Consider the following 86,636-nt stretch of genomic DNA (forward strand, 5'->3'; position numbering starts at 1 on the left):
GCCTCGTCGCTGACGCCGACATGGGTGCGAGTCGCGATCGAGACGGCGAACAGCACCGCCCAGGTCGCGGGCAGGCGCCAGTCGATGCGCCGCCTGTCCATCGGGCCGTCGTCCATCGGGGCGTCGTCCATCACGGCGCCTTCAGCCAGTCGATCAGCGGCGTCCAGGCTGTTTCGCGGGCGCGACTGCTCACCATCATGCCGATATGGCCGAGCGGCAGGTCGAGACGCGTCGCGTTCTTGAGCCCGCGCCGCGGCTCGGCCAGCGCCGAGGCCGACAGCGGCGGCACGATGCGGTCGCCCGACGGGATCATCACCAGCGCCGGCTTGGCGATCTTCGACGGCACGATGCGCTTGCCGCCGACCACCCATCGGCCGGTCCCGGGCAGGTTGTCGCCGTACCAGCCGATCAGGCAGTCGCGCGCGGTCGGGCCGGCCAGCGGCGCGCCTTCGTTCAGCCAGTCCTCGAGCAGGACGAAGTCGCGTGCCGGCTCGCTCGCCGGGTCCATGCCGAGGAAGCGGCCGAACTTCTTCACCGCCAGCCACGGGTCGAGCGACCAGAACAGGATCTGCAGCATGTCGACCGGAAGCTCGCCGATCTTGTCGGCCATCTCGGCCAGCATCGGGCCCATCGACAGCAGGAAGGCATGGCCGGTCTTGTCAGCGTGGAAATCCCACGGCGCGGCCAGCAGCGCGAGCTTCGCCACCCGGCGCGGCCGGCGCGCGGCCAGCGCCACCGCGAGCGTGCCGCCCATGCAGTAGCCCATCACCATCGGCGCCCGGCGTGCCCGCTTGGCGACGAAGGAAGCGGCCCGTTCCAGGCGCGCCACGTAGGCCGTGAGGTCGAATTTGCGCTCCTCGGCATCCGGCGTACCCCAATCGACCAGGTACGGCCGCAGGCCCTCGGCGGCCATGGCGCGCAGGAGGCTCTTCTCCGCCGTGAGGTCGAGCACCTCCCAGTGGTTGATCAGCGAGGGGATCACCAGCACCGCGCGCGCCTCGCGCTTGCGAGCCGAGGCGTGGGTGCGGCCGTAATCGAGCAGGCGCGTGTTGCCTTCCTGCCAGGCGGCGGGGGGCGTCTCGAGACGGCGCCGCACGGGATGGCGGCGATAGGCCAGCACGCCCTCGGCCAGGCGATCCATGCGCCGGCCGATCTCGCGGTGCAGCGCCTGCTCGAACTGGCCGGCGCCGGCGCGCGCCTCGAGGGCGGCGACTTCCTGCTGCAACCGGGCGACCGCTTCAGGGGCGGTCGCGGCGGGCTTCGAGCTCGGCGACTCGCGCTTCCAGAGCTGCCAGGCGCTTTCGGAGCTCGCCCAGGTCATCAGCGCCGTGCTGAGATGCAGCGGCAGCGGGCGCGGTCCCAGACGCTGTTGCGGCATGAGAAGCTCCTTGGTGGGCCTGCAGCACGGCGGCCATCTGGGCATTCGCGGCGGCGAACAGGCGGGCAATCTGCTCGGTCAGTGCCTGATCCGTGGCGAGGCCCGAGAGCTGGCTCTGCCACAGGTCGAGATAGCGGCGGGCCAGCCGCTCGAAATCGTTCGCGCCGGGGCTGTCGCTTTCTTCCGAGGCCATGACGGCACTATAGCGTACGCCCCCCGGAAGCGCCTTTCGCAAGCGCGGCGCAGCTTGTCGCACTGCGGTATCGGGGTTAAGGTTCAGGTGTTGGGCGGGGGTGAGGAGCGCAGCGTAATGGCCGATCAGCCAACACCGGATGCCGGGCCGAAGCCCGCGCCGGTCGTCATCAAGAAGTATGCGAACCGGCGGCTCTACAACACGGCCACGTCAGCCTACGTCACGCTCGACCACCTGTCGCAGATGGTGAAGGAAAAGACCGACTTCGTGGTCTACGACGCCAAGACCGGCGAGGACATCACGCGCTCGGTGCTGACCCAGATCATCGTCGAGGAGGAGAGCAAGGGCGGCCAGACGCTGCTGCCGATCTCCTTCCTGCGCCAGCTGATCTCGTTCTACGGCGACAGCCTGCAGGGCGTGGTGCCGCAGTATCTCGAGATGTCGATGACTCAGTTCGCGCGCAACCAGGAGCAGATGCGCAGCTACATGCAGAATGCGTTCGGATTCAATCCGTTCCAGCAGTTCGAATCGATGGGCAAGCAGAACATGGCGATGTTCGAGAAGGCCATGCGGATGTTCAATCCGTTCGGTACCGGCCAGAATCCGGGCCAGAATCCGGGCCAGAACGCGCCCGGCCAGGCCCCCACCCAGGCCAACGGCGCCGCGCCCGATCAGGCCAGGCCGGAGCCGGCCGCCGACAAGGACGCCGCGGTCGAAGATCTGCAGCGCAAGCTCAACGAGCTGCAAGGCCAGCTCGCGGAACTCAGCAAGAAGACCAGCTAGCGCATGGCCGACCCGGCGCCTCCGACCTATGCGGCGCGTCGCGTGATGTCGCCGTGCAAGTCGATCTGCATCATGGACACCAAGAGCAACCTGTGCGTCGGCTGCAAGCGCACGATCGACGAGATCGCGCGCTGGCCGATGATGCCCGACGACGAGCGCCGGAAGGTCGTCGATTCGCTGAAGTCGCGAAAGCTGCCGTAGTTGTTGTCGTCCCGAGCGCAGCGAAGGACCTCATGACGCTTCCCCACGGAGGACGCTTGTCTTCGCTTTGCAGGCGCAATGAGGTCCTTCGCTTCGCTCAGGACGACAGAAGTTAGCGCCCCTTGAACGTAGGCCTGCGCTTCTCGCGGAAGGCGGACGTTCCCTCCTTGTAGTCCTCGGTCAGCCCGGTCAGCACGTTCTGGTCGGAGTCCATGTGCGCGGCGAGATCGTCGAGCGCATGGGCGAGGCGATTGACCGACGCCTTGGTCATGCGCACCGGAATCGGCGGCTGTTTGGCGATGCGCTCGGCGAATTCCATCGCCGTCGGCAGGGCCTGGCCGTCCTCGACCACCCGCTCGACCAGGCGCCAGTCGAGCGCCTCGGCCGAGCCGATGCGGTCGGATGCCAGGATCACCGCCTGCTTGGTGCGCGCCGGGCCCATCAGCGCCAGCATGCGCGGGATCGAGCCCCAGCTCATGTTCATGCCGAGCTCGACCTCGGGGATGCGGAAGTGCGCGCTTCGTCCGCAGAAGCGGAAGTCGAGCGACACCACCAGCGCCGCGCCGCCGCCGATGCAATGGCCTTCGATCGCCGCGATCGTCACCTGGTCCATGTCCTGCCAGGCCTTGCACATCCGGGGGCCGAGGCGCTGGCGCTGGATGCGTTCGCCGACCGCAAGCGTGTCGCGCTGGCGACCTTCGGGATCCTTGAGGTCGAAGCCGGCGGAGAAGGCCTTGGCCGAGCCGGTCAGGATCACCACCGAGGTTTCGAGATCGTCCTCGAAGTCGCGCGGGACGTCGCGCAGCTCGCGCATCGCCTGACCGGAGAGCGCGTTGATGTTGTCGCCGCGATCGAAGCGCACGACGGCGATGCGGCCCTGCGGCCCCAGCCCCTTCTCGACCTTGACGAAGCGGCGCTCCATGCGTTCCTCCCGTGTTCCGCCAACCGTAGCGCCTCGGCTTTACAAGCGCGAGCCGCATGGCTTCTAGTGCGTCTCATGTCGAAATCGATTGCCACCGTCGCCCTCGAACGCCGCGTCGACGCGCTGTTCGCCCGCTACACCAAGCCCGGCTCGCCGGGCGCCGTCGTCGCCGTGATGCGCGACGGCGAGATCGAGATCTGCAAGGGCTTTGGCCTGGCCAGCATCGAGCTCGGCGTGCCGATCGGACCGCGCACGCGTTTCCGCATCGCCTCGGTCAGCAAGCAGTTCACCGTGACCGCCGCGCTGATGCTGGCGGCCGAGGGCAAACTCAGCCTCGACGATCCGCCGCACAAGTATCTGAAGGAGTTGAAGCCACTGCCGGTCACCATCGACCAGATGATGCGCAACTCGAGCGGCCTGCCCGACTTCCTCGAACTGCTGCGGCTGGGCGGCCACGGGCTCGACAAGCCGGCGAGCGCCGCGGAGCTGCTCGACGCCGCTGCGCGCAACGGCCATCTCAACTTCGCGCCGGGCAGCCGTTTCCTCTACAGCAACACCAACTTCCTGCTGCTCGGCCACATCATCGAGCGGCTGACGAAGAAGACGCTGGGCGAGGTGCTGGAGGAGCGCATCTTCAAGCCGCTCGGCATGACCGACACCATGCTGGCGGCCGACTTCGGCACCGTGATTCCCAATCTCGCCACCGGCTATCTCGGCGACGACAACCAGGGCTTCCGCCGCGCCGCGCACGCCTATCCGCAGGGCGGCGAAGGCGGGCTGACCTCGACGGTCGAGGACCTGCTGACCTGGAGCCGGCACTTCGACGATCCGGTGCTGGGGCCGGTGCCGGGCAAGACGATCCCGACGCAGCTCGCGGCCGTGGCGCCGCTCACCGGCGGGCACGTCAACCGCTACCGCCGTGGCGTCGCCACCGGCGAGCTGCGCGGGCTCGACACGATCGGCCACGGCGGCCTGTGGCCGGGCTTCCGCACCGAGCTGCTGCGGCTGCCCAAGGTCGGGCTGACCGTCGTGGTGATCGCCAACCTCGCCAGCATCAATCCGTGGCGGCTGGCGCACGCCATCGCCGCCCACGCGCTGGAGAGCGACAAGCGGATCAAGCCCGCGCACGCTCCGGTCACCCAGGCCGAGGTCAAGCCTCTCGCCGGCACCTGGTTCAATCCGGAGGAGCCCGGCCTGTTCCAGCTCGCCTGGACCAACGACGAGCCGACGGTGACGCAGAACGGCATGCCGATCGCGCTGGCCCGACGCGACGACGGCTGGTGGGGTGCCGAGGCGGGTTCGCTCGAGTTCGCGCTGAAAAGCGACAAGAACGGGCTGAAGGTCGATCTCGGCGCCGGCCGCACGCCGACGTTCAAGAAGCTCGGCAAGCGCAAGGCCGTGCCCGCCGGCATCGTCGGCACCTATCGCTCGGCCGATTCAGGCGCGACCTGGACGATACGCAAGACCGACGACGGCTATGCCGCCGATGTGAGCGGCCCGCTGATCGCCTCGGGCCCGGCCTGGAAGATCGAGGGCCTCGACGCCGACACCGTCGAGATCATTTCGCCGCCCGCCTGGATCACCGCCACCCAGCTCGCGCATCTCGTGAAGGACAAGGGCGGCAAGATCGCCGCCCTCGAGGTCTCGACCGGCCGCATCAAGAAGATGCGGTTCGAGCGAACGGCCTAGTCTCCTCTCCCCCTATCGGGGAAGAGTTACCGGAACGGGATCGCGTAGAGCAGGCCACCGTTGGTCCACAGCGCGTTCTGGCCGCGCTCGAGCTTGAGCGGGGTCTTGGCGCCGACATTGCGCTCGAAGCTGTCGCCGTAGTTCCCGACCTGCTTGATGACGTTGTACATCCACTTCTCGTCGACGCCGACCGCCTTGCCGTAGCCCGGCGTGGCGCCGAGGAAGCGCTTGATGGCAGGATCGTCGCTCTTCAGCATCTCGTCGACATTGGCCTGGGAGATGCCCATCTCCTCGGCTTCGATCATGCCCATCAGGGTCCACTTCACGAGATCGAACCACTGATCGTCGCCATGGCGCACGATCGGGCCGAGCGGCTCCTTGGAAATGCGCTCGGGCAGGATGGTGTGCTCGCCCTTGCCGGCGAGCTGGCCGGCGCGCACCGCGGCGAGGCCCGAGGCGTCGGTGGTGTAGGAATCGCAGCGGCCGGCGGCGTAGGCCTGCAGCAGCTCGTCGAGCTTCTCGATCAGCACCGGCTTGAAGGTCATCTTGTTCTTGCGGAAATAGTCGGCGAGGTTGAGCTCGGTGGTGGTGCCGGGCTGCACGCAGATGGTGGCGCCGTTCAGCTCCCTGGCGCTCTTCAGCCCCGACTTGGTCGGCACGATGAAGCCCTGGCCGTCGTAGAAATTGACGCCGGCGATGTTGAAGCCGAGCGAGGTGTCGCGCAGCAGCGTCTGGGTCGCGTTGCGGGTGATGACGTCGACCTCGCCCGACTGCAGCGCGGTGAAGCGCTGCTGCGCCGTGGTCGGCGTGAACTTCGCCTTCTCGGCGTCGCCGAACATCGCCGCCGCGATCGCCCTGCAGAGATCGACGTCGAGCCCGGTCCATTTGCCCGCGCTGTCGGCGAAAGAGAAGCCGGCCAGCCCGGTATTCACCGCGCACTGCACGTAGCCCTTGGCCTTGACCGCGTCGAAGGTCTGGCCCGCGGACGCCGGCAGCGCGGCCCCGACGGAAAGCGCCGCAAGAGCGGCCAAAGTCTTGAGTTTCATGAAGCCCCCTGTCTTATGACAGAGCGAGTGTAGCAAAAGCCGCGCCGCTCACGTCACGCCGATCAACGGCACGCCGTACGGCAGAAGCTGACGATCCTGAGTGACGAGGACGAAATGGTCGATGCGCGCTTGAGCGACGAGAAGCCGGTCGAACGGATCGGCATGATGCAGCGGCAACAAGCCTGCCGCGTCGGCATGCTGGGGCGTGATGTCGATGGTTTCGAATCCGTCTGTCGCAATCGCCGAGAGAACGTCGTGCTGAAACGCAAGCTTTCCGGTCTTGCGCTTGATGGCGATCTCCCAGACGCTGGCGGCGCTCACGACGATCCGATTGCCGGGATCGCTGATCGCATTGGCAGCTACGGCCGCGAGCCTGGGATCCTGAGCGTTCCACCAAATGAACGCGTGCGTATCGAGAAGCAGGTCCACTTCAGGGATCGTATCCGAATAGCTTGAGCAACTCGGGTGGCAGAGGCGCGTCGAAATCGTCCGCCATGTACGTCAGGCCCAGCGAATTCGAGGGCTTTCGGGCTTGCATCTTTTTCGCAGCCGGCACGGGCACGAGCTTGGCGCGCGGCTTGCCGTGCTTGGCAATGACGATCTCCTCGCCCGAGGCAGCACGCTCCACCAGCGACGAGAGCTGGTCTTTGGCTTCGGAAAGGTTGAAAACCTTGGTCATGAAAATCTGGCCAACTTGGCCAGATTTTACGACCCTGCGCCCCAACGGTCAAATCGTCCGCTCGACCAGCATCTTCTTGATCTCGGCGATCGCCTTCGCCGGGTTCAGGCTCTTCGGGCAGGTCTTGGTGCAGTTCATGATGGTGTGGCAGCGATAGAGCCGGAACGGGTCCTCGAGATTGTCGAGGCGCTCGCCCTTGGCCTCGTCGCGGCTGTCGGCCAGCCAGCGATAGGCCTGCAGCAGGATCGCCGGGCCGAGATAGCGCTCGCCCTGCCACCAGTAGCTGGGGCACGAGGTCGAGCAGCAGAAGCAGAGGATGCACTCCCACAGGCCGTCGAGCTTGGCGCGCTCTTCCGGCGACTGGATGCGCTCGCGGGTCGGCGGCTGGGTGGTCGACTTCAGCCACGGCTCGATCGAGGCGAGCTGCGCGTACGGCACGGTCAGGTCGGGCACCAGGTCCTTGACCACCGGCATGTGCGGCAGCGGGTAGACCTTGATGTCGCCCTTAACGTCCGAGATGTATTTGGTGCAGGCCAGCGTGTTGGTGCCGTCGATGTTCATCGCGCACGAGCCGCACACGCCCTCGCGGCAGGAACGGCGGAAGGTCAGCGAGCTGTCGGTCTCGTTCTTGATCTTGATCAGCGCGTCCAGGATCATCGGGCCGCAGGTGTCGAGGTCGACCTCGTAGGTGTCGATCCGCGGGTTCTTCCCGTCTTCCGGCGTCCAGCGGTAGACCTTGAAGTTCTTGATGTTCTTGGCGCCGGTCGGCGCCTTGTAGGTCTCGCCGACGCCGACCTTGGAGTTGGCGGGGAGGGTGAACTCGGCCATCGATCGTTCCTTAGTACACGCGAGCCTTGGGCGGGAACGACTGCACGTCGTTGCTCATCGGCTGGAGGTTGACCGGCCGGTAGTCGATGCGGGTCTTGCCCGTCGCCTCGTCGACCCACACCGCGGTGTGCTTCAGCCAGTTCTTGTCGTCGCGCTCCGGGAAGTCCTCGTGCGCGTGCGCGCCGCGGCTCTCGTGGCGGTTGGCGGCCGAGTAGATCGTGCCCATCGCCTGCATGATCAGGTTCTCGAACTCCAGGGTCTCCATCAGGTCGGAGTTCCAGATCATCGAGCGGTCCTTGACCCGGATGTCGGACTTGCCGGCATAGACCTTGTCCATGTTGGCGCAGCCTTCGGCCAGGCTCTTGGTGGTGCGGAACACCGCGCAATCGTTCTGCATGGTCTTCTGCATCAGGGCGCGCAGCTCGGCGGTCGGCGTGCCGCCGTTGGCGTTGCGCGCCTTGTCGAGGCGGGCGATCGCCTCCTCGCCGGCGTTGCGCATGTCCTTATGCGTCTCGCCGGGCTTCATCTGCTGCTCGACCCGGTTGGCGGCGGAGCGGCCGAACACCACCAGCTCGAGCAGCGAGTTGGAGCCCAGGCGATTGGCGCCGTGCACGCCGATCGAGGCGGCCTCGCCCAGCGCCATCAGGCCCGGCACGGCGTGATACGGATCGCCGTCCTTCACCGTCATGACCTCGCAGTGATAGTTCGCCGGGATGCCGCCCATGTTGTAGTGGCAGGTCGGCAGGATCGGGATCGGCTGGCGCGTGACGTCGACGCCGGCGAAGATGCGCGCGGTCTCGGCGATGCCCGGCAGGCGCTCGTGGATGACCTTCGGGTCGAGATGCTCGACGTGCAGCTCGATGTAGTCCTTGTTCGGGCCGCAGCCACGGCCTTCTCGGATCTCGATGGTCATCGAGCGGCTGACGACGTCGCGCGAGGCGAGGTCCTTGGCCGACGGCGCATAGCGCTCCATGAAGCGCTCGCCGCTGGCGTTGGTGACGTAGCCGCCCTCGCCGCGCACGCCCTCGGTGATCAGGCAGCCCGCGCCGTAGATGCCGGTCGGATGGAACTGGATGAATTCGAGGTCCTGCAATGGCAGCCCGGCACGCAGCGCCATGGCGCCGCCGTCGCCGGTGCACGTGTGGGCGGAGGTCGCGGTCTGGTAGACGCGGCCGTAGCCGCCGGTCGCCAGCACCGTGCGATGGGCGCGGAAGCGATGGATGGTGCCGTCGTCGAGGTTCCAGGCCATCACGCCGCGGCACACGCCCTCGTCCATGATCAGGTCGAGCGCAAAGTACTCGATGAAGAACTCGGCGTGGTTCCGGAGCGACTGCTGGTAGAGCGTATGCAGGATGGCATGGCCGGTGCGGTCGGCGGCGGCGCAGGTGCGCTGGGCGATGCCCTTGCCGTACTCGGTGGTCATGCCGCCGAACGGGCGCTGGTAGATCTTGCCCTCGGGCGTGCGGCTGAACGGCACGCCGAAATGCTCGAGCTCGATGATCGCCGGGATGCCGTCGCGGCACATGTATTCGATCGAGTCCTGGTCGCCCAGCCAGTCGGAACCCTTGACCGTGTCGTACATGTGCCAGCGCCAGTCGTCGGGGCCCATGTTGCCGAGCGCCGCCGAGATGCCGCCCTGCGCCGCCACGGTGTGGCTGCGGGTCGGGAACACCTTGGTGATGCAGGCGGTCTTGTAGCCCTTGTGCGCCATGCCGAAGGTCGCACGCAGGCCCGACCCGCCGGCGCCGACCACCACCACGTCGTACTCGTGATCGATGATGGTGTAGGCGCGGCCACCGATGGTGTAGGTGCCGGGCGCCGACCCGTTGCTCTTGCCGTTGCCGCCGTCGGGCATGTCTAGCCTCCGAGACCGATACGCAGGACCGCCACGATGGCGCCGAGGCCAAAGAGCGCTGCGAGAAACTTGGTGAGCACGATCAGCACGACCCTGAGCGCGCCCTCGGTGTAGTCCTCCCACACCACCTGCAAGCCGAGCTGGCCGTGATGCAGGCCGACGCCGACCGTGAGGATCAGCAGCACCATCACCAGCGGCGAGCCGATCCAGGCGCGCACGACCGGATAGTCGGCGCCGCTCAGCATCACCAGCGAGATGGCGAACCACACGACGAGCGGGATCAGCGCGATGGCCGTCAGCCGCTGGATCCACCAGTGATGTAGGCCGTCTTTGGCCGAACCCAAGCCTCGGGCGCGGGCGAGAGGCGTCCTGCGATCGGTCATGTCGGCCTCCTTCAGATCAGCCGGAGGCCGACGATCCAGGACAGGACCGTGGCGATCAGGGAGACCGCAACGACGATCCAGCCGCTGCGATAGGCGTCCTTGAGCGCAAAGCCGTAGCCGGCGTCCCAGAACAGGTGCCGGATGCCGTTGCACAGATGGAAGAAAGCGCTGAACAGCCAGCCGCCCAGCACGAAGCGGCCGAGGATCGAGGTGTTGAAGCCCTGGAAGCTGGCATAGGCCTGCGGGCTTGCCGCCGCGCACATCACCCAGACCGCGAGGTAAAGGGCCCCGACCGCCAGCGCGATGCCGGTCGCACGATGCAGGATCGACAGCATCGAGGTGAGTTGCGGCTTGTAGATCTGGAGATGCGGAGAAAGCGGCCGATGGACCGGCCGGTTGGCGACGCTCATTTGCGTTAAGTCCTCTATCTGCAAAGCGTTTTTACGCCCCTGCCCCTCCAAGTCAACGACGCGGCATCAGCAGCCAGTAGTCGAGGTCGAGCACGACCGCGGGATGGTATTTGCCGTCCGCGCCCTTGCCCGGAAAGTCGCTGCACGGATGATCTTTCGCGGCAATGGTTCTCACGCGCAGGGCGCCGATATCGGACCGCCCGGGCAAGGAAGCCTTCTCCAGGATTTCCGACCAGGCGTAGATCGTGTCGCCGCCGAAGGTCGGGCCGACATGGCTGCCGCCGTTGATGGCCGCCACGCGGAATCCGTTGGCCAGGCCGTTGAACGACAGCGCCCGCGCCAGCGAAATCACATGCCCGCCATACGCCAGCCGTCGGCCGAACCGCGTGCTCTTGCCGGCATGGGCGTCGAAATGGACGCGCGCGGTGTTCTGGTAGAGCCGCGTCGAGAACATGTGGTCGGAGTCCTCGAGGGTGATGCCGCTCACATGGTCGATCTTCTCGCCCGCTTCGTAGTCTTCCCAGCGATGCGGCGAGCCCGCAGCCTCGTCGTCGTAGCTCAGCATCGACATGGACGGCACGATCAGGTCGGCCGGCGCGACCGATGGCGCGGGCTTCGGCACCACCGGCGCGCCGACCTCCGCCGCGTGATCGCGTTTGTGCACCATCACCCAGCGAACGTAGTCGAGCACCATCTCGGCGCGCTGGTTGACGCCGGTCGAGCGCACCCAGACCACGCCGCTCTGCTTGTTGGAATTCTCGCGCAGGCCCAGCACTTTCGACGACACCGACAGCGTGTCGCCGGGAAACACCGGCACGCCCCAGCGGAACTCGGCGTAGCCGAGATTGGCGACGGCATTGACCGAGATGTCCGACACCGTCTTGCCGATCACGACGTGGAACACCGCCATGTCGTCGAGCGGCGCCCGCGGCAGGCCGAGCGCCTGCGCGAACACATCCGACGAGTTGATGGCGAAGCGCGAGCCGTACAGACCGATGTTCAGCGCCGCATCGGCTTCGGTGAGCGTGCGTGGTGTGGCGTGGCGGAACGCCTGGCCGACCGTGAAGTCCTCGAAGAAGTTGCCGGTCTCGGTCTTGGACTTGCGTTCTTTGCTCATCAGGCGGCCTGCAGTTCCTTGATGGCGGCGGCGAGCGCCAGCGCGCGCTCGGCCTGCTCGACGTGAAGGTTCTCGATCATGCGGCCGTCGACCGTGACCACGCCCTTGCCCTCGGCCTGCGCCGCCTTGAACGCCGTCACGATCTTCCCGGCCGTCTCGAGCTCCGAAGAAGAGGGCGCGAAGATCTCGTTACAGGGCTCGATCTGGCCGGGATGGATCAGGGTCTTGCCGTCGAAGCCCATCTCGAGGCCTTGCTGGCACACCGCCCTGAACCCCTCGGTGTCCTGGAGGTCGTTGTAGACGCCGTCGAGGATGGTGAGGCCGTGCGCCCGCGCCGCCAGCATGCCGATGCCGAGCGCGGTGATCAGCGGCAGGCGCATCGGCGTATGGCGCGCGCGCATGTCCTTCACCAGGTCGTTGGTGCCCATGACGAACAGCTTGAGCCGCTTGTGCGCGGCGGCGATCTCCTCGGCGCGCAGGACGCCCATCGGCGTCTCCATCATCGCCCAGATCGCCATCGACTTGGGCGCGCCGGCCTGCTCGAGCAGCGCCACGATCGCCGCCACGTCGCCCGCGCTCTCGACCTTCGGCACCAGGATCGCATCGGCGCCGGAGCTGGCGATCGCCGCGACATCGGCCTTGCCCCACTGGGTGGTGAGCCCGTTGCAGCGGATCGCGATCTCGCGCTTGCCGTAGCTCTTGCTCTTGGCCGCTGCCACGACATTGGCGCGCGCCGCCTCCTTGGCGTCGGGCGCCACCGCATCCTCGAGATCGAAGATCAGGGCGTCGGCCGGCAGGGTGCGCGCCTTCTCGAGCGCGCGCGTGTTGGCCCCCGGCATATAGAGCACGCTGCGGCGCGGGCGGACGTCAGGCATGGCGGAACTCCCAAAAAACGCGGCGGACTATAATGACGGGCCCCCTTGTGGCAAGGTGGCCGCGGCCATGCGCTTTCTCTCGCTTCAGAGCCATGTCGCCTACGGCTACGTCGGCAATCGGGCAGCAACCTTCCCCCTGCAACGATTGGGCCACGAGGTCTGGGCGGTAAACACGGTCGAATTCTCCAACCACACCGGCTACGGCGCCTGGAAGGGGCGTACCGCGTCGGCCGAACAAGTTGCCGACATCGTGCAGGGCATCGAGTCCCTGGGCATGCTGGCCAAATGCGACGTCCTGCTGACCGGCTATGTCGGCGACGCCGCCCTGGGCGACGTCGTGCTCGACACCGTCCGCAAGGTCCGTGCGGCAAACCCCCGGGCAGTCTGGTGCTGCGATCCGGTGCTGGGCGACATCGACACCGGGATTTACGTGAAGCCCGGCATCGATGCCTTCTTCAAGGATCGCGCCCTGCCGCTCGCCGACCTGATCACGCCCAACCATTTCGAGCTCGAGCACCTGACCGGCCGCAAGATCGCGACCCTCGACGAGGCGGTTGCGGCGGCGCGCGACTTGCTGAAGGGGCCGCGGCTGGCGCTGGTGACCAGCTTCCTGCGCGGCGGCGCCGAGAGCGAACAGATCGAGATGCTGGCGGTGACGCCGGATGCAGCCTGGCGCATCGTCACGCCGTTGATTGCTTTCGAGATCATGCCCAACGGCACGGGAGACGCGGTGGCCGCCCTGTTCACGGCGCATTGGCTGGAAAGCGGCGACATCGGGTCGGCGCTGGGCAAGGCCGCGTCCTCGATCTGGGCCGTGCTGGAGGCGACGCGGGCGATGGGCGAGCGCGAACTGCAGCTCGTCGCCGCGCAGGACCGGCTGGTCTCGCCGCCGCGGCGCTTCACCGCCGAGAGGCTGTGACCTCGTGCACGTGCCGGGCTTCGCCTTCAATCCGATCGTGCTCGCGATCGAGGGCGCCGTGATCGGCTTCCTGATCGCCGTGCCGGTCGGGCCGGCGGCGGCGCTGTGCATCCGCCGCTCGATCACGTTTGGCGCGGTCGCGGGCTATCTCACCGGCCTGGGCGCCGCGCTGGGCGATGCGGTGTTCGGCGCGGTCGCCGCCTTCGGCCTCAGCTTCGTGCAGGAATTCGTCGAGCTGCACGAGGCCTGGCTGCGCGGCATCGGCGGCCTGATCCTGATCGGCATGGGCTGGTCGACCATGCGCCATCGCCTGCCGACCATCGGCGACCCGGTGGCCGAGGACCGCGAGCACTTCATCGCGACCCATTTCCACTTCGCCACGTCGAGCTTCTTCATCACGGTGTTCAACCCGCTGACCGTGATGGCCTTCGGCGCCGCGTTCGCCGGCCGCAACCTGGCGGGCGTCGGCGCCAGCCTGCCGGACGCCGCGATCCTGGTCGCCGGCGTGTTCGCCGGCGCCGTCGCCTGGTGGGCGATCGTCTGCACCGCCTCGGTGGCGCTGCGCCAGCACTTCACCGGCAAGGGCATCCTGTGGCTGAATCGGATCACCGGCGCCGTCATCCTGGCGTTCGGCGTGGTGGCGCTGATCTCGCTGCTGCCGCTGCCGTGGCGGCACTGGGCGAAGGCGCTGAACCTCTAGGCGAAGCTGCAGACGTCCTCGAAGCCGAGCCGCGGGTTCTGGTTGAACAGCTTCGAATGGTCGCCGTAGCCGATGTTGCACAGGAAGTTCGACTTGAAGCGGCCGTCCGGGAAGAAGGCCTGGTCGACGACAGCGTTGTTGAAGCCGCTCATGGCGCCGGCATCGAGGCCGACCGCGCGCACGGCGATGATGAAATAGGCGCCCTGCAGGGTGCCGTTGCGGAAGGCGGTGCGCAGCGCCACCTCCTCCTTGCCCTCGCCGATGTAGTTGTCCTTCGCCGCCAGATTGTGCGGGAAGGTCCGCGGCAGGTGCTCGTAGAACTGCGAATCGTAGGCAATGATCGCCGTCACCGGCGCCGCCATCGTCTTGTCCAGGTTACCGGGGCTGAGCGCCGGCTTCAGCTTCTCCTTGCCCTCCCCGGTGCGGACGAAAACGATCCGGCAAGGCTGCGAGTTCTGCGACGTCGGCCCGTATTTCATGATCTCGTGGATCTGCCGGAGCTGCTCCTCGTTGACCGGCTTGTCCTGGAAGACGTTGTGGGTGCGCGCGCCGCGCAGGATCGTGTCGAGCGATTTGGCGTCGATCATCGGTGTTTCCCCAAAATGTTGGGGCCACCGTATCCAAGCCTCTGCACGCGGTCGAGTTACGGCCGCGAAGTCTCGCCCTTCACCGCCTCGAGTGCGGTGCGCATCGAGGCGAACACCGAATCCCAGTCGCCCGCCCTGGTCTGGCGGAAGAAGCGCGTCGCCGGATACCAGGGCGCGCGCGTGCCGCCCAGCGACCAGCGCCAGTCGGCGGCCAGCGGCAGCAGCACCCAGGTCGGCAGGCCCATGGCGCCGCCGAGATGGGCGATCGGCGCATCGATCGAGATCAGCAGGTCGAGCTGCGACAGCGCCGTCGCCGCCTCGGCGAAATCGAAGATGCCGCGGCCGACATCGTGCAGCAGGCCGCCAGCCCCGAACTGCTGGATGTCGCGCTGATGGCTGCCGCCCTGCAGGCTGAAGATCAGCAGCTCGGGATCGCCGGCCAGCGCCAGGAACTGCTGGAACGGCGCCGAGCGCTGGCGGTCCTGCGGCTGGCCGGGCATCGCCGCCCAGTAGATGCCGATGCTGAGCTTCGCCTTGTCGAGGCGGCCCAGCCGGATGCGGCTCTCCTGCGGCGGCTTGAGGTACGGCGCCGCCTGGGCCGCGAAGTCGACGCGGCAGAGATGCGGCAGCGACACCAGCGAGGCATGGACGTCGAACGGCGGCAGCTTCTCGCCCTCGGCGACCGCCTGGTCGATGTAGCCGCTGCCGGCCAGCAGGTCCCTGAGCAGCGCCTGGCAGAGCACGATCACCGTCGCGCCGCGGCGCTTCAACTCGCGGGCGAAGCGCACGAACAGTAGCACGTCGCCCAGGCCCTGCTCGGGATAGAGCAGGATGCGCCGGCCCGCGATCTCGCCGCCGTCCCAGGCCGGCTGGCTGAACTCGACCTTGGGCGTCTCGGGCAGGCGCTTGCGTGCCTCGTAGGCGGCGAAGCCAACCTCGAGCTCGCCGCGCATCATCAGCGCGATCGCCAGCTCGGTGCGGGCGCGGCGGTTCTCGGGATTGAGCGCCAGCGCGCGGCCGAGACAGCCGACCGCCTCGTCGAGGCGGCCGAGATCGCGCAGGCAGAGCGCCAAGTTGAAGAAGCCCTCGCCGTAGTCGCGGTTGAGCGCGATCGACTGGAAGTGATGCTTCACCGCCTCGTCGAGCCGGCCGGCGGCGCGCAGCGCATTGCCGAGATTGGAATGCAGCGCCGGATTGTTGGCGTCGGACGCGAGCGACAGGCGGTGATGCGAGACCGAGGCCTCGAGCTTGCCGATCAGCCGCAGCGCCACGCCGAGATTGTTGTGCAGCTCGGCGTGATAGGGCCGGATCGCCAGCAGCCGCAGATAGGACGAGATCGCCTCGTCCAGCCGGCCGGCGCGATGGGCCTGCGCCGCCAGCCGCAACTGCTGCACGAAGCTGTCGGCCTCGCTGGCAAAGAGCGGAATGGGGTCCGACCGGGATTCCCGGCGCAGAGGACGGATCGACGGCCTGTCGTTCACAGGCTCGGAGACTACATCAAAAATTTCCACTAAGCATCTGAAAACAAATACTTAGATGTATCCTTTGATCAGCTCCTCGGCGATCTGCACGGCGTTGAGGGCTGCACCCTTTCTGAGATTGTCGCTGACCACCCATAGGGCGAGGCCATTGTCGACCGTCGGATCGACCCGGATACGGCTCACGAACACGCCGTCCTGGCCGGTGATCTCCTTGGGCGTGGCGTAGCCGCCGGGCTCCCGGCGATCGACCACCAGCACGCCCGGCGCGGCGGCCAGGAGCTGGTGCGCCTCGCGCTCGTCGAGCGGCTCCTCGAGCTCGAGATTGATCGACTCGGCATGGCCGATGAAGGTCGGCACCCGCACGCAGGTGGCGTGGACCTTGATCTTGGGGTCGAGGATCTTCTTGGTCTCGACCACCATCTTCCATTCCTCCTTGGTCGAGCCGTCGTCCATGAAGACGTCGATGTGGGGAATGACGTTGAAGGCGATGTTCTTGGTGAACTTCTTGGGCTCGAGGTCCTGGTTGACGAAGAAGCTCTTGGTCTGGTTGAGCAGCTCGTCCATCGCCTCCTTGCCGGCGCCCGAGGTCGACTGATAGGTCGACACGACCACGCGCTTGATCTTCGCCGCGTCGTGGATCGGCTTCAGCGCCACCACCATCTGGATGGTCGAGCAGTTGGGATTGGCGATGATGCCGCGGCCCTTGTAGCCCTTGATCGCTGCGGCATTCACCTCCGGCACGACCAGCGGCACGTCCGGGTCCATGCGCCAGTACGAGGTGTTGTCGATCACGATGGCGCCGGCCTTGGCGGCGCGCGGGCTGTGCTCGGCCGAGACCTTCGCGCCCGGCGAGCTCAGCACGATGTCGATGCCCTTGAAGTCGAACTTGGCGAGGTCGTGGACCTTCAGCACCTTGTCCTCGCCGAACGAGGTCTGGCGGCCGACCGAGCGCGACGAGGCGAGCGCCACGACGTCATCGACCGGAAAATTCCGCTCGGCCAGGATCTGCAGCATTTCGCGACCTACATTGCCGGTCGCGCCGACGACGGCGACTCTGTATCCCATGGCCGGGGGAGATAGGCGCCCGGCCGCGGTTTTGCAAACGCCCTCTTGTTCCTCCCCATTCATGTGGGGAGGTGGCAGCGTCTTACGCTGACGGAGGGGTCATGGGCTGCAGACTGGGGTTTTTGACCCCTCCGTCGCGGATAGGGCACTTTCGCGCGAAGCGCGAAATTGCCGACGCGCCACCTCCCCATATGAATGGGGAGGATTAGGAGCGCTACCCCGCCGTCGCCCCCGAGGCCTTGATGATCGGCAGCCAGAAATCGCTGTCCTGGCGGAGGAACTTCAGCGCCTCCCCGGGCGAGCGCGACGGCCAGGCGATGATCCCCTGCTCATCGAACTTCTTGCGCATCTCGGGCAGGTTGGTGATGCGGTTGAGCTCGCCGTTGAGCCGGGTCACCAGCGGCTGGGGCAGGCCCGCCGGGGCGCCGAAGCCTAGCCAGGTGTCTACCACGAAGTCCTTGAAGCCCGATTCGATCATGGTCGGCAGCTCGGGGAACTGGCCGATCCGCTTCTCGCTGGTCACCGCCAGCGCCTTGAGCTTGCCGGCGCGGATCAGGCCGACGACGGTGGGCGTGTTGAACATGCCCATCTGCACCTCGCCGTTGACCACCGCCTGGATGCCGGCGGGGGTCGCGCGATAGGGCACGTGGGTCATCTTCACGCCCGAACGCATCTCGAGCAGCACGCCCGACATGTGATGGCTGGTGCCGATGCCGCCCGAGGAGAAGGTGTACTCGCCCTTCCTGGCGCGCGCCTGCTCGACCACATCGGCCACAGTCTTGGCCGGGTTCGACGGATGCACGATCAGGACGTTGGCGACCGAGAAGTTGATCGACAGGACGATCAGGTCCCTGAACGGATCGTAGCCGGGCGTCTTGTAGAGACCGAGATTGTAGACCAGCAGGCCCTGGGCGATGACGCCGAGCGTGTAGCCGTCCGGTGCGGCGCGCGCGAGCTCGGCCATGGCGATGGTGCCGCCGGCGCCGGTCTTGTTGTCGACCACGAGCGACTGGCCGAGGGTCTTGCCGAGCTCCTCGCCGTACAGGCGGCCGCCGATGTCGCCGGTCGCGCCGGGGGCATAGGGCACGATCAGGCGGATCGGACGCGTCGGCCACTGTTGCGCCCGGGCAACGAACGGCACGGCAAGAGAAGTGGCGAGAAGCGTGCGTCTTTTCATCAGAGCCCCACCGATCTGGAAACGAGCTGCGCCAGTTGCCTGCGCAGCCGTTCCAGCAGCGGTGCGGCGCCGCGCTTGCCGACGATGTTCTTCATCTCGAATGGATCGGCCTCGAGGTCGTAGAGCTCGTCGCAGGCGACGCCGTCGAGCGACTTCTGCGTCCAGTGGATGTACTTGTGCGTCCTGGTGCGGATCGCCTTGTAGCTCATGCCGATCAGCCACGGCATGGCGTTCTCGCTGAAGTACTCGCACATGAAAGAGGTTCGCCAGCCGCGCTTGTTGCCCTTCTTCGCCAGCGGCTTCAGCGACGCGCCCTGGATGTGCGTCATGTCCTTCGCTTTCGCCCCGGCGAGATCGAGCACGGTCGGCGCGATGTCGAGCGCCAGCACGAGATCGTCGTTGACGGTGCCCGGCTTGAACCATGCCGGGTAGCGGATCAGGAACGGCGACTTGATGCCTTCCTCGTAGGCGAAGCGGCGCTCGGGCCCCAGCCCGTGCTCGCCGAAGAAGTAGCCGTTGTCGCCGAGGAACAGGATGAAGGTGTTGTCGAGCTCGCCGGTCTCCTCGAGCACCCTGAAGACGTCGGCCATGCCCTCGTCGACCGAAGCCATCATGGCGGCGCGCAGCCGGATCTCCTCGTCGGTGCCGGCCTTCATGCCGTCGAGCAGCTTGCGCGAGACTTCGTTGACCCGCAGCTCATGGGCTTCCCGCCAGGCCGGCTTCTGCTTGACCACCTCGGCCGCCGGCTGCGCGTTCGGCCGGCGCGGGAAATGCTCGCCCCTGTAGAGATCGGCATGGCGCGGCGCCGGCAGATAGCCGCCGTTCCTGAAGTCGATCGTGCCGTCGGCCGCCTGGTAGGCGTCGGGATGCACCGCCTTGTGGGCAAAGAACAGGGCGAATGGCCTGTCGCGCTTCTTCTTCAGGAAGTCGACCGCGTGGGCGTTCAGGAGATCGGTGATGTAGCCCTTGTGCCGGCTCTCCTCGCCGTCGATGTTGAGCACCGGATCGAGGATCGAGCCGTGGCCGGGGAAGCTGACCCAGCGGTCGTAGCCCGGCCGCGGCCCGCCCGAATTGCCCATGTGCCATTTGCCGACATGCGCTGTCTCATAGCCCAGCTTCTGCAGGACGACGTGGTAGTTCGGCAGGCGGTGGCTGTGCGCATCGCGCGCCACGTTGTCGATGATGCCGTGGCGGCTCGCATACTGGCCGGTCAGGATCGAGGCCCGGTTGGGCGAGCACAGCGGCGTGGTGTGGAACGCCGCCGTGAACATCGCGCCTTCTTGGCCGATGCGGTCGATATTCGGCGTCTTCATGTAGGGATGGCCGCAGATTCCCAGCTCGTCGAACCGGAGATCGTCGATCAGCACGATCAGGAAATTCGGTTTGCGGCTCCGCGACATGTCCCCTCCCATTTTCGCGCGCTAGTATCGACGAGAAAGGGAACCCTTGCATGCCGGAATCTGCGCTGCCTCTCGCGGGGTTGAAGGTCCTCGATATCAGCTCGTTCATCGCCGCCCCTGCCGCGGCGGTGGTGCTGGGCGACTGGGGTGCCGACGTGATCAAGATCGAGGGGCCCGACGGCGATCCCAACCGCCGGATCATGACCGACTCGGCCAACTACCCGAAGGCCACGGTGAACTATCCGTGGGAGATGGACTCGCGCAACAAGCGCTCGATCGTGCTCGACCTCAAGAAGCCCGAGGCGCGCGCCGCGCTCGACCATCTGCTGAAATGGGCCGACGTCATGATCGTGAACTTCCCGCCTCTGGTGCGCGAGAAGCTCAAGCTCTCCTATGAGGACATCAAGCCGGTCAATCCGAAGCTGATCTACGCCTCGCTCACCGGCTACGGCGAGACCGGCCCCGACCGCGACCGGCCGGGCTTCGATGCGACCGCCTATTTCGCGCGCTCCGGCCTGCTCGACGCGCAGCGCTACGAAGGCGGTCCGCCGGGCGTGCCGGGTCCCGCGCAGGGCGACCGCGCGACGGCGATGGCGCTGGTCTCCTCGATCCTGATGGCGCTGATGCATCGCATGAAGACCGGCGAAGGCTCGTGGGTCGGCACGTCGCTTCTGGGCAACGGCCTGTGGTCGTGCGGCGTGATCGCCCAGGCCGCGCTCGCCAACGCCTACCTGCCCCATCGGCCGCCGCCGGACCGGCCGCGCTCGGCGCTGGGCAACATCTACCGAACGTCCGACGACCGCTGGCTGCAGCTCACCATCGTCAGCGAGGACAAGATGTGGCCGCCGCTGGCCGCCGCGATCGGCCAGCCCGAGCTGGTGAAGGATCCGCGCTTCGCCGAGATCACCGAGCGCCGCAAGAACTCGGCCGATCTGGCTGCGATCATGAGCCAGGCCTTCGCCAGCAACACCTATGCCTATTGGCTCAAGGCGCTGTCGGCGGGCGGCGTCACCTTCGGCGTGATCAGCCGGCCGCAGGACGTGCCGCACGACGAGCAGGCAGTGGCCTGCGGCGCCGTCGTCGACACCGCGATCCCCGAGCTGCCGCGCACGCTCAGCAATCCGATTCGCCTGGGCTTCGCCGAGCAGCGCACGGCGCATCCGGCGCCGAAGCTCGGCCAGCACAGCGAGGAGATCCTGCGCGAGGTCGGGCTCGACCCGCGCGAGATCGCGGCGCTGAAGTCGACCGGTGCGGTGAAATGAGCGATCCGCTGCCGCTTGCCGGGCTGCTGGTCCTCGACGTCAGCACCTTCATCGCCGCGCCCGCCGCGGCGGTGGCGCTGGCCGACTACGGCGCCGACGTGATCAAGATCGAGCCGCCCGGCGAAGGCGACCCGCACCGCCATAACTACAAGCGCGCCGCCACCTATCCCCGCAGCGACAGCAACTTCCCGCTGCAGCTCGACGGCCGCCTGAAACGCTCGCTGGCGCTCGACCTCAAGAAGCCGGAGGCGCGGCCGGTGCTCGAGAAGCTGGTGCGCCGCGCCGACATCATGATCGTCAACTTCCCGCCGCCGGCGCGCGAGCGCCTTCGCCTGCGCTGGGAGGACATGGAGCCGCTGAACCCGCGCCTGGTCTATTGCTCGCTCACCGGCTACGGCGAGACCGGGCCCGACCGCGACCGCCCGGGCTTCGATATCACGGCGTATTTCGGCCGCTCGGGCATCCTCGATTCGGCGCGCTACGAGGGCGGGCCGCCGGGCATCTCGCTGCCGGCGCAGGGCGATCGCGCGACGGCGATGACACTGGTCGCCGCCATCCTGCTGGGGCTGCGCCATCGCGACCAGACCGGCAAGGGAAGCTGGGTCGGCACGTCGCTCTATGCCAACGGCGCGTGGGCCAACGGCACGACGCTGGCAGGCGCCGCGATCGGCGGCACGCTGGTGACGCGCGAGCCGCCGGACAAGCCGAAGAACGCCTTGGCCAACCTCTACCGCACCCGGGACGATCGCTGGCTGCAGCTCCTGGTCGTGCGCGACGATCGCATGTGGTCGACCTTCTGCGACGCGATCGGACGCACCGACCTGACCGACGATCCGCGCTTCACCGACCGCGAGGAGCGCAAGCGCCGCGCCCGCGAGCTGCATGCCGAGATCGTGCCGGTGTTCGCGTCGAAGACCTACGCCGAGTGGGAAGCGCTGCTGTCGAAGACCGGCATCCCGTTCGGCGTGATCGGCCGCGCCGTCGACGTGGTCGACGACGAGCAGGCCCGGCACGCCGGCATCTTCGCCGAGACCGCCAATCCCGAAGTGCCGCGCACGGTCAACAATCCGATCCGCCTCGGCTTCGCCAAGCCGCGCACGTCCGGCGTCCCGGCCGCCGTCGGCCAGCACAACGAAGAGGTGCTGCGCGAGCTGGCCTACAGCGATGCCGAGATCGAGGCCCTCAAGAAAGCCGGCGCGCTGGGTTAGGACGCGAGCAATCCTCCCCCTTCATAGGGGGAGGAGTCCGCGTCTTACGCTGACCGAGGGGTCATAGGCCCCACCAAGACTGAAGCCCATGGCCCCTCCGTCGCCGTATGACGGCGACACCTCCCCATATGAATGGGGAGGATTTGCCTCGCGAAGCGCGATCTCCTGGATCAGCTTCTTGGTCAGCGCCCGGCCGAAATCGTCATGACTCTCGGCGGCGACGGTGAAAGAGCCCGGGCCGGCGATGACGTTGTCCTTGAAGTATTTCTCCAGGCCCCCCGGCGGATTGGTGTGCTCGGGACGGAACGATTCGTTGAGCGGCGTCAGGATCACCAGGGCGTTGATCGTGATGTCCTTGGCCAATGCCTCGTCGCGGGCCTCGGTGACCGGGCGGCCGGAGTTGTTGTTGCCGTCGCCGGAAATGTCGATGACGCGCCGATCCGCCGTAAACGGAGCGCGCTCGAGCTGGCGCACCGAGAAGTCGATCGCACCGCTGATCGAGGTGCTGCCGACGAACGAGCGCGGCGCCTCGACCAGCCGGCCGCCGAAGCTGCGGGCGGCGGCCTCGCCGTCGATCATCGTCCAGTCGATGACGACGCCCTGCTGCCCGATCGTCGCCCATTCGACGAAGCACACGGCGATGCGCCGGTGCGGGCCGGAGGTGATGGCCTTCACCACGTCCGGATGGGCGATGGCGGCGGCCGCGCCCTCGCGCTGCAGCTTGAACTTGGGCTCGGTCACGCTGCGCGAGACGTCGGCGGCGAGCACCAGCAGCATATCGACCGGTTCGGCCGCATGCGTCGCCGGCGCGACCAACGCCAGGACCAGGCCGAGCAGCGCAAACCGTCTGTTCATCGTTACCCCTTGCGGCAGGGCGCAGCCGCCTCGTCCACCCGTTCCTTGATGGCGGCCATGCCCTGAGTGGGACTGTGTTGCCCAGCAGGCAGCTTGCCAAGCCTGCCCGGAATGATGCGGTTCGAAATTTCGCGGAATGCCGCCCGGCCTGTCGCCGTAGGTCGAGATGCCCTGCACGAGCGGCTTGGAGAAATCGTTCAACGCGCCCCGGATCTCGGCTCGGACGGCATCTTCTAACGCGGGCAGAAGAAGCCTAAATTGCCCGCCATGGCGAACCGCTTCCGGACCTACGCCGATTTCTGGCCATTCTATCTCGGCGAGCACGCCAAGCCGGCGACGCGCGCGATCCACTATGCCGGCACCATCGCCTCCGCCCTGATGCTGATCTGGGCGATCGTCACCCAGAGCTGGTGGTGGCTGCTGGCGGTGCCGTTCTTCGGCTACGGGCCAGCCTGGATCGGCCACTTCTTCATCGAGAAGAACAAGCCCGCGACCTTCCAGGCGCCGCTGTGGTCGCTGATCAGCGACTACCGGATGTGCGGCCTGTGGCTGTCGGGCCGCCTCGGTCACGAATTGATGAAGTACCAAATCCGCGGCTGAGCGGCCGCCGTAGAGGGAGACATGCGGCGCTTCCTCGTCCTTCTCCTGGTGCTGATCGCGGGCGCCGCCCGCGCCGAGACCAGCCTGCCCTGGCAGAAATGGGACCCGGCGCTGTTCGACAGGGCGGCGCGAGAGCACAAGTACATCCTGCTGCACATGGCGGCGGTGTGGTGCCACTGGTGCCATGTGATGGAAGGCACGACCTACAGCGACCCGGCCATCCAGAAGGCGATCCTCGACAAGTTCATCCCGGTGCGGGTCGACCAGGATTCCGATCCCGAGCTTTCCTATCGCTACGAGAACTGGGGCTGGCCGGCGACCGTCATGCTCGACCAGCACGGCAACGAGATCTTCAAGCGCCGCGGCTACATCCCGCCCGAGTTGTTCGCCAAGCTGCTGGTCGCCGTGATCGAGGACCCGTCGGCGCTGCCCTCCTACACCGCGGGCGCGACGGTCGAGCCCAACGCGATCGGACTCTCCGACACGCGCCGCGCCCGAATCGAGGCGCTGATGCTGCAGACCTACGACAGGCAGCATGGCGGCTTCGGCGAGATCCAGCGCTTCGTCCACGGCGACACGCTCGAATGGACGCTGGAGCGCAGCCGGCCCTTGCAGCGCAATGCCGACATCGCGACCTGGCGCGACGTCGCCAGCCGCACCCTCGCCGGCGCGCGGCGGATCATCGATCCGGTGTGGGGCGGCATGTTCCAGTATTCCGACAAGGTCGACTGGTCGGGCCCGCACTTCGAGAAGCTGCTGAGCGTGCAGCGCGACGCCATGCGTGCCTACGTGCTGACCTGGCAGATCGGTCGCGACGAGGCCGACCTGAAAGCCGCGCAGGACATCGGCCGCTGGCTGATGGACTTCATGCGCAGCGACAGCGGCGCCTTCCATACCAGCCAGGATGCCGACGTGAGCCGCGGCGAGCATGGCGACGTCTTCTACGCCAGATCAGACGCCGAACGCCGCGCCGGCCCGCAGCCGCCGATCGACAAGAATTCCTATGCCCGCGAGAACGGCTGGGCGATCGCGAGCCTCGCCGCGCTCTATGATGTGACCGGCGACAAGGCATTGCTCGACGCCGCGACCAGGGCGTTCGACTGGGTGCTGGCCAACCGCCGCGCGCCCAACGGCGGCTTCGGGCACGGGCGCGCTGCCAACGACGACACCCATCTCGGCGACACGCTCGCCATGGCCGAGGCGGCGCTGGCGCTCTATCGCAGCACCGCCGAGCGGCGCTATCTCGCGCTCGCCTCGGACTTCGCCGAAGTGATCGCGCGCGATCATCGCGACGCAAACGGCTTCACGGTGCGCCGGCCGGAGCCGGGCGCGAAGGGCGTGCTGGCGAAACCCGTGAAGCAAGTCGACGAGAACGTCGCGACGACTCGCCTGTTCAACCTCCTTGCCCGCAATACCGGCCGCAAGGACTTCCGCGAGCTCGCCGAGCACGGCATGCGCTACCTGGTCGCGCTCGCCGAGGACGACCTGATCGTGCCGGGCGCGCTGCTGGCCGACCGCGAGCTCGGCCGCGAGCCGGCGCACGTCACCACCGTCGGCGCCAAGGACGATCCGGCGGCGCAGGCTCTGTACGCAATCGCGCGGCAGTATCCGACACGCTACCTGCGCATCGAATGGCTCGACCGCCGCGAAGGCCCGCTGCCGTCGGCCGACGTCGAGTATCCCGAGCTGCCCGAAGCGGCGGCCTTCGCCTGCGCCAACGGCGCCTGCTCGGTGCCGGTGTTCACGCCGGACCAGGTCGGCCGCATCGTCGCCAAGGTCGACGACCGCTAGCTCTCTCGAGCAATTTGCAGTCCGGTGTCCGGACCGTCCGGGACCGTCCGGCCGAGGGGGGTGGGGCCGGACTTCCGGATTCGCGGCCAAAACCCTTGTGGAATCGGCATCGGAGGTGTCCGGGGCCCGGCCGGACTCGGCCTCCTCCCGCCGGACTTTGGGCCTCTTGCGTCCCCGGAAGTCGGAGGCCACATTGCAGCCCGACACCCGAATCCCCGTTTCGAGGCCTCATGGAACCGATGTTGAAGGGCGCCGCGCCGGCCGCGGCGCCGCCCGCCGATCTGATCAAGGACAGCGACCAAACCAAGTTCGCCAAGGACGTGCTCGAAGTCTCACGCACCGTGCCGGTGATCGTCGACTTCTGGGCGCCGTGGTGCGGGCCCTGCAAGACCTTGCAGCCGATGATCGAGAAGGTGGTCACCGAGGCCAAGGGCGCGGTGAAGCTGGTCAAGATCGACATCGACAAGAACCAGATGCTGGCCCAGCAACTGCGCATCCAGTCGATCCCGGCGGTCTACGCCTTCTTCGGCGGCCGGCCGGTCGACGGCTTCATGGGCGCGGTGCCCGAGAGCCAGGTGCGCGAGTTCGTCGGTCGCCTGGTGCAGGCGGCCGGCGGCGCGCCGGGTGCCGACGGCGCCGACGATCTCAACGCCGCGCTGGAGCACGCCAAGCAGGCGGTCGCCGAGGGCGACTTCCAGCTCGCGGCGCAGATCTACAACGAGGTGCTCGAGGTGGCGCCCGACAACCTGCCGGCGATGGCGGGGCTGGCGCGCTGCTACGCCCAGGAAGGCCAGGTCGAGCAGGCCCAGGCGATCCTCGCCCGCGTGCCCGCCAAGGACAAAGGCAATGCCGAGATCGCCGCGGTGCAGGCGCAGCTCGATCTCGCCGAAGCCGCCAAGGCCGCCGGCCCGATCGGCGAGCTGAAGGCCAAGGCCGACAAGGACCCCAAGGACTTCCAGAGCCGCCTCGACCTCGCCATGGCCTACTGGGCCGGCGGGCAGAAGCAGGAGGCGATCGACGAGCTGCTCGCCATGATCAAGGCCGACCGCAACTGGAGCGAGGCGGCGGCGCGCCAGCAGCTGCTGAAGTTCTTCGAGGCGCTGGGCTTCACCGATCCGCTCGCGGTCGTCGGCCGCAAGCGCCTCTCGACCATCCTGTTCTCGTGAGCCGGCGCAACCCGTTCGACCCGGGCTTCGAGCAGCTGCCCGAGACGCTGCCGATCTTCCCGCTGTCGGGCGTGTTGCTGCTGCCGGGCGGCAAGCTGCCGCTCAACATCTTCGAGCCGCGCTACCTGGCGATGATCTTCGATTCGCTGGCCGGGCATCGCATGATCGGGATGGTGCAGCCGATGCAGCCCGGCGGCTTCGCCGGCGACGGCATGCCCGCCCCGGACGGCAGGCCCAAGGTGCATCGCGTCGGCTGCGCCGGCCGCATCGTCAGCTTCAGCGAGACCGAGGACGGCCGCCTGCTGCTGGCGCTCTCCGGCGTCTGCCGCTTCGAGATCGGCCGCGAGCTCGACCTGGCGCAGGGCGGCTATCGCCGCGTGTCGTCGCTGTTCGCGCCCTACCGCGCCGATCTCGAGAACCCCGACGAGCCGGTCGAGCTCGACCGCGAGCGTATGATGGCGGCGCTGGCCGCCTTCTTCCGCGGCCGCAAGCTCTCGACCGACTGGGAGGCGGTGAAGCAGGCCGCCGACCGCAACCTGGTCACGTCCTTGTCCATGGTCCTGCCGTTCGGGCCGGCCGAGAAGCAGGCCTTGCTCGAGGCCCAGGACACCACCGCCCGCGCCAAGCTGCTGACCAGCCTGCTGGAGATGGGCGCCTTCGGCCAGCCGCCGGAATCCACACCGCAGCGGGCGAACTGATCGGCTATAATCGGGGCATGACTGAAGCGGAGCGCCCTTCCGAGACCAGACGCGGCGGCGTCGATCCGAAACTGCTGGAAATCCTGGTCTGCCCGGCGACGCACGGGCCGCTGGAATACGACGCGGCGGCCGGCGAGCTGATCAGCCGCAAGGCCGGGCTCGCCTACCCCATCCGCGACGGCATCCCGATCATGCTGGTGAGCGAGGCGCGCCCGCTGAAGGACGTGCCGTGAGCCCGGCCGACGGCTTCCCCAAGTCGGTGCCCGCCGCCGGCACTTACGAGGGCAACGACGCGCCGTGGCCCGAGGAGCTGCGCGTCTTCCAGGGCGAAGGCCGCATCGAGATCGATTTCACCGACGGCAGGAAGTGCAGCCTGCCGGCCGAGTATCTCAGGGTCGAGAGCCCCTCGGCCGAGGTGCAGGGCCATGGCGGCCCGGCGACCAGGAAGATCGTCGGCGGCCGCCGGCACGTGAAGATCGCGGGCGTCGAGCCGGTCGGCCACTACGCCATCCGCATCATCTTCGACGACAAGCACGATAGCGGCATCTACAGCTGGTCCTACCTGCGCGAGCTGGCCGACACCTACGAGGAGCGCTGGGCCACCTACCGGGCCGCGCTGCTCCTGCACGGCCAGAGCCGCGATCCCTGAACGATGAAAGTCGTCATCGCCGGAGCGGGCATCGGCGGCCTGAGCGCCGCGATGTGCCTGAAGCGCGCCGGCTTCGAGGTCGAGGTGTTCGACCAGGTGAGCGAGCTCAAGCCGCTCGGCGTCGGCATCAACATCCAGGCCGGTGCGGTGCGCATTCTGTCGAGCCTCGGGCTGGAGCCGGCGCTGGCCGCGACCGGCATCGAGACGCGCGAGCTGCGCTACGCCAACCGCCACGGCCAGACCATCTGGGCCGATCCGCGTGGCCGCCATGCGGGGTTGCCGTGGCCGCAATTCTCGATCCATCGCGGCGAATTGCAGATGATCCTGTTCGAAGGTGCCAAGCGCATGCTGGGCGCGGACGGGATCAAGTTCGGCCGCCGCATCGTCTCGTTCGAGCAGAAGGGCGGCAAGGTCATCGCGCGCTTCGCCGATCGCGACGGCAAGACCATCGAGACGGCGGAAGCCGACATCCTGGTCGGCGCCGACGGCATCCATTCGGCGGTGCGCGCGCACTTCTATCCCGACGAGGGCCCGCCCAAATGGCAGGGCATCCTGATGTGGCGCGGCGTCACCGTCGGCAAGCCCTATCTCGGCGGCGCCAGCATGGTGCAGGCCGGCCATCACACCCAGAAGTTCGTCTGCTACCCGATCAGCCGCGCCCATGCCGAGCGCGGCGAAGCACTGATCAACTGGATCTGCGACCTCTACCAGGGCCCGCACGCCGCGCCGCCGCGCGAGGACTGGAACAAGCCGGGCAAGCTCGAGGATTTCCTGCCGCGCTACAAGGGCTGGGACTTCGGCTGGCTGAACGTGCCCGAGGTGATCCGCAACGCCCACACCATCCTGGAATTCCCGATGGTCGACCGCGATCCGCTGCCGCGCTGGAGCCACGGCCGCATCACCCTGCTGGGCGACGCGGCGCACCCGATGTATCCGATCGGCTCCAACGGCGCCTCGCAGGCGATCATCGACGGCGAGGCGCTGACGCAGGAGCTGTCGGCCGGTGGCGATCCGGAAGCGGCGCTGCAGCGCTACGAGCAGCGCCGCCTGCCGCCGATGGCGCGCATCGTCGAGAGCAACCGCAAGAAGGGCATCGACGTGATGCTCGACCTCGTCGAGGACCGTGCGCCGCAGGGCTTCACCGATCTGGGGAGCGTGCTGCCGGCAGCTGAGCTGGAGCGCATCGTCGGCGACTACAAGAAGCTGGCGGCGCAGGACCGCGAGACGCTGCTGCGGCTGGCGGCTGAGCAAAAAGAAACCGGCCCCTCTCGGGACCGGCCGTGGTAGCGGTTTAAACCGGTCATCACATCACCGGCCGCCACCGGGAAGGACTATGGCATCTGACGATGACGGGATTATGGCACTAACCCTTCCTCCCCTTCGCGGAATTCGCGAAGGGGAGGTGCCCCCGTCATACGGGGGCGGAGGGGTCATGAGCCACGGTCTGCGGCCTATGACCCCTCCGTCGGCGTATGACGCCGACACCTCCCCTTGGCGGACTCCGCCAAGGGGAGGAAGTGACTGCCCATGAGTCTCGGCCGGTCGATCTTCACGGTCGGCAGCTTCACCCTGCTGTCGCGCCTCGTGGGCTTCGTGCGCGACATCGTGTTGTCGGCCATTCTGGGCTCGGGGCCGATTGCCGACGCCTTCATCGTGGCCTTCCGCCTGCCCAACTTCTTCCGCCGGCTGTTCGCCGAGGGCGCCTTTTCGGCGGCCTTCGTGCCCTTGTTCGCGGGCGAGCTGCAAGGCGAGGGCCGCGCCCAGGCGCTGGTCTTCGCCCGCCAGGCGCATGCCTGCCTGCTGATGGTGCTGGTGCCGTTCTCGGTGCTGATGATCATCGCCATGCCCGGGGTGATCTGGCTGCTGGCGCCGGGCTTCACCGACGACCAGTCGATCTTCGATCAGGCCGTCACTTTTGGCCGCATCACCTTCCCCTACCTGGTGTTCATCTCCCTCGCCTCGCTCTATGGCGGTGTGCTGAACGGCATCGACCGCTTCGCCGAGGTCGCCTTCACGCCGGTGCTGCTGAACGTGGCGCTGATCGGCTGCGTGCTCGGCCTCACGCCGGTGCTGCCCGATGCCGGTTACGCCGCCTCGATCGGCGTCGCCCTGGCGGGCTTCCTGCAATGGCTGTGGCTGCTGTTCTCGTGCTGGCGCGACGGCGTCAGCATGACGCTGGTGCGGCCGCGCCTCACCGAGAAGGTGCGCCGCCTGGTCAAGCTCGCGACGCCGGTGGCGATCGGCGGCGGCGCGCAGCAGGTCAGCTCCATGCTCGAGGTGGTGTGGGCGTCGCTGCTGCCGGCGGGCTCGATCGCCGCGCTGTACTACGCCGACCGCATCGCCCAGCTGCCGCTCGGCGTGATCGGCATCGCCATCGGCACCGCGCTGTTGCCATTGCTCGCCCGCCAGCTGCGTGCCGGCGCCGACGAGGCGGCGATGGCCAACCAGAACCGCGCCATCGAGTTCGGCCTGCTGTTCAGCCTGCCCGCCACCGCGGCGCTGTGGATCCTGTCCGAGCCGGTGATCCGTGTGCTGTTCGAGCACGGCAAATTCGGTCCGGACGATACCGTACGCACCGCCGGCGCGCTCGGCGCCTACGCCGTCGGCCTGCCCGCCTTCATGCTGGTCAAGGCGCTGACGCCGGGCTTCTTCGCCCGCCACGACACGCGCACGCCGCTCTACATCGCGCTGGCCGCGATCGTGCTCAACTTCGCGCTGAATGCCGCCTTCATCCTCGGCACCAATCTAGCCCAGGTCGGTATCGCGCTGGCGCAATCCCTGTCGGGCTGGGTCAATGCGCTCCTGCTCGCCGCCGTGCTGCTGAGCCGCGGCCACTGGCTGCCCGATCCGCGCCTCAACCAGCGGACCTGGCGGATGGCGCTGGCGACCATCGGCATGAGCGCCGCCCTCGCCGGCCTGCTGCTCATGCTGCGGCCGGCGCTGGCACATCCCGACCTGATGGGCGTCGTCGCCCTGCTCGGCGTCTGCGCGCTGGGCGGGCTTGTCTACGGCGCGCTGGGTGCGGCGCTGGGCGTGATGAAGCTGTCGGAGATGCGCTTCCTGCTGCGCCGCCAGCCCGGTGTCAGACCAGCCGACCCAACCGAACAACCGTGACGCCCGGCCGCAACGGCCGATTCGAGGACGGCATCACCAGCACGCAGTTGTCGTAGGGCGTGGTCACCGGCTCGCCGTCGTCGTGGCCCAGCACGGTGCCGGCCGTGGCGATCGTCTCCTGGCCTTCGAAGTGGCGCACCGGCGTGAAGTTGCCGCGCTTGGTGGCGATCGCATGCGTGACCTCGACCACCCGCTGCCTGGCCGGCGTCGGCTGCTTCCAGTCGGCCGGCAGGTCGGCCGGCTCGACGATGCCTGTCACGGCGAGGAAGCGCGCCGTCACGTCCTTGGCCACCGTCACCGACGAGGCCCGCCAGTGCTGGCCGGTCTCGATCAGCAGCGCGTTCTTCGGGCTCTTGGGATCGCCGAAGCCGCCATAGTCGCGCATGCGCATGCCGGCGGCGTGGCCGGCATCGGCGATGATGTCGACCGGCGCGCCGACCTTCTTCGCGAGCTCGGCGCCCTTGGCGAGCGGTCCCGCCAGCATCAGCGGCACGCCGTCGTCGTGCATCGAATGGAGATCGAGCAGCAGGTCGGCGCGCTCGACGAACGGCCTCACCACCTGGGCGCGGCGCGTCTCGGCCGTCGTCGCCGGCTGATCGAGCCGGCCCCAGGTGCGATTGAAATCCTCGTCGATCATGCGCGACTTGAACGGCGTGCGCGGATCGAAGGAGTGATAGGCGTCGATATTGTTGAAGCCCAGGATCAGCGCGCCGCTGCGCGGCCGCAGCCCCTTCTGCAGCAGCGCATCGACCACGATCGCGCCCGAGACCTCGTTGCCGTGGGTCAGCGCCGCCACCATCACGGTCGGCCCGGGCTTGCCGCTGTCGAAGACATGGATGTAGGGCGCCGCACCCTTCTCCCACCTGCGCAGCTCGGGGAAGGCGAATTCGATCGGCGGGCTGTCGGACATGAAACCTCCAGCCCTCGGTATAGATCATTCGTCAAATCGCACACAACCGGGCCGGCGCGCAGAAGCCCGCCACGCGACGGACGCGGGCGGGCTCCCGGTGTGCAACGATCAGCGGATGCGGTCGCCGCGGCAGTTGTGCCTGCGGCCGTACTCATCCTTGATGGTGGCGGCGTTCGTCGGGCCGCACTGATCGCCCATCGGCCTGCGCCTGCTGCATCGGCATCGGCTGCGCATAACCGTAGCCGGGTTGCACGCCCTGCTTCATCTCGGCCTTGGTCATGCTCGAGGACTGGCAGCCAGCAGGCGCCGCCTGGTTGGCGGTCGGGCCGGACGTGTCGGGGCTACCGACGCAGGGACCGCCGGTATAGGCCATCTTCTCGTTCGAAAAGGCCACGGGGCCGCATTTGGTGTGGACCACGCTTTGGGCATTGGCCGCGACCAGCGGCACGGCAAAGGCGATCGCGGCGGTGATCAGAAGTGTCCAGGTGCACATGCTTTCAGCCTCCCCCTTCAGTTCTCGCGCAGGTGTCGGCAACGAACCTCGACATGGCAGCGTTGCGCCGCTTTTTTTGACCCCGGCCCTGGGAACCACCGAAAAGCCACTCGCCACTCGCGGCGCAAAGAAGAAGCCCGCCGGGAGGCTGTTCACGGCGGGCTTCCCTGCGCGCGGCCGTGTCAGCGGATGCGGTCGCCGCGGCAGTTGTACTTGTGGCCGTATTCGTCGGTGATGGCGGCGACGTTGGAGGGGCCGCACGACGTATTGGCCATCGACGCGTAGCCCGGGCCGGCCGAGACCGCCTGGGTCTGCACCGGCGCAGTTCCTTGCTTCATTTCCTGCTTCGTTATCGTCGTCGAATTGGGGCCGGCGACTGTTGGGGTCGCGGCACCGACGGTCCCGCCGCCGGTGGCCTCGGCACCGACGCAGGGAACGCTCACGTACATCATTTTGTCGGTCGACCAGCCCTCCGCACCGCACTTGGTGCCGGGATGGCCACCGGTTTGTGCCATCGCCGCCGCGACTGGAACGACGAGAGCGAGCACAGTACTCGTGATGAGAACAGTCTGAACGCGCGTCATGATCTGTCTCCTTTCTCTACCCGCTCCCCGGATCGGGATGCCCGACAAATGTCGTAACGGTGCCGCGCGTTGCAGGCGTGACAGCCAATTGTAAGCTTCACATCACCAGCTACGCCGCCCGGCGGCGCCGATGGTCGCGATCGCACCGCTGTTGAAGGCAAGAGAGGCGGACTCGATGCCGTCGCTGAAGACGATGCCGCTCGACAGAGCGCGGCCGCTGCGGCTCAGGTCTCGCGATACCAGTCGGCGAGCTGCCAGGTGTTGTTGTCCCAGCCGGTCAGCTCGCAGATCAGCTTGTCCTTGGTGCCGGCGACGCCGGGCCGCGCGACCACCGGGATGACGACGTGGTCGTTCACCGCCATCTCGTTGCACTTGATCAGGAGCGCCGCGCGCTTCAGTGGATCGAGCTCGACCTGGGCGGCCTTGTGGGTCTCGTCGTACTCCGGGCTCGACCAGCGCGTGATGTTGCGGCCCTGCCACTTGTTGGCCTTGGCAGAGACCTCCGTCGACAGGAACTGGCGCAGGAAGACCTCGGGATCGGGCTGCTGCGGCCCGTTGTTGTACATCTGCAGGTCCGAATAGAAGTGCGGGTAGGTGTCGGGGTTGGCAACGTCGGACGAGAAGAACACCGCTGCCGTGACCGCCTTGACCTCGATGTCGATGCCGGCCTTCTGGCAGGCCTGCTTGACGATCGCCTGCGTCTTCTGCCGCGGCTGGTTGATCGAGGTCTGGTAGACGAACTTCAGCTTCTTGCCGTCCTTCTCGCGGACGCCGTCGGCGCCCTTCTTCCAGCCGGCCTTGTCGAGGATCTCGTTCGCCTTGTCGACGTTGAACTCGTACGTCGTCGTCTTCGACGCGAAGCGCTCCGGATAGTTGATGAAGTTCGGCACGGCGATGCCGGTGCGGCCGTAGATGTATTTCTGCACCGAGTCCTTGTCGACCAGCAGTGCCAGCGCCCGGCGCACCTCGGGATACTGCAGCGTTGAATGCCTGGTGCCGAGCTTGGAACGCTCGCCGTCGATCTCGGTCCACGGATCGGTGAAGTTGATCTGGATGTGCTCGATGCCGCCGCCGGGCGTGATCGTGACCTTGCCTTTGCCGCCCTTCTCGAGCCGCTGCAGGATCTCGTCCTCGACCTGCAGGTTCCAGGCGAAGTCGTACTCGCCGGTCTGCAAGACAGCGCGCGCCGCCGACACGGCATCGCCGCCGCCCTTCATCTCGATCGCATCGAAATGCGGCTTGTTGGCCTGGTGGTAGTTGGGGTTGATCGCGCCGGTCACCATGTCGCCCGGCTTGAAGTCCTTGAACATGTAGGGACCGGTGCCGACCGGCTTGAGGTTGGTCGGCGCCTCGCGCGACTTGGCGCCGATATAGTCGGCGAACAGGTGCCTGGGGATGATGCAGCCCGCCGCCGCCACGAAGGTGTCGGCCCAGAACGGCGTCGGCTTGGGGAATTTCACGGTGACGGTGTGGTCGTCGACTTTCTCGACCTCGACGTCCTTGTAGGAGCCGCTGGTGACCGCCGAGGTTTCCGGATTGCGTGCATACTGCCAGGTGAAGACGCAGTCGTCGGCGGTGAACGGCTTGCCGTCGTGCCAGGTCACGCCCTTCTTGAGCTTCCAGGTCACCGACTTGCCGTCGGCGGCCAAAGTGCCGTCCTCGCGGCCCGGGATCGCCTCGGCGAGGATCGGACGCAGGTTGCCGTCGGCGTCCCAACCGGCCAGCGGCTCGTAGAAGAGACGCGAGCCGTCCTGGTCCTTGGTGCCGGTCGCGAAATGCGGATTGAGCAGGGTCGGCGCCTGCCACCACAGCACCTTGAGCAGTCCGCCGCCGCCGCGCCTGGTCGGCTTGTAGGTCGGCCGCTTCGGCTGCGCCATCGCCACGCCGGCATACGCCAGGAGCTGCGTCGCCAGCGGCGCCGTCAGACCCACCATCGCCATTCGCTTGACGAAGCCGCGGCGCGACAGCCGCCCCGCCTTCACCTGGTCGATCAGACCACGCAAGCCCCGTTCGTCCATGGGAATGCCTCCCCGCCAAATTGTGAAACCGCCCTGACGCTCCGGCTTATGTGCAAGATGCGTGCAAGGCGATGGAAGCAGGCTGCAGCGCCGCCGTCAAAGCGGCTGGCCCAGCCGGCCGGCGATCTGCTCCGCGACCACTCTGTTGCCGATGTCGCTCATGTGCCCGGCGCGATAGAGCCGCTCGATGCCGACACGCGCGACCTCGGCGGCCAGCGCCGGCAGGACGTCGACGGTTTGCAGCCCGGCGTCGCGCGCGCAGGCCAGCACCGGTCGGGTGACCTGCTCTTCGGCCCGGTGATAGGGCTGCCCCGGCCAGGCCTGCGGCGTGTATTCGGCAACGACCATGACGCGCACGCCCGTGTCGGCGAGCTGGGCCAGCCGCTGCATCAGCAGGCAGGCGACCTGCCCGCCATCGGCGCCCGACGGTTCGACATGCTGGACCTGGCCGCGATACCAATAAGCGGTGAGCCCGAGGCGCCGCATGACCGTGTGCACCAGGAACGAGTAACCCGCGACCCGGCGGAACGGATCGAGCCGGCGGTCGGCCGGCCGCGGCACCGGCTCGTCGTGCAGGACGAGCGTGCCGTCGGCGATCTCGAAATAGGGCTTGGGCACACCCCACAGGATGCGCTGCGCTGCGCGCCAGACGTCGTCGGCGATGAACGTCACCACCAACGCCGCCGGCCGCAGGCGCGGCACCAGCGCCTCGCTGCGCAGCACGACCTGGTCGAGACCGTACCCCGACACGCCGGCATTGATCACCGGCCGCCCGAGCGTCTGCTCGAGATGCGCGGGGATCGTCTCGTCGTCGGAGACCTCCTCGCCCATAGCGTAGGAATCGCCGGTGACCAGCAGCGGCTCGCCGTTAGCCGGCGCCGGATCGAGCGCGTGGTGCTGGCGGAAGCCCTCGTCGTCGAAGGTGACCGACCGGCCGTCGGATCCGACCCAGCGGTAGCCGGACCGCGGCACGTAGCCCAGCAGCGGATGCGGCTGCATGGTGCGGAGGCGGCTGTCGCCGAGCGACGGATCGACCACGAAGTTCTGCGGACGCCAGCGCGCCGCGTCGGTTCCGAAGGCCCGCACCAGCAGCTCGCCGAGCAGCAGCGCGAACACGATGCTCGCGATCAGCAGGGCGAAAGACTTCCAATGCTCGGAACGAACCATGACCGAAGCGAGCATTGTCTGGCGACATCGCGCGCGGTTGTGACAAAAATGGACGAGGGGTTCCCCGCCACGAAGTCGATGCTATGCGGGAGCAATGTCAGCTCCCGGCCCGAAGACCGTCGCCTTCGTGAGCGCGGTGTATCCGTATCCTGCCGACAACGGCAAGAAGGTGGTGATCGCCGGCTTCCTGCGCTTCCTGCACGAGGCGGTTGGCGCCGAGAACATCACCTATGTCGGGCTGGGCACGTTCGACCAGTCGGTGAGGGTACCGTTCCGCACCGTCATCATCCCGCTCGGCGGCGCGACGCGGCGACTCTCCTCGGTCGCGCTGCACGCGCTGATGCTGCGGCGCAAGTCATTGCAGGAGGCGCTGCTCTATTCGCCGCGCGCCCAACGCCGATTACGGCGAACCATCGAGGCGCTCGATCCGGACATCGTGATCATGGACACGATCCGCATCGCGCAGTTCTTCGAGAAGGAGATCGCGCGCACGCCCAAGCGCCGCTGGATCCTCTACATGGAGGACCTGTTCTCCGAGCGCTATCGCAGCCTGCTGGCCGATCTCGGCCGCGACCGGCCGGACGCCGATCCGCTCGGCGCCTTCGCCTATGCGGTGCCGGCGCCGTTGCGGCCGCTCGCCCGCCCGCGCTCGATGCGCGCGGCGTTCTATTCGCTCGAGCAGCGGCTGGTGGCGCGACGCGAGCAGCGGCTGGCGCGCACCGTCGACCGGGTGTGCCTGGTCAATCCGGTCGAGGCCTCCAATCTCGCCGCCGAGGTCGCCGAGGCCGAGGTCTGGGAGACGCCGCCCTGCATCGCCACGCCGCCGGCGCGCCGGCGCGCCGAGACGGCCGCGCACGGACCGTTCGTGATCCTGGGCGCGCTGCACTACCCGCCCAACATCATCGCCGTGCAGGACTTCCTCGCCGAGGCGATGCCGCGGATCGCCCGCGAGATGCCGAGCGCGCGGGTCGTCATCGTCGGCAAGGGTGCATCCGATTCGCTGCGCTCGCTCGCGGCGCGCTGGAAGCCGCATATCGAGCTGGTCGGCTTCGTGCCCAAGCTCGACACGCTGTTCGAGAAGGCGGCCGCGATGATCGTGCCGATCCGCATCGGCTCGGGCTTCAAGCTCAAGGTGCTCGAGGCGCTGGCGCACGGCCTGCCGCTGATCACCACCGGCAAGGGCATCGAATCGATCCCGATCGAGCCCGGCGTGCACGGCCTGGTGTCTGACGACATCGCCGAGTTCCCGGAATTCATGCGCACGCTGCGCGATCCCGAGACCAATGCCCAGGTCTCGGCCCATTGCCGCGAGCTTTTCGAGCAACACTACGCGCAGGAAGCGGCCTATCCGCGCTACGCCGCGGCGTTCCTCGACCAATAGTCTTGATTCCGCCCGACAGGTGGGCGATACCCGCCCGCCCTCGCCTTCCACCGGCGGGGTGCGCGGAGGTCCAAACCCCGCGCCCTTCCACCACTCGCGGAGTCCACATCCATGCCTGACGTCACCACCGGCGTTGCGCCCAACAGCCACATCGCGCAGTACCAGGCCCGCGGGCTCAAGGGCCGCATCCTTTCCGGCGTCCAGCCCTCCGGCGACCTTCACCTCGGCAACTATCTCGGCGCGATCCGCAACTTCGCGCGCCTGCAGAACGACTACGAGTGCCTGTACTGCGTGGTCGACCTGCATGCCATCACGGTATGGCAGGACCCGGCGCAGCTGGCGCCGAAGACGCGCGAGATCGCGTCCGCCTTCCTCGCCGCTGGAGTCGACGGCGACAAGCACGTCATCTTCAACCAGTCGATGGTGCCGGAGCACGCCGAGCTTGCGTGGATCTTCAACTGCGTGGCGCGCATGGGCTGGATGAGCCGCATGACGCAGTTCAAGGAGAAGGCGGGCAAGGACCGCGAGAACGTCTCGCTCGGTCTGTTCGCCTATCCGGCGCTGATGGCGGCCGACATCCTGATCTACAAGGCGACGCACGTGCCGGTCGGCGAGGACCAGAAGCAGCATCTCGAGCTGACGCGCGACATCGCGATCAAGTTCAACAACGACTTCGCCGTGCCGGACTTCTTCCCGGTCACCGAGCCGCTGATCTTCGGCGCGGCGACCCGCGTCATGAGCCTGCGCGACGGCACCAAGAAGATGAGCAAGTCCGATCCGTCGGACTTCAGCCGCATCAACCTGACCGACGATGCCGACGCGATCGCCCAGAAGATCCGCCGCGCCAAGACCGATCCGCATCCGATGCCGGACACGGCAGCCGACGCCGAGAAACGGCCCGACGCCGACAACCTGCTCGGCATCTACGCCGCCCTCGCCGACATCGAGAAGGACGCCGCGATCGCCCAGTTCGCCGGCAAGCAGTTCTCCGAGTTCAAGTCGGCGCTGACCGACCTGGCCGTCGCCAAGCTCGGCCCGGTCGGCGCGGAGATGCAGCGGCTGATGAAGGACCCGGGCCATGTCGACGGCGTCCTGCGCAACGGCGCCGAACGCGCCCGCGCGCTGGCCGCCCCGATCCTGGCGGAGACCTACAAGATCGTCGGCTTCCTCAAGCCGTAGCGCGCGATGAGTTGAACTCCGTCGGGCGGGCCGGCCTGCCCGCCCGGAGTCTACGAGAGTCCGCAAGAGTCCACACTCGTGTGGACCGGTTCGATGCCGATGGCATCGGCATTTCCGGCCCGGAGTCCATGAATCCACCGACCCCCGGGGCCCCCTGAAAAAACACTCTATCCAGAGTCCCGGCAGGCAGCGGGCGGCCCCTTCGAGACTGGTGGTAACGTGGCGCATCGTCATGCGCACCACCCTGCACCAGGGCACGTCGAACACCTATTATGGGCAATGGAACGCGCGCATCCTTGGGCAAACGCAGGCGAATCAGCCGTTCCATTGCCCATAATGACGTCGTTGCGCGCGCAGAATTGGCGGCCGTCGCTGCGCGGGGCCGCGTTTTGCCCGGAATCGAGGCTCAGGCTCCTGGGAAATTTACCTTGGCCCGAAAAAGAAATATTCGGGCGAGCCAGACATCAAGAACGGCCAGCAGCTCTCAGTCGAATTCAATCATCCGACTCTAGGGCCCGGAAGCCGCGCGCTAAAACGAGAGGAGTTGAGCGGCCTCGAAATTCCTCCCCATTCAAATGGGGAGGTGGCGCGTCGGCACTTTCACGCTTCGCGTGAAAGTGCCCTATCCGCGACGGAGGGGTCATGAGGTGCAACACGACTGCGGCCCATGACCCCTCCGACGGCGTAAGACGGCGACACCTCCCCATATGAATGGGGAGGAATTCTGAGTCGAACTCAACTCATCTCGCCCTAGCCTTCCATCCGGGTCAGCGCCCACTTCACGGCAGCGCCTTCGGCGGGGATCTGGCCGACCAGCACGATCTGCTCGGTGCGGCGATGGCGGCCGTCCTCGCCGAGATAGATGCTCTCGGCCAGGCCGACGCCGGCACCGCTCGCACGCAGCCGCCAGCCGCGGCCGCTGGGCAGGCGCATCAGCACCGCCTGGCCGCTCTGGGCGAGCGTCGCCTTGACGGTCGGGTGCAGGTGGAAGCGGATGATGAAGCGGCGGTCGGGCACCGTGACCATGCGGCCGTCGGGGCCGGTGAACATGTCCTCGCCGCGCAGGTCGCCGCCGTCGGCCGACAGCCACAGCCGGCGGCGATGGATGATGCCGTAGAGCGAGCGATAGCCGTCGTGGCTCATGTCGAGCCATTGCGAGCCCTGGTCCTCGGCGCGGTCGACCAGCACGTTGCCGGCGCGATACTCCAGCGAGCCGTGGTCGGTGATCTCGGTCGAGTTGGTGTCGTCGACCACCGCCGTCGAATGCGCCGCGGTGAAGCGCATGAAGCGCTTCCACTCGGTCGCCGCGCCGGGATAGACGCCGCAATTCACCACCAGCCGCTCGTGCGCCGCGCTCATCTCGAAGGAGAGCGTGCCGGCATGCGCGCTGCCGTCCATGCCGCGGCCCGGCGGGCTGCCGGCATCGACGATCACCAGCGAGGTGCCGGCGGCGAGCCGCTGGAAGCCGCTTTGCAGCGCCATCGCCGGCGCCGGCTCGCTCGAGCCCGAGCGCGCCAGCACCAGGTCCATCAGCGTGCGCTCGCCTTCCCAGCTGCCGTTGAAGAGCGCCAGGCCGCCGTCGCCGTGGCGGAAGAAGCGCACCATCGGCGCCATGCGGTCGATCGCGGCGACCAGCTCGGCCGGCGGGCGCCGCTCGGCCGACGTCAACGCCGCGCGCACGTCGAGCAGATGGCGCAGCACCGCGACCTGCAGATGCGGCGCGCGCTCGGCGACCAGGCCGTCGTGCGCGACATAGCGCTTCACGAACCGGGCGAGCCGCGACAGTTGATGCTCGAGGCTGTTCTCGAAACGCTTGCCGTCGCGCAGGAAGGCTATATCGGCGAAGATCATCGCCTTCATCGCCAGCACCGCCTCGTGGCCGATCAGGCCGGCGCGCATGACGCGCTTCAGATGGGCGCGCTGGCGGGCGATCGCGAAGACGAAGCGCGCCGGGAAGCCCGGGTCCGCAGCCGTCGCCAGCCAGTCGTAATGGCGGATCCAGTTGACCATGCGCGCGGCCAGCACCTCGCGCTTCCAGGTCACCGGCGACCAGCGCCATTCGCACTCGCTCCAGTCGTCGATCAGGCGCACGGCGAGCGCGGCGGCCGAAGGATCGCCGCAGTCGCGCAGGTCGCGCAGCCAGGCGAAGCCGTTCAGGCTGTCGAGCCACAGCGCGCTCGTGCCCTCGCGGCGCCATGGCGGGTCGTCGCTGCCGGCGGCGACCGGGCCGACCTGGCCATGGGCCATCAGCTCGCCCACCATGAGGCGAAGTCCGACGACGGCGTCGCCGGGCCACGGGTCGGGAGCGACGGCGAAGAAACTCTTGGGGCTGCCCCGGCCCAGGGTCAGGGCATAGAGCGGCGAGCCGAGCAACCAGCGGCCGAACGGCATCGGCGCAGGAATCCCCGGCGTCGCGAGGAGGGAGCGGATGGGACGAGACCCGGCCACAAGGCGGTCACCGGGCCGGCGGCTATCTGCGACCAGCGTCATTCTTCTTCTGGCTTTGGCCCCGCGTTGGTCGCGGAGCTTTTGAGGGGTGCCGGAGTTTACCTGAGCCGATGGCCTCTGGCGATGCCCCCCGATGATCCCCCACGAACGCCCATGACCTTGAACCACGCCTTCCAAACCCCAGATTCAAGCGCAAGGGGGCGCCTGATCGGGCCCCCGAGCACTCGCTCTTCGGAGGAGGGTTCTATGAGTCGTGTACCGATGTTCAGTTCGCCACTACTGCTGGGGTTTGACCAGCTCGAACGCACCCTCGAACGGCTGGCGAAGAACGCCGAGGGCTACCCTCCCTACAATATCGAGCGGATCGGCGAAAACGGCCTCAGGATCACCCTGGCCGTGGCCGGCTTCTCGTCCGACGACCTCGCCATCGAGCTGGTGGAAAACCAGCTGACGGTGCGGGGCAAGCAGGCCGACGACGCCTCCCGTGTCTACCTCCATCGCGGCATCGCCGCCCGTCAGTTCCAGCGCGCCTTCATGCTGGCCGACGGCATCGAGGTGACCGGCGCGCGGCTCGACAACGGCCTGCTGTCGATCGAGCTCGTGCGGCCGCTCGCTGAGCCGCGCATCCGAACCATCCGTATCGACTCGGGCAAGCAGCCCGAAGCGAACAACACCATCGATATCACCGCGCGCCGCACGGGCTCGCGCTGATCGCTGCCAAGGAGGTAGCCATGGAAAACAACCAAGCCCCCGCCAACACCGTCTTCACACCGCTCGCGGACGACGCGTTCCTCAGTCTCGGCACGCAGCAGATCGCCTACATCAAGTCGGTCGACCTACCCGATGGCGCGCATGCGGTCGCGATCTTCTCTGCCGACGGCAAGCCGATGGCCGCCGCGCCGAGTGTCGAGATCGCGCAGGCGCTGCTGCGCCAGCACGAGCTCGAGCCCGCGCTCGTCCATTGAGACGGGTTCAGGCTGCGCTTTGCGCCGGGAGCGTTTCGATCAGGAGCGCGTATAGCGCATCGGCGCTCTCGGTGGCGCGCAGCTTCTCCACCAGGCCGCGGTCGCGCAACAGGCGCGACACGCGGGCCAGCGCCTTGAGGTGATCGGCGCCCGCACCTTCCGGTGCCAGAAGCAGGAAAACGGTGTCGACCGGCCGCTCGTCGATGGAGTCGAAATCGACGGGATGGGCGAGGCGCGCGAACACGCCGACCGGCTTGCTGAGGCTCGGCATGCGGCCGTGCGGGATGGCGATGCCGCCACCGATTCCGGTCGAGCCCAGCCGCTCGCGTTCGAGCAGACGGTCGAACAGCCGGCGTTCGTCGAGCTTGTAAAGTTGGGCGGCCTTGGCGGCGAGCTCCGCCAGCAAAGCCTTCTTGCCGGACGCCTTCACGCAGGCCAGAACAGCGTCTGGACCGCTTAGCAAATCGGCGATTTCCACTTTGTCACCAAAGAGTTAGCGCATCCGGCGACAAATGCCGACCCGCGCGAAGGCGCCCGTATAGGCGCCTCGCCCGGACCGGTCAAGAGCACCATTTGTGGCCCCGGGGGGTCGCTAGTCGGCGGGTCCGGACAGTGCCTGAGCGGCGATCGCGGCAGCCAGCGGCGCGGTCGGAACGGCACGGCTCATGCCCAGCCGGCCGAGCCGCCGGCGCTCGGCCGAGGACGGGATGCGCATCGCCTCGCGGTACTTCGCGACTGTGCGGCGGGCGATCTCGATGCCCTCGCCTTTCAGCAGGTCGACGATGCGATCGTCGCTCAGCGGCTGGCCGACCGCCTCGGCGCCGATCAGATGACGAATGCGCGAGCGCACCGATTCCGACGAGACGACGACGCCCGGCGTGCGCGCCGGCAGTGACGAGGTGAAGAAGTACTTGAGCTCGAAGATGCCGCGCGGCGTGGCGATGTACTTGTTGGAGGTGACGCGGCTCACCGTGCTCTCGTGCAGTTCGGTCGCGAGCGCGATGTCGCGCAGCACCAGCGGCTTCAGCGCGCTCACCCCCTTGCGGAAGAAGCCGTCCTGCTGGCGCACGATCTCGCGCGCGACCTTGAGGATCGTGGTCGCGCGCTGCTCGAGCGTCTTCACCAGCCAGTTGGCCGACTGGAAGCGCTCGGCGACGAAGTCGCGATCTGGCTTGGCGCGCGCGCCCTTCATCAGCGTCGCGTGGTAGTTGCGATCGACCAGCACCTTGGGCAGCGCGTCGGTGTTGAGCTCGATATGCCAGCCTTCCTCGCCGGTCTCGGGATCCTTGGCCGGCGTGAGATAGAGGTCGGGCGCGACCGGCCGGATCGGCTCGAACTCGAACTTCTGGCCGGGCCGCGGATCGAGCGTGCGCAGCTCGGCCAGCATGTCGCGCAGATCCTCGTCGTCGACGCCGCAGCGGCGACGCAACTGCGCGAGCTCGCCGGCGGCGACCAGGTCGAGATTGTCGAGCAGCGCCTTCATCGCCGGGTCGAGGTGATCGCGCTCGGCAAGCTGGGCGGCAAGGCACTCGGCGAGGCCGCGCGCGAACAGGCCGGCCGGCTCGATCTGGCGCAGCCGCGCCCAGATCCGCTCGACCGACGCGATGTCGGTGCCCATGGCTTCGGCAACATCGGGCGCCTCGAGGCGGCAGTAGCCCGCCTCGTCGAGGCCTTCGGCGAGCTTCAGGGCCAGCCGGCGGTCTTCGGGGGCGACGAAGATCAGCTCGATCTGCTCGAGCACATGCCGAGCCAGCGACCGCGGCCGCTCGGCGACGAAATCCAGCGCCTCGGGCGCATCCTCGCGCGGCGGCGCCTTGGCGCCGTCACCGCCTCGATCGGCGAACTCGCGGGTCCAGCGCTCATCGGCATCGGCCAGGGCCGGCGCGGCGGCGGCCAGCGCTTCGGCCGTGTCGGCGGGAGTATCGATCGGGGCGGCGTCGCTCTCGGTCAGCGGGCCGTCGTCGGCCGCGGTCTCCTGGAGCAGCGGGTTCTTTTCGAGCTCCTGCTGGATGAAGGCCGCGAGCTCGAGATGCGAGAACTGCAGCAGCTTGATTGCCTGCTGCAGTTGCGGCGTCATCGCCAAAGTCTGGCGGGACGCCAGGATGAGACTCGGACCGATACGCATGTAACCCCATCGTGAAGGTCTTTGGGACCTTTCTCAAGAGGTTCAAGCAAAACCCGTGCCAAAGGCCCGAAATGTGCCTAATGGGTACTGTCTCAGTTTGAAATTTCAGCCCGATTCAGGCCGTTAGACGCCCCTCTGGGTGCTATGATAGGCCCATGCCCAAGGGACCCAAAGGTGAGAGGCGACCAGCCGACGTGATCGGCAACGCTGTGCATGTCATGCGCATTGCTACGGGCCAGGTCGAGGAACGGACCGGCGATGAGGGGAAGGACCCCGCCGCAGTCTCTCTGGGACGACGCGGCGGCCTAAAGGGCGGCAAGGCAAGAGCTGTCAATCTGTCGAAGGAAAGGCGGTCGGAGATCGCGAAACAGGCCGCTAAGAAGCGTTGGTCCCGCTGAGCTGAGGCGGCGGTACGCTCAGGACAATCCATGGTCCGCGGATGCTTACGGCGTGACCTCCATCAAACAAGACGCGGCCCTCGACCCTCCCTGGGTTTAGTACGGGCTGGTGAAGCACGAATGGTACTTGAGCGACCCACCTTGTACGGTCATCCGAAACGTGCGGTGGCGGCACAATCGGGACTGGAAGCGTCTTGGGAGCGCTCCCAGGTAGAGTCACTTCAAGCGTCAAGAGATTGGGACGCTCCGTCAAATCACAATGCACGACAAAATGGAACACGAGTTGGCCTGCGGTCAGGCCAGCCTGTGGAACGGCGATGTCAGCATTATAGATACCAAGCAAATTGAACTTATTGCTGGTGAGAGAGACTTGAGCCTCGTCACACACTAGGTAATAGGCCTCTCTACTCACGCTGCGACCGCCATTGGCCGTGGCACCCCGTAGGGTATTTCGGTGAGAGGCCGCACTTGCCCTGGCTCTGGGCGTAGCGGGACCGGAACCGGGCTGTCGGTCGGAATAAGGGACTGATTGCGACGCGCCGATGCTTCATCGGGATGATAGATTTCGACGCGAATGCAGTAACCAAGCGCCCAAACCATGTCCGCGATTGTTGCTATCGTTAGGTTCGCGCGACCCGTAAGGCGGCGATTCACCACAGATCTGTTGATCCCAAGTATCTTGGCGAGCCCAGATTGGTTTTCGTTTTTCTCCGCTGACCAACGCATAAAGGCCGCTCGGAGCCCGCCCTCAATCTCGGCGATGAGATTCAGAAAAACGCGGCGGCGAGCGCTAGGGCGTTTTTGGAAAGGCATGGAGAAAATCCCCGTAAACGATCTCGGTTACATGATGCTTTTTTATGAAGTCGCGCACTTCTTCTCGGCGCTTATCGTTGAGGGTTTTGTCGCTATGAGTGTCCGTTTCCAGTGCTGCACATACGGCAATGAACTGATGGGGCGCGGGAACCCAACCATAAACCCGCAGTCCAGGCGGGTGCATCTTCCACACGCCTTTCTTGTTGGGCATCATTCTGCGCAAGGTCGCATGTAGTACGTCGTCGCATCGAAACTCGATGAAGTACTGTTCAAGGTGCTCATAAAGAGTTCGGCCACCAATCTTCCTCTTGTCCTCATAAAGTGGCCCATCGATCCAATCGCAAAGCTCCGTCGTCAAATGCAGCGGCCGAATCGGCAGTCGATCGACATCCGTCGGAATGTCAAATGACTGCAGAACGGTCGCCCTAAGATGTGCGGTTGTTGCCAAAGAAGTCAACACCCTGTGTAGCCGTCCGACCGCCTTATAATTAAGGCGCCGGGCCGCAAATGGTCGCAGGGCAGTGTAACCTCATCGCCCTTCGGGCGTTAATACGCACCTTGTTGAATTGAACTTTATGCTTGATCTGTCATGCATAGGGCGTAGCATGCGCTCTGTGAACAAGCTCGACACCAAGGCCCGCGCCCAAATCCTTGGAATTCTCTGCCAAGGCATGTCCATGCGGGCGATCTCCCGGCTTACCGGCGCGTCGATCAACACCGTCTCCAAGCTGCTGGTTGATGCCGGTCTGGTCTGTGCTCGGCTCCATGACGAGCTGGTGCACGGCGTGCGCTCTAAGCGCGTCCAGTGCGACGAGATCTGGTCGTTCTGCTACGCCAAGGCAAAGAACGTCGCGGGCGCCGAGGCCGCCCCGGATCGGGCGGGCGACGTGTGGACCTGGACCGCCATCGACGGCGACAGCAAGTTGATCGTCTCTTATCTGATCGGTGCGCGGGATGCGGACTATGCTAACGTGTTCATGCAGGACCTGCAGCAGCGCGTCGTGACTCGGATGCAGCTTACGACCGACGGCCACCGGCCGTATTTCGAGGCGGTCGACAAGGCGTTCGGCCCGTGGGTCGATTACGCCATGCTGGTTAAGACCTACGGCGCGGCGCCAGCTACGCCCGAGGCGCGCTACAGCCCCGCCGTTTGCACGGGCGCGGTGAAAAGGGAAATCACCGGCACCCCGGACCCGGACCACATTTCAACGTCGTACGTCGAGCGGTCAAACCTCTCCATACGCATGCACATGCGCCGCTACACGCGCTTGACCAACGCGCACAGCAAGAAGTTTGAGAACCACTGCCACATGGTCGCGATCTACACCGTTTGGTACAACTTTGTGCGGATCAACAGCGCCGTGAAGATGTCGCCTGCGATGGCCGCTGGTATCAACACGCACCTTTGGGAAATGGCCGATATCGTCGCCGCTATCGACGCGCCAAACCCCGCGCCAAAGGTCCGTGGCCCCTACAAGCCTCGGATTTCAAACTGAGACAGTATCGCTTAATGCGCGAAGATATCCTCTTCCGGCCAGCCCGCGATATCGAGCCGGGCGCGGCTGGGCAGGAAGGTGAAAGCCGCCTGGGCCAGCTCGGTCCGGCCTTCGCGCGCCAGCAGGGCGTCGAGCTTGGCCTTCAAGGCGTGCAGATACAGGACGTCGGAGGCGGCGTAGCTGAGCTGCTCGTCGGTCAGCGTCTCGGCGCCCCAGTCGGAGGTCTGCTGCTGCTTGGAGATCTCGACCCCCAGCAGGTCCTTGCAGAGGTCCTTGAGGCCGTGCCGGTCGGTGAAGGTGCGGACCAGCTTGGCGGCGATCTTGGTGCACCAGACCGGCTCGCAGCGCACGCCCAGCGCATGCTCGAGCACGGCGATGTCGAAGCGGCCGAAATGGAAGAGCTTCAGCACCTTCGGATCGGCCAGCAGGGCCGCCAGCCGCGGCGCCTGGTAGGGCCCGCGCGGCATCTGCACCAGATGGGCATTGCCGTCGCCGCCCGAGAGCTGGATCAGGCACAGCCGGTCGCGATGCGGGTGGAGGCCCATCGTCTCCGTGTCGATCGCCACCACCGGGCCAAACGTGACGTCGGCCGGCAAATCGCCGCGGTGAAGCTTGATAGCCATTTAAGGGGTGCCTCTCTTGCCTCGCATGGTGCCCAGGAGAAGACTCGAACTTCCACGCCTCTCGGCGCTAGTACCTGAAACTAGTGCGTCTACCAATTCCGCCACCTGGGCACGGCATGCGGGCTAGAGGGACGGGGAATTAAGGTCCGGCCGCCGATATGTCAACCGCAGCAATGCTTGCGCCGTAACGGCGATGAGTTATAGGCAGCGGCCATGACCATTCGCCAGATCACCGTCTTCGGCGGCAGCGGCTTCGTCGGCCGCGCCATCGTCCAGGCCCTGGCCCGCGAGGGCTACATGATCCGGGTGGCGGTCCGCCGGCTCGGGCCGGCCAATCCGGTGAAGGCGTTCGGCGACGTCGGCCAGATCAACCTGATACAGGCCAACCTCAGGATGCCGGCGTCGGTGACGGCAGCCGTCCAGGGCAGCGACGCGGTGGTCAATGCCGCCGGCATCCCATTCCAGCGCGGCAAGCAGACCTATCAGGCGGTCCACGCCGACGGCGCGCGCAACATCGCCCAGGCCTGCGCCACCGCGGGCATCCAGCGGCTGGTCCATATCTCGGGCATCGGCGCCGACAACCGCAGCTCGAGCAACGCCTATCTCAAGTCCAAGGTCGCGGCCGAGGACGCGGTCGTCGCGGGCTTCACCAGCGCCACCATCCTACGGCCGAGCGTGGTGTTCGGGCCCAACGACGCGCTGTTCACGCGGCTTGCCAGCATCGCCCGCTCGGCCCCTTTCGTGCCGCTGGTCGGCGACGGCTCGGCCAAGGTCCAGCCGGTGTTCTCGGCCGATGTCGGCCGCGCCGTCGTGGCCGTGTTGCAGCGGCCGGACACCGCCCGCACGGTGTTCGAGCTGGGCGGCCCGCGGGTCTACAGCTACCGCGAGATCGTCAAGCTGATGCTGACCGCGATCGACCGCCGGAAGGCGATCGTCGGCCTGCCGGCGCCGCTGATGAAGCTGGCAGGCTTCTTCGCCCAGCAGATCGGCCGGTTCGGCCTGATGCCGCCGATCACCGCCGACCAGGTCGAGCTGATGCTGCACGACAATGTCGTGCGGCCCGGCGCCAACACCTTCGCGACCCTGGGCCTCGAGCCCGCGGCTCCCGAGGCGATCCTGCCGACCTATCTGGATCGCTTCCGGGTCGGCGGCCGCTACAACCAGGACGCTCCGACCTAAGTCGGCACCCCGGCCCGGCATGCCGCCTTGGGCTGAGTACTTACGCTTGCCGCATATGATCCTTTTTTGGAACTAATTCATCAAACCTTTATTCTCTTCTTCGGCAGAACCGTCGCATGAGAAATCAATCTCATAAAAATAGGTCAACTAAAGCGGGCAAAGACGCAGCATTCGCGCTCGAGGCGCACTTCTTGCGTAATAAAATTTCACACAACTGGTGTATGGGGCCCCTCATGGCCGAAAGGATGCTGAAGTTCGTCGGAACGCCGCAGGCCCAGCCCGAAAAGCGGCCGGCCGCGGAGCGTCGTCGCGACTTCCAGGAGATCTACGCCCAGTACGCCCGGGACAAGGCGGCCGAGCAGGCCGCGCGCTGCTCGCAATGTGGCGTGCCGTTCTGTCAAATCCATTGCCCGCTGCACAACAACATCCCCGACTGGCTGAAGCTCACGGCGGAAGGCCGGCTCGACGAGGCCTACGAGCTCTCCTCGGCGACCAACAACTTTCCGGAAATCTGCGGCCGCATCTGCCCACAGGACCGGCTGTGCGAGGGCAACTGCGTCATCGAGAAGGGCTTCGAATCGGTGACCATCGGCTCGGTCGAGAAGTTCATCACCGACACCGCCTGGGAACAGGGCTGGGTGAAGCCGATCCAGCCGCGCCGCGAGCGACCGGAGAGCGTCGGCATCGTCGGCGCCGGCCCCGCGGGCCTCGCCGCCGCCGAGCAGCTGCGCCGCAAGGGCTACCAGGTCGCGATCTACGATCGCTACGACCGGGTCGGTGGCCTGCTGATCTACGGCATCCCCAACTTCAAGCTCGAGAAGGAGATCGTGCAGCGCCGCGAGATGCTGCTGCGCCACTCCAAGGTCGCCTTCCACCTGAATTGCGAAGTCGGCCGCGACGTGACGATGGCCGAGCTGCGCCAGCGTCATGCCGCGGTGCTGATTGCGACCGGCGTCTACGAGGCGCGCGACACCGCGGCGCCCGGCGTCGGCCTGCCCGGCATTCACGCCGCACTGGACTATCTCACGGCGTCGAACCGCCAGGGGCTGGGCGACGCGGTGCCTGACTTCGAGTCAGGGGCGCTCGACGCCAAGGGCAAGAACGTCGTCGTGATCGGCGGCGGCGACACCGCGATGGATTGCGTGCGCACCGCGGTGCGCCAGGGGGCGAAGTCGGTGAAGTGCCTCTACCGCCGCGACCGCGCCAACATGCCGGGCTCGCAGCGCGAGGTGAAGCACGCCGAGGAGGAAGGCGTCGAGTTCGTGTGGCTCTCCGCGCCGCAGGCCTTCCTCGGCAAGGACGCGGTGAGCCACGTCCGCTCCGTCCGCATCCATCTCGGCATGCCCGACGCCTCGGGCCGCCAGGCGCCGCAGGAGATCCCCAACAGCCACGTCAACATCGAGGCCGACCTGGTGCTGAAGGCGCTGGGCTTCGACCCCGAGGACCTGCCGGCGATGTTCGATACCGATCTCGCGGTCACCGGCTGGAACACGCTCAAGATCGACTGGCGCAGCATGATGACCAGCCTCGACGGCGTATTCGCCGCCGGCGACATCGTGCGCGGCGCCTCGCTGGTGGTGTGGGCGGTGCGCGACGGCCGCGACGCCGCCGAGCGCATCCATTCGTATCTGACGGCCACGGCCCTCATGACCGCGAACGGGGCCGCGCTGCAAGTCGCGGCGGAGTGAGACGATGCTGACGCTCTACGACTTCATGGGCTCGGGCAACGGCTACAAGGTGCGCCTGCTGCTGGCGCAGCTCGGCCTCGAGTACACGCTGGTCGAGCGTGACATCCTGAAGGGCGAGACGCGCACGCCGGAGTTCCTCGCCAAGAACCCCAACGGCCGCATCCCGACCCTGCAGCTCGAGGACGGCACGCACCTTGCCGAATCGGACGCGATCCTCTGGTACCTCGCCGAAGGCACCCGGTTCGCGCCCGAGACGAGGCTCGAGCGGGCGCAGACGCTGCAATGGATGTTCTTCGAGCAGTACAGCCACGAGCCCTACATCGCCGTGGCGCGCTTCTGGAAGCATTTCTTCGCCAAGCTGACGCCGCAGCAGGAGATCGAGCTGCCGAGCCGCATGGAGAAGGGCTACGCGGCGCTCGGCGTGATGGAGCGCCATCTCGCGCGCAACCGCTTCTTCGTCGGCGATCGCTACGGTATCGCCGACATCGCCCTCTACGGCTACACCCATGTCGCGTGCGAAGGCGACTTCAACCTCGACAACTTCCCGCAGGTCAACGCCTGGCTGGCGCGGGTCGCCGACGAGCCGGGCCACGTCATCATGGAACACAAGAACTAGCCGGAGGAGAGACCGTCATGCCGATGATCAACGTGCAGATGTTCGAGGGTCGCACCACCGAGCAGCGCCGAAAACTGGCGAAGGAACTGACCGACGCCACCTGCAAGGCCCTCGGCTGCACGCCCGACGCCGTCCAGATCATCCTGACGGACGTGAAGAAAGAAAACTGGGCCGAAGCCGGGAAGCTGTTTTCTGACACGTAGAGAGAAGAGATGACCCCTCCGCCCGCGTGAGACGCGGGCACCTCCCCCGCTGACGGGGGAGGAGAGCTTTCCTCCCCATTCAGATGGGGAGGTGGCGCGAAGCGCCAGAGGGGTCAGAAAGGTATCGCCAAATGTCCGCCACCGAATTCGTCCGCCAATACCTCGAAGGCACCAAGACGCTCACGTCGGCCTACGGCTACAACCCCGCCGAAGGATCGGACTCCTGCGGCGTCGGCCTGGTCGTGTCGCTCGACGGCAAGCGCCGCCGTGACGTCGTCGTGGCGGGCATCGATGCCCTGAAGGCGGTGTGGCACAGGGGCGCCGTCGATGCCGACGGCAAGACCGGCGACGGCGCCGGCATCCACATCGAGATCCCGCAGGACTTCTTCAAGGAGCACATCCGCGATTCGTCCGGCCAGGACGTGCAGGGCGGCCGCATCGCCGTCGGCACGGTGTTCCTGCCGCGCACCGACATGAGCGCGCAGGAGCGCTGCCGCACCATCGTCGAGACCGAGATCCTGCGCTTCGGCCATCAGATCCTGGGCTGGCGCCAGGTGCCGGTCGACGTCTCGGTGATCGGCGAGAAGGCCAACGCCACGCGCCCGGAGATCGAGCAGATCCTGATCGGCCGCGGCGATCCCAGGCTCGACAATCGCGAGTTCGAGAAGCAGCTCTACATCCTGCGCCGGCGCATGGAGAAGGCGGCGATCGCCGAGAACCTCTCGGAGTTCTACGTCTGCTCGCTGTCGTGCCGCTCGCTGATCTACAAGGGCATGTTCCTGGCCGAGCACCTGTCGGCCTTCTATCCCGACCTGCTCGACGAGCGCTTCACCTCGCGCTTCGCGATCTTCCACCAGCGCTATTCGACCAACACCTTCCCGCAATGGAAGCTGGCGCAGCCCTTCCGCGTGCTCGCCCACAATGGCGAGATCAACACCATCCTGGGCAACGTCAACTGGATGAAGAGCCACGAGGCGCGGCTCGAGCACGAGGGCTTCGGCCGCGCCATCGAGGACCTCAAGCCGATCGTCCAGCCCGGCGCCTCCGACTCGTCGGCGCTCGACAACGTGTTCGAGCTGCTGGTGCGCGGCCATCGCAACCTGCCGATGGTCAAGGCCATGATGATCCCGGAGGCGTCGGGCTCGAACCCCAACGTGCCGCCCAAGCACCGCGCCATGTACAACTACGTCAACGGCGTGATGGAGCCGTGGGACGGCCCGGCCGCGATCGCCGCCGTCGCCGGCAAGTGGGCGCTGGTCGGCCTCGACCGCAACGGCCTCAGGCCGCTGCGTTACGTCGTGACCGCCGACGACCTGCTGATCGCGGGCTCGGAGTCCGGCATGGTGCCCCAGGACGAGATGAAGATCCTGGAGAAGGGCCGGCTGGGCCCGGGCGAGATGCTGGCGGTCGACATGGACAAGCCGCAGCTCTTCAAGGATCGCGAGCTGAAGGACATGCTGGCCGACACGCACGACTACGCGGCGTGGACGACGCGCACGGTCGAGCTCGATTCGCTGATCAAGCAGGACAGCCCGCACGAGCAGCGCTTCTCAGCCGACGAGCTGCGGCGGCGCCAGTTCGCGGTCGGCTGGTCGGTCGAGGATCTCGAGATGATCCTCCATCCGATGTGCGAGGACGGCAAGGAAGCCGTCGGCTCGATGGGCGACGACTCACCGCTCGCAGTGCTGAGCGACACCTATCGCGGCATGCACCATTACTTCCGGCAGAACTTCAGCCAGGTCACCAACCCGCCGATCGACAGCTTGCGCGAGCGCAATGTCATGACGATCCGCACCCGGCTGGGCAATCTCGGCAACATCCTCGACGAATCGCCCGAGCAGAGCGAGATGTTGTCCTTGCAGTCGCCGATCGTGCTCAACGCCGAGTTCGAGGCGATGCGCAAGTTCATGGGCGAGTCAGCCCAGCGCATCGACTGCACCTTCGCCATCAAGGGCGGCCTCGATGCGATGCGCCAGGCCTTCGACCGGATCTGCAAGGAGGCCGAGGACGCCGTGCGCTCGGGCTGCCTGCACATCGTGCTGACCGACGCCAATGTCGATGCCGACCGCGCCGCGCTGCCGATGATCCTGGCGGCCGGCTGCGTGCACTCCTACCTGGTGCGCCAGTCGCTGCGCACCTTCACCTCGCTCAACGTCCGCTCAGCCGAGTCCCTCGACGTGCATTACGTCGCCGTCATCATCGGCGTCGGTGCGACCACGGTGAACCCCTACCTCGCCGAGGAGACGATCGCGGCCCGCCATGCGCGCGGCCTGTTCGGCAAGCAGACGCTTGCCCAGTGCCTCGCCAACTACAAGAAGGCGCTCGACGAGGGCCTGCTCAAGACCATGAGCAAGATGGGCATCTCGGTGCTGTCGTCGTATCGCGGCGGCTGCAACTTCGAGGCCGTCGGGCTGTCGCGCTCGCTGGTGCAGGAGTTCTTCCCCGGCATGCCCTCCCGCATCTCGGGCATCGGCCTGCGCGGCGTGCAGGAGGAGATCGCCGGGCAGCACGCCAAGGCCTTCGACGAGGACGTGATCGCCCTGCCGATCGGCGGCTTCTACAAGTACCGCCGCGGCGGCGATCACCATAATTTCGAGGGCAACCTCATCCACATGCTGCAGGACGCGGTGAACACCGAGTCCTATGCCAAGTTCAAGAAGTACAGCGAACAGGTGCGCCGCCTGCCGCCGATCAACCTGCGCGACCTGCTGGACTTCAGGGCCGACCGCAAGCCGATCTCGATCGACGAGGTCGAATCGATCACCGAGCTGCGCAAGCGGCTGGTGGCGCCCGGCATCTCGCTGGGCGCGCTCGGGCCGGAAGCGCACGAGACCCTGTCGATCGCCATGAACCGCATCGGCGCCAAGTCCGATTCGGGCGAAGGCGGCGAGGATCCGGCGCGCTACCGGCCGCGGCCCAACGGCGACAATGCCTCGTCGGCGATCAAGCAGGTCGCGTCGGGCCGCTTCGGCGTCACGGCCGAGTATCTCAACAACTGCCGCGAGCTCGAGATCAAGGTCGCGCAGGGCGCCAAGCCCGGCGAAGGCGGCCAGCTGCCGGGCCTCAAGGTCAGCGAGATGATCGCGCGGCTGCGTCATTCGACGCCGGGCGTGACCCTGATCAGCCCGCCGCCGCATCACGACATCTACTCGATCGAGGATCTGGCGCAGCTGATTTACGACCTGAAGCAGATCAATCCCGAGGCGCGCGTGACCGTGAAGCTGGTCGCGCGCTCGGGCATCGGCACCGTCGCGGCGGGCGTCGCCAAGGCCAAGGCCGACGTGATCCTGATCTCCGGCCATTCCGGCGGCACGGGCGCCTCGCCGCAGACCTCGATCAAGTATGCCGGCATCCCCTGGGAGATGGGCCTCTCGGAGGCGCACCAGGTGCTGACCTTGAACCGGCTGCGCGAGAAGGTGCTGCTGCGCACCGACGGCGGCCTCAAGACCGGCCGCGACGTGGTGATCGCCGCCATGCTGGGCGCCGAGGAGTACGGCATCGGCACGGCGTCGCTGATCGCCATGGGCTGCATCATGGTGCGCCAATGCCATTCCAACACCTGCCCGGTCGGCGTCTGCACCCAGGACCCGAAGCTGCGCGCCAAGTTCGAGGGCACGCCGGAGAAGGTGGTCAACCTCTTCTCCTTCGTCGCCGAGGAGGTGCGCGAGATCCTGGCGCAGCTGGGCTACCGCTCGCTGCTCGAGGTCGTGGGCCGCTCGGACCTGCTGAAGCAGACCAGCCGCGGCGCCCGCTATCTCGACGACCTCGACCTGTCGCCATTGCTGGTGCGGGCCGACGGCGGCTCGGGCGCGGTGCATTGCACGGTCAAGGGCCGCAACGAGGTGCCGGACACGCTGGACGCGCAGATGATCCGCGACGCCCAGCCGCTGTTCAGCCATCGCGAGAAGATGCAGCTGCAGTACAGCGTGCGGAACACCCATCGCGCCGTCGGCACGCGGCTCGCCGCCATGATCACCCGCAAGTACGGCATGGCGGGGCTGCAGCCCGACACGGTGACGGTGCGGCTGCGCGGCAGCGCCGGCCAGTCGCTCGGCGCCTTCGCGGTACGCGGCATGAAGCTCGAAGTGTTCGGCGACGCCAACGACTATGTCGGCAAGGGCCTGTCGGGCGGCACCATCGTGGTGAAGCCGACCGTCTCGAGCCCGCTGGTGCCCGAGCACAATGCCATTATCGGCAACACCGTCCTGTATGGTGCGACGGCAGGCAAGCTGTTCGCCTCGGGCAAGGCCGGCGAGCGCTTCGCCGTCCGCAACTCGGGCGCCGACACGGTGGTCGAGGGCGTGGGCTCCAACGGCTGCGAGTACATGACCGGCGGCACGGCGGTGGTGCTGGGCGATGTCGGCGTGAACTTCGGCGCTGGCATGACCGGCGGCATGGCCTTCGTCTACGACCCCGAGGGCGTGTTCGAGCGCAAGGTCAATCCCGACACCGTCGTCTGGCAGCGCGTCGACCATCCGCACTGGGATGCGGCACTCAGGGCGATGGTCGAGGAGCACGTCGCCGAGACCAAGTCGCCGCTCGGCGCGCGGCTGCTGAACGACTGGAACCGCGAGGGGGAGAAGTTCTGGCAGGTCGTGCCGAAGGAGATGCTGTCGCGCCTCCCCGTGCCGCTGTCCGATGTTGAGGAGAAGCGGGCTTAGCTGCTCTGTCGTCCTGAGCGTAAGCGAAGGACCTCATGGCGGTTCAACGAGCACGCTGTTGGCAATCGCCATGAGATCCTTCGCTTCGCTCAGGATGACAGGGACACGCGCCGCCTACGTCCAGCTCGGCCTGAACATCGTCCTGTTCGGCCTGAGCTGGCCGATGGTGAAGATCGGGCTGCAAGGCGCCTCGCCGCTGTGGTTCGCGGCAGCGCGCGCCACCTTGTCGGCGACGGTCGCCTTCATCCTGCTGGCTCTCCTGCGCCGCCTGAAAATCCCGCCGCGCGACGACTGGTCGATCATCCTGTCGGTCGGCGCCCTGCAGCTCGCCTGCTTCTTCGCCTTCTCCAATCTGGGCATGCAGAGCCTGCCGGCGGGCCGCTCGAGCGTGCTCGCCTACACCGCCTCGCTCTGGGTGGTGCCGCTCTCGCTGCTGATCGGCGAGACGGTCGGCTGGCGCGCCTTCGTAGGCGTGCTGCTGGGCGTCGCCGGCATTGTCGTGCTGGCCGACCCGCCGCGCTTCGACTGGAGCGACCAGGGCGTGATCTGGGGCCACATCTGGCTGCTGCTGTCGGGCTTCACCTGGGCGATCGCCATCGTCCATATCCGCCATCACCGCTGGCGCACCGCGCCGCTCGATGCCCTGCCCTGGCAGATGAGCGTCGCCGCCGTCCTGCTGTGGATCGTCACCCCGCTGGTCGAGCCGCACGGCCATCTCGACATCCATGCCAAGGAACTCTGGATCGGCCTGATCTATATCGGTGCCTTCGCGGGCCCGATCGCGACCTGGGCCGCCGTCTCGGTCAACCGCGCCCTGCCGCCGGTCGTCGGCGCCATGGCCATGCTCGGCGTGCCGCTGCTCAGCATCGCCTCGTCGGTCGTGCTGGTGAACGAGCCGATCACCCCGCCGCTGGCGATCGGCACGGCGCTGGTCATCGCCGGCATCGCCGTGGTCATTCTGGAGAAAGCGAAGGTTCGCTGATAGATATGTTTCGATTTCATCGAACGGCCGGAAGATGCCCACTGTCCACACAGTCGCTGACTACAATCCCGACTTCGCCGTAGCCTTAGGTCGATTTGCTGAAGCTTGTTGTATTCTTGAGCGCTCGCTAGAGAGCGCCCTCTTTCGAATTCTTCCCATTACTGACCATATCGGACGCGTTCTTCTGTCCGGTAATCAAATGCGGCGCAACGCAGAGATTCTTCGTGCTCTTGCGATACTACCGGACGTCCCGCTGTCCGATAGCCAGCGTACTCTGATTGAGACGCTGACCCAGCGGATTAACGCTGTTAATGCCGATCGTAGTCGTTTGCTTCACAATCCGGTCATTGACGGAGATAACGACGTTCTTGCGATTGTTCAGCATAAACAAGATGGAACGGGATCCTCCATGATGCCAATTACAACGCACGAGATAGTCGGCTTCGCAGCCGAGGCTAAGGCGATTTCGTGGGAGTTGATTACGCATCTGCCGAGACTTGAATATGACCTGTCAAAGTGGGTACCGGCTGCTCCTTCATATCCGACCAAGCCCTACCCGAAACGGCAATCGCCAAGACAAAAGCGCGAAACCAGAAAGTAGCGCCGATTGCCAGACGGCGACCAGCTCGGCTGTGGAGGAACGGATATGAACTGGGGAACCATGAGCCGCGACGAACGCGACGCGGCCTACAACAACACCAACGCAGTCAAGAACAGCGCCGAGCTGAACGCGGCACGCGAGGCCCAATCGGCGGCCTTCCGCAAGGCCCATCCGCAGCATCTCGACCTGCCGTACGGGCCGGGCGAGCGCAACAAGTGGGACCTGTTTCCCGCGGCCGATCCCAACGCGCCGTGCCTGGTGTTCGTCCATGGCGGCTACTGGCAGCGCAACAGCCGCGAGATGTTCGCCAGCCTGATCGAGGGCCCCTACGCGCACGGCTGGGCGGCGGCGCTGCCGGGCTACACACTGGCGCCCGATGCCTCGCTCACCGAGATCGTGGCCGAGATCAACGCGGCGCTGGACTGGCTGGTGGCCAACGGTCCGGCGCATGGCATCAACGGCAAGGTCGTGCTGTCGGGCTGGTCGGCGGGTGGGCATCTGACGGCGCAATGCCTCGACCATCCGCGGGTCAGCGCCGGGCTGGCGATCTCCGGCATTTTCGAGCTGGGGCCGATCCGCGACACCTATCTCAACGAGAAGCTCCGGCTCTCCGACGAGGAGATCGCCGAGCTGTCGCCGCTGCGGCTGCCGATGGTGCCCAAGCCGCTGGCCATCACCTACGGCACCGCCGAGCTGCCGCCGCTGGTCGCCGACAGCCGCGCGCTGCATGCGAAGCGATCGGCCGAGCACCTGCCCGGTCCGCTGATCCCGGTGGCCGGCGCCGACCATTTCACCATCACCCACGAGCTGCGCGACGCAGACGGGGAACTGACGCGGCAGCTCCTGCTGCTGGCATGAGGCGTGCAGCGCTGCTCGGCATCGCGCTCGTCTGGGCGGCGCCGGCCGAGGCGCAGCGCGACGAGGACATCCGCCGCCTGATCGTCGAGGACTCGCTCGCCCGCTTCCAGGGCTACTGCCCCTGCCCTTATTCCTACGACCGCGGTCAGCAGTGCGCCGACAAGAGCGTCTACAGCCAGCGGGCCGCCCATCCACGCGACCTCTATTGCTATCCGCAGGACGTCCCGCACTGGGAGGTCGAGGATTATCGCCGGCGCATGGGCATCCCGCGGCGCTGACTGGCCACGGAACTGGCACGGGAGTTGCAGACCAAGGTCCCTGAGGGAGGGACCCGTCATGATCCGTCGTCGCCTATTGCTCGGTTCCGGCCTGGCAACGCTTGCCGCACCGGCCGTGCTGCGCGCGCAACCCAAGGCCATCAAGATGGGCTGCCTGCGGCTGGTCCATTCGATGCCGCCGTTCTTCTACGAGAAGTTCGCGCCCGAGGGCACCAAGATCGAGATCGTGATGTTCGACAGCCCGACCGATGGCAAGAACGCCGTGGTCACCAAGTCGGTCGATTTCGGCACCTTCGGCGTCGCTGCCGCCATCCTGGGCGGCGCGGCCGGCGAGCCGGTCGTGGTGGTTGGCGCGATGTCCAACAAGGGCATGGGCGTGATCGCCAAGGCCGGGTCGGACATGAAGACCGTCAAGGACCTCAAGGGCCACAAGGTCGGCATCTGGCCGGGCTCGACGCAGGAGGTCTTCATCTTCGAGCGCCTCAAGATGGAAGGCCTGACGGTGAAGGACATCACGCCCGTCCGCGTGCCGTTCGGCGAGATGCCGGCGATGCTGGCGCGCGGCGACATCGACGCCTATGTCGGCGCCGAGCCGGGCCCGGCGCTGTCGATCACCTCGGGCGCCGGCCAACTCGTGGAATATCCCTACGGCACGCCGATGGGCGGCCTGAACATGATCTTCGGCACCCACGAGGAGACGGTGGCCAAGAACCCCGACCTCGTGAAGGCGATGCTCAAGACCCAGCGCCAGGCGGCGGAGTTCATGTCGGCCAATACGCCGGCGGTGGTCGACGCCACGGTGCAGAAGCTCGGCGCCAACCGCGCCGCGGTCGAGCAGGCGCTGGGCGCCAAGAACGTCGAGTACGTGTGGAAGCTCGACGACAAGGTGCAGGGCCAGGCCAAGACCTACGCCCAGCACATGCTCGACCTCAAGCAGATCCGCGCGCTACCAAAGTTCGAGACCTTCCTCAATCCGAAGTTTTCCAACGAGCTCGCCAACAGCTAGCCCATGACTGCCGCCTGGCGCCGCCTCAAGCCGACGGCGCTCGCGCTGATCGTGCCGCTGCTGCTGCTCGCCTTCTGGCAGATGGCGACGGCGAACCAGTGGACCCGGCTGATCCCGACGCCGTACCAGGTCGCGGAGTACATGGTCGACTTCGCCTGGGGCGGCATCTACGACGATGCCTACTCGGCGACGCTGCTGACGCACCTGCTGGCGTCGATGAGCCGTGTCTATGGCGGCTTCGCGCTCGCCGCGATGTTCGCGCTGCCGATCGGCCTGCTGATCGGCCGCATCCCGGCGGCGCGCATGGTGCTCGATCCCTTCCTGCAGTTGATGCGGCCGATCCCGGTGACGGCCTGGCTGCCGCTGTCGATGATCCTGTTCGGCCTCGGCGCGAAGTCGGCTTTCGCGCTGGTCTGTCTCGGCGCCTTCTATCCGATCCTGCTCAACACCGTGTTCGGCGTGCGCTCGGTCGATCCCAAGCTGTTCGAGGCGGCGTCGATGCTGGGCTGCAAGGGCAACGCGCAGTTCTTCAAGGTCGTGCTGCCGGCCGCGACGCCGTCGATCTTCACCGGCCTGCGGCTGGGCCTCGGTCTCGCCTGGTTCGTGATCGTGGTCGGCGAGATGACTGGCGTGCCGCAGGGCCTGGGCGCGGTGATCATGGACGGCCGCACGCTGTCGCGCACCGAGCTCGTGATCTGCGGCATGATCGTGATCGGTGTCGCCGGCTACATCTCGGACCGCATCGTCGTGGCGACCGGCAACCGCCTGCTGCGCTGGAGCCTCACCCACCATGGCTGAGTTCCCGATCATCGAGATCAAGGGCGTCGACAAGGTCTTCAAGCTGCAGGACCAGACGATCCACGCGCTCGCCGGCGCCAACCTCACCATCGCCAAGGGCGAGTTCGTCTGCCTGATCGGCGCCTCGGGCTGCGGCAAGTCCACCCTGCTACGCATCATGGCGGGCTTCGAGCAGCCGACCGCCGGAGAGGCGCTGATGTGGGGCAAGCCGATCGACGGGCCCGATCCGACGCGCGGCATGGTCTTCCAGGACTACGCGCTGTTTCCGTGGCTCTCGGTGCGCGACAACATCGGCTTCGGCCCCGCCTCGCGCGGCCTGCCCCGGAGCGAGGTCAATGCCATCGCCGACAAGTTCGTCGAGCTGGTGGGCCTGCAGAAGTTCGCGTCGGCCTATCCGCACCAGCTCTCGGGCGGCATGAAGCAGCGCGTGGCGATCGCCCGCGTCCTGGCCAACGACGCCCAGCTGGTCCTGATGGACGAGCCGTTCGGCGCGCTCGACGCCATGACCCGCGAGCGCCTGCAGGACGAATTGCTCGAGATCTGGGAGCGCACCGGCCTGACGGTGGTGTTCGTGACCCACTCGATCGAGGAGGCGATCTTCCTTGCCGGCCGTGTCGTGGTGATGACACCCGGCCCCGGCCGCATCGAAAGCGACAATGCCCTCGACCTGCCGCGGCCGCGCGACGTCGCCAGCCCCGAATTCAACGCCATCCGCCGCGCGCTGGGCGCGAAATTGCACAGCCACCACGGCAAGAAAGCGGCCGCGTAAAATCCCTCCCCATTCAAATGGGGAGGTGCACGCGTCATACGCGGGCGGAGGGGTCATGGGCCGCAGTCTCGATTGTTGCCTATGACCCCTCCGTCGCCGTATGACGGCGACACCTCCCCATCTGAATGGGGAGGCAGAAGACAGGGATGACATGGCGAACAAAGTCTACAAGGACGCGAAGGCGGCGCTCGACGGCCTGCTGCGCGACGATCTGATGCTGATGTGCGGCGGTTTCGGCCTTGTCGGCGTGCCCGACAAGCTGATCGCGGCAGTGCGAGACTCAGGCGTGAAGGGCCTGACCTGCGTCAGCAACAATGCCGGCATCGACGGCGCGGGCCTGGGATTGCTGCTCGAGACCGGCCAAGTGAAGAAGATGATCTCGTCCTACGTCGGCGAGAACAAGACCTTCGCCAAGCTCTATCTCGAAGGCAAGCTCGAGATCGAATTCAACCCGCAGGGCACCCTGGCCGAGCGCGTGCGCGCCGGCGGCGCCGGCATCCCGGCCTTCTACACCAAGACCGGCGTCGGCACGCAGGTTGCCGAGGGCAAGGAGACCAAGACCTTCGACGGCGAGGAATACGTCATGGAGCGCGGCCTGTTCGGCGACATCGCGCTGGTGAAGGCGTGGAAGGGCGACAAGTCGGGCAACCTCGTGTTCCGCAAGGCCGCGCGCAACTTCAACCCGATGATGGCGACCGCCGCGAAGATGTGCGTCGCCGAGGTCGAGGAGCTGGTCGAGGTCGGCCAGCTCGATCCCGACCATATCCATACGCCGGCTGTCTACGTGAAGCGCATCTTCTGCGGCGCGCCGTACGACAAGAAGATCGAGCAACGCACCATTCGCAAGGCTTGAGGAGACCGACCATGGCCTGGACCCGCGATCAGATGGCGGCGCGCGCCGCCAAGGAGCTGAAGGACGGCTTCTACGTCAATCTCGGCATCGGCATCCCGACGCTCGTTTCCAACTACGTGCCGGAAGACGTCGACATCACCCTGCAGTCGGAGAACGGCATGCTGGGCGTCGGCCCCTTCCCGCTCGACAACCAGGTCGATCCCGACATCATCAATGCCGGCAAGCAGACCGTGACCGAGGTCAAGGGCACGTCCTACTTCAGCTCGGCCGACAGCTTCGCGATGATCCGCGGCGGCCACATCGATCTGTCGATCCTGGGCGCGATGGAAGTCGCCGAGAACGGCGACCTCGCCAACTGGATGATCCCGGGCAAGATGGTGAAGGGCATGGGCGGCGCCATGGACCTGGTCGCCGGCGTGAAGAAGGTGATCGTCACCATGGAGCACGTCTCCAAGGACGGTCAGTCGAAGCTCCTGAAGGAGTGCACCCTGCCGCTCACCGGCCGCCGCGTGGTCGACATGGTGATCACCGAGTTCGGCGTGTTCTCGATCGACAAGCACGGCCCGGGCGGCGTCACGCTGGTGCAGCTCGCCGACGGCGTCACCGTCGACGAGATCAAGGCCAAGACCAAGGCCGCTCTCACCATCGGACCGACCGTCAAAGCGTAAAGCATCAGCCTTCTTCCCCTTGCCGGAGTCCGGCAAGGGGAAGTGCCCTCGTCATACGAAGGCGATGGGGTCATGAGTCACACATTGCGGCCTCCGACCCCTCCGTCAGCGTAAGACGCTGACACCTCTCCCGATGACGGGGGAGGAACGCGGTCTCGCGCCACGAACGAAGCACTGAAAAGGAGAGTCGAGTCGTAGTCGAAGCACAGGCGCGCTATAATCGTACCAACGTACGGACAACGTACGAAATCGAGGAGGAACGCCGGAATGTTGTCAATGGAGCACAACGACATCCTGACCCGGGTCGGTCCGGGCACGCCGATGGGCGAGCTGATGCGGGAATACTGGATTCCCGCCTGCCTACCGAACGAGCTGAAACCCGACGCCACGCCGACGCGCCTGAAGCTGCTGGGCGAGAAGCTGATCGCCTTCCGTGACAGCCAGGGCCGCATCGGCATCATGGATCACCGCTGCCCGCATCGCTGCGCGTCGATGTTCTTCGGGCGCAACGAAGAGGGCGGCGTCCGCTGTGCCTATCACGGCTGGAAGTTCGACGTCGACGGCAACTGCCTCGACCAGCCGAACCTCCCCGAGGACGCGCGCTTCACCGATCGCGTCAAGGCCAAGGCCTACAAGGTCGCCGAGAAGGGCGGCATCGTCTGGGTCTACATGGGCAAGCGCAAGGTGCCGCCGCCGCTGCCGGCGCTCGAGGTGCTGAGCCTTCCCGACGACGAGCGGATGGTCATGTGCCACATGCGCGACTGCAACTGGCTGCAGTCGCTCGAAGGCGACATCGACACCTCGCATTTCGGCTTCCTGCATGTCGGCGGCGTGCAGGCCGACGACGTCGATCCCGACAGCATGCACCGCTGGGGCGTGCTCGATCGCGCGCCGCGCTACCACGTCAAGGAGACCGACTGGGGCACGATGTACGATGCCTATCGTCCGGCCGGTCCCGGCAGCCATTTCCATCGCTTCGCCCACTACATGTTCCCGTGCTTCGCGCTGGTGCCCGACGGCACCTTCGGCAACATGATCCAGGCGACGCTGTCGGTGCCGCTCGACGACAGCCACACCATGACCTACGTCTGCGCCTGGTCGAAGCGCGACATCGCGCTGCGCACGCTCAAGGACGGCAGCACCATCCCGGGCGCGGCGCTGATCCGCGATTTCCTGCCGGACACCACCGACTGGCTGGGCCGCTGGCGGCTCAAGGCCAATCGCGACAACGACTACCTGATCGACCGCGAGGAGCAGGCGAGCGGAAAGTCGTTCTCCGGCATCCAGGGCATCGGCCAGCAGGACCAGGCGATGGTCGAGAGCATGGAAGGCCCGGACGAAGGCATCGTCGACCGCGGCTTCGAGAATCTCGCGGTCAGCGATCGCATGATCGCCATCACCCGCCGGCGCATCGTCGCCGCGGCGCAGGCGCATCAGAAGGACGGCACGGTCCCGGCGACCGTCGACCGGCCCGAGCTGACGCGCGGCGCGCGCGGCGGATCGTTCGTCTGCTCCGACACGGTCGACTGGCTCGACGCCTATGCCGAGGAGCTGCGCAAGGCGCAGAGCCCGGCCGGCTTCCTGCTGCAAGCCGCCGAGTAGCGACGGCCGAACGGGCGCGACGCCGCGACACAAGCGGCGCGCGCGAAATGCAAGACAAGGAGGACACGTCATGCAGGACAACTCCGTCCGCCCGTCGCGCCGTGCCGTCATCGGCACGCTGGCGCTCGGCGCGCCCTGGATCCGAAGCGCATCGGCGCAGCCGGCCCAGGGCGTCTCACCGCAGCTCGCCGAGCTCTACGAGAAGGCCAAGCCCGAGGGCGAGGTCACGATCTGGGCGCCCGGCGCGCCGTCGGTGCAATGGATCCCGGCGGAGTTCGCCAAGCGCTTCCCGGCGGTCAAGGTGACCTGGCTGGGCGACCAGCAGGCGAGCTCGCGCCTGATCGCCGAGCAGCGCGCCGGCCGGTACGCGACCGACGTCTGGACCTTCTCGCTCGGCGGCACGCTCGAGGTGCAGAAGCGCGGGCTGCTGGTGAAGCAGGACTGGCGCCAGTACGGCGCGCAGGATCGCGACATCTTCTGGGACGGCGAAGCGGTCTGCAATCACAACTACGTCTACGCACCGCTCTACGCCAAGGCCAAGCTCGGCGAGGAGCAGGTGCCGCGCCAGTGGGACGGGCTGCTCGATGCGCGATGGAACGACAAGCTGGTGTCGGACAGCTTCCTGCTGCCGCGGCTCGGCGGCTATCTCGCCATCGACTGGGGGCTCGAGCGCACCGAGAAGTGGATCAAGACGCTGATCGAGCAGCGCAAGCTCCTGGTCACCACCTCGCCGGTGTCGAACTTCCTCAAGACCGGCGAGCGCCAGCTCGCGGTCGCCGAGAGCGTCAGCGGCGGCTTCCTGATGAACAAGGACGGCCTCAATGTCGGCTACCGCATCATGGAGATGGTGCCGGCGACGCAGTTCGTGCTGGGCCAGGTCAAGCAGGCGCCGCATCCCAACGCCGCCCGGCTGCTGATCGCCTGGCTGATCTCCCCCGAAGCCAAGATGCTCTACGAGAGCTTGGCCGGCCAGGCCGACATCCGCGCCAACTCCAACTCGCCGCTCGCCAAGGAGATCAAGGCGGCCGGCGCCAAGGTGATCTACGAGGATGTCGAGACGATGAACCAGCGTGCCGAGTATTACCGCAAGCTGATGTCGATCGTCCGCGGCCAAGGTTAGGTAAGGCTAAATGGCGGTCCAGGCCGAACCAGCAACGGCCGTTCCCGTCGCGCGGCGCAGAAGGCGCGGCCAGCTCGGCTGGGTCGGCGGCATCGCCGTCACCTTCGCGGCCCTCGCCGCGCTCTACCTGGTGATGGCGCCCTTGCTGGCGCTGCTGTCGACCGCCTTCCGCGGCCCGAGCGACCTGCTGCCGTTCGAACCGGGCGCGCACTGGACCGTCGACAACCTGCTCGAGGTCTATCTCGGCACCAACCTGCTCTCCACCGTGCTGCCCAGCACCGCGATCTTCGTGCTGGGCTCGGTGGTGGTGACCTTCTTCACCGCCTTCACCCTGGCCTGGCTGGTCGAGCGCACCGACCTGCCGTGGCGCACCACGATCTTCACCGTCATCCTGTTCCCATTGCTGGTGCCGGGCATCGTCATGGCCTTCGCCTGGACCCTGCTGTTCGCCCCCAACGCCGGCTGGGTGAATGTGGCCCTGCGCGCGCTTCTCGGGCTGGAGGGCAACGGGCCGATCGACATCTTCAGCATGGCCGGGCTGATCCTGTGCCAGGGCATCGCCTCGGTGCCGTTCGTCTTCCTGCTGCTGGGCGCTGCGATGCGGACCATGAACCCGTCGCTCGAGGAAGCCAGCAGCGCCTCGGGTGCGCGGCCGATCACGACCTTCTTCCGGGTCACCCTGCCGGTGCTGCGACCCGGCGTGCTGGCACCGCTGATCCTGGCCATCCTGGTAGCGCTCGAGCAGTTCGAGATGCCGCTGATCATCGGCTTTCCGGCGCGCATCAACGTCTTCAGCACCCGGCTCTATTTCGACCTCAACCCGGAAGACGAGCTGCCGGCCTACGGCAAGGCCGCCGCGGTGGCGCTGCTGTTCCTGGTCGCCGCGATCGCGCTGCTGCTGGTCTACAACCACCTGATCCGCCGCGCCGAACGCTTCGTGACGGTGACCGGCAAGGGCTACCGGCCGACCCGCTACGCGCTCGGACGCTGGCGCGTGCCGGCGCTGGCCTTCGTCGGCTTCTACCTGCTGGTCGCCGCCCTCCTGCCGGCGGTCGTGCTGGTCTGGACGAGCTTCGCCGGCGGCAGCAACGACGTAGGGCTCGACGCCTACCGCACCCTGCTCGCCGACAACCGCTTCTGGCCGGCGGTGCGCAACACCTTCGTCGTTGCGGGCCTCAGCGCCGGCCTGATCACGTTGATCGGCGCGCTGCTGGCCTGGCAGATCCTGCGCCTGCGCTTCCCGGGCCGCGCCGCGCTCGACGTGGTGAGCTTCCTGTCGATCGGCATCCCGGCCGTCATCACCGGCTTTGCGGTGATGATCCTGCATCTCACCATCCCGATCGGGATCTACGGCACGGTGTGGATCCTGGTCCTCGCCTATTCCTACCGTCTCGCCGTCTCGACCCGGCTGTCGCGCGCGGCGCTGATCCAGATCCATCCCGAGCTGGAAGAAGCCTCGATAGCGTCGGGCGGGCGCTGGCTTGACACGATCGGCCGCGTGGTGCTGCCGCTGCTGGCGCCCTCGCTGATGGCGAGCTTCCTGTTGCTGTTCATCGTCGGCTTCCGCGAGTTCACCATCCCGATGATCCTGCAGTCGCAGGACAACTGGGTGCTGAGCGTGATCATGTGGAAGCTGCAGTCCGACCGGCAGACCGCGCAGGCCGCCGCGGTCGGGACGATGATCCTGCTGTTCGTCGCGCCGGTGATCTTCGTGCTGCGCCGCCAACTGCTGTCCCGCCAGGGAGACGCCTGAGAGATGCTGACCGTCCGAGGCCTCACCAAGAGCTACGCCACCGCCGACGGCAGCTTCCAGGCGCTGAAGGGCATCGATTTCGAGATCCCGGCCGGCGGCTTCTACACGCTGCTGGGCGAATCGGGCTGTGGCAAGTCGACGACCTTGCGCTGCGTCGCCGGGCTCGAGGAGCCCGACGGCGGCTCGATCTCGATCGGCGGCGAAGTCGTGACCGACACGGCGCGCGGCCTCCACGCGCCGGCCTTCGAGCGCGACATCGGCCTGGTCTTCCAGTCCTACGCGATCTGGCCGCACATGGACGTGTTCGCCAACGTCGCCTATCCGCTCAAGGTGGCGCGGCCGCGCCTCGGCGCGCCCGAGATCAAGGCGCGTGTCCTGGAGGCGCTGCGCCTGGTCGGCATGGAGGACTTCGCCGGCCGCCAGGCGACCAAGCTGTCGGGCGGCCAGCAGCAGCGCGTCGCCTTCGCCCGCGCCCTCGTCCGCCGGCCCAAGCTGCTGCTGCTCGACGAGCCGCTCTCCAATCTGGACGCCAAGCTGCGCGAGCAGATGCGCTTCGAGCTGCAGGAGCTGATCCGGCGCACCGGCGTGACGACGCTCTACGTCACCCACGACCAGTCCGAGGCGCTGGCGATGTCCGACACCGTCGCAGTGATGTCGGCCGGGCGCATCGTGCAGAGCGGCGCGCCGCGCGAGGTCTATGGCCAGCCCGACAACCGCACGGTGGCCCATTTCCTCGGCAGCGCGAACTTTTTGCGCGGCAGGGTCATCGAAGCAGGCGATGGCCTGGCGACCGTCGTGCTGGCGGAGGGAGCCGTCGAGATCCGCGTGCCGTCGCGCGTCGCCCTGTCGGCGGGTGCGGCGGTCGACGTCATCTTCCGGCCGGAGGACGTGACGACGCATCTCGATCCCGCCGGCGGCGCCATCGAATGCTCAGTCGAGCGGGTCGTCTTCCAGGGCGGCATGAGCGAATACCAGCTTCGGCTGGGATCGACCCTGCTGCGCACCGTCGTGCACCCGTCGGTCAGCGCCCAGCCCGGCGACCGCGCGTGGATCGCGATCAGGCCGGAGCGCTGCATCCTGTTCGCGGCGGGCTAGCTCACCACTTGGCCAGGAACTGCCGGAGCGGCTCGGCGCCGGGGTTGGTGTAGCGGCGGTCGACCACGATCGCCTTGCCGGTGGCGCCGGAGCCGTAATAGAGCGCGTTCCAGTCGTCGTCGGCGTCGATGTAGGAGCCTTCCAGCGAGGCGCCGGCGAACAGGCCGTTTGAGCTCGAGAAGGCCACGATGTCGGTGCCCAGCGCCGCCGTGCTGCCGCCCTCGATGCCGGCGCCGACCGCGACCATGGTGACGCCGGCCTCGGCGCCGAACTTGAACTTGTGGTCGAGGATGGCCTGCAGGCCCTTCTCGGTCAGGATGATGAACACGATCTCGCTGACCTTGCCGCCGACCTGCAGGCCGACGCTGCCCGAGCCCATGCCGTAGAAGGCGGGGTAGCTCCAGTTGCCCGGGTTGACCCGGCTCATCAGCACGCCGCGGCCGCCGGCGGCGCCGATGATGAAGCCGCCCTGCACCAGCTCGGGCACGATCATCACCCCGCGGGCCTTGGGCATCAGCTTGAGGACGTCGGGATAGTCCTTGCCGCTCAGCACCTTGCTGGCCGAGCGCAGGCTCTGGTCGACCAAGGATTGGCGCTTGGCGTCGGCGTACGCCACGGTCGGCAAAAGAAGGGCGGCCGCGGTCCCAGCCAGGACGGATCGGCGATCGAGCATCGTTTCGGCTCCTTTTTGGATCGTGACCGACACCGAGGGAGCGCCTTCAGGGCCACGATAGCCGAATCATACCACGATTCAGGGCCGAATTGGGGCGGGCCGGTCCTTCAAAGTGAGGGCCAAGCCCGCGGTCATCAAAATGACTCGGTCGGCCCGCTCGGCCATCCGCATGTTCAGCCGGCCCTGGGCATCCCGGAAGGCGCGGCCCAGCGGCGTGTCGGGGACGACGCCCAGCCCGACCTCGTTGCTCACGAAGACCACCGGCACGCCCAGCCCCTCGAGGGCGCGCACCAGGTCGTCGGTCGCCTCGTCGACGTCGCCGCCGCCCAGCATGACGTTGCTGAGCCACAGCGTCAGGCAATCGACCAGCACCGGCCAGCCGTGCGCCGCCGCCGAGGCCAGCGCCTCGTCGAGCTTCAGCGGCTCCTCGATGGTGCTCCAGTTCGAGCCGCGGCGGGTGCGATGGGCGGCGATACGGGTCGCCATCTCGACATCGCCGGCCTGGGCGGTGGCGACGTAGACGGCGGGCTGCGGCTCGCCGCCGTTCAGGCTGCCGCTGGCAAGCTTCTCGGCGTGCGTGCTCTTCCCCGAGCGCGCGCCGCCCAGCACCAGCGTCACCGGCGGCAACGGGAAGGCCCTGACATGCTCCATCAGGCCCTTCTCTGGTCGACTCGCGCGCGGACCAGCCAGCAGGCGCCGGCGAGCTTCACGCCGTCCCCCGTCGCGTAGGGTTTCAGCGCCTCGGCGATGGCTTCCTTCGCCTTGGCGATCTGCTCGGGCGCCACGTCCTTGAACGCCCGCGCCAGGGGGCCGAAGTCGCCGATGTTCTGCATCACCGACGGGATGTCCTTGCCCTGGTTCAGCATCAGGTCGACCGGCTCGATCGACAGGCCGGTGAAGCCCGCCTGGCCGAGGATGCGCTCGACCCGCGCGCGGTCGCCGAAGGAATACTGGCCGGGCTCCTCCGGCCCCGGCCGCTCGATCGGCGGCAGGAACGGCAGGGCGGCGCGCATCGGCACCGCGGCCCACGGGTTCTCGGGCGGCGTGCGCCAGCAGATGAAGACCAGCCGGCCGCCGGGCTTCATCGCGCGGCGGATGTTGGTGAACGCCGCGACCGGGTCGCCGAAGAACATCACGCCGAAGCGCGAGAAGACCAGATCGAACGACTGGGCCTCGAACGGCCAGGTCGTCGCATCGCCGACCGCGAACGCTGTGTTGGCGAGCCCCTGCGCCCGGGCCGCCGCCACCAGCGGCTCGGAGATGTCGACGCCCAGCACATGGCCCTTGGCGCCGACCGCCGCGGCCAGCGCCGCCGTCGTGCCGCCGGTGCCGCAGCCGATGTCGAGCGCGCGCTCGTCGGGCTGGGCGTTGGCGGCGGCGAGCACCGCCTCGCCGAAGCCCTGGATGCCGCGCTGGATGCGGTCGTACGCACCCAGCCACATCGTGCCGCCAGCACCCTTCCAGTAGGTCGCCTGCTCGGCGGCCAGCTCGTCCTTGGTCTTCATGCCTTGCTGCCGCCGCCATGCGCAGGGATCACGATCTCGCGCGGCATGTAGTTGGTGAAGGCGACCTTCCAGGCATGCGCCGGATCGGCGAGCTCGAAATGCTCGATCAGGGTGATCGACACGTTCTCGATCTCGAAGCGCACCGCCGCCTCGGGATGCATGTTGAAGGCATGTGCAAGTGCCGCGCGGATCGTACCGCCATGCGCCGTCGCCACGATGTCGCGGCCGCGATACTTGTCGGTCAGCCGCTCGATCGAGCGCACGGTGCGCTCGCGCAGGTCGCTGAAGCTCTCGCCGCCCGGCGGCCGGAAGTCCGGCGGCGCCAGCCAGAACAGATGGCCGTTGCCCGGCTTGTCCGTGATCTCGGCGTAGGTGAGACCCTGCCAGTCGCCGAACGACTGCTCGGCAAGATCGGGATCGATCGCGACCTCGCCGAACTCCGCGCCGGCGCGGCCGAGATACTCGGCGGTTTTGCGCGCCCGCAGCAGGTTGGAGGAGTACCAGACCGCGCCCCTGGGCAGCATCTTCGCCTGGTGCTTGAACAAGGTCTCGTTGCTGACGTCGCAATCCTTGTCGAACTGGCCGTAGCAGCGGCCTTCCGGATTGGGTACCGGCGCGTGGCGGACCCACCACCAACGCGTCACCAGTCCCGTATTCTTGGGCGCCAGCGCCATGACAACTCCTTGCTAGTGATGCAGCAGCCTAATGAGAAAGGAAGAGGGCCGCGACGACGAGGAAGGCGATCTCCGCCTTCTGCTGCACGGCGCCCAGGGTGTCGCCGGTATAGCCGCCGAGGCGGGCCGCGATCCAGCGCGAGGCGTACCACGCCGCGCCGATCGCCGCGGCCGGCGCCAGGATCGCGACGAAGAAGCCCTTGCCCAGCAGCAGCAGGAAGGCGACGCCCGCGCCGATCGCAATCGTCAGCCAGACATCGTTGTCGGTCGGCTTGCCGGCCTGCGCGCCGAGGCCGTCGGCATGCACCGGCGAATAGGCGAGCAAGGGATAGGCCAGCATCGCGCGCGACATCGCATGCGCGCCGATCAGCACGACCAACCCAGTCGATCCGGACAGCGGCGCGAGACACGCCACCTTCACCAGCACCGAGAGCGCCAGCGCCAGCACGCCGAAGGTGCCGTTGCGGCTGTCGCGCATGATCTCCAGCCGCCGCGGCGGCTCGAGCGCATGCGGGCCGAGGCCGTCGGCGGTGTCGGCCAGGCCGTCTTCGTGCAGGGCGCGTGTGATCAGGACGGCGGCGCCGACCGCCAGCACGGCGGCGAGCCAGCCGGGCCCGGCCAGGCCGCGCATGATCGCGAACACCAGCCCGGCGGCGAGCCCGACCGCAGCGCCGATGAAGGGCAGGACCGGCAGCACGTCGGCGAGCTGCCAGCGCGGGATGCCCGTCTCCAACCGTATGCCGGTGAAGAAGGTCGCTTGCTCCTTGAAGGCCTGCAGCCAGTCGTCGAAGGAGGAGGGCCGGGCGCCAAGGGATCGACCGTCGAAGTCGTGGGGGCTGGTCATGGTAGGGCAAATATAGGATGGTCCGCGCCCGCTATGAACGCCCCTCCTTCGACCTCCGGCTCTGCCCCGTCCTTCGAGGAAATGCGCCGGATCCTGCGCGACCTGCCGGGACCCGACCTCGAGGCGCAGACCAAGGTGGTGGCCCGCCAGACCGAGCTCACCAAGCCGCCGGGGTCGCTCGGCCGGCTGGAGGAGCTGGCCGAATGGCTGGCCGCCTGGCAGGGTCGCGCCCAGCCGCGCATCGAGCGGCCGCGCATCGCGGTGTTCGCCGGCACCCACGGCGTGGCCCGGCGCGGCGTCTCGGCCTATCCGCCGGAAGTCACCCAGCAGATGGTGAAAAACTTCCTGTCCGGCGGGGCGGCTATCAACCAGCTCGCGGGCACCATTGACGCCGACCTGCGCATCTACGAGCTCGATACGGGGCATCCGACCGAGGACTTCACCCAGGTGCCCGCCATGAGCGAGGCGCGCGCGGCCAATGCCATGGCCTACGGCATGATGGCCGCCGAGCCCGGCATCGACGTGCTGTGCCTGGGCGAGATGGGCATCGCCAACACCACGGCCGCGGCCACCCTGTGCGCGGCGCTGTTCGGCGGCAGCGGCGCCGACTGGGCCGGCCCCGGCACCGGGGTCCAGGGCGCCGTCCTCGAGAACAAGATCGCGGTGATCGACGAGGCGCTGGCCCGTCATCGCGATGTCATCGCCGCGCACGATCCGCTCACGCTGCTGGCGACCGTCGGCGGCGAGGAGCTCGCGGCGATCGCCGGCGCCATCGTCGCCGCCCGCATGGGCCACATCCCGGTGCTGCTCGACGGCTATGCCTGCACGGCCGCCGCCGCCGTCCTGTTCGCGGCGGACCGCCGCGCGCTCGATCACTGCAAGGTGGCCCACCGCTCGGCCGAGCCGGGCCATGCGCGGCTGCTCGACAAGATCGTCCAGCGGCCGCTGCTCGACATGGACATGCGCCTGGGCGAGGCCTCGGGTGCAGCCCTGGTCGTGCCGATCCTCAAGGCGGCCTGCGCCTGCCACAACGGCATGGCGACCTTCGCCGAGGCGGGCGTCAGCGGCAAGGCATGACCCGCAAGCGCCGGACCAACGATCCCGACGGCGTCCGCCGCAACATTCTCGAGGTCGCCACGGCCGAGTTCGCGCAGCGCGGCTACAGCGGCGCGCGGGTCGACGCGATCGCCAACCGCACGCGCACCAGCAAGCGCATGATCTACTACTATTTCGGCAGCAAGGAGCGGCTGTACCTCGCCGTGCTGGAAGCCGCCTACTCGGCGATCCGCCGACAAGAATCGACGCTCGAATTGGAGCACCAGCCGCCCGAGCAGGCGTTGACCACGCTGGTCGCCTCGACCTTCGACTACTACCACGCCCATCCGGAGTTCGTGCGTCTCGTGATGAACGAGAACATCATGGACGGCGTCCACATGAAGCGGTCGAAGGCGATCGGCAAGCTCAACGTCACGGTGATCGACGCGGTGCGCCGCATCCTGGCGCGCGGCGAGCAGGACGGCACCTTCAAGCGCGGCATCGATCCGATCGAGCTGCACATGACGATCAGCGCGCTCGGCATCTTCAACGTCGCCAACCGCGCCACCTTCTCCACCATCTTCAAGCGCGACATGAGCTCGCCCAAGGCTCTGGCGACGCGGCGGGATGAGATCGTCGGGATGATCCTCCGGCACGTCCGCCCCTGACTCCAGCCCGAATTGACAAAATGAACCAAACGGTACATTTGTCGGGCATAAGAGCGTAGTGGAGGAAATATGATGGGCTTGAAGTGGGCGTTCGCGGGCCTGGCCGCGGCCGGGCTGTGGGCGGGAACCGCGGCGGCGCAGGACATCGTCATCCCCAACATCATCGAGCTGTCGGGCGGCGGCGCCACCGTCGGTGCGATGTGGAAGAACGGCTCGAGCATGGCCGTGGAAGAGATCAACGCCGCGGGCGGCATCCTGGGCAGGAAGATCAAGCTCGAGTTCGTCGACACCGCGTCAGACCCCGGCAAGGCCCGCGCCGCCATGCAGCGCGCCCTCGACGACAAGCCGGTCGCGGTGTTCGGCCCGATCTACTCGGGCTCGGTCAGCGCCACCCTGAAGATGACGGCCGAGGCCGAGGTGCCGCAGATCATGGGCGGCGAGGCGGGTCCGCTGACGGCGCAGGGCAGCAAGTACATCTTCCGCACCTCGTTCGGCCAGAACGTGTCGATGCCCAAGATCGCCAACTACCTGCGCGACGGCATCAAGGCCAAGAGCGTGGCCGTGGTGTTCGTCAACAACGACTTCGGCAAGGGCGGCCGCGACGCCATCGTCAAGGAGCTCGGCGCGCGCGACATCAAGGTCGTCGCCGACGTCTCGACCGAGGCAGGCCAGGCCGACTTCGCCGCCGACGTGATCAAGGTCAAGGGCGCGAATGCCGACGCGGTGTTCGTCTACCTCAACGAGGAGGAGAGCGCCCGCTTCCTGCGCGAGGCCAAGAAGCAGGGCCTGAACAAGCCGCTGATCGGCGAGACCACGCTGCTCGGCCAGAAGGTGATCGAGCTGGCCGGCGACGCCGCCAACGGCGTCAAGGGCCATGTCGGCCTGACCGTCGACGCGCCGGTCCCGGCGATCCAGGAGTTCGGCAGGAAGTACGAGGCCAAGTACAAGTCGAAGCCCGACCACAACGGCGTCAAGGGCTACATCGCGCCCTACATGATCAAGGCCGCGGCCGAGAAGGCCGGCAAGCTCGACGGCAAGGCGATCGCCGCCGCGCTGCACGGCCTGACCATCACGCCCGACAAGGTGCCCGGCATCCTGATCGAGGCGACCTGGGACGAGTCAGGCGAGATCGACCGCATCTCGTTCCTGGGCGAGGTCAAGGACGGCAAGCAGGTCATCACGGAGACGCTGCCCAAGCTGAAGAAGTAACAGCGGGCAGATGAAGAATTTCTGTCATCCTGAGCGGAGCGAAGGATCTCATGCTGCCAGCGCCATGAGGTCCTTCGCTTACGCTCAGGACGACAGGCAATGACCGATCTCCTCCAGCTCCTGATCGCCGGCCTCGCCACCGGCGCGATCTACGCGCTGGCGGCGATCGGCTTCACGCTTCTCTGGCAGACCTCGCAGACCATCAATTTCGCCCAGGGCGAGTTCGTCATGGTGCCGGCCTTCTTCGCGCTGATCGCGATGAAGCTCGGCATCCCCTACGTCGCCGCCCTGGTGGTGGCGATCCTGATGTCGATGCTGCTGCTGGGTGCGGCCTTCCGCTACGCCGTGGTCGGGCCGCTGCTCAATCGCGGCGTGCTGCCGCTGGTCATCTCGACCATCGCGCTGGGCATCATCCTGAAGGAGTCGGTGAAGGATATTTATAGCGCCGAAGCGCAAGTCTTCCCGACCCTGCTGCCCGACCGCAACGTCACGCTCCTGCCGGGCGTCACGATATCGCTCGCCCAGATCGGCGTGCTGGTCGTGGCGCTGATCACGATCGGCGGCCTGCAATGGTTCCTCGCCGGCACGCGCACCGGCCGGCAGATGCAGGCGACGGCGCAGAATCCGACGGTCGCCCGCATCCTGGGCGTGCCGGTCGAGCGCATGATCCTCTACACCTTCCTGATCAATGCCGGATTGGCGGCGATGGCCTCGATCCTGGTCTCGCCGATCTACCTCGCCAAGTTCTCCAACGGCGAGACGTTGGGCCTGATCGCCTTCGTCGCCGCCATCGTCGGCGGCTTCAACCAGGTACGCGGCGCGATCGCCGGCGGCCTGCTGGTCGGCGTGCTCGACAATCTCGCGGCGGCCTATGTCTCGACCGCCTACCGCCAGGCCATCCCGCTGATCCTGCTGGTGCTGGTGATCCTGTTCCGACCGCAGGGCCTGCTCGGCCGCAAAGAGGAGCGCGCGGTATGAGGACCTTCCTCATCGCGCTCGCGCTGCTGGTCGTGCTGGCGCTGGTGCCGGCAGACCTGACCGGTCTCGGCCTCCCCTATCCCGGCCTCAAGCGCTATGGCACCTACATCCTGACGCTGTGGCTGGTGACCGCCATCGCCGCCATGGGCGTCAATTTGATCGTGGGCTACGCCGGCCAGGAAACGCTGGCGCAAGCGGCCTTCGTCGGCATCGGCGCCTATCTCACCGCCATCGCCGGCAAGCACGGCGTGCCGTTCGGCATCTCGTTTGCCGCCTCCGGCCTGCTGACCTTCGTGATCGGCATCGCGCTCGGCTTCCCGGCTCTGCGCGTCCAGAAACACTACCTCGCCTTCGTCACCCTCGCCTTCTCCGTGCTGTGCTGGCTGGTGTTCCGCAACGAAACGGCGATCACCGGCGGCGTCATGGGCCTGCGCGACATCGAGCGGCCGATCCTGTTCGGCCTCAAGCTGCGCAACGCCCAGACCTTCTACTGGTTCGTGCTGGCGATCACGGCGGTGATGACCTTCGTGCTGTGGTGGATCGTGCAATCGCCGTGGGGCCGCGCCTTCACCGCCCTGCGCGAGAACCCGCTGCGCGCCGAGAGCCTGGGCGTCGACGTCCGCCTCTACACCCTGCTCGCCTTCGCGCTCGGCTGCGCCTACGGCGGCATGGCGGGCAGCCTCTACGCGCCGCTGGTCGAGTTCATCGATCCCAGCCCGTTCGCGCTGGGGCCGTCGCTGCTGTTCATGCTGATGGTGGTGATCGGCGGCTCGGGCACCTTCGCAGGCCCGTTCGTCGGCGCCGGCGTCGCCGTGCTGCTGCCCGAATGGCTGCGCGCCTGGGAGACCTGGTACCTGCTGATCTACGCCGCGCTGGTCATGATCATGATGGCGCTGTTCCCCGGCGGCATCGTCGGCCTGGCAAGGGTCTCCGTGCGCAAGAGGCAGCCGTGACCGCCCGCCTCGAAGTGCGCGACCTCTCCAAGGCGTTCGGCGGCGTGGCCGCGGTGCAGGGCGTCAGCTTCGACGTCCGCGACGGCGAGATCCTGGGCGTGATCGGCCCCAACGGCTCGGGCAAGTCGACGCTGTTCAACTGCATCCTGGGCCAGCTCCTGCCGAGCGCCGGCACGGTTGCGCTCGACGGAAGCGACGTCACCGGCCTGCGCCCCTCGACCCTCAACAGGCTCGGCGTCAGCCGCACCTTCCAGCTCCTGCAGGTCTTCCCGCGGCTCACGGTGCGCGAGAACCTGATCCTCGCCGGCCAGGAGCATCGCGGCTCGCGCCTCGGCCGCCTGTTCGGCGCGCGCGATGCGGGATTGGGCCCCGAGGCCGACCGCATGCTCGAGTTCTTCCGCCTCGGCGCGTTGGCGCACGAGCAGGCCGGCAGCCTGAGCTACGGCCAGCAGAAGCTGCTCGATGCCGCGATGGCCTTCATGTCGGGCTCCCGGCTGGTGCTGCTCGACGAGCCGGCAGGCGGCGTCAACCCGACCATGCTGGCCGGCCTGCGCGACCGCCTCGCCGAGATCAACAGGGTTGGCGCCACCTTCGTGGTGATCGAGCACAACATGGAATTCGTGATGTCGCTCTGCACCCGCCTGATCGTGCTGGCCGAGGGCCGCATCATCGCCGAGGGCTCCCCGGCCGAGGTGCGCACCAATGCCGCCGTGATCGAAGCCTATCTGGGGCACTGACATGGCGGACGATCCGATCCTCACCCTGCAGGACATCGTCGCCGGCTACGGCCGCATGACGATCCTCAACGGCCTCTCCGCAAGCATTCAGCGCGGCGCGATCACGACCGTGATCGGCCCCAACGGCGCCGGCAAATCGACCCTGTTCAAGACCATCTTCGGCCTGCTCGGCGTGCGGTCCGGCACGGTCACTTTCGACGGTGCGAACACCACCGGCCTGGCGCCGCGCCGCATGCTCGACCAAGGCGTCTGCTACGTGCCGCAGGGCCGCAACCTCTTTCCCGAGCTGTCGGTGAGGCACAATCTCGAATTGGGCGGCGTGACGCTGGCCGACCCGTCCGGCCTGCCCGACCGCATGGCCGCGATGATGACACGCTTCCCGATGCTGAAGGAGAAGGCCGACGCCCAGGCCTCGACCCTGTCGGGCGGCCAGCAGAAGCTGCTCGAGGTGGCGCGCGGGCTGCTGCTGGAGCCCAAGCTGATGCTGATCGACGAGCCGTCGATCGGCCTGTCGCCGCTGATGGTGCAGGAGGTGTTCGGCATCCTGCAGGCGCTGCGCGATGGCGGCATGACCATCCTGCTGATCGAGCAGAACGCGCGGCAGGCGCTGGCGATCTCCGACTACGGCCTGGTGCTGGAGCAGGGCCAGACGCGCATGGAGGACCGTGCCGCAGCGATCCTCGCCGATCCGCGCATCGCCCAGCTCTTCCTGGGCGGAGGGCTGGCCGCATGAACCGCATCCTTGTCGGCCTGATCGGCGCCAACATCCAGCAGTCGCTGTCGCCGGCCCTGCACGAGGACGCCTTCGCGGCCATCGGCATGGTGGGCCACTACCATCTGATGGACGTCGACACTCTGCCCGGCCGCACCCTGCCCGAGCTGCTGGCGGCGGCGCGCACCGCGGGCTTCGCCGGCGTCAACGTCACCTTCCCGTTCAAGGAGGCGGTGATCCCGCTGCTCGACGACGTGTCCGACGAGGCTCGGCAGATCGGCGCGGTGAACACCGTGGTGATCGACGCCAGTGGCCGCACCACCGGCCACAACACCGACCGCTCGGGCTTCCGCACCGCCTTCGCCGAGTCCTTCGGCAAGGACGCCGCACACGCCCAGGGGGCGCTGCAGCTCGGCGCCGGCGGGGCCGGCCGCGCCGTGGCCTTCGCGCTGCTGGACCTCGGCGTCGCCTCGCTGCGCATCTACGACCGCGACCACGACCGCGCGCGCAAGCTCTGCGCCGACCTGGGCGAGCGCGCCCAGCCGCTCGACGCGCCCGAGCCCGCGGCCGCCGCAGCCGCAGCCGCCCTCATCGTCAACGCCACGCCGATCGGCATGCAAGGCCATCCCGGCCTGCCGATGACGCCCGAGGTCGTGCGCGCCGGCCAGCTCGTGGCCGACGTGATCTATACGCCGCTCGAAACCGAGTTCCTGAAGGCCGCCAAGAAGCGTAAGGCCCTCACCATGGGCGGTGCCGGCATGTGCGTGCATCAGGCGGCCGACGCCTTCCGGCACTTCGCGGGACGCACGCCCGACATCGCGCGCCTGAAGCGCATTTTCGCAGCGGCGGCAGAACGTCGAACCGCAGGAGGACTCGCATGAAGACCTCGATCGCGACGGTTTCCTTGAGCGGCACCCTGGGCGAGAAGCTCGACGCCATCGCTGCGGCAAAGTTCGACGCGGTGGAGATCTTCGAGAACGACCTCGTGACCTTCAACGGCACGCCGGCCGACGGGCGCAATGCCTGCCGCGAGCTCGGCCTCGACATCGTCACCCTGCAGCCGTTTCGCGACTTCGAGGGCATGCCGGCCGGCCAGCGCGAGCGCGCCTTCGCCCGCGCCGAGCGCAAGTTCGACACCATGCAGGAGCTCGGCACCGACCTGCTGATGATCTGCAGTAACGTCTCTCCGGAGTCGCTCGGCGGCATCGACCGTGCCGCCGCCGACCTGCGCGAGCTGGGCGAGCGCGCGGCCAGGCGCGGCCTGCGCATCGCCTTCGAGGCGCTGGCCTGGGGTCGTCACATCAACGACTACCGCGATGCCTGGGAGGCGGTGCGCCGCGCCGACCATCCGGCGGTCGGCTTGGTGCTCGACAGCTTCCACATCCTGGCGCGCGGCACCGATCTCTCGACCATCCGCTCGATCCCGGGCGATCGCATCTTCCTGGTGCAGCTCGCCGACGCGCCCCGGCTGCAGATGGATTACCTGTCGTGGAGCCGCCACTTCCGCAACTTCCCCGGCCAGGGCGAGCTGCCGGTGCTCGACTTCATGCGGGCGTTGCAGTCGACGAGCTATGACGACGCCCTGTCGCTCGAGATCTTCAACGACCAGTTCCGCGCCGGCTCGGCGCACAGCGTGGCGATCGACGGCCATCGCTCGCTGCGCTTCATGATGGACCAGCTCGGCACCAGCACCCTCGCGCTGCCGCCGCGCGCCAGGGCCGAGGGCGTGAGCTTCATCGAGTTCTCGGCCGACGACCAGGACGCGCCGCGGCTGGAAGCGCTGCTGGCCGGGCTGGGCTTCCGCCGCGCCGGGCAGCACCGCTCCAAACAGGTGACGCGCTGGACCCAGGGCGACATCAACCTCGTGGTCAACCGCGAGAAGGAAGGCTTCGCCCATTCCTTCAACCTGGTGCACGGCTCGGCGGTGTGCGCGCTCGGCCTCGCCGTCGGGAACGCCGCCCAGACCTTCGAGCGCGCCACCCTGTTGCTCGACCAGCCGTTCCACCAGGCTGTCGGCCCCGGCGAGCTCGACATCCCGTCGGTGCGCGGCGTCGGCGGCAGCCTGATCTACTTCCTCGACGAGGCGAGCGACCTCGGCCGCGTCTGGGAGATCGAGTTCGCGCCGACCGGCGACACCGGTAACGAGGCCGGCCTGACACGGGTCGATCACATCTCGCAGTCCATGCAGTACGACGAGATGCTGAGCTGGCTGCTGTTCTACACCTCGCTGCTCGACCTCGACAAAGTGCCGCCGCAGGAAGTCGCCGATCCCGGCGGTCTGGTGCGCAGCCAGGTGATCGAGGCGGCCGACGGCAGGGTGCGCTTCGTGCTCAACGCCTCGCAGAGCCAGCGCACGCAGTCCTCGCGCTTCCTGTCGGAGCTGTTCGGCTCGGGCGTGCAGCACATCGCGCTCGCGACCCACGACCTGATGGCGACGATCGCGCAGCTCGAGAAGAACGGCGTGCGCCTGCTGCCGATCCCGGAGAACTACTACGACGACCTCGAAGCCAAGACCGACCTCTCGCCCGACCGGCTCATGGCCCTGCGCGCGCACAACATCCTCTACGACCGCGAGGGCGACGCGGAATATCTGCAGGTCTATACCGAGACCTTCGACCAGCGCTTCTTCTTCGAGATCGTCCAACGCATCGGCTATCGCGGCTACGGCGCGGTCAACGCGCCGGTCCGGCTCGCCGCGCAGGCGCGGCTTTCTTCTCCTCTCCCCCGATAGGGGGAGAGGAATATGAGCGCCAGCGCTTCTCGATCGCCTGCACAGCCTTTTTCATGCTGCGCAGGTAGCGCCGCGCCGCGATCTCCGGCGTCATCGCCGAGCTGAAGAACACCAGGTTGAGCGCGCCCAGTACCGGCCGGCCCTCGATCGGCAGGGCGATGGCGCTGATACCAGCCTCCGTCTCGCCAATCGACCAGGCGTACCCCGCCTTGCGGGTCTGCGACAGCAATCGGTCGATCAGTGCGCGATCCTTCGCCATCGCGGCCTCCTCTGGGGCCGACGCGGCCACGATCTCCAGCATCTCGCGCCGCAGGGCCGGCGGCGCGGCGCTCAGGAGGGCGCGGCCGAGCGCGCTGCGCACGAACGGCCGGCGGCGGCCGACCATCGAGCGATGGACGGCCAGCGGGCTGAAGGAGTGCGTGCTTTCGTGGATCAGGACCGTGCCCTGGTCGAACACGCCGAAGTCGCTCGGCCACGAGACCTCGTCGAGCAGGGTGAACATCGGCGGCAATGCCGCCTGGCTCGACAGGTCGCGGGTCGAGACGCCGTCGCTCAGCATCCGCACCTGGGCGGTCAGGCCGAACAGCGCGCTCGCGCGGTCGAAGGTGACGAAGCCGTCGGCCTGCAGGGTCTGCAGCAGGCGGTAGCAGGTCGTGCGGTGGAGGCGGCTGCGCTGCGCGAGCTGCAGGACGCTCAGCGGGCCGCCGACATTGAGCTCGCGGATCAGCGCCAGGCCGCGCGACAGGGAGCGGACGGAACGGTGTGTCATGTCGATGTTCGCCTCGCGAACATTTCAGATTCCCCGCTGGAAGCCAAGCCCGAGTCCGCGAGGATAGGGACCACGGAGGCGAGACATGCCGATCAAGACGGGAAAGCAGTACGTCGACTCGCTGCGCGACGGGCGCAAGCTCCATATCGACGGCAAGGTCGTGACCGACGTGACCGCCTATGCACCTTTGCAGGGCATCATCGGCACCATCGCCGGCTTGCACGACGACCAGCACGATCCAAAATATCGCGGCATCCTCACCTATCGCTCGCCATCGACCGGCGATGCGGTAAGCAAGACCTACCTCGAGGCGAAGACGCACGACGAGCTGAAGCAGCTCGCCGGCTGCTTCCATCTCCGGGCGCTCCGGACCTTCGGCCTGATGGGGCGGCTGACCGATTTCATGTCGGGTTTCCTGGTCGACAACGCAGTGGCGCTGCGCCTGATGGGCCGCACCGAGGCGGCGGCACGCGCGCAGGGCCTCGTCGAGCTGTGCCGCGAGACCGACGCCCAGGTCACCCACGCGCTGATCGATCCGCAATCCGACCGCTCGACCCTCGATGCGCCGGCGCAGGCGGTGCACCTGGTCGAGCGCACGAACGATGGCATCGTGGTCAGCGGTTGCCGCATGCTGTCGACGCTCGCGCCCGTGTCGAACGAGTGCTACGTCGGCCCCTATTACCCGCGCAAGCCGGGCGAGGACAGATACACGCTGGCCTTCGTCGTGCCGATGAATGCGCCGGGCCTCACCACGCTGGCCCGCGAAAGCTTTCACCAGGGCCACGGCGCCTTCGACCGGCCGCTCAGCAGCCGGTTCGACGAGGGCGACGCCATCCTGATGTTCGACAAGGTGTTCGTGCCGAACGAGCGCGTGGTGATCGACGGCGACCTCGAGGCCTACAACAACCTGCTGCGCGTGCGGCCCGGCTACACCTCGATCCAGGCCTGCACCCGCTCGACCATGAAGCTGCGCTTCCTCGCCGGCATGGCGACGGCGATCGCCAAGGCCAACGGCCGGGACAAGCTGCCGCGCTTCCAGGCGGCGATCGGCGAGCTGATCGCCCTGGTCGCCATCGCCGAAGGCATCCGGAGTGGCGCCATCGCCGACACCCTGCGGCGGGTCGAGGCCTTCGAGCGCGGCGAGACCGGCATCCACGGCGACGGCCTCAGCGAGCCCACGGCGCTCGCCAGCCCGGCCAATGCCGCGATCAACTTCTTCTTCCCCTACGCCAACACCAAGGCGGCCGACGTGCTGCGCATCGCCGCGGGCTCCGGCGTGCTGGCGATGACCGAGGCCGACTATGCCCATCCCGACGTGCAGCCGCTGATGGACCAGTGGCTGATCGGCCCCGACATCGATGCCCGCCGCCGGCTGGAGCTGGTCAAGCTCGCCTGGGACATGACCGGGACGGAGTTCGGCAGCCGCGCCGGCCTCTACGAGCGCCTCTATTCCGGCGATCCCGAGATCAACGCGCAGCGCTGGTTCGCCAGCCCGATCACGAAGGACTGCGAGGCGCTGGTGCAGAGGCTCCTGCAGGCGTAACCCTGCGCCATGTTCGGCGCGACCCATTGGCAAGAGCTGATCGGGCAAGGCTACATCGTGGTCGCCGGTGCGGTCGTCGGCCCGCGCCTGCGCGCGGCCCAGGCGGCGGCGGCCGCGCTCAACGACAGCCATCCCGACGGCGGCTGGAAGATCGGCTCGACCGAGCTGTGGCGCGAGATCCATCGCAGCGAGCATCCCGCCTTCCTGGCGATCGCCGCCGAGATCTTCGACCCGCTGGCCGAGGCGCTGCTCGAGTCGGTGCGGCTGGGCGACCGCCTGCAGCTCGCCTCGACCCTGCCCGGCTACCGATCCGACGGCGGCATCGGCAAGCACTTCCATATCGACGGCGGCCGCGGTCCGTCGCTCGCGGTGTTCAACCTGCTGTTCGGCGTCGCGCTGACGCCGGTCGATCAGAACAGCGCCGGCGGCCTGCATGTCCTGCCGGGCTCGCATGAGCGCTTCGCCGAAGCCTTCCGGCGCCAGCCCACCGATGCGCCGGTCCATTGGGGCGAGGTGAAGCTGGCCACCCTGCGTGCGCTGCTGGCCGAAGGGGCGCCGATGGCGGTGTCGCATCTGCAGCCGGGCGACCTCGTGGTGGCGCACGGCTTCCTGATCCATGGCGTCTCGACCAACGCCTCCGACCGCCGGCGCGACATGCTCTACCAGCGGCGCGTCGCCCGGCCCTTGGTCGAGCCCGCGACCCAGGCGCAGGCGCGGCTCGCTTTCATGCGCGACCCCTGGTCGTATTTCCGGCGATCCTGAAGAGGGCAGCGGAAACCTCGGAAACCGCGCTAACCTGCCCATAGTTCCGGATTGACCTCCCAGCGGCGCCGGGGCCGACCGCCGCTGCGGGCTGCTTGCGTTGGGATCAGGCGCACCACCCCGTACTGCTCCAGCCGTTCGATCACGCTCTCCGCCGTCTCGGCATTGGCGGTATCGCCGAGCGCCTCGCGCCGGACGTCCTCACGCGACACCACTTGCGGCCGCGTGCGCTGCAGCCAGCGGCCGACGCGCCGGACCCGGCGCTCGGCGATCGTCGGCGACGCCTGGCCGAACACCGCCTGGGCATGCGGCCAGTAGTAGTCGCGCCACAGCGCGTGCGCGCGCTCGACATGCCGCTCGTCGACGGTCGTGCACGGTACCCGGGCATCGCCCGCGGCCCAGTCCATCAGGCTGAGCAGCCCGGCGAGGCGGACGATGGTGCCCGCCGCCTTGCCGATCCACGCCGCCTCCGCGCCGTCGGCTTCGCGCATGAACGCCCGCAACGGCGGCAGCAGCGCCTGCAGGCGATCGATGGCCGCGTCCTCCAGCGCAAGCGTGGCCGGCTCGCAGATGGTGCCGGGCAGGTCGACCAGCCGCTGCAGCAGCCGGGACACGGTCTCGCCTTCGCCAGTCGCGCGGTCCAGCCGGGCGTCGAGCCCCGGCACCGGCCAGCAATAGAGAAGGCGCGACAACAGGCCGTCATCGACGCCGCTCAGCGTCTCCGCCAGCCGGTCGGCCTGCAGGGTGCCGAGGATCGACTTGGCCCAGCGGGCGTCGCGCTTGCCGACTTCGAGAAACTTGGCGCAATGCGACGGATCTCCGGTCCATCCGGCGACCACGACGGGACGGTCCTCCTTGTCGCGAGACATCGCGCCGAGCCAGTCGCAATCGTCGAACCAGCGCGAGAGGCCGCGATCCAGCATCCACGCCGTCAGCACCGGTCCGTCGCGCGGCGGCTTCTCCTCGACGACCGGCGGATCGGGCGGTGCCTTGACGCTGCCGAGCAGACGGCGCCCGGCCACCAGCGCCGCCGTCTTGCCGGTCGACGGCGCGCCGACCAGCGCCTGCCACAGGACGAGCGGCTCGCGCCAATGCGGCGTCACATCGACCACCATGCGCGACCCGCACACCGCCGACACCGCCGCCAGCAGGGCCTGGGCGACGTAGTCGATGCAGGTCGAGGCCAGCGCGTAGCCCTCGATCCAGGACCGCCACGCCTCGGGAATGACCTCGAGCGGAAACGGCGGCGGGACGGCCCGGCGCTCCCTTTGCAGGAAACGCCGATCGAGTTCGGGCCACGGCGCGCAGGCCGTCTCCGCGACCTCGGGATTGGCGATGGACATGACGCGTACTCCTTCGGCGCCGACCAATGGCGCCGTGCGCGCGGAGTCTACGGGCGCGTAAGGAGAACACCTATTATGGGCATTGGACGCGAAAATCCGCGTGGAGAATCAAGCGGAGTTTTCCGTTCCAATGCCCATAAAGCGGCTCCGTCCGGATGTGTTATCCACAGGGGGCTGGTCGAGGCAATGGGACGAGATTCTGGTCCAACTGCTTTGCTTGAGAGCGTTGTGATAACATCACTTCGTGAGCCGTCCCGCTTCGCTCGTACGAGGATTGCGAACCTATCGTGTCAACGCGAAGGCGCGCGCCCCTCTTGTGGAATACATGACGAGCGCTCTTACCAGCTCCGGCTGCAGGATCATCCATATCTCTTCCCCGGAAGAGGCACCGTTTATCGTTGTCTTCGAGACTCCCAGCCGGGAGCGGATGGGCGTCGTTGCATACGCGTTCCTTGCGACTCGTACGCCAACGAAGAACCGTCCTGCTGATGAGAGAAGCTTTCAGATCAAATATGGAAGCAAGGAGGACTATGCCGACGTGAACAGCCATGAGCTCTGGCAAGACCCGTCGGGCATGTTCACAACCCTTCTTATAGGCATCGATCCAAAAAGCGGCTTTTGCATATCGGCCGACCCGATCGTCCACAGTCCCACAAAGTTCTTCATCAGGCTGGAATTCAAAGACGAGCACGCGGAGGCCGTCTTGGATCGAGGCTGGCACACATGGCAACGAATCAAGCGAAGCTCACCGATTGACGCGCCTCGTGTGGAAACTTTGATCGGAGTCACCAAAGAAAAGCTTCTTGATCTCGTCCGATTCGAGCGTGCAGCGCGTGGGCTTGATCCTGGAAACCGCCTCATCTTGGCAGAATCTCAACGGTTGGCTCTCCCGACCTCCCGGGCCCGGGTGCAGACGCAAGATTCCGCTGTCATGCAGACAGCTTCCCGACATCCGCTCGTGAAACAATTCGGCCTCGAGCCGGACGAGATCTTATACCAGCCGACGAAAATCCTGACTCTTGCGAGATTTGAGTTTCCCTTCGCTGCAATGTTCGATTCTGTGTCTCCGGTCGGCGTATTGCGGCGGAGGACAGCATGGGGCTCAAGATCGAGGTGACGCGGCTGGAGCTGTCAGCGAC

87 protein-coding genes and 1 tRNA gene (1 of these 88 only partly in view) are annotated in these 86,636 nt (G+C 67.4%); 51 read left to right on the forward strand and 37 right to left on the reverse strand.

Annotation, left to right across the window (positions count from 1 at the left end):
* The 3 genes in view from J0J01_RS08580 to J0J01_RS08590 are tightly spaced (each overlapping or abutting the next) and all read right to left on the reverse strand, a layout consistent with a single transcriptional unit that may run on beyond the window.
* Positions 1-131, reverse strand: partial view of a LytTR family DNA-binding domain-containing protein gene (locus J0J01_RS08580; protein ID WP_296379850.1) — the beginning only. 724 nt of this gene lie to the left of the window's left edge; 131 of the gene's 855 nt are visible here — the first part of the coding sequence; the start codon lies at positions 129-131; its stop codon lies off the left edge, out of view.
* Entirely contained in the window at positions 131-1,321 is a 1,191-nt protein-coding gene (locus J0J01_RS08585) for an alpha/beta fold hydrolase (RefSeq protein ID WP_365736426.1), read from the reverse strand. The genes J0J01_RS08580 and J0J01_RS08585 overlap by 1 nt, the downstream gene beginning before the upstream one ends.
* Positions 1,239-1,571, reverse strand: coding sequence for a hypothetical protein (locus J0J01_RS08590; protein ID WP_296379851.1), 333 nt, complete (start codon positions 1,569-1,571; stop codon positions 1,239-1,241). Before J0J01_RS08590 ends, J0J01_RS08585 begins: the two co-directional genes overlap by 83 nt.
* Positions 1,572-1,688: 117 nt before the next feature.
* On the opposite strand from J0J01_RS08590, the gene phaR reads away from it, so the two are divergent.
* Positions 1,689-2,354, forward strand: coding sequence for a polyhydroxyalkanoate synthesis repressor PhaR (phaR, locus tag J0J01_RS08595; protein ID WP_296379852.1), 666 nt, complete (start codon positions 1,689-1,691; stop codon positions 2,352-2,354).
* A gap of 3 nt (positions 2,355-2,357) precedes the next feature.
* Positions 2,358-2,555, forward strand: coding sequence for a DUF1289 domain-containing protein (locus tag J0J01_RS08600; protein ID WP_296379853.1), 198 nt, complete (start codon positions 2,358-2,360; stop codon positions 2,553-2,555).
* A gap of 112 nt (positions 2,556-2,667) precedes the next feature.
* On the opposite strand, the gene J0J01_RS08605 is transcribed toward J0J01_RS08600, so the two are convergent.
* Positions 2,668-3,477 (reverse strand): enoyl-CoA hydratase/isomerase family protein, encoded by an 810-nt coding sequence (locus J0J01_RS08605; RefSeq protein ID WP_296379854.1) that lies wholly within the window; start codon positions 3,475-3,477, stop codon positions 2,668-2,670.
* Between the two features lie 75 nt (positions 3,478-3,552).
* On the opposite strand from J0J01_RS08605, the gene J0J01_RS08610 reads away from it, so the two are divergent.
* A complete protein-coding gene (locus J0J01_RS08610; protein ID WP_296379855.1) occupies positions 3,553-5,166 on the forward strand; it encodes a serine hydrolase domain-containing protein in 1,614 nt (537 codons plus the stop codon).
* Positions 5,167-5,192: 26 nt separating this feature from the next.
* On the opposite strand, the gene J0J01_RS08615 is transcribed toward J0J01_RS08610, so the two are convergent.
* From J0J01_RS08615 to J0J01_RS08655, 9 genes are read right to left on the reverse strand one after another with little or no spacing between them, the layout of a single operon-like run.
* Complete coding sequence (locus J0J01_RS08615) at positions 5,193-6,212, reverse strand: amino acid ABC transporter substrate-binding protein (RefSeq protein ID WP_296379856.1); 1,020 nt, start codon at positions 6,210-6,212, stop codon at positions 5,193-5,195.
* Between the two features lie 48 nt (positions 6,213-6,260).
* A complete protein-coding gene (locus tag J0J01_RS08620) occupies positions 6,261-6,641 on the reverse strand; it encodes a type II toxin-antitoxin system VapC family toxin (protein WP_296379857.1) in 381 nt (126 codons plus the stop codon).
* 1 nt (position 6,642) lies between these two features.
* Entirely contained in the window at positions 6,643-6,891 is a 249-nt protein-coding gene (locus J0J01_RS08625; RefSeq protein WP_296379858.1) for a type II toxin-antitoxin system prevent-host-death family antitoxin, read from the reverse strand.
* Positions 6,892-6,939: 48 nt separating this feature from the next.
* On the reverse strand, positions 6,940-7,719 hold the full coding sequence (locus J0J01_RS08630; protein WP_296379859.1) for a succinate dehydrogenase iron-sulfur subunit: 780 nt from the start codon (positions 7,717-7,719) through the stop codon (positions 6,940-6,942).
* A gap of 10 nt (positions 7,720-7,729) precedes the next feature.
* Positions 7,730-9,574, reverse strand: a complete 1,845-nt coding sequence (gene sdhA, locus J0J01_RS08635; RefSeq protein WP_296379860.1) for a succinate dehydrogenase flavoprotein subunit — start codon at positions 9,572-9,574, stop codon at positions 7,730-7,732.
* A gap of 2 nt (positions 9,575-9,576) precedes the next feature.
* Positions 9,577-9,957: a succinate dehydrogenase, hydrophobic membrane anchor protein gene (sdhD, locus tag J0J01_RS08640; RefSeq protein ID WP_296379861.1), complete on the reverse strand. Its 381-nt coding sequence runs from the start codon at positions 9,955-9,957 to the stop codon at positions 9,577-9,579.
* Between the two features lie 11 nt (positions 9,958-9,968).
* The gene (gene sdhC / locus J0J01_RS08645; protein ID WP_296379862.1) at positions 9,969-10,367 is read right to left on the reverse strand and encodes a succinate dehydrogenase, cytochrome b556 subunit; all 399 of its coding nucleotides are present in this window, start codon (positions 10,365-10,367) and stop codon (positions 9,969-9,971) included.
* Between the two features lie 52 nt (positions 10,368-10,419).
* On the reverse strand, positions 10,420-11,484 hold the full coding sequence (locus J0J01_RS08650) for a MaoC family dehydratase (RefSeq protein WP_296379863.1): 1,065 nt from the start codon (positions 11,482-11,484) through the stop codon (positions 10,420-10,422).
* Positions 11,484-12,359 (reverse strand): CoA ester lyase, encoded by an 876-nt coding sequence (locus J0J01_RS08655; protein ID WP_296379864.1) that lies wholly within the window; start codon positions 12,357-12,359, stop codon positions 11,484-11,486. The genes J0J01_RS08650 and J0J01_RS08655 overlap by 1 nt, the downstream gene beginning before the upstream one ends.
* 67 nt (positions 12,360-12,426) lie before the next feature.
* On the opposite strand from J0J01_RS08655, the gene pdxY reads away from it, so the two are divergent.
* Positions 12,427-13,278 carry a pyridoxal kinase PdxY gene (gene pdxY / locus J0J01_RS08660; RefSeq protein WP_296379865.1) on the forward strand — a complete coding sequence of 284 codons (852 nt, stop codon included), beginning with the start codon at positions 12,427-12,429 and terminating at the stop codon, positions 13,276-13,278.
* Between the two features lie 10 nt (positions 13,279-13,288).
* Positions 13,289-13,978 carry a LysE family transporter gene (locus J0J01_RS08665; RefSeq protein WP_296379866.1) on the forward strand — a complete coding sequence of 230 codons (690 nt, stop codon included), beginning with the start codon at positions 13,289-13,291 and terminating at the stop codon, positions 13,976-13,978.
* Here the strand turns inward: J0J01_RS08665 and J0J01_RS08670 are convergent.
* The 5 genes from J0J01_RS08670 to J0J01_RS08690 form a co-directional block, all read right to left on the reverse strand.
* The gene (locus tag J0J01_RS08670; RefSeq protein ID WP_296379867.1) at positions 13,975-14,565 is read right to left on the reverse strand and encodes a malonic semialdehyde reductase; all 591 of its coding nucleotides are present in this window, start codon (positions 14,563-14,565) and stop codon (positions 13,975-13,977) included. The genes J0J01_RS08665 and J0J01_RS08670 overlap by 4 nt on opposite strands.
* Before the next feature lie 56 nt (positions 14,566-14,621).
* Complete coding sequence (locus tag J0J01_RS08675) at positions 14,622-16,046, reverse strand: tetratricopeptide repeat-containing glycosyltransferase family protein (RefSeq protein ID WP_296379868.1); 1,425 nt, start codon at positions 16,044-16,046, stop codon at positions 14,622-14,624.
* Between the two features lie 51 nt (positions 16,047-16,097).
* Entirely contained in the window at positions 16,098-17,111 is a 1,014-nt protein-coding gene (locus tag J0J01_RS08680) for an aspartate-semialdehyde dehydrogenase (protein ID WP_296379869.1), read from the reverse strand.
* Positions 17,112-17,325: 214 nt separating this feature from the next.
* The gene (locus J0J01_RS08685; protein WP_296379870.1) at positions 17,326-18,288 is read right to left on the reverse strand and encodes a tripartite tricarboxylate transporter substrate binding protein; all 963 of its coding nucleotides are present in this window, start codon (positions 18,286-18,288) and stop codon (positions 17,326-17,328) included.
* On the reverse strand, positions 18,288-19,688 hold the full coding sequence (locus J0J01_RS08690) for a sulfatase-like hydrolase/transferase (RefSeq protein ID WP_296379871.1): 1,401 nt from the start codon (positions 19,686-19,688) through the stop codon (positions 18,288-18,290). The genes J0J01_RS08685 and J0J01_RS08690 overlap by 1 nt, the downstream gene beginning before the upstream one ends.
* 50 nt (positions 19,689-19,738) lie before the next feature.
* Between J0J01_RS08690 and J0J01_RS08695 the strand changes: the two genes are divergently transcribed.
* Positions 19,739-20,950 carry a CoA transferase gene (locus tag J0J01_RS08695; RefSeq protein ID WP_296379872.1) on the forward strand — a complete coding sequence of 404 codons (1,212 nt, stop codon included), beginning with the start codon at positions 19,739-19,741 and terminating at the stop codon, positions 20,948-20,950.
* Entirely contained in the window at positions 20,947-22,158 is a 1,212-nt protein-coding gene (locus J0J01_RS08700) for a CaiB/BaiF CoA-transferase family protein (protein ID WP_296379873.1), read from the forward strand. The genes J0J01_RS08695 and J0J01_RS08700 overlap by 4 nt, the downstream gene beginning before the upstream one ends.
* A 21-nt stretch (positions 22,159-22,179) precedes the next feature.
* Here J0J01_RS08700 and J0J01_RS08705 read toward each other — a convergent pair whose 3' ends face one another.
* The gene (locus J0J01_RS08705) at positions 22,180-23,214 is read right to left on the reverse strand and encodes a DUF1194 domain-containing protein (RefSeq protein WP_296379874.1); all 1,035 of its coding nucleotides are present in this window, start codon (positions 23,212-23,214) and stop codon (positions 22,180-22,182) included.
* A 66-nt stretch (positions 23,215-23,280) separates the two neighbouring features.
* Here J0J01_RS08705 and J0J01_RS08710 point away from each other — a divergent pair, with 66 nt between their 5' ends.
* From J0J01_RS08710 to murJ, 8 genes are all read left to right on the forward strand, one after another.
* Complete coding sequence (locus J0J01_RS08710) at positions 23,281-23,613, forward strand: DUF962 domain-containing protein (protein ID WP_296379875.1); 333 nt, start codon at positions 23,281-23,283, stop codon at positions 23,611-23,613.
* A gap of 21 nt (positions 23,614-23,634) precedes the next feature.
* Positions 23,635-25,404, forward strand: coding sequence for a DUF255 domain-containing protein (locus J0J01_RS08715; protein WP_296379876.1), 1,770 nt, complete (start codon positions 23,635-23,637; stop codon positions 25,402-25,404).
* Positions 25,405-25,634: 230 nt separating this feature from the next.
* On the forward strand, positions 25,635-26,570 hold the full coding sequence (locus J0J01_RS08720; RefSeq protein ID WP_296379877.1) for a co-chaperone YbbN: 936 nt from the start codon (positions 25,635-25,637) through the stop codon (positions 26,568-26,570).
* On the forward strand, positions 26,567-27,268 hold the full coding sequence (locus J0J01_RS08725; protein WP_296379878.1) for an LON peptidase substrate-binding domain-containing protein: 702 nt from the start codon (positions 26,567-26,569) through the stop codon (positions 27,266-27,268). Before J0J01_RS08720 ends, J0J01_RS08725 begins: the two co-directional genes overlap by 4 nt.
* 17 nt (positions 27,269-27,285) lie before the next feature.
* Positions 27,286-27,501 (forward strand): Trm112 family protein, encoded by a 216-nt coding sequence (locus J0J01_RS08730; protein ID WP_296379879.1) that lies wholly within the window; start codon positions 27,286-27,288, stop codon positions 27,499-27,501.
* Positions 27,498-27,917, forward strand: a complete 420-nt coding sequence (locus tag J0J01_RS08735; protein ID WP_296379880.1) for a DUF971 domain-containing protein — start codon at positions 27,498-27,500, stop codon at positions 27,915-27,917. Before J0J01_RS08730 ends, J0J01_RS08735 begins: the two co-directional genes overlap by 4 nt.
* Positions 27,918-27,920: 3 nt before the next feature.
* Positions 27,921-29,204 carry a flavin-dependent oxidoreductase gene (locus J0J01_RS08740; protein ID WP_296379881.1) on the forward strand — a complete coding sequence of 428 codons (1,284 nt, stop codon included), beginning with the start codon at positions 27,921-27,923 and terminating at the stop codon, positions 29,202-29,204.
* Positions 29,205-29,444: 240 nt separating this feature from the next.
* Positions 29,445-31,031, forward strand: a complete 1,587-nt coding sequence (murJ, locus tag J0J01_RS08745; RefSeq protein WP_296379882.1) for a murein biosynthesis integral membrane protein MurJ — start codon at positions 29,445-29,447, stop codon at positions 31,029-31,031.
* Here the strand turns inward: murJ and J0J01_RS08750 are convergent.
* The 5 genes from J0J01_RS08750 to J0J01_RS08770 form a co-directional block, all read right to left on the reverse strand.
* Positions 31,000-31,941 carry a succinylglutamate desuccinylase/aspartoacylase family protein gene (locus J0J01_RS08750; protein ID WP_296379883.1) on the reverse strand — a complete coding sequence of 314 codons (942 nt, stop codon included), beginning with the start codon at positions 31,939-31,941 and terminating at the stop codon, positions 31,000-31,002. The genes murJ and J0J01_RS08750 overlap by 32 nt on opposite strands.
* A gap of 151 nt (positions 31,942-32,092) precedes the next feature.
* Positions 32,093-32,434 carry a hypothetical protein gene (locus tag J0J01_RS08755; RefSeq protein WP_296379884.1) on the reverse strand — a complete coding sequence of 114 codons (342 nt, stop codon included), beginning with the start codon at positions 32,432-32,434 and terminating at the stop codon, positions 32,093-32,095.
* Positions 32,435-32,616: 182 nt separating this feature from the next.
* Positions 32,617-33,018 carry a hypothetical protein gene (locus J0J01_RS08760; RefSeq protein WP_296379885.1) on the reverse strand — a complete coding sequence of 134 codons (402 nt, stop codon included), beginning with the start codon at positions 33,016-33,018 and terminating at the stop codon, positions 32,617-32,619.
* Between the two features lie 224 nt (positions 33,019-33,242).
* Positions 33,243-35,036 carry a peptide ABC transporter substrate-binding protein gene (locus J0J01_RS08765; protein WP_296379886.1) on the reverse strand — a complete coding sequence of 598 codons (1,794 nt, stop codon included), beginning with the start codon at positions 35,034-35,036 and terminating at the stop codon, positions 33,243-33,245.
* 96 nt (positions 35,037-35,132) lie between these two features.
* Entirely contained in the window at positions 35,133-36,203 is a 1,071-nt protein-coding gene (locus J0J01_RS08770; protein ID WP_296379887.1) for a hypothetical protein, read from the reverse strand.
* Between the two features lie 94 nt (positions 36,204-36,297).
* Between J0J01_RS08770 and J0J01_RS08775 the strand changes: the two genes are divergently transcribed.
* Positions 36,298-37,584, forward strand: coding sequence for a glycosyltransferase (locus J0J01_RS08775; RefSeq protein ID WP_296379888.1), 1,287 nt, complete (start codon positions 36,298-36,300; stop codon positions 37,582-37,584).
* A 111-nt stretch (positions 37,585-37,695) separates the two neighbouring features.
* On the forward strand, positions 37,696-38,763 hold the full coding sequence (trpS, locus tag J0J01_RS08780; protein ID WP_296379889.1) for a tryptophan--tRNA ligase: 1,068 nt from the start codon (positions 37,696-37,698) through the stop codon (positions 38,761-38,763).
* 750 nt (positions 38,764-39,513) lie between these two features.
* Here the strand turns inward: trpS and J0J01_RS08785 are convergent.
* Positions 39,514-41,154, reverse strand: coding sequence for a heparinase II/III family protein (locus J0J01_RS08785; RefSeq protein WP_296379890.1), 1,641 nt, complete (start codon positions 41,152-41,154; stop codon positions 39,514-39,516).
* A gap of 303 nt (positions 41,155-41,457) precedes the next feature.
* On the opposite strand from J0J01_RS08785, the gene J0J01_RS08790 reads away from it, so the two are divergent.
* Positions 41,458-41,922 (forward strand): Hsp20 family protein, encoded by a 465-nt coding sequence (locus tag J0J01_RS08790; RefSeq protein ID WP_296379891.1) that lies wholly within the window; start codon positions 41,458-41,460, stop codon positions 41,920-41,922.
* A gap of 20 nt (positions 41,923-41,942) precedes the next feature.
* Positions 41,943-42,176 carry a DUF1150 family protein gene (locus J0J01_RS08795; protein WP_296379892.1) on the forward strand — a complete coding sequence of 78 codons (234 nt, stop codon included), beginning with the start codon at positions 41,943-41,945 and terminating at the stop codon, positions 42,174-42,176.
* Positions 42,177-42,183: 7 nt separating this feature from the next.
* Here the strand turns inward: J0J01_RS08795 and ptsN are convergent, their stop codons facing one another.
* Positions 42,184-42,654 carry a PTS IIA-like nitrogen regulatory protein PtsN gene (ptsN, locus tag J0J01_RS08800; protein ID WP_296379893.1) on the reverse strand — a complete coding sequence of 157 codons (471 nt, stop codon included), beginning with the start codon at positions 42,652-42,654 and terminating at the stop codon, positions 42,184-42,186.
* A 114-nt stretch (positions 42,655-42,768) separates the two neighbouring features.
* Positions 42,769-44,301: an RNA polymerase factor sigma-54 gene (rpoN, locus tag J0J01_RS08805; RefSeq protein ID WP_296379894.1), complete on the reverse strand. Its 1,533-nt coding sequence runs from the start codon at positions 44,299-44,301 to the stop codon at positions 42,769-42,771.
* A gap of 155 nt (positions 44,302-44,456) precedes the next feature.
* On the opposite strand from rpoN, the gene J0J01_RS08810 reads away from it, so the two are divergent.
* Positions 44,457-44,699 carry an RNA-binding protein gene (locus J0J01_RS08810; RefSeq protein ID WP_296379895.1) on the forward strand — a complete coding sequence of 81 codons (243 nt, stop codon included), beginning with the start codon at positions 44,457-44,459 and terminating at the stop codon, positions 44,697-44,699.
* Positions 44,700-45,489: 790 nt separating this feature from the next.
* Here J0J01_RS08810 and J0J01_RS08815 read toward each other — a convergent pair.
* Complete coding sequence (locus J0J01_RS08815; protein ID WP_296379896.1) at positions 45,490-45,972, reverse strand: hypothetical protein; 483 nt, start codon at positions 45,970-45,972, stop codon at positions 45,490-45,492.
* Between the two features lie 154 nt (positions 45,973-46,126).
* Between J0J01_RS08815 and J0J01_RS08820 the strand changes: the two genes are divergently transcribed.
* Positions 46,127-47,008, forward strand: coding sequence for an IS1 family transposase (locus J0J01_RS08820; protein WP_365736399.1), 882 nt, complete (start codon positions 46,127-46,129; stop codon positions 47,006-47,008).
* A gap of 11 nt (positions 47,009-47,019) precedes the next feature.
* On the opposite strand, the gene J0J01_RS08825 is transcribed toward J0J01_RS08820, so the two are convergent.
* Together J0J01_RS08825 and J0J01_RS08830 are read right to left on the reverse strand one after the other, a co-directional pair.
* Complete coding sequence (locus J0J01_RS08825; protein WP_296379898.1) at positions 47,020-47,631, reverse strand: ribonuclease H-like domain-containing protein; 612 nt, start codon at positions 47,629-47,631, stop codon at positions 47,020-47,022.
* Positions 47,632-47,657: 26 nt separating this feature from the next.
* Positions 47,658-47,742 (reverse strand) — tRNA-Leu (locus J0J01_RS08830).
* Between the two features lie 102 nt (positions 47,743-47,844).
* Between J0J01_RS08830 and J0J01_RS08835 the strand changes: the two genes are divergently transcribed.
* From J0J01_RS08835 to J0J01_RS08920, 18 genes are all read left to right on the forward strand, one after another.
* Positions 47,845-48,810, forward strand: coding sequence for a complex I NDUFA9 subunit family protein (locus tag J0J01_RS08835; RefSeq protein ID WP_296379899.1), 966 nt, complete (start codon positions 47,845-47,847; stop codon positions 48,808-48,810).
* Between the two features lie 245 nt (positions 48,811-49,055).
* The gene (locus J0J01_RS08840; RefSeq protein WP_296379900.1) at positions 49,056-50,498 is read left to right on the forward strand and encodes an NAD(P)-dependent oxidoreductase; all 1,443 of its coding nucleotides are present in this window, start codon (positions 49,056-49,058) and stop codon (positions 50,496-50,498) included.
* A 4-nt stretch (positions 50,499-50,502) separates the two neighbouring features.
* Positions 50,503-51,114: a glutathione S-transferase family protein gene (locus tag J0J01_RS08845; protein ID WP_296379901.1), complete on the forward strand. Its 612-nt coding sequence runs from the start codon at positions 50,503-50,505 to the stop codon at positions 51,112-51,114.
* A 17-nt stretch (positions 51,115-51,131) separates the two neighbouring features.
* Positions 51,132-51,317, forward strand: coding sequence for a 4-oxalocrotonate tautomerase (locus J0J01_RS08850; RefSeq protein ID WP_296379902.1), 186 nt, complete (start codon positions 51,132-51,134; stop codon positions 51,315-51,317).
* Between the two features lie 131 nt (positions 51,318-51,448).
* Positions 51,449-55,978 (forward strand): glutamate synthase large subunit, encoded by a 4,530-nt coding sequence (gltB, locus tag J0J01_RS08855; RefSeq protein WP_296379903.1) that lies wholly within the window; start codon positions 51,449-51,451, stop codon positions 55,976-55,978.
* Between the two features lie 94 nt (positions 55,979-56,072).
* Positions 56,073-56,960: a DMT family transporter gene (locus J0J01_RS08860; protein ID WP_296379904.1), complete on the forward strand. Its 888-nt coding sequence runs from the start codon at positions 56,073-56,075 to the stop codon at positions 56,958-56,960.
* A gap of 34 nt (positions 56,961-56,994) precedes the next feature.
* Positions 56,995-57,561, forward strand: a complete 567-nt coding sequence (locus tag J0J01_RS08865) for a hypothetical protein (protein ID WP_296379905.1) — start codon at positions 56,995-56,997, stop codon at positions 57,559-57,561.
* A gap of 60 nt (positions 57,562-57,621) precedes the next feature.
* The gene (locus tag J0J01_RS08870) at positions 57,622-58,419 is read left to right on the forward strand and encodes an alpha/beta hydrolase (protein WP_296379906.1); all 798 of its coding nucleotides are present in this window, start codon (positions 57,622-57,624) and stop codon (positions 58,417-58,419) included.
* Entirely contained in the window at positions 58,416-58,697 is a 282-nt protein-coding gene (locus J0J01_RS08875) for a hypothetical protein (protein WP_296379907.1), read from the forward strand. Before J0J01_RS08870 ends, J0J01_RS08875 begins: the two co-directional genes overlap by 4 nt.
* A gap of 58 nt (positions 58,698-58,755) precedes the next feature.
* On the forward strand, positions 58,756-59,703 hold the full coding sequence (locus tag J0J01_RS08880; protein WP_296379908.1) for an NrtA/SsuA/CpmA family ABC transporter substrate-binding protein: 948 nt from the start codon (positions 58,756-58,758) through the stop codon (positions 59,701-59,703).
* Positions 59,704-59,706: 3 nt separating this feature from the next.
* Entirely contained in the window at positions 59,707-60,501 is a 795-nt protein-coding gene (locus J0J01_RS08885; protein WP_296379909.1) for an ABC transporter permease, read from the forward strand.
* Entirely contained in the window at positions 60,494-61,270 is a 777-nt protein-coding gene (locus J0J01_RS08890; RefSeq protein WP_296379910.1) for an ABC transporter ATP-binding protein, read from the forward strand. Before J0J01_RS08885 ends, J0J01_RS08890 begins: the two co-directional genes overlap by 8 nt.
* Before the next feature lie 151 nt (positions 61,271-61,421).
* Positions 61,422-62,123 carry a CoA transferase subunit A gene (locus tag J0J01_RS08895; protein WP_296379911.1) on the forward strand — a complete coding sequence of 234 codons (702 nt, stop codon included), beginning with the start codon at positions 61,422-61,424 and terminating at the stop codon, positions 62,121-62,123.
* A gap of 11 nt (positions 62,124-62,134) precedes the next feature.
* Positions 62,135-62,791: a CoA transferase subunit B gene (locus J0J01_RS08900; protein ID WP_296379912.1), complete on the forward strand. Its 657-nt coding sequence runs from the start codon at positions 62,135-62,137 to the stop codon at positions 62,789-62,791.
* Positions 62,792-63,058: 267 nt separating this feature from the next.
* The gene (locus J0J01_RS08905; protein ID WP_296379913.1) at positions 63,059-64,393 is read left to right on the forward strand and encodes a Rieske 2Fe-2S domain-containing protein; all 1,335 of its coding nucleotides are present in this window, start codon (positions 63,059-63,061) and stop codon (positions 64,391-64,393) included.
* Between the two features lie 70 nt (positions 64,394-64,463).
* On the forward strand, positions 64,464-65,513 hold the full coding sequence (locus J0J01_RS08910; protein WP_296379914.1) for a substrate-binding domain-containing protein: 1,050 nt from the start codon (positions 64,464-64,466) through the stop codon (positions 65,511-65,513).
* 10 nt (positions 65,514-65,523) lie between these two features.
* Positions 65,524-67,266 (forward strand): iron ABC transporter permease, encoded by a 1,743-nt coding sequence (locus tag J0J01_RS08915; RefSeq protein WP_296379915.1) that lies wholly within the window; start codon positions 65,524-65,526, stop codon positions 67,264-67,266.
* Positions 67,267-67,269: 3 nt separating this feature from the next.
* Positions 67,270-68,361, forward strand: coding sequence for an ABC transporter ATP-binding protein (locus J0J01_RS08920; protein ID WP_296379916.1), 1,092 nt, complete (start codon positions 67,270-67,272; stop codon positions 68,359-68,361).
* A 1-nt stretch (position 68,362) separates the two neighbouring features.
* Here J0J01_RS08920 and J0J01_RS08925 read toward each other — a convergent pair whose 3' ends face one another.
* The 5 genes from J0J01_RS08925 to cobS form a co-directional block, all read right to left on the reverse strand.
* On the reverse strand, positions 68,363-69,034 hold the full coding sequence (locus tag J0J01_RS08925; RefSeq protein ID WP_296379917.1) for a lipid-binding SYLF domain-containing protein: 672 nt from the start codon (positions 69,032-69,034) through the stop codon (positions 68,363-68,365).
* Between the two features lie 78 nt (positions 69,035-69,112).
* Positions 69,113-69,685, reverse strand: a complete 573-nt coding sequence (gene cobU / locus J0J01_RS08930) for a bifunctional adenosylcobinamide kinase/adenosylcobinamide-phosphate guanylyltransferase (protein ID WP_296379918.1) — start codon at positions 69,683-69,685, stop codon at positions 69,113-69,115.
* The gene (locus J0J01_RS08935) at positions 69,685-70,539 is read right to left on the reverse strand and encodes a class I SAM-dependent methyltransferase (protein ID WP_296379919.1); all 855 of its coding nucleotides are present in this window, start codon (positions 70,537-70,539) and stop codon (positions 69,685-69,687) included. Before J0J01_RS08935 ends, cobU begins: the two co-directional genes overlap by 1 nt.
* Complete coding sequence (locus J0J01_RS08940) at positions 70,536-71,213, reverse strand: histidine phosphatase family protein (protein WP_296379920.1); 678 nt, start codon at positions 71,211-71,213, stop codon at positions 70,536-70,538. The genes J0J01_RS08935 and J0J01_RS08940 overlap by 4 nt, the downstream gene beginning before the upstream one ends.
* 28 nt (positions 71,214-71,241) lie before the next feature.
* On the reverse strand, positions 71,242-72,057 hold the full coding sequence (gene cobS / locus J0J01_RS08945; protein WP_296379921.1) for an adenosylcobinamide-GDP ribazoletransferase: 816 nt from the start codon (positions 72,055-72,057) through the stop codon (positions 71,242-71,244).
* Between the two features lie 81 nt (positions 72,058-72,138).
* Here cobS and cobT point away from each other — a divergent pair, with 81 nt between their 5' ends.
* The 9 genes from cobT (at position 72,139) to J0J01_RS08990 (ending at position 81,080) form a co-directional block, all read left to right on the forward strand.
* The gene (gene cobT / locus J0J01_RS08950; RefSeq protein ID WP_296379922.1) at positions 72,139-73,134 is read left to right on the forward strand and encodes a nicotinate-nucleotide--dimethylbenzimidazole phosphoribosyltransferase; all 996 of its coding nucleotides are present in this window, start codon (positions 72,139-72,141) and stop codon (positions 73,132-73,134) included.
* Positions 73,131-73,760, forward strand: a complete 630-nt coding sequence (locus tag J0J01_RS08955) for a TetR/AcrR family transcriptional regulator (protein ID WP_296379923.1) — start codon at positions 73,131-73,133, stop codon at positions 73,758-73,760. Before cobT ends, J0J01_RS08955 begins: the two co-directional genes overlap by 4 nt.
* A 69-nt stretch (positions 73,761-73,829) precedes the next feature.
* Positions 73,830-74,969, forward strand: coding sequence for an ABC transporter substrate-binding protein (locus J0J01_RS08960; protein WP_296379924.1), 1,140 nt, complete (start codon positions 73,830-73,832; stop codon positions 74,967-74,969).
* 99 nt (positions 74,970-75,068) lie between these two features.
* Entirely contained in the window at positions 75,069-75,947 is an 879-nt protein-coding gene (locus J0J01_RS08965) for a branched-chain amino acid ABC transporter permease (RefSeq protein WP_296379925.1), read from the forward strand.
* A complete protein-coding gene (locus J0J01_RS08970; RefSeq protein ID WP_296379926.1) occupies positions 75,944-76,900 on the forward strand; it encodes a branched-chain amino acid ABC transporter permease in 957 nt (318 codons plus the stop codon). The genes J0J01_RS08965 and J0J01_RS08970 overlap by 4 nt, the downstream gene beginning before the upstream one ends.
* The gene (locus J0J01_RS08975; RefSeq protein WP_296379927.1) at positions 76,897-77,637 is read left to right on the forward strand and encodes an ABC transporter ATP-binding protein; all 741 of its coding nucleotides are present in this window, start codon (positions 76,897-76,899) and stop codon (positions 77,635-77,637) included. The genes J0J01_RS08970 and J0J01_RS08975 overlap by 4 nt, the downstream gene beginning before the upstream one ends.
* Position 77,638: 1 nt before the next feature.
* Positions 77,639-78,370, forward strand: coding sequence for an ABC transporter ATP-binding protein (locus tag J0J01_RS08980; protein ID WP_296379928.1), 732 nt, complete (start codon positions 77,639-77,641; stop codon positions 78,368-78,370).
* On the forward strand, positions 78,367-79,230 hold the full coding sequence (locus J0J01_RS08985) for a shikimate dehydrogenase (protein ID WP_296379929.1): 864 nt from the start codon (positions 78,367-78,369) through the stop codon (positions 79,228-79,230). The genes J0J01_RS08980 and J0J01_RS08985 overlap by 4 nt, the downstream gene beginning before the upstream one ends.
* Positions 79,227-81,080: a sugar phosphate isomerase/epimerase and 4-hydroxyphenylpyruvate domain-containing protein gene (locus tag J0J01_RS08990; RefSeq protein WP_296379930.1), complete on the forward strand. Its 1,854-nt coding sequence runs from the start codon at positions 79,227-79,229 to the stop codon at positions 81,078-81,080. Before J0J01_RS08985 ends, J0J01_RS08990 begins: the two co-directional genes overlap by 4 nt.
* Here the strand turns inward: J0J01_RS08990 and J0J01_RS08995 are convergent.
* On the reverse strand, positions 81,022-81,849 hold the full coding sequence (locus tag J0J01_RS08995; protein WP_296379931.1) for an IclR family transcriptional regulator C-terminal domain-containing protein: 828 nt from the start codon (positions 81,847-81,849) through the stop codon (positions 81,022-81,024). The genes J0J01_RS08990 and J0J01_RS08995 overlap by 59 nt on opposite strands.
* Before the next feature lie 85 nt (positions 81,850-81,934).
* Between J0J01_RS08995 and J0J01_RS09000 the strand changes: the two genes are divergently transcribed.
* Together J0J01_RS09000 and J0J01_RS09005 are read left to right on the forward strand one after the other, a co-directional pair.
* Positions 81,935-83,392: a 4-hydroxyphenylacetate 3-hydroxylase N-terminal domain-containing protein gene (locus J0J01_RS09000; RefSeq protein ID WP_296379932.1), complete on the forward strand. Its 1,458-nt coding sequence runs from the start codon at positions 81,935-81,937 to the stop codon at positions 83,390-83,392.
* A gap of 9 nt (positions 83,393-83,401) precedes the next feature.
* Positions 83,402-84,154 carry a phytanoyl-CoA dioxygenase family protein gene (locus J0J01_RS09005; RefSeq protein WP_296379933.1) on the forward strand — a complete coding sequence of 251 codons (753 nt, stop codon included), beginning with the start codon at positions 83,402-83,404 and terminating at the stop codon, positions 84,152-84,154.
* A 29-nt stretch (positions 84,155-84,183) separates the two neighbouring features.
* On the opposite strand, the gene J0J01_RS09010 is transcribed toward J0J01_RS09005, so the two are convergent.
* Complete coding sequence (locus tag J0J01_RS09010; protein WP_296379934.1) at positions 84,184-85,497, reverse strand: DUF3987 domain-containing protein; 1,314 nt, start codon at positions 85,495-85,497, stop codon at positions 84,184-84,186.
* Between the two features lie 244 nt (positions 85,498-85,741).
* On the opposite strand from J0J01_RS09010, the gene J0J01_RS09015 reads away from it, so the two are divergent.
* On the forward strand, positions 85,742-86,614 hold the full coding sequence (locus J0J01_RS09015) for a hypothetical protein (protein ID WP_296379935.1): 873 nt from the start codon (positions 85,742-85,744) through the stop codon (positions 86,612-86,614).
* Positions 86,615-86,636: the final 22 nt, after the last annotated feature.

The organism is Reyranella sp. (genome assembly GCF_017305915.1).
In the GTDB taxonomy this organism is placed as follows: domain Bacteria; phylum Pseudomonadota; class Alphaproteobacteria; order Reyranellales; family Reyranellaceae; genus Reyranella.

What these genes read in the sequence shown, in the direction of transcription:
- J0J01_RS09000 (WP_296379932.1), top strand. Translation starts at nt 81,935, where the DNA reads ATGCCGATCAAGACGGGAAAGCAGTACGTCGACTCGCTGCGCGACGGG.
- J0J01_RS09010 (WP_296379934.1), bottom strand. Translation starts at nt 85,497, where the DNA reads ATGTCCATCGCCAATCCCGAGGTCGCGGAGACGGCCTGCGCGCCGTGG.
- J0J01_RS08795 (WP_296379892.1), top strand. Translation starts at nt 41,943, where the DNA reads ATGGAAAACAACCAAGCCCCCGCCAACACCGTCTTCACACCGCTCGCG.
- murJ (WP_296379882.1), top strand. Translation starts at nt 29,445, where the DNA reads ATGAGTCTCGGCCGGTCGATCTTCACGGTCGGCAGCTTCACCCTGCTG.
- J0J01_RS08695 (WP_296379872.1), top strand. Translation starts at nt 19,739, where the DNA reads ATGCCGGAATCTGCGCTGCCTCTCGCGGGGTTGAAGGTCCTCGATATC.
- J0J01_RS08700 (WP_296379873.1), top strand. Translation starts at nt 20,947, where the DNA reads ATGAGCGATCCGCTGCCGCTTGCCGGGCTGCTGGTCCTCGACGTCAGC.
- J0J01_RS08885 (WP_296379909.1), top strand. Translation starts at nt 59,707, where the DNA reads ATGACTGCCGCCTGGCGCCGCCTCAAGCCGACGGCGCTCGCGCTGATC.
- J0J01_RS08790 (WP_296379891.1), top strand. Translation starts at nt 41,458, where the DNA reads ATGAGTCGTGTACCGATGTTCAGTTCGCCACTACTGCTGGGGTTTGAC.
- J0J01_RS08900 (WP_296379912.1), top strand. Translation starts at nt 62,135, where the DNA reads ATGGCCTGGACCCGCGATCAGATGGCGGCGCGCGCCGCCAAGGAGCTG.
- J0J01_RS08670 (WP_296379867.1), bottom strand. Translation starts at nt 14,565, where the DNA reads ATGATCGACGCCAAATCGCTCGACACGATCCTGCGCGGCGCGCGCACC.
- J0J01_RS08920 (WP_296379916.1), top strand. Translation starts at nt 67,270, where the DNA reads ATGCTGACCGTCCGAGGCCTCACCAAGAGCTACGCCACCGCCGACGGC.
- J0J01_RS08905 (WP_296379913.1), top strand. Translation starts at nt 63,059, where the DNA reads ATGTTGTCAATGGAGCACAACGACATCCTGACCCGGGTCGGTCCGGGC.
- pdxY (WP_296379865.1), top strand. Translation starts at nt 12,427, where the DNA reads ATGCGCTTTCTCTCGCTTCAGAGCCATGTCGCCTACGGCTACGTCGGC.
- J0J01_RS08755 (WP_296379884.1), bottom strand. Translation starts at nt 32,434, where the DNA reads ATGTGCACCTGGACACTTCTGATCACCGCCGCGATCGCCTTTGCCGTG.
- J0J01_RS08925 (WP_296379917.1), bottom strand. Translation starts at nt 69,034, where the DNA reads ATGCTCGATCGCCGATCCGTCCTGGCTGGGACCGCGGCCGCCCTTCTT.
- cobT (WP_296379922.1), top strand. Translation starts at nt 72,139, where the DNA reads ATGCGCCGGATCCTGCGCGACCTGCCGGGACCCGACCTCGAGGCGCAG.
- J0J01_RS08605 (WP_296379854.1), bottom strand. Translation starts at nt 3,477, where the DNA reads ATGGAGCGCCGCTTCGTCAAGGTCGAGAAGGGGCTGGGGCCGCAGGGC.
- J0J01_RS08995 (WP_296379931.1), bottom strand. Translation starts at nt 81,849, where the DNA reads ATGACACACCGTTCCGTCCGCTCCCTGTCGCGCGGCCTGGCGCTGATC.
- J0J01_RS08890 (WP_296379910.1), top strand. Translation starts at nt 60,494, where the DNA reads ATGGCTGAGTTCCCGATCATCGAGATCAAGGGCGTCGACAAGGTCTTC.
- J0J01_RS08865 (WP_296379905.1), top strand. Translation starts at nt 56,995, where the DNA reads ATGCCCACTGTCCACACAGTCGCTGACTACAATCCCGACTTCGCCGTA.
- J0J01_RS08680 (WP_296379869.1), bottom strand. Translation starts at nt 17,111, where the DNA reads ATGGGATACAGAGTCGCCGTCGTCGGCGCGACCGGCAATGTAGGTCGC.
- J0J01_RS08685 (WP_296379870.1), bottom strand. Translation starts at nt 18,288, where the DNA reads ATGAAAAGACGCACGCTTCTCGCCACTTCTCTTGCCGTGCCGTTCGTT.
- J0J01_RS08650 (WP_296379863.1), bottom strand. Translation starts at nt 11,484, where the DNA reads ATGAGCAAAGAACGCAAGTCCAAGACCGAGACCGGCAACTTCTTCGAG.
- J0J01_RS08985 (WP_296379929.1), top strand. Translation starts at nt 78,367, where the DNA reads ATGAACCGCATCCTTGTCGGCCTGATCGGCGCCAACATCCAGCAGTCG.
- J0J01_RS08870 (WP_296379906.1), top strand. Translation starts at nt 57,622, where the DNA reads ATGAGCCGCGACGAACGCGACGCGGCCTACAACAACACCAACGCAGTC.
- trpS (WP_296379889.1), top strand. Translation starts at nt 37,696, where the DNA reads ATGCCTGACGTCACCACCGGCGTTGCGCCCAACAGCCACATCGCGCAG.
- J0J01_RS08615 (WP_296379856.1), bottom strand. Translation starts at nt 6,212, where the DNA reads ATGAAACTCAAGACTTTGGCCGCTCTTGCGGCGCTTTCCGTCGGGGCC.
- J0J01_RS08740 (WP_296379881.1), top strand. Translation starts at nt 27,921, where the DNA reads ATGAAAGTCGTCATCGCCGGAGCGGGCATCGGCGGCCTGAGCGCCGCG.
- J0J01_RS08710 (WP_296379875.1), top strand. Translation starts at nt 23,281, where the DNA reads ATGGCGAACCGCTTCCGGACCTACGCCGATTTCTGGCCATTCTATCTC.
- J0J01_RS08720 (WP_296379877.1), top strand. Translation starts at nt 25,635, where the DNA reads ATGGAACCGATGTTGAAGGGCGCCGCGCCGGCCGCGGCGCCGCCCGCC.
- J0J01_RS08775 (WP_296379888.1), top strand. Translation starts at nt 36,298, where the DNA reads ATGTCAGCTCCCGGCCCGAAGACCGTCGCCTTCGTGAGCGCGGTGTAT.
- sdhD (WP_296379861.1), bottom strand. Translation starts at nt 9,957, where the DNA reads ATGACCGATCGCAGGACGCCTCTCGCCCGCGCCCGAGGCTTGGGTTCG.
- J0J01_RS08840 (WP_296379900.1), top strand. Translation starts at nt 49,056, where the DNA reads ATGCTGAAGTTCGTCGGAACGCCGCAGGCCCAGCCCGAAAAGCGGCCG.
- J0J01_RS08630 (WP_296379859.1), bottom strand. Translation starts at nt 7,719, where the DNA reads ATGGCCGAGTTCACCCTCCCCGCCAACTCCAAGGTCGGCGTCGGCGAG.
- J0J01_RS09005 (WP_296379933.1), top strand. Translation starts at nt 83,402, where the DNA reads ATGTTCGGCGCGACCCATTGGCAAGAGCTGATCGGGCAAGGCTACATC.
- J0J01_RS08940 (WP_296379920.1), bottom strand. Translation starts at nt 71,213, where the DNA reads ATGGCGCTGGCGCCCAAGAATACGGGACTGGTGACGCGTTGGTGGTGG.
- J0J01_RS08980 (WP_296379928.1), top strand. Translation starts at nt 77,639, where the DNA reads ATGGCGGACGATCCGATCCTCACCCTGCAGGACATCGTCGCCGGCTAC.
- gltB (WP_296379903.1), top strand. Translation starts at nt 51,449, where the DNA reads ATGTCCGCCACCGAATTCGTCCGCCAATACCTCGAAGGCACCAAGACG.
- J0J01_RS08600 (WP_296379853.1), top strand. Translation starts at nt 2,358, where the DNA reads ATGGCCGACCCGGCGCCTCCGACCTATGCGGCGCGTCGCGTGATGTCG.
- J0J01_RS08960 (WP_296379924.1), top strand. Translation starts at nt 73,830, where the DNA reads ATGATGGGCTTGAAGTGGGCGTTCGCGGGCCTGGCCGCGGCCGGGCTG.
- J0J01_RS08915 (WP_296379915.1), top strand. Translation starts at nt 65,524, where the DNA reads ATGGCGGTCCAGGCCGAACCAGCAACGGCCGTTCCCGTCGCGCGGCGC.
- sdhA (WP_296379860.1), bottom strand. Translation starts at nt 9,574, where the DNA reads ATGCCCGACGGCGGCAACGGCAAGAGCAACGGGTCGGCGCCCGGCACC.
- rpoN (WP_296379894.1), bottom strand. Translation starts at nt 44,301, where the DNA reads ATGCGTATCGGTCCGAGTCTCATCCTGGCGTCCCGCCAGACTTTGGCG.
- J0J01_RS08810 (WP_296379895.1), top strand. Translation starts at nt 44,457, where the DNA reads ATGCCCAAGGGACCCAAAGGTGAGAGGCGACCAGCCGACGTGATCGGC.
- J0J01_RS08935 (WP_296379919.1), bottom strand. Translation starts at nt 70,539, where the DNA reads ATGAAGACCAAGGACGAGCTGGCCGCCGAGCAGGCGACCTACTGGAAG.
- J0J01_RS08770 (WP_296379887.1), bottom strand. Translation starts at nt 36,203, where the DNA reads ATGGTTCGTTCCGAGCATTGGAAGTCTTTCGCCCTGCTGATCGCGAGC.
- J0J01_RS08825 (WP_296379898.1), bottom strand. Translation starts at nt 47,631, where the DNA reads ATGGCTATCAAGCTTCACCGCGGCGATTTGCCGGCCGACGTCACGTTT.
- J0J01_RS08765 (WP_296379886.1), bottom strand. Translation starts at nt 35,036, where the DNA reads ATGGACGAACGGGGCTTGCGTGGTCTGATCGACCAGGTGAAGGCGGGG.
- J0J01_RS08910 (WP_296379914.1), top strand. Translation starts at nt 64,464, where the DNA reads ATGCAGGACAACTCCGTCCGCCCGTCGCGCCGTGCCGTCATCGGCACG.
- J0J01_RS08895 (WP_296379911.1), top strand. Translation starts at nt 61,422, where the DNA reads ATGGCGAACAAAGTCTACAAGGACGCGAAGGCGGCGCTCGACGGCCTG.
- J0J01_RS08625 (WP_296379858.1), bottom strand. Translation starts at nt 6,891, where the DNA reads ATGACCAAGGTTTTCAACCTTTCCGAAGCCAAAGACCAGCTCTCGTCG.
- J0J01_RS08880 (WP_296379908.1), top strand. Translation starts at nt 58,756, where the DNA reads ATGATCCGTCGTCGCCTATTGCTCGGTTCCGGCCTGGCAACGCTTGCC.
- J0J01_RS08875 (WP_296379907.1), top strand. Translation starts at nt 58,416, where the DNA reads ATGAGGCGTGCAGCGCTGCTCGGCATCGCGCTCGTCTGGGCGGCGCCG.
- J0J01_RS08990 (WP_296379930.1), top strand. Translation starts at nt 79,227, where the DNA reads ATGAAGACCTCGATCGCGACGGTTTCCTTGAGCGGCACCCTGGGCGAG.
- J0J01_RS08750 (WP_296379883.1), bottom strand. Translation starts at nt 31,941, where the DNA reads ATGTCCGACAGCCCGCCGATCGAATTCGCCTTCCCCGAGCTGCGCAGG.
- sdhC (WP_296379862.1), bottom strand. Translation starts at nt 10,367, where the DNA reads ATGAGCGTCGCCAACCGGCCGGTCCATCGGCCGCTTTCTCCGCATCTC.
- cobU (WP_296379918.1), bottom strand. Translation starts at nt 69,685, where the DNA reads ATGGAGCATGTCAGGGCCTTCCCGTTGCCGCCGGTGACGCTGGTGCTG.
- J0J01_RS08590 (WP_296379851.1), bottom strand. Translation starts at nt 1,571, where the DNA reads ATGGCCTCGGAAGAAAGCGACAGCCCCGGCGCGAACGATTTCGAGCGG.
- J0J01_RS08730 (WP_296379879.1), top strand. Translation starts at nt 27,286, where the DNA reads ATGACTGAAGCGGAGCGCCCTTCCGAGACCAGACGCGGCGGCGTCGAT.
- J0J01_RS08715 (WP_296379876.1), top strand. Translation starts at nt 23,635, where the DNA reads ATGCGGCGCTTCCTCGTCCTTCTCCTGGTGCTGATCGCGGGCGCCGCC.
- J0J01_RS08785 (WP_296379890.1), bottom strand. Translation starts at nt 41,154, where the DNA reads ATGCCGTTCGGCCGCTGGTTGCTCGGCTCGCCGCTCTATGCCCTGACC.
- J0J01_RS08835 (WP_296379899.1), top strand. Translation starts at nt 47,845, where the DNA reads ATGACCATTCGCCAGATCACCGTCTTCGGCGGCAGCGGCTTCGTCGGC.
- J0J01_RS08655 (WP_296379864.1), bottom strand. Translation starts at nt 12,359, where the DNA reads ATGCCTGACGTCCGCCCGCGCCGCAGCGTGCTCTATATGCCGGGGGCC.
- J0J01_RS08955 (WP_296379923.1), top strand. Translation starts at nt 73,131, where the DNA reads ATGACCCGCAAGCGCCGGACCAACGATCCCGACGGCGTCCGCCGCAAC.
- J0J01_RS08845 (WP_296379901.1), top strand. Translation starts at nt 50,503, where the DNA reads ATGCTGACGCTCTACGACTTCATGGGCTCGGGCAACGGCTACAAGGTG.
- J0J01_RS08850 (WP_296379902.1), top strand. Translation starts at nt 51,132, where the DNA reads ATGCCGATGATCAACGTGCAGATGTTCGAGGGTCGCACCACCGAGCAG.
- cobS (WP_296379921.1), bottom strand. Translation starts at nt 72,057, where the DNA reads ATGACCAGCCCCCACGACTTCGACGGTCGATCCCTTGGCGCCCGGCCC.
- J0J01_RS08860 (WP_296379904.1), top strand. Translation starts at nt 56,073, where the DNA reads ATGACAGGGACACGCGCCGCCTACGTCCAGCTCGGCCTGAACATCGTC.
- J0J01_RS08970 (WP_296379926.1), top strand. Translation starts at nt 75,944, where the DNA reads ATGAGGACCTTCCTCATCGCGCTCGCGCTGCTGGTCGTGCTGGCGCTG.
- J0J01_RS08965 (WP_296379925.1), top strand. Translation starts at nt 75,069, where the DNA reads ATGACCGATCTCCTCCAGCTCCTGATCGCCGGCCTCGCCACCGGCGCG.
- J0J01_RS08690 (WP_296379871.1), bottom strand. Translation starts at nt 19,688, where the DNA reads ATGTCGCGGAGCCGCAAACCGAATTTCCTGATCGTGCTGATCGACGAT.
- J0J01_RS08610 (WP_296379855.1), top strand. Translation starts at nt 3,553, where the DNA reads ATGTCGAAATCGATTGCCACCGTCGCCCTCGAACGCCGCGTCGACGCG.
- phaR (WP_296379852.1), top strand. Translation starts at nt 1,689, where the DNA reads ATGGCCGATCAGCCAACACCGGATGCCGGGCCGAAGCCCGCGCCGGTC.
- J0J01_RS08585 (WP_365736426.1), bottom strand. Translation starts at nt 1,321, where the DNA reads ATGACCTGGGCGAGCTCCGAAAGCGCCTGGCAGCTCTGGAAGCGCGAG.
- J0J01_RS08760 (WP_296379885.1), bottom strand. Translation starts at nt 33,018, where the DNA reads ATGACGCGCGTTCAGACTGTTCTCATCACGAGTACTGTGCTCGCTCTC.